101 protein-coding genes and 1 other annotated feature are annotated in these 115,343 nt (G+C 44.7%); of the genes, 25 read left to right on the top strand and 76 right to left on the bottom strand.

The window, feature by feature from the left end:
- Positions 1-389: 389 nt before the first annotated feature.
- Together motA and CXM95_RS00505 are read left to right on the top strand one after the other, a co-directional pair.
- Entirely contained in the window at positions 390-1,154 is a 765-nt protein-coding gene (gene motA, locus CXM95_RS00510; protein ID WP_005232810.1) for a flagellar motor stator protein MotA, read from the top strand.
- Between the two features lie 13 nt (positions 1,155-1,167).
- A complete protein-coding gene (locus CXM95_RS00505; RefSeq protein ID WP_008376629.1) occupies positions 1,168-1,932 on the top strand; it encodes an OmpA/MotB family protein in 765 nt (254 codons plus the stop codon).
- A gap of 146 nt (positions 1,933-2,078) precedes the next feature.
- Here the strand turns inward: CXM95_RS00505 and CXM95_RS00500 are convergent, their stop codons facing one another.
- Entirely contained in the window at positions 2,079-4,124 is a 2,046-nt protein-coding gene (locus tag CXM95_RS00500) for a methyl-accepting chemotaxis protein (RefSeq protein WP_101698738.1), read from the bottom strand.
- A 283-nt stretch (positions 4,125-4,407) separates the two neighbouring features.
- Positions 4,408-5,217: an aldo/keto reductase family protein gene (locus tag CXM95_RS00495; protein ID WP_005232814.1), complete on the bottom strand. Its 810-nt coding sequence runs from the start codon at positions 5,215-5,217 to the stop codon at positions 4,408-4,410.
- Positions 5,218-5,389: 172 nt separating this feature from the next.
- On the opposite strand from CXM95_RS00495, the gene CXM95_RS00490 reads away from it, so the two are divergent.
- Complete coding sequence (locus tag CXM95_RS00490; RefSeq protein WP_101698737.1) at positions 5,390-5,782, top strand: YbaN family protein; 393 nt, start codon at positions 5,390-5,392, stop codon at positions 5,780-5,782.
- Between the two features lie 82 nt (positions 5,783-5,864).
- Here CXM95_RS00490 and ppdK read toward each other — a convergent pair whose 3' ends face one another.
- Positions 5,865-8,498 carry a pyruvate, phosphate dikinase gene (gene ppdK, locus CXM95_RS00485; protein WP_101698736.1) on the bottom strand — a complete coding sequence of 878 codons (2,634 nt, stop codon included), beginning with the start codon at positions 8,496-8,498 and terminating at the stop codon, positions 5,865-5,867.
- Between the two features lie 190 nt (positions 8,499-8,688).
- On the opposite strand from ppdK, the gene CXM95_RS00480 reads away from it, so the two are divergent.
- The 3 genes from CXM95_RS00480 to CXM95_RS00470 are packed head-to-tail and all read left to right on the top strand — an operon-like array spanning position 8,689 to position 12,016.
- Positions 8,689-9,324 (top strand): helix-turn-helix transcriptional regulator, encoded by a 636-nt coding sequence (locus CXM95_RS00480; RefSeq protein ID WP_005232817.1) that lies wholly within the window; start codon positions 8,689-8,691, stop codon positions 9,322-9,324.
- 12 nt (positions 9,325-9,336) lie between these two features.
- The gene (locus CXM95_RS00475) at positions 9,337-10,155 is read left to right on the top strand and encodes a pyruvate, water dikinase regulatory protein (protein WP_005232818.1); all 819 of its coding nucleotides are present in this window, start codon (positions 9,337-9,339) and stop codon (positions 10,153-10,155) included.
- The gene (locus tag CXM95_RS00470; RefSeq protein WP_101698735.1) at positions 10,145-12,016 is read left to right on the top strand and encodes a fructose-1,6-bisphosphatase; all 1,872 of its coding nucleotides are present in this window, start codon (positions 10,145-10,147) and stop codon (positions 12,014-12,016) included. Before CXM95_RS00475 ends, CXM95_RS00470 begins: the two co-directional genes overlap by 11 nt.
- A 33-nt stretch (positions 12,017-12,049) precedes the next feature.
- On the opposite strand, the gene CXM95_RS00465 is transcribed toward CXM95_RS00470, so the two are convergent.
- The 7 genes from CXM95_RS00465 to CXM95_RS00430 all read right to left on the bottom strand — a co-directional run bounded on the left by CXM95_RS00465 (position 12,050) and on the right by CXM95_RS00430 (position 21,034).
- Positions 12,050-12,463 carry a phosphate-starvation-inducible PsiE family protein gene (locus tag CXM95_RS00465; RefSeq protein WP_010748527.1) on the bottom strand — a complete coding sequence of 138 codons (414 nt, stop codon included), beginning with the start codon at positions 12,461-12,463 and terminating at the stop codon, positions 12,050-12,052.
- Positions 12,464-12,760: 297 nt separating this feature from the next.
- Positions 12,761-13,327: a hypothetical protein gene (locus tag CXM95_RS00460; RefSeq protein ID WP_086316739.1), complete on the bottom strand. Its 567-nt coding sequence runs from the start codon at positions 13,325-13,327 to the stop codon at positions 12,761-12,763.
- A gap of 266 nt (positions 13,328-13,593) precedes the next feature.
- The gene (locus tag CXM95_RS00450; RefSeq protein WP_008376644.1) at positions 13,594-14,097 is read right to left on the bottom strand and encodes a general stress protein; all 504 of its coding nucleotides are present in this window, start codon (positions 14,095-14,097) and stop codon (positions 13,594-13,596) included.
- A gap of 242 nt (positions 14,098-14,339) precedes the next feature.
- A complete protein-coding gene (locus tag CXM95_RS00445) occupies positions 14,340-16,442 on the bottom strand; it encodes an SH3 domain-containing protein (protein ID WP_101698733.1) in 2,103 nt (700 codons plus the stop codon).
- A 221-nt stretch (positions 16,443-16,663) separates the two neighbouring features.
- Entirely contained in the window at positions 16,664-17,893 is a 1,230-nt protein-coding gene (locus tag CXM95_RS00440) for an L-lactate MFS transporter (protein ID WP_061053544.1), read from the bottom strand.
- 90 nt (positions 17,894-17,983) lie between these two features.
- Positions 17,984-20,410: a flavocytochrome c gene (locus tag CXM95_RS00435; RefSeq protein ID WP_074535589.1), complete on the bottom strand. Its 2,427-nt coding sequence runs from the start codon at positions 20,408-20,410 to the stop codon at positions 17,984-17,986.
- Between the two features lie 18 nt (positions 20,411-20,428).
- Positions 20,429-21,034 (bottom strand): NADPH-dependent FMN reductase, encoded by a 606-nt coding sequence (locus CXM95_RS00430; RefSeq protein WP_008376652.1) that lies wholly within the window; start codon positions 21,032-21,034, stop codon positions 20,429-20,431.
- 263 nt (positions 21,035-21,297) lie between these two features.
- Between CXM95_RS00430 and CXM95_RS00425 the strand changes: the two genes are divergently transcribed.
- Positions 21,298-22,212 (top strand): LysR family transcriptional regulator, encoded by a 915-nt coding sequence (locus CXM95_RS00425; RefSeq protein WP_086294335.1) that lies wholly within the window; start codon positions 21,298-21,300, stop codon positions 22,210-22,212.
- 65 nt (positions 22,213-22,277) lie between these two features.
- On the opposite strand, the gene CXM95_RS00420 is transcribed toward CXM95_RS00425, so the two are convergent.
- The 3 genes from CXM95_RS00420 to CXM95_RS00410 form a co-directional block, all read right to left on the bottom strand.
- Complete coding sequence (locus CXM95_RS00420) at positions 22,278-23,219, bottom strand: FAD:protein FMN transferase (RefSeq protein ID WP_005232830.1); 942 nt, start codon at positions 23,217-23,219, stop codon at positions 22,278-22,280.
- Positions 23,220-23,355: 136 nt separating this feature from the next.
- Complete coding sequence (locus tag CXM95_RS00415) at positions 23,356-24,564, bottom strand: NAD(P)/FAD-dependent oxidoreductase (protein WP_086332848.1); 1,209 nt, start codon at positions 24,562-24,564, stop codon at positions 23,356-23,358.
- Positions 24,565-24,595: 31 nt separating this feature from the next.
- A complete protein-coding gene (locus CXM95_RS00410; protein ID WP_005226546.1) occupies positions 24,596-25,498 on the bottom strand; it encodes a prenyltransferase in 903 nt (300 codons plus the stop codon).
- 93 nt (positions 25,499-25,591) lie between these two features.
- Between CXM95_RS00410 and CXM95_RS00405 the strand changes: the two genes are divergently transcribed.
- Entirely contained in the window at positions 25,592-26,572 is a 981-nt protein-coding gene (locus tag CXM95_RS00405; RefSeq protein WP_101698732.1) for a polyprenyl synthetase family protein, read from the top strand.
- A 54-nt stretch (positions 26,573-26,626) separates the two neighbouring features.
- On the opposite strand, the gene cydC is transcribed toward CXM95_RS00405, so the two are convergent.
- The 5 genes from cydC to CXM95_RS00380 form a co-directional block, all read right to left on the bottom strand.
- Positions 26,627-28,387, bottom strand: coding sequence for a thiol reductant ABC exporter subunit CydC (gene cydC / locus CXM95_RS00400; RefSeq protein ID WP_101698731.1), 1,761 nt, complete (start codon positions 28,385-28,387; stop codon positions 26,627-26,629).
- Entirely contained in the window at positions 28,380-30,101 is a 1,722-nt protein-coding gene (gene cydD, locus CXM95_RS00395) for a thiol reductant ABC exporter subunit CydD (RefSeq protein ID WP_008376663.1), read from the bottom strand. Before cydD ends, cydC begins: the two co-directional genes overlap by 8 nt.
- Positions 30,098-31,117 (bottom strand): cytochrome d ubiquinol oxidase subunit II, encoded by a 1,020-nt coding sequence (cydB, locus tag CXM95_RS00390; protein WP_005232836.1) that lies wholly within the window; start codon positions 31,115-31,117, stop codon positions 30,098-30,100. The genes cydD and cydB overlap by 4 nt, the downstream gene beginning before the upstream one ends.
- Positions 31,114-32,544 (bottom strand): cytochrome ubiquinol oxidase subunit I, encoded by a 1,431-nt coding sequence (locus tag CXM95_RS00385; protein WP_005232838.1) that lies wholly within the window; start codon positions 32,542-32,544, stop codon positions 31,114-31,116. The genes cydB and CXM95_RS00385 overlap by 4 nt, the downstream gene beginning before the upstream one ends.
- Positions 32,545-32,726: 182 nt before the next feature.
- A complete protein-coding gene (locus CXM95_RS00380) occupies positions 32,727-33,692 on the bottom strand; it encodes an Rgg/GadR/MutR family transcriptional regulator (protein WP_061053539.1) in 966 nt (321 codons plus the stop codon).
- 95 nt (positions 33,693-33,787) lie between these two features.
- On the opposite strand from CXM95_RS00380, the gene CXM95_RS00375 reads away from it, so the two are divergent.
- Positions 33,788-34,729, top strand: a complete 942-nt coding sequence (locus CXM95_RS00375) for an ABC transporter ATP-binding protein (RefSeq protein ID WP_087664747.1) — start codon at positions 33,788-33,790, stop codon at positions 34,727-34,729.
- Entirely contained in the window at positions 34,726-35,478 is a 753-nt protein-coding gene (locus CXM95_RS00370) for an ABC transporter permease (RefSeq protein ID WP_008376673.1), read from the top strand. The genes CXM95_RS00375 and CXM95_RS00370 overlap by 4 nt, the downstream gene beginning before the upstream one ends.
- A 79-nt stretch (positions 35,479-35,557) precedes the next feature.
- Here CXM95_RS00370 and CXM95_RS00365 read toward each other — a convergent pair whose 3' ends face one another.
- The 5 genes from CXM95_RS00365 to CXM95_RS00345 all read right to left on the bottom strand — a co-directional run bounded on the left by CXM95_RS00365 (position 35,558) and on the right by CXM95_RS00345 (position 39,950).
- Positions 35,558-36,997, bottom strand: a complete 1,440-nt coding sequence (locus CXM95_RS00365) for a glycoside hydrolase family 1 protein (protein WP_101698730.1) — start codon at positions 36,995-36,997, stop codon at positions 35,558-35,560.
- 44 nt (positions 36,998-37,041) lie between these two features.
- Entirely contained in the window at positions 37,042-38,307 is a 1,266-nt protein-coding gene (locus CXM95_RS00360) for a PTS sugar transporter subunit IIC (RefSeq protein ID WP_008376678.1), read from the bottom strand.
- A gap of 110 nt (positions 38,308-38,417) precedes the next feature.
- Positions 38,418-39,224 carry a MurR/RpiR family transcriptional regulator gene (locus CXM95_RS00355; protein WP_008376679.1) on the bottom strand — a complete coding sequence of 269 codons (807 nt, stop codon included), beginning with the start codon at positions 39,222-39,224 and terminating at the stop codon, positions 38,418-38,420.
- A gap of 170 nt (positions 39,225-39,394) precedes the next feature.
- Positions 39,395-39,667: a type II toxin-antitoxin system RelE/ParE family toxin gene (locus tag CXM95_RS00350; protein WP_016611638.1), complete on the bottom strand. Its 273-nt coding sequence runs from the start codon at positions 39,665-39,667 to the stop codon at positions 39,395-39,397.
- Entirely contained in the window at positions 39,657-39,950 is a 294-nt protein-coding gene (locus tag CXM95_RS00345; RefSeq protein ID WP_016611639.1) for a toxin-antitoxin system, antitoxin component, AbrB family, read from the bottom strand. Before CXM95_RS00345 ends, CXM95_RS00350 begins: the two co-directional genes overlap by 11 nt.
- Positions 39,951-40,233: 283 nt before the next feature.
- Between CXM95_RS00345 and CXM95_RS00340 the strand changes: the two genes are divergently transcribed.
- Positions 40,234-40,590 carry an MmcQ/YjbR family DNA-binding protein gene (locus CXM95_RS00340; RefSeq protein WP_005232842.1) on the top strand — a complete coding sequence of 119 codons (357 nt, stop codon included), beginning with the start codon at positions 40,234-40,236 and terminating at the stop codon, positions 40,588-40,590.
- A gap of 107 nt (positions 40,591-40,697) precedes the next feature.
- Here CXM95_RS00340 and CXM95_RS00335 read toward each other — a convergent pair whose 3' ends face one another.
- From CXM95_RS00335 to CXM95_RS00265, 15 genes are all read right to left on the bottom strand, one after another.
- Positions 40,698-42,140, bottom strand: a complete 1,443-nt coding sequence (locus tag CXM95_RS00335) for a glycoside hydrolase family 1 protein (RefSeq protein ID WP_005226517.1) — start codon at positions 42,138-42,140, stop codon at positions 40,698-40,700.
- 221 nt (positions 42,141-42,361) lie between these two features.
- Entirely contained in the window at positions 42,362-43,681 is a 1,320-nt protein-coding gene (locus CXM95_RS00330) for a PTS sugar transporter subunit IIC (protein ID WP_016611642.1), read from the bottom strand.
- Between the two features lie 7 nt (positions 43,682-43,688).
- On the bottom strand, positions 43,689-44,969 hold the full coding sequence (locus tag CXM95_RS00325) for an apiosidase-like domain-containing protein (protein ID WP_005232856.1): 1,281 nt from the start codon (positions 44,967-44,969) through the stop codon (positions 43,689-43,691).
- Positions 44,970-45,014: 45 nt separating this feature from the next.
- A complete protein-coding gene (locus CXM95_RS00320) occupies positions 45,015-45,872 on the bottom strand; it encodes an alpha/beta hydrolase (RefSeq protein WP_008376693.1) in 858 nt (285 codons plus the stop codon).
- 12 nt (positions 45,873-45,884) lie between these two features.
- Entirely contained in the window at positions 45,885-47,333 is a 1,449-nt protein-coding gene (locus CXM95_RS00315; protein WP_008376697.1) for an FGGY-family carbohydrate kinase, read from the bottom strand.
- Position 47,334: 1 nt separating this feature from the next.
- Positions 47,335-48,276, bottom strand: coding sequence for a transketolase family protein (locus CXM95_RS00310; protein WP_008376699.1), 942 nt, complete (start codon positions 48,274-48,276; stop codon positions 47,335-47,337).
- Positions 48,263-49,099, bottom strand: coding sequence for a transketolase (locus tag CXM95_RS00305; RefSeq protein WP_101698729.1), 837 nt, complete (start codon positions 49,097-49,099; stop codon positions 48,263-48,265). Before CXM95_RS00305 ends, CXM95_RS00310 begins: the two co-directional genes overlap by 14 nt.
- Complete coding sequence (locus CXM95_RS00300) at positions 49,090-50,508, bottom strand: L-fucose/L-arabinose isomerase family protein (RefSeq protein WP_005226500.1); 1,419 nt, start codon at positions 50,506-50,508, stop codon at positions 49,090-49,092. Before CXM95_RS00300 ends, CXM95_RS00305 begins: the two co-directional genes overlap by 10 nt.
- 31 nt (positions 50,509-50,539) lie before the next feature.
- Positions 50,540-50,827, bottom strand: a complete 288-nt coding sequence (locus tag CXM95_RS00295) for a PTS cellbiose transporter subunit IIB (protein ID WP_086372491.1) — start codon at positions 50,825-50,827, stop codon at positions 50,540-50,542.
- A 155-nt stretch (positions 50,828-50,982) separates the two neighbouring features.
- Positions 50,983-51,990, bottom strand: coding sequence for a LacI family DNA-binding transcriptional regulator (locus CXM95_RS00290; RefSeq protein WP_016611647.1), 1,008 nt, complete (start codon positions 51,988-51,990; stop codon positions 50,983-50,985).
- Positions 51,991-52,107: 117 nt separating this feature from the next.
- Positions 52,108-54,129, bottom strand: a complete 2,022-nt coding sequence (gene pulA, locus CXM95_RS00285) for a type I pullulanase (RefSeq protein WP_101698728.1) — start codon at positions 54,127-54,129, stop codon at positions 52,108-52,110.
- 40 nt (positions 54,130-54,169) lie between these two features.
- Positions 54,170-54,808 (bottom strand): DUF624 domain-containing protein, encoded by a 639-nt coding sequence (locus CXM95_RS00280; protein WP_016611649.1) that lies wholly within the window; start codon positions 54,806-54,808, stop codon positions 54,170-54,172.
- 6 nt (positions 54,809-54,814) lie between these two features.
- Positions 54,815-55,702 carry a carbohydrate ABC transporter permease gene (locus CXM95_RS00275; RefSeq protein WP_005232877.1) on the bottom strand — a complete coding sequence of 296 codons (888 nt, stop codon included), beginning with the start codon at positions 55,700-55,702 and terminating at the stop codon, positions 54,815-54,817.
- 16 nt (positions 55,703-55,718) lie between these two features.
- Positions 55,719-56,651, bottom strand: a complete 933-nt coding sequence (locus CXM95_RS00270) for an ABC transporter permease (protein ID WP_008376715.1) — start codon at positions 56,649-56,651, stop codon at positions 55,719-55,721.
- A 148-nt stretch (positions 56,652-56,799) separates the two neighbouring features.
- Complete coding sequence (locus CXM95_RS00265; RefSeq protein WP_008376717.1) at positions 56,800-58,470, bottom strand: extracellular solute-binding protein; 1,671 nt, start codon at positions 58,468-58,470, stop codon at positions 56,800-56,802.
- A 205-nt stretch (positions 58,471-58,675) separates the two neighbouring features.
- On the opposite strand from CXM95_RS00265, the gene CXM95_RS00255 reads away from it, so the two are divergent.
- Both CXM95_RS00255 and CXM95_RS00250 read left to right on the top strand, forming a co-directional pair.
- Positions 58,676-60,181, top strand: coding sequence for a response regulator transcription factor (locus CXM95_RS00255; RefSeq protein WP_008376719.1), 1,506 nt, complete (start codon positions 58,676-58,678; stop codon positions 60,179-60,181).
- Complete coding sequence (locus CXM95_RS00250; protein ID WP_101698727.1) at positions 60,175-61,878, top strand: sensor histidine kinase; 1,704 nt, start codon at positions 60,175-60,177, stop codon at positions 61,876-61,878. The genes CXM95_RS00255 and CXM95_RS00250 overlap by 7 nt, the downstream gene beginning before the upstream one ends.
- Positions 61,879-61,952: 74 nt before the next feature.
- Here the strand turns inward: CXM95_RS00250 and CXM95_RS00245 are convergent, their stop codons facing one another.
- On the bottom strand, positions 61,953-62,654 hold the full coding sequence (locus tag CXM95_RS00245) for a TetR/AcrR family transcriptional regulator (protein ID WP_035006404.1): 702 nt from the start codon (positions 62,652-62,654) through the stop codon (positions 61,953-61,955).
- A gap of 224 nt (positions 62,655-62,878) precedes the next feature.
- Between CXM95_RS00245 and CXM95_RS00240 the strand changes: the two genes are divergently transcribed.
- From CXM95_RS00240 to CXM95_RS18780, 3 genes are read left to right on the top strand one after another with little or no spacing between them, the layout of a single operon-like run.
- Positions 62,879-63,205, top strand: a complete 327-nt coding sequence (locus CXM95_RS00240) for a PadR family transcriptional regulator (RefSeq protein ID WP_005232883.1) — start codon at positions 62,879-62,881, stop codon at positions 63,203-63,205.
- Positions 63,192-63,782 (top strand): DUF1700 domain-containing protein, encoded by a 591-nt coding sequence (locus tag CXM95_RS00235; RefSeq protein WP_005232884.1) that lies wholly within the window; start codon positions 63,192-63,194, stop codon positions 63,780-63,782. The genes CXM95_RS00240 and CXM95_RS00235 overlap by 14 nt, the downstream gene beginning before the upstream one ends.
- The gene (locus CXM95_RS18780) at positions 63,779-63,943 is read left to right on the top strand and encodes a hypothetical protein (protein WP_005232885.1); all 165 of its coding nucleotides are present in this window, start codon (positions 63,779-63,781) and stop codon (positions 63,941-63,943) included. Before CXM95_RS00235 ends, CXM95_RS18780 begins: the two co-directional genes overlap by 4 nt.
- Before the next feature lie 292 nt (positions 63,944-64,235).
- On the opposite strand, the gene CXM95_RS00230 is transcribed toward CXM95_RS18780, so the two are convergent.
- Entirely contained in the window at positions 64,236-64,721 is a 486-nt protein-coding gene (locus CXM95_RS00230; RefSeq protein WP_005226468.1) for a hypothetical protein, read from the bottom strand.
- 258 nt (positions 64,722-64,979) lie between these two features.
- Between CXM95_RS00230 and CXM95_RS00225 the strand changes: the two genes are divergently transcribed.
- Positions 64,980-66,353, top strand: coding sequence for an MFS transporter (locus CXM95_RS00225; RefSeq protein ID WP_010748497.1), 1,374 nt, complete (start codon positions 64,980-64,982; stop codon positions 66,351-66,353).
- Between the two features lie 121 nt (positions 66,354-66,474).
- Here CXM95_RS00225 and treP read toward each other — a convergent pair whose 3' ends face one another.
- Entirely contained in the window at positions 66,475-68,475 is a 2,001-nt protein-coding gene (treP, locus tag CXM95_RS00220) for a PTS system trehalose-specific EIIBC component (protein ID WP_101698726.1), read from the bottom strand.
- Positions 68,476-68,811: 336 nt separating this feature from the next.
- Between treP and CXM95_RS00215 the strand changes: the two genes are divergently transcribed.
- Genes CXM95_RS00215 through treR form a run of 3 tightly spaced genes read left to right on the top strand, consistent with a single transcriptional unit; the run spans position 68,812 to position 72,875 of the window.
- Entirely contained in the window at positions 68,812-71,439 is a 2,628-nt protein-coding gene (locus CXM95_RS00215) for a glycoside hydrolase family 65 protein (protein ID WP_101698725.1), read from the top strand.
- A 14-nt stretch (positions 71,440-71,453) separates the two neighbouring features.
- Positions 71,454-72,104 (top strand): beta-phosphoglucomutase, encoded by a 651-nt coding sequence (gene pgmB, locus CXM95_RS00210; protein ID WP_005232889.1) that lies wholly within the window; start codon positions 71,454-71,456, stop codon positions 72,102-72,104.
- Between the two features lie 54 nt (positions 72,105-72,158).
- Complete coding sequence (gene treR / locus CXM95_RS00205; RefSeq protein WP_005226457.1) at positions 72,159-72,875, top strand: trehalose operon repressor; 717 nt, start codon at positions 72,159-72,161, stop codon at positions 72,873-72,875.
- A 302-nt stretch (positions 72,876-73,177) separates the two neighbouring features.
- On the opposite strand, the gene rny is transcribed toward treR, so the two are convergent.
- The 7 genes from rny to yfmF all read right to left on the bottom strand — a co-directional run bounded on the left by rny (position 73,178) and on the right by yfmF (position 82,148).
- Positions 73,178-74,752, bottom strand: a complete 1,575-nt coding sequence (rny, locus tag CXM95_RS00200) for a ribonuclease Y (RefSeq protein WP_005232891.1) — start codon at positions 74,750-74,752, stop codon at positions 73,178-73,180.
- 243 nt (positions 74,753-74,995) lie between these two features.
- Complete coding sequence (recA, locus tag CXM95_RS00195; RefSeq protein ID WP_008376737.1) at positions 74,996-76,039, bottom strand: recombinase RecA; 1,044 nt, start codon at positions 76,037-76,039, stop codon at positions 74,996-74,998.
- A gap of 102 nt (positions 76,040-76,141) precedes the next feature.
- On the bottom strand, positions 76,142-77,380 hold the full coding sequence (locus CXM95_RS00190) for a competence/damage-inducible protein A (RefSeq protein ID WP_005232893.1): 1,239 nt from the start codon (positions 77,378-77,380) through the stop codon (positions 76,142-76,144).
- Between the two features lie 127 nt (positions 77,381-77,507).
- Positions 77,508-78,089, bottom strand: a complete 582-nt coding sequence (pgsA, locus tag CXM95_RS00185; protein WP_042890631.1) for a CDP-diacylglycerol--glycerol-3-phosphate 3-phosphatidyltransferase — start codon at positions 78,087-78,089, stop codon at positions 77,508-77,510.
- A 132-nt stretch (positions 78,090-78,221) separates the two neighbouring features.
- Entirely contained in the window at positions 78,222-79,124 is a 903-nt protein-coding gene (locus CXM95_RS00180) for a helix-turn-helix domain-containing protein (protein WP_101698724.1), read from the bottom strand.
- Between the two features lie 464 nt (positions 79,125-79,588).
- On the bottom strand, positions 79,589-80,887 hold the full coding sequence (gene yfmH, locus CXM95_RS00175) for an EF-P 5-aminopentanol modification-associated protein YfmH (RefSeq protein ID WP_005232896.1): 1,299 nt from the start codon (positions 80,885-80,887) through the stop codon (positions 79,589-79,591).
- Positions 80,880-82,148, bottom strand: coding sequence for an EF-P 5-aminopentanol modification-associated protein YfmF (yfmF, locus tag CXM95_RS00170; protein ID WP_005232897.1), 1,269 nt, complete (start codon positions 82,146-82,148; stop codon positions 80,880-80,882). The genes yfmH and yfmF overlap by 8 nt, the downstream gene beginning before the upstream one ends.
- Positions 82,149-82,309: 161 nt before the next feature.
- On the opposite strand from yfmF, the gene mscL reads away from it, so the two are divergent.
- Positions 82,310-82,756: a large conductance mechanosensitive channel protein MscL gene (gene mscL / locus CXM95_RS00165; protein ID WP_005232898.1), complete on the top strand. Its 447-nt coding sequence runs from the start codon at positions 82,310-82,312 to the stop codon at positions 82,754-82,756.
- 96 nt (positions 82,757-82,852) lie between these two features.
- On the opposite strand, the gene CXM95_RS00160 is transcribed toward mscL, so the two are convergent.
- From CXM95_RS00160 to CXM95_RS00105, 12 genes are all read right to left on the bottom strand, one after another.
- Positions 82,853-83,305, bottom strand: coding sequence for a GNAT family N-acetyltransferase (locus CXM95_RS00160; RefSeq protein ID WP_086298923.1), 453 nt, complete (start codon positions 83,303-83,305; stop codon positions 82,853-82,855).
- A gap of 61 nt (positions 83,306-83,366) precedes the next feature.
- Positions 83,367-83,612, bottom strand: a complete 246-nt coding sequence (locus CXM95_RS00155; protein ID WP_005226417.1) for a Veg family protein — start codon at positions 83,610-83,612, stop codon at positions 83,367-83,369.
- Positions 83,613-83,699: 87 nt separating this feature from the next.
- Positions 83,700-84,263, bottom strand: a complete 564-nt coding sequence (locus tag CXM95_RS00150; RefSeq protein WP_005232901.1) for a sigma-70 family RNA polymerase sigma factor — start codon at positions 84,261-84,263, stop codon at positions 83,700-83,702.
- A 95-nt stretch (positions 84,264-84,358) separates the two neighbouring features.
- The gene (locus CXM95_RS00145) at positions 84,359-84,877 is read right to left on the bottom strand and encodes an NYN domain-containing protein (protein ID WP_005232902.1); all 519 of its coding nucleotides are present in this window, start codon (positions 84,875-84,877) and stop codon (positions 84,359-84,361) included.
- A complete protein-coding gene (gene rlmB / locus CXM95_RS00140; protein WP_005232903.1) occupies positions 84,874-85,713 on the bottom strand; it encodes a 23S rRNA (guanosine(2251)-2'-O)-methyltransferase RlmB in 840 nt (279 codons plus the stop codon). The genes CXM95_RS00145 and rlmB overlap by 4 nt, the downstream gene beginning before the upstream one ends.
- Positions 85,679-86,101 (bottom strand): Mini-ribonuclease 3, encoded by a 423-nt coding sequence (locus CXM95_RS00135; protein WP_005232904.1) that lies wholly within the window; start codon positions 86,099-86,101, stop codon positions 85,679-85,681. The genes rlmB and CXM95_RS00135 overlap by 35 nt, the downstream gene beginning before the upstream one ends.
- A complete protein-coding gene (gene cysS / locus CXM95_RS00130; RefSeq protein WP_016619443.1) occupies positions 86,098-87,510 on the bottom strand; it encodes a cysteine--tRNA ligase in 1,413 nt (470 codons plus the stop codon). The genes CXM95_RS00135 and cysS overlap by 4 nt, the downstream gene beginning before the upstream one ends.
- Positions 87,503-88,039: a serine O-acetyltransferase EpsC gene (epsC, locus tag CXM95_RS00125; protein WP_061054472.1), complete on the bottom strand. Its 537-nt coding sequence runs from the start codon at positions 88,037-88,039 to the stop codon at positions 87,503-87,505. The genes cysS and epsC overlap by 8 nt, the downstream gene beginning before the upstream one ends.
- Positions 88,040-88,104: 65 nt before the next feature.
- Positions 88,105-88,303 (bottom strand) — a binding site (T-box leader).
- Positions 88,300-89,757 carry a glutamate--tRNA ligase gene (gene gltX, locus CXM95_RS00120; RefSeq protein WP_086372485.1) on the bottom strand — a complete coding sequence of 486 codons (1,458 nt, stop codon included), beginning with the start codon at positions 89,755-89,757 and terminating at the stop codon, positions 88,300-88,302. (Overlaps the previous feature by 4 nt.)
- 169 nt (positions 89,758-89,926) lie before the next feature.
- Positions 89,927-91,066, bottom strand: a complete 1,140-nt coding sequence (locus CXM95_RS00115) for a PIN/TRAM domain-containing protein (protein ID WP_005232908.1) — start codon at positions 91,064-91,066, stop codon at positions 89,927-89,929.
- 163 nt (positions 91,067-91,229) lie between these two features.
- Entirely contained in the window at positions 91,230-92,600 is a 1,371-nt protein-coding gene (gene radA, locus CXM95_RS00110) for a DNA repair protein RadA (protein ID WP_005226394.1), read from the bottom strand.
- Positions 92,601-92,644: 44 nt separating this feature from the next.
- The gene (locus tag CXM95_RS00105) at positions 92,645-93,154 is read right to left on the bottom strand and encodes a dUTP diphosphatase (protein WP_101698723.1); all 510 of its coding nucleotides are present in this window, start codon (positions 93,152-93,154) and stop codon (positions 92,645-92,647) included.
- Between the two features lie 188 nt (positions 93,155-93,342).
- Here CXM95_RS00105 and proB point away from each other — a divergent pair, with 188 nt between their 5' ends.
- Together proB and CXM95_RS00095 are read left to right on the top strand one after the other, a co-directional pair.
- Positions 93,343-94,158, top strand: a complete 816-nt coding sequence (proB, locus tag CXM95_RS00100) for a glutamate 5-kinase (RefSeq protein ID WP_034872095.1) — start codon at positions 93,343-93,345, stop codon at positions 94,156-94,158.
- Complete coding sequence (locus CXM95_RS00095; RefSeq protein WP_061053519.1) at positions 94,155-95,399, top strand: glutamate-5-semialdehyde dehydrogenase; 1,245 nt, start codon at positions 94,155-94,157, stop codon at positions 95,397-95,399. The genes proB and CXM95_RS00095 overlap by 4 nt, the downstream gene beginning before the upstream one ends.
- A gap of 106 nt (positions 95,400-95,505) precedes the next feature.
- Here the strand turns inward: CXM95_RS00095 and CXM95_RS00090 are convergent, their stop codons facing one another.
- A complete protein-coding gene (locus tag CXM95_RS00090) occupies positions 95,506-95,907 on the bottom strand; it encodes a DUF4809 family protein (RefSeq protein ID WP_086316721.1) in 402 nt (133 codons plus the stop codon).
- Between the two features lie 151 nt (positions 95,908-96,058).
- On the opposite strand from CXM95_RS00090, the gene CXM95_RS00085 reads away from it, so the two are divergent.
- Positions 96,059-96,262: a hypothetical protein gene (locus CXM95_RS00085; protein ID WP_008376766.1), complete on the top strand. Its 204-nt coding sequence runs from the start codon at positions 96,059-96,061 to the stop codon at positions 96,260-96,262.
- A 57-nt stretch (positions 96,263-96,319) separates the two neighbouring features.
- On the opposite strand, the gene CXM95_RS00080 is transcribed toward CXM95_RS00085, so the two are convergent.
- A complete protein-coding gene (locus CXM95_RS00080; RefSeq protein ID WP_005232914.1) occupies positions 96,320-97,138 on the bottom strand; it encodes a ZIP family metal transporter in 819 nt (272 codons plus the stop codon).
- 208 nt (positions 97,139-97,346) lie between these two features.
- Between CXM95_RS00080 and CXM95_RS00075 the strand changes: the two genes are divergently transcribed.
- The gene (locus CXM95_RS00075; RefSeq protein WP_005226380.1) at positions 97,347-98,969 is read left to right on the top strand and encodes an ABC-F family ATP-binding cassette domain-containing protein; all 1,623 of its coding nucleotides are present in this window, start codon (positions 97,347-97,349) and stop codon (positions 98,967-98,969) included.
- Positions 98,970-99,068: 99 nt separating this feature from the next.
- Here the strand turns inward: CXM95_RS00075 and CXM95_RS00070 are convergent, their stop codons facing one another.
- From CXM95_RS00070 to dnaA, 14 genes are all read right to left on the bottom strand, one after another.
- Positions 99,069-99,944, bottom strand: a complete 876-nt coding sequence (locus CXM95_RS00070) for a DegV family protein (protein WP_101698722.1) — start codon at positions 99,942-99,944, stop codon at positions 99,069-99,071.
- A 140-nt stretch (positions 99,945-100,084) separates the two neighbouring features.
- Positions 100,085-101,377, bottom strand: coding sequence for an adenylosuccinate synthase (locus CXM95_RS00065; protein WP_101698721.1), 1,293 nt, complete (start codon positions 101,375-101,377; stop codon positions 100,085-100,087).
- A 247-nt stretch (positions 101,378-101,624) separates the two neighbouring features.
- Complete coding sequence (gene dnaB / locus CXM95_RS00060) at positions 101,625-102,995, bottom strand: replicative DNA helicase (protein WP_005226374.1); 1,371 nt, start codon at positions 102,993-102,995, stop codon at positions 101,625-101,627.
- A gap of 108 nt (positions 102,996-103,103) precedes the next feature.
- On the bottom strand, positions 103,104-103,556 hold the full coding sequence (gene rplI / locus CXM95_RS00055; protein ID WP_101698720.1) for a 50S ribosomal protein L9: 453 nt from the start codon (positions 103,554-103,556) through the stop codon (positions 103,104-103,106).
- Positions 103,557-103,571: 15 nt separating this feature from the next.
- Entirely contained in the window at positions 103,572-105,020 is a 1,449-nt protein-coding gene (locus CXM95_RS00050; protein WP_005232918.1) for a DHH family phosphoesterase, read from the bottom strand.
- Positions 105,021-105,259: 239 nt separating this feature from the next.
- Positions 105,260-105,496, bottom strand: a complete 237-nt coding sequence (rpsR, locus tag CXM95_RS00045; protein ID WP_005226367.1) for a 30S ribosomal protein S18 — start codon at positions 105,494-105,496, stop codon at positions 105,260-105,262.
- Between the two features lie 23 nt (positions 105,497-105,519).
- Positions 105,520-106,044, bottom strand: coding sequence for a single-stranded DNA-binding protein (gene ssb, locus CXM95_RS00040; RefSeq protein WP_005232920.1), 525 nt, complete (start codon positions 106,042-106,044; stop codon positions 105,520-105,522).
- Positions 106,045-106,087: 43 nt separating this feature from the next.
- Positions 106,088-106,387 (bottom strand): 30S ribosomal protein S6, encoded by a 300-nt coding sequence (rpsF, locus tag CXM95_RS00035; protein ID WP_005226363.1) that lies wholly within the window; start codon positions 106,385-106,387, stop codon positions 106,088-106,090.
- Between the two features lie 263 nt (positions 106,388-106,650).
- Positions 106,651-109,176 carry a DNA gyrase subunit A gene (gene gyrA, locus CXM95_RS00030; protein ID WP_086372482.1) on the bottom strand — a complete coding sequence of 842 codons (2,526 nt, stop codon included), beginning with the start codon at positions 109,174-109,176 and terminating at the stop codon, positions 106,651-106,653.
- A gap of 23 nt (positions 109,177-109,199) precedes the next feature.
- The gene (gene gyrB / locus CXM95_RS00025; protein WP_005232922.1) at positions 109,200-111,149 is read right to left on the bottom strand and encodes a DNA topoisomerase (ATP-hydrolyzing) subunit B; all 1,950 of its coding nucleotides are present in this window, start codon (positions 111,147-111,149) and stop codon (positions 109,200-109,202) included.
- 5 nt (positions 111,150-111,154) lie between these two features.
- Entirely contained in the window at positions 111,155-112,267 is a 1,113-nt protein-coding gene (recF, locus tag CXM95_RS00020; RefSeq protein ID WP_005232923.1) for a DNA replication/repair protein RecF, read from the bottom strand.
- A complete protein-coding gene (gene yaaA / locus CXM95_RS00015; RefSeq protein WP_008376781.1) occupies positions 112,254-112,493 on the bottom strand; it encodes a S4 domain-containing protein YaaA in 240 nt (79 codons plus the stop codon). The genes recF and yaaA overlap by 14 nt, the downstream gene beginning before the upstream one ends.
- A gap of 222 nt (positions 112,494-112,715) precedes the next feature.
- Positions 112,716-113,846 (bottom strand): DNA polymerase III subunit beta, encoded by a 1,131-nt coding sequence (gene dnaN, locus CXM95_RS00010; protein WP_005226354.1) that lies wholly within the window; start codon positions 113,844-113,846, stop codon positions 112,716-112,718.
- 159 nt (positions 113,847-114,005) lie between these two features.
- Positions 114,006-115,343 (bottom strand): chromosomal replication initiator protein DnaA, encoded by a 1,338-nt coding sequence (gene dnaA, locus CXM95_RS00005; protein ID WP_005232925.1) that lies wholly within the window; start codon positions 115,341-115,343, stop codon positions 114,006-114,008.

Raw genomic sequence — 115,343 nt, 5'->3', positions numbered from 1 at the left:
CCCAGTTATAAAAAGCAAACGATCGATATAAAGCGTTTTACAAGCATATCTATGCCTTTTGATCAAAATCAGTTTTTTGATAAAAAAACAAGTATTATTCGAAAAATTGATTAAAAAATTTTCATTTGTGCCTGTTGACATGACAAACCCTGAGAAACGCTTCACGAAAAAAAACGGTACCATCTATAAATATTCACAAAAATTGCAAGCTGTACCATTTCAACAATTTGACGAAACTTGTCAAAAAAAGAACAAAAAAAGGAGAAACAGAAAATTTATTTTAGTTATTTTTTGGATTATTTTTTTTTGCTATTAAGAATGATTTTAATTCACCGATAAAATAAATGAGGGTTTAAAACCTGGAAATAGAATTTAGGAGGACGCAACAAATGGATTTTTTCTTGCTAATCGGTATTATTTTAGGATTGATATCTGTGGTGGTTGGGATGATTGTAAAAGGTGCCAATGTGGCCGTTTTGATCAATCCGGCAGCCGCGATTATCATTTTCGTCGGTGTGATCGCAGCCGTTATCAATTCATTTCCCAGCAGTGATATCAAAAAAATCCCGAAGATCTTCGGCGTTCTGCTGAAAAATAAAGAATACGACTTAAAAACAACCATCAATACCATCGTTGAATTAGCTAACCAAGCTCGGCGCGATGGCCTACTATCTCTTGAAGGTGCTATCCAAAACTTAGAAGATCCTTTTTTAAAAAAGGGCTTGGAAATGGTGGTGGATGGCATCGCTGCCGAACAGATCCAAGAAATCATGGAAAATGAGATCTATGGGATCGAAGAACGGCATCGCATCGGCTCGGCTATTTTTAAAACCGCCGGCACGAGTTCCCCGACCTTAGGGGTGTTAGGAGCCGTGATCGGGCTGATAGGGGCGCTAGGCAATTTAGAGGATGTAGAAGCACTGGGTCATATGATCTCGGCGGCTTTTGTGGCGACCCTTTATGGTATTTTCTTCGGTTATGTGCTGTTCATTCCTTTTAGCTCACGATTAACTTTGAAATCGGAGCAAGAAGTCCAAATGATGTCGATCATCGTTGAAGGGGTCTTAGCGATCCAAGCCGGACAATCGCCGAAAAGTATTGAGAAAAAATTATACAGCTTGATCGATCCGAAAAAACGGCAAGAACAATTATAAAGGGTGAAGCGACATGAAGCGAAAAAAGAAACATGAAGAACATGTAGACGAAGCGTGGCTTTTGCCTTACTCGGATATGTTGACCTTGCTGCTGGCCTTATTCATCGTCATGTTTGCCATGGCGAAAGTCGATGATGAGAAGTTTCAAGAAATCCGAAGCGAATTCGGCACCATCCTTTCCAGCCACCACAGCAACGCCTCCGTCATCGGGTCAGTGATCGATATGGGCGAGACCACGCCGCGAAAAAAAGCCGCCACTTCTGCCGAAGCACAAGCGCAAGAAGCAGCGGTCCGGACCCAACTGGAAAATCAGCAGCTAGAAAAAATCAGCGACCAGCTGTCACAAGAACTCGCCGCTTCTGGCTTAAAAGACCAGACAGAAGTCCGCTTGGAATCCGATGGCTTGCATATCACGCTAGCCAGCAGCATCTTGTTTGCCTCTGGTAGCGCCGAGATCACGGACACCACTCGTCAGTCACTGGATCTACTATCGGACTCACTGAAAAAACTAAAAGCCAACAAAATCGTGATCGCCGGGCATACCGATAACGTACCGGAAAAAGGCAATGGCCGCTACCAATCTAACTGGGATCTTAGTTCCGCTCGTGCGATTACCGTTATGGAATACTTCATCAGCAAAGGCGCCGTTTTAGAAAAAAATGCTGCCATCCAAGCCTTTGCCGATACCGAACCGAAAGCCGATAACAACACCCCACAAGGCCGCTCGGAAAACCGCCGCGTGGAGATGATCATCCAGCGGACCGAAACGACACAATAGCCCGTAATAAGGTTTTATAAATATCATTATGAAAAGCCAAGATGAGCAACATTCGTCTTGGCTTTTTTGTAGTCTCCTCCTCAACAAACAAAAATCACTCATCAGCCATTCTTGCGAATAGCTGATGAGTGATTTTTTTGCTTGATTTATTTCTCCACTTCAAAACGATTGGTCAATCGCTTCAACTCTTCTGCAATGTCTCTGAGGTCTGCCACATGGTTGGTAAATTCATCCATGGTTGCCAAGACTTCTTCTGCATTTGCGGAAACTTCTTGTGTGCCAGCGGCATTTTCTTCCGTTGATGCGGAAATGTTTTCTAAGTTTTCCAGTACACTGTTTTGAATATTTTCGATACGGGCACTGGCTGCTTCAATATGATGGATGCCTTCGATCATATAGCTGCTGCGTTGGAAAACTTCTTTTGAAGATGAGATCGCTTCTTTGATCAAGTTGGTTTGGCGAACGCCGCCTTTGACAGACGCCGACGTTTGTTTGACCATTTGACTAGACTGCTCACGAATTTCTTCAATGATCGCTTCGATTTCTTTGGTAGAAGCTTTGCTTTGTTCCGCCAATTTACGGATCTCAGCAGCCACGACGGCAAAGCCTTTGCCAGACTCGCCAGCACTTGCGGCTTCGATCGATGCATTCAAGGCTAGCAAGTTGGTTTGGTAAGAAATATCGTTGATGACCCCAATGATCGAGTTGATATTTTGGATACTATCATTCATTCCCGTCATGTTCGACATCAAGCGCTCCATCTGTGCCAACTCTTGTCGCCAGCTGTCATCGACTTGATCCATGATCGTTAAGTTTTCTTGATTGATCTTCGTAGATTCTTGCGACTTGCTGCTCATGCCGCCAACATTTTCTCGTAATTCTTTCACGACCTGCGAGAGGTTTTGCATTTGTGACACGCTGTATTCTGTTTCTTGGGCTTGAGCACCGGTCACTTCAGCTATCCCCGTAATGGTTTGAGAGACTTCTTCTGTCGCAATATTGGTTTGTTTTGACAATTCTAATAAAGAATCCGACATTCCTGCGACACCGTTGCTTTCTTTTTGTACTTTTTGGATCAATGCACCCGTGCCTTCGATCATCACATTGTAATTGTCCGCCATTTGCTGGATCTCATTGCCTGCTTTGTCTGGATATACAACTCGGCGTGCCAGTTGATCCCATGTCCATTTTTCGCCTTTGGCTCGTTTGGTTTTGCTCATCTTCTCTAGTTTGCCTTCACCGACTTTTCTAAAGTAGCGATTGAAGCAATCGATGATCGCTGCGACTACTTTGATCGCGGCATACGAAACCAGTCCTACAAAGAGCAGCATCAAGATCGTAACGATAATCGTGGTGCGGACTAACGCCCCTAACTCTTTGTCTAGATCACTAGCTTTGACTTCGGAGTACGCCCAAACATTGGAATCAGCAGACTTGTCATACAACACATCATTGACTTTATTCGAGTCGCCTAAGCCAACCATACCTGTCGGATCTTTGGCGTCTTTGATTTTTTGGAACACTTCTTCTTCTTTGATATTCTTACCGATTTGCTTGGTATTTTTCGAGGTCACGATGACCCCAGATTCTGAAACTAAGGTGACATTCCCAGTCCGCCCTACGGTAAAGGAAGACAAGATGTTTTGAATGCTTTCATAGGAAACATCGACGCTTAAAACCCCCACTTGATTATGGGAATTTTTGACCCGGATCGAAGCCGACGTCACAAATTGATTCGACACCGTATCTAAATAAGGTGCTGTCCAATACACTTCTCCTTCGGCTTTCACGGCCCCTTTGTACCACGGCCGAATTGTAGGCTTGTAATCATCCGGTAAGGGATTGAAGGTCACATACTCATCATCTTCTGTCCCAAAAGTTACTGCTAAGAAGCTGTTGCTCCCAGCAATCGCTAAAGAAAGATCTGAACGGATACGTCCCATGCTGAATTCTGTTTTCATCGCTGGCAGTTCAGCCATTGATTTCAATTTGCTTTCCGTCGATCGGCGCAAACTCTTTTCTTCCGCCAAGATCAAATTGACGGCACTTTCTTTGTTCAAATCATTTCGTTCAATCAATAAGTTCTTGGTGGTTAAATAGGAACTTGTCAGCATGACAATGATCGGGATCCCCGCAACCAGCATCAAGGTGATCATCACATAAATTCCTATCGTCTTTTTTCTTTTTTTCACAACTGTGCCACTCCTTCATTTCCAATTTCACACGATCCACTGAAGACTCGTCCGTAGACGACCCTTAGTAAGGATAATCGGTCATTTCTTTGAATATTTAAGAGGATTCATTGTCAGAAACGGCTGCAAGCGCATTTTCTTTTTTGCTAAGGCTTACAGTTGCTGTTGTAACGAATAGAAAAGCTCCTCAGTCATCAAGGAGCGTTGCGACTGCATAAAAATAGCCAGTACGGAAGTTTCCGCACTGGCTGTAGGGTCCCTTTAATAGGACCGCTTCTATTGCCTATAATTCTTTGATGACGGCTTTTTCTTCCGCCGTCAAAGCGAAATCAAAGAGCGCTAAATTTTCGGCTTGATGTTTTTCTGAATGGGATTTCGGAATCACGATCACCCCACGCTCGATTTGGTAACGCAAGACCACTTGGCTCCAGGTTTTTTGATGCGCTTCCCCGATTTGGGTCAAGGTTTCCCGTGCCGCTTCCGAAATCCGGGAAAGCGGACCCCAGGCTTCTGGAACTACCTGATTGTCTAAGGAATACGAGATGATCGCATCATTCCACTTGCCTGGATGCGATTCGATCTGATTGACCGCTGGTTTGATCCGACTGTTTGCCAATAAATAGCTGAGTTCTTCTTCTTGGAAATTGGACACCCCGATTGCTTTTAAGACTCCTTTATCGACATAAGCCTCAAGAACCGCCCAGACAGCGGCGATCTCTGCCAAGTTGTCCCACGGATGATGGATCAAATAAAGATCGATCGATTCCGTCTGCAAGGCTGCTAAACTCGCTTCGACAGACGCTTTCACGGCAGCTGCATCTTGCGTATGCTCTGGTTTGCCAGGAATCTTAGAAGTCAGGAAAAATTCGCTGCGGTCAATCCCGCTTTCCTTGATGGCTTTGCCAACCACGGCTTCGTTGCGGTAAGAAATCGCCGTATCAAAATGCCGATACCCAAGCTTGATGGCAGTCAATAGCTCTGTCGTATCATCATTGATCGCACCTTGGTATTCTCGGTTTTCTTTCCCAAATGTATTCGTCCCGCTGCCGATCACTGGAATCTGAATGCCGGTATTCAATTCAATCGTTTCCATGCTGCTTCCCCCTTTGTGTTGTTTCTAGTCTATCAAAAAAGCAGGAGTAAGGGGAAGAAAAACTCTTATTGCCGCTAAAAAACGGGGAAAAGCACAAAACGCATGTTCAAGCAGCCCCTCCTCCGTTATACTGAGGGTAAGATACGAAACACCCAAATAAGGAGGGTTACTTTTGAAAAAAACACTGTTTTTTCTTTGTGGATCACTGACATTCGGTTTAGGCACTTTAGGAATCTTCTTGCCTTTCTTACCTACAACCGTCTTTTACTTGCTGACGGCTTATTTCTGGCTGCGGAGTTCCGATACCTATTATCAACGCTTGGTTCAATCAGAAAATTATCAAAAATACATTGAAAAACCACTCGTACAAAAACAGCTGAGCACCAAAGGAATGCTCCGGATGTTTGCCATGATGCTGATAGTCTTTGCAATTCCTGCACTGCTGATCCCTAATCTGCTGGTACGTTTCGTCCTCGCTGCCATCTACCTCGCCCATGTCATTGGGATCACTTGGTATTTAAAAGGACGCAAACCTGCGATCCAAAAAACGGATCAGCCCCTGTAAGGACAAAACTGTACGTACACACCGTAATCCACCAAGCAAGTGAACCTTGCTAGTGGACTGCGGTGTATTTTTTTCTCCTATTTTAGCGGGTGCTCACTGACGCCTCTTCGATAATGGGGGCTGATTGGGCGATCGCTAACCAAGCAGCAGGGATCCGGTATGGGGAACAAGAAACATAGTCGATGCCGATCTCTCGCAAAAACGCAATAGAATAGGGATCGCTGCCGACTTCGCCACAAACACCGATCGAGTGCTCTGGCTGACGATCTCTTACGCCGGCGATCGCTTGACGCATCAACGCGCCAACACCTACCTGATCTAAGTGCTGGTAAGGATCTTCTTGTAAGATCCCCGACTGCAAATAGGCTTGAATAAAGCTGCCGGCATCATCCCGCGAAAAGCCAAAGGTCATTTGGGTCAAGTCATTGGTACCAAAACTAAAGAACGCCGCCTCTTCAGCACACTCCCCAGCAATCAAGCACGCTCTAGGCGTCTCGATCATCATCCCGATCTCGATGTGCAACGGTTGCTGAAGGGTTGCTTCTGCTTGAGCGATCACCTGTGTCAAAGTCTCTTTCAACACCTGCAGCTCTGCGGGCAAACTGATCAGGGGCAATAAGATCGCCGCCTCTACCTCGACTCCTTGCTGCTGCAACTCCACAGCCGCTTCACAAATCGCCGCTGTTTGCATTTCATAAATTTCTGGATAGCTGAGTCCTAAACGGCTGCCGCGATGCCCCATCATAGGATTGACCTCTTGCAGTTCGTCAATTCGCCGCTCGATCACTGCCAATGATTTTTTACTGCGGCGGGCCATCTCAAGGCGTTCATGCTCATGGGGCAAGAATTCATGGAGTGGTGGATCTAATAAACGAATCGTGCATTTCTTTCCTTGCGCGGCCTGCAGCATTTCTTGGAAATCGGCTTTTTGATAAGCCTTGATCTCAGCCAAAGCCGCCAATCGTTCCGCCTTCGTTTCTGCCAAGATGACTTCCCGCATTTTCCACAAACGCGCTTCCCCAAAAAACATATGCTCCGTCCGTGCTAAGCCGATGCCCGCTGCACCAAAGGCCAGCGCAGCCTCAATGTCATTTTTCGTTTCCGCATTTGCGTAAACCTTTAGATCTGCCTGGGCTTGTGCCCACGTCAAAAGCTGATCCAGCAAAACCCGCTCCTGTACACTGGTCATAGGCAGCTGCCCTTGATACAGTTTGCCAGTGCTGCCGTCTACGGAAAGTACGTCACCTTCTTCAATCAGCAGCTCGCCGCAGCGGGCCTGTTTCAAAAATGCATCGACACTTAATGCCTCGCACCCTACCACACAGCAGACCCCCAGACCACGGGCGACCACCGCCGCATGAGAAGTCATCCCCCCACGAGCGGTAATGATCGCTTCACTCACCACCATGCCTTCAATATCTTCAGGTGAGGTTTCCTGCCGCAGCAGCAGGACTTTTTCTCCTGTGCGGCTGGCTTTTTCCGCCGCCTCTGCAGTGAAATAGACATGTCCTGAAGCTGCCCCTGGACTAGCCGGCAAGCCCTGCGCAAAAGCTTCGGCTTGCTGCAAGGCTTCGGGGGCAAATAACGGGTGCAACAATTGATCGATCATTTCTGGTGTGATTCGGTCTAAGGCTTGCCTGATGGTGATCCGACCTTCTGCGACCATATCCGTTGCAATTTGCGCTGCCGCAGCGGCGGTTCGTTTGCCGTTTCTTGTTTGCAAGACAAACAACTGGCCGTCATCGATGGTAAATTCAATGTCTTGCATGTCTTGATAGTGATCCTCCAACCCCTCAGCCAGTTGCTTTAGTTCCTGATAAATCACAGGATGTTGTTGCGCCAACGCTTGGATCGGTTGTGGTGTACGAATGCCAGCAACCACATCTTCCCCTTGAGCACACACTAGAAATTCGCCGAAAAGTCCCGGTTCCCCGGTTGCTGGATTGCGGGTGAAGGCGACACCCGTCCCACTATTTATCCCGCTGTTGCCAAAAACCATTTCTTGAATCGTTACGGCAGTCCCTAGATCGTCAGGGATCCGATGGAGGGAACGGTAGGTCTTAGCCCGTGGGTTGTTCCATGAGCGAAAAACTGCCGTGATGGCTGCCAATAATTGCTGAAACGGGTCTTGGGGAAACGCTTCTTGGGTATGTTCCATATAAATACTTTGAAACACGCGGCAGATCATTTGCCAGTCATTGCCGGTCATCATTTGGTCTGACACATAATTCTGCCGTTTCTTATAATCTGTCAAATAGGCTTCAAAGTGTTCTTTTGCTACACCTTTCACCACATCCCCATACATCTGGATCAAACGGCGGTAACAATCATAAGCAAAGACGGGGTCCCCCGTCTGCTGAGCCAATCCTTGGACGGTTTCATCATTCAACCCAAGATTTAAAATCGTATCCATCATCCCTGGCATGGAAAACTTGGCACCACTGCGGACAGAAACCAATAACGGCGACTGCAGTCCGCCAAATGTTTTGTTCCTGCGGACTGCCAATTCTTCGATGGCAGCTTTGACTTGCTTGATGATCGCCTCAGGAAGAACCTGTTCTTCTAAATAGGTCAGGCAAATGGTGGCCGGGACGATAAATCCTTGAGGAACAGGCAAACCCAAATTGGTCATCTCCGCAAGATTTGCCCCTTTCCCGCCTAATAATGCTTTTTGCTCTTTCGTGCCTTCTGAAAACCATACGACTGCTTTTTCCATCATGTTCCTCCTTTTAAATGTTGTATACTATTTCGATTAATTAGCAGTATATAGTATGACACATTTAATCGTCAAGCCAAAAAAAGAAAACTTTTAAGGGATTTATCCTTTTTAAAAGAGAAGGATTGCCTTTTCATTCGGAAAATCATATAATCAATAGCATAGCACATAAAAGAAAGAAGGTGACACATTGGAATTAAGCCAAAGACAAATGAAAATCATTGAGATCGTCAAAGAGCATCAGCCGATCAGTGGGGAGACCATTGCGAAGCAGTTGGGTTTGAGCCGCGCAACCTTGCGGAATGACTTATCGATTTTGACCATGACCGGTTTATTAGACGCCCGACCGAAAGTCGGCTATTTCTATACAGGACAAACCGTTGAGCCTTTGCTTTTCGAAAAACTCTACCATACCAAAGTTGCAGAAGTCATGATCCCACCGTTGCTGATCTCACAAACGGTCTCCGTTTATGAAGCAGTCACGACTTTGTTTATGTACGATGTCGGTTCCCTCTATGTCAAAAATGACCAAGACGAACTGATTGGGGTACTCTCCCGCAAAGATCTGCTGCGCTTTGCGATCAGCAATGCCGCACCGGAAAAAACACCCGTAGCGATGATCATGACTCGCATGCCAAACATCGTGACCATCACACCGGAAGAAACGATCTTGACGGCTGGTACGTTGTTAGGACGACATGAAGTCGATACCTTGCCAGTGGTCGATCCACAGGAACCAAAAAAAGTCATCGGCAAAATCACGAAGACGCGGCTGATGAATTACTTTATTCAAGCAGGCAATGACAGCGACAACACACACTTTTAGGGGGCAAAAACAATGAAGAACGTTCGAATATATTTGATTTCAGATTCCGTAGGCGAAACGGCACAAAAGCTGATCGCCGCCGTTTCCGCGCAGTTTCCCACGATCGACCTTTCAGATATCCAGCTCTTTCCCTTTACTAATGATGAAGAGAGCTTAGGCGAGATCCTCAAAGATGCCTTGCTAGACAAATCGATCGTCGTTACCACCTTAGTCAATAAAGAATTAGTCGCTTTTGTTGATGCCTTTGCCAAACGGACTGGCTTGCAGCATGTCGACTTTATGTCGCCCTTGACCACGATGCTGGAAAAAACATTCGGTGTAGAAGCCGTCCAAGAGCCTGGTGCCTTGCATCGCTTGAACCAAGCATATTTCAGCCGGGTGGCCGCGATGGAATTTGCGGTGAAATACGACGACGGCAAAGACCCACGGGGATTTCTCGATGCTGACTTTGTCCTATTAGGGGTTTCGCGAACCTCAAAGACCCCATTGAGCCTATACATGGCAAATCGCGGCTACAAAGTGGCGAATCTGCCTTTGATTCCTGAAGTCGCTTTGCCAGCCGAAGTGCACCAAGTAGACCCACGGAAAATGGTCGGTTTGACTACGAATCCAGAATCCCTTACGGAAATCCGGCGGTCCCGGATGCATTCATTGGGCTTGAAAGAAGAAACCCATTACACCAATTGTGAACGAATCGAAGCAGAATTAGCCTACGCGAATGAATGGTTCAAAAAGCTGAACATTCCGGTGATCGATGTCAGCAAACGCTCCATTGAAGAAAGCGCGATGCTGATTGAAGAACAAGCCAAAGAACAGGCCCATGTTCAATAAAGACACCTTGGCAAACCTGACCGAGATCATCAACTTGGAAGCCATCCAGCAGCTGCCGAAAGCTACCGAGCATTTTGTCAGCGATCTGCATGGCGAATACGATGCCTTTGACCATATTTTGCGGAATGGTTCTGGCAGTATTCGAGAAAAAGTCGAGACTTTGTTTACCGGTGTCTTGACGAAAGAAGAACAGACCGAACTCTGTTTTGTCATTTATTATCCAGAGGAGCTATTACAAGAACAGGCCTGGACCCCTGCCGATTGGCGCTTGAAGATGGCACAGCTAGTGAAAGTTGCCCGCTTTACTTCCAGTAAATACACACGCTCCAAGGTACGCAAAGCATTGCCGACTTCTTTTGCTTACATCTTAGAAGAACTGTTGTACCAATATGATGCCGACTTCAATAAAGAAGCTTACTATCAGGCGATTTTTGATAAGATCATTGAATTAGAGGCAGCCCCGCTTTTTTGCCAAGAACTGGCGTACTTGATTCAGCGTTTCGTAGTGGACCATCTCCATGTCTTAGGCGATATCTATGATCGAGGACCGGCGCCAGACAAAATCGTCGATCGCTTGATGACTTTGCCTTCACTGGATATTCAGCTAGGCAACCATGATATCTTGTGGATCGGTAGCTTTTGCGGCTCGCTGCCCTGTTTGGCCAATACGATCCGCATCGCTGCTCGCTACGGCAATTTGGCATTATTACAAGATGGTTATGGGATCGATCTATCAAAAGCACTGGCTTTTAGCCAAAAATATTACACAGAAAATGCCGGCTTTTATCCGCAAAAAACAGTGGACCCTTTATCAAGCCAGCAAAAAAAAGCCGCCATGCTTTTGCAGCAGGCATTTGCCATCATCCAATTCAAAGTCGAAGCAGCCGTGATCCAGCGGCGACCGGCATTTGCGATGGCAGAGCGCTGCTTATTGCATCGCTTGTCTCAAGATCGGCAACAAATCCAGCTAGACCAGACCTATCCTTTGATCAACGGCTGTTTTCAACTAGTAGATCCCGATGATCCTTACCGTTTGACAGCCGAAGAACATGAAGTATTGCAAGATTTGCTGAGCCAATTTCAACGCTCGCCCCGCTTAGCTGCGCATATGCGCTTTTTAGTTGAGCATGGCACATTGTACCAGCGCTTCAACGACAACCTGCTGTATCACGGCTGCCTGCCTTGTCAGGAAAACGGCGATTTCCTGGCCTTTACTTTCCAGCAGCAGCCCTTAGCAGGCAAAGCGTTGATGGACTTTTTTCAGCAATGTTTGCAGGAAAGCTTTGCCCAACCAGAAAAGCAAATAGACCTTGCCACCGATATGATCTGGTATCTTTGGTGCGGCGAAGGCTCTTCCCTCTTCGGCAAAAAAGCCATGAAAACCTTTGAGCGCTACTTTATAGCAGATCGCAACACCCATACGGAACAAAAAAATGCCTATTATTCTTTAAGGGAAAACGAAGACTTCTGCTGCCGTGTCCTAGCTGCCTTCGGTCTGCCGCCGACAGGCCACATCATCAATGGCCACACCCCTGTCAAAGTGCGTAAAGGTGAGACGCCCATCAAGGCAAATGGTCGTTTATTGGTGATCGATGGCGGACTCTCTCGCTCCTATCAATCCGTCACAGGCATTGCTGGTTACACGCTGTTGTCAAATTCCTTCGGCATGACCTTAGCAGCCCATCAACCCTTTACAGATCGCCAGCAAGCCATCCAGCAGCGACGTGACATCGTCACTCAGAAAAAAATCGTCGTGCGGCAAACGGAAAGAACAACGGTAGGGCAAACAGATATCGGCAAGCGGCTGCAGCAAGAAAGCCGAGTGCTTTTTGAAGAATTAAAAAATCATCCGATCCCTTGACGAGTCATTCGTCAAACAATCGGATGATTTTTTTTACAGTCCTTTAGAACTATGAAAGGCTTTGAGTTTTTCCAACGCCTGCAGCACAATGATCAAGACCAAGATCGCTAAGGCCAAAAAGAGCGTTTCTAACCCTTTTCCTTGTGCCAAAAGTAGCTCTCTTAAAATTGCTGTAATACTGATCAAAATCAAGTAACGCACCGGAATATGGTGACCTTCTTTTACGTAACGCAATAACATCAAAATAATTTCCAGTAAAATAAACAATGTCGCGATCTCTTCGATCAATAAGGAAAGATCGCTAACTTCATGCAGTGGGATCACATGGACAACGATTTTGTAGATCGCTTCCGCCATCACCACCAAAACCAACAGAACCAACAGTCCTAACATAATATCAACAATCACACTAATCATTTTTTCGAAGTGCTTAAAATACTTTCCCATAACACCCCTCCTCGCACTTATTATAGCGAAACTACTCAGAATCACTTTATGATATGCTTGCAAGTGCAGCTTTTTTTATGGAGGCAGTGAATAAAAACGTAAGACAGCTCTTTTCTGTTCCAGCAATCCTCCAAAAAACCTTCCTCTTTGCTACTTTTTGAAGTCTCAGAGTGAGGAATCGCGCATCCTTCGTGCACTTGGTGTGTTCGTGGCTCTGAACATAAGCAAATAAAAAAGCTAGGCACAAGGCCTAGCTGAAATGGTCCCTTTAGATGAGATTGATTTTTACAGTCAGGCTCAGTGAGCCCCTTCGACTGTTAGATCAACATTTTCACTCGTATCTTCCGCGGCTTCGTCGTCGCTATTGGAGGTTTCTGAAGACGGCTCAGTCGTTTCACTGCTGGAGCTGCTTGTTGTAGTACTGGTCGAACTCGTACTGGAAGAGCTTGAAGAACTGCTGCTAGCGCTACTGCTAGAAGTATCGCTGGTGGTGGTTGATCCGCCACTCGGAGCGGTACTCGAACTGCTTTCGCTACTTGCAGAAGTGCTGACGCTAGGATCTGTCTCTGCTTCACTTACGGAAACAGACGTGCCTTCATTTGTCGACGCTTCGATCGAGCGACTAGTCGTTGAAGACGATGTGTAAGAACTAACACTGGCTTCATAAAAAATCTGACTGGAATCAGAGGTTTCTTCGATACTGCTGCTTGCTGTCTGGTAAGGTGGCTCGGAGGAACTACTGGAAGAATCTCGTACAAAGGGCGCAGCCACAAAGGCATTGGCGTCTTGATTGATCGCCACACTCAAAAAAACCGCAACAAAACAACTGACTAATGCCGACTGCATATTGAACTTGAATTTCATCGCACTCCCCATCCTTTCCCCAAAAATGTGGTTGGCTCTTCCGACAACGCTCTATCTCATTCTTATATTATACAAAAAAAAGCAATCGTCAACAAATTAAGTTTTATTTTCAAAAATGACAAAGACATAATTGTCCGTTGCACAAAAAAAGCCCGAGGACAACTGCCGATCACCTGCGGGCCCATCCCTTCACTAAGGGTTGGCAGGTGCGACGGATGCTTGTTCCTCTGGCTTTAATGATTCCTTTATTGTTTAACCCCTTCTATTTATAAGTTACGCAGATGGTTGGGGTCATGGATCGGTGCTTCAATATCGCTGTCTCCCATGCGGGGCGTTGGATGGACGGACTCATCTGGCATTGCTGTTTCGCCTGGTAACGGTTGATCGATGATCGGACCAGTATCTGCATCACGATCGGTTATTTTGTCCATCGGCTGATAATCGTAGACACCGACAACGAGTTTGTCTCGTTCAAGGTCATCACGATAACCATATAACGGATCATGCTCATCATGCCTATGATCGGAATCGCCGAAAGAAAAAGCATCTTTGATTTTTTCCCAAAGCGAACGATCTTCATCCTCACTAGCTGCCTGCTCCACTTCCACATCGTCGATGGATTCTAACCCAAATTGATCGATGACTGTTTGATTCGCAAACAGCACGATATCCTCTTTGCCATAGCCTTCGTTTGTCAATTGCTCAATAACCGGTAATACTTCTGTTCGAGTGTCGTAACTGCCAATAATCGTTAGGTTTCTGTTGTGCATGTGAAATCCTCCTTATTTTGTGTACGCTTCGATCGTTCTGGTTCTGAAGCAATTCCTTTAAAACTAGCAATTTCTATTGCTTCTTTCATTCTAACGCAGGGTTCTATGATTGACCAAATAGTTTGATTGCGCTTACGGAAAACAAGCGGTTTCTTGAAAAAAAAACTAGCTGCTCCGGAAGAAGCGGATCCATCATAAAAAAACCGCGTGAGCCAATGGCTTGCACGCGGTTTTTTTGCTTGTTACTTGGAAACGATCAGTTTTTGACCGACAAAGATCGTATAGCTGCTGTTGATGTTGTTCCATGATGCGAGTTGGCTGATGCTGGTATTATATTTTTGTGCCAGTGACCATAAGCTGTCCCCTGATTTCACCGTGTGCGTCTTCGTTGAACTGCTGCTGGTATTCGTATTAGAAGACCCACTGCTAGCAGACGTCAAGTAGGCACCACTGACCCAGCCTTTGCCAGAAACATAATACCATTTGTTCGTGCCATTGACGGTCGTCCCGGTTTTTGTTGCGGTAACCGTGACGGTTGCTCCTTTACTTAAAGAACCAGTAATACTACTGCTGGTAGAAGCATCGGAACGAACATTTAAAATCTCGGTGGTTTTCATTTGCTGATTTGTGGTTGTTGAACCGTTATTATTGGAAGAGCTGCTGGTTGTTGTCAAGTAGGCACCACTGACCCAACCTTTGCCAGAAACGTAGTACCACGTTTTATTGCCTTCCACTGAAGTGCCGTTCTTTTTCGCTGTCACGGTAACGGTCACCCCTTGACCAAGCGTTGTCACGACACGGCTGCTGGTAGAAGCATCGGAGCGGACATTCAATGCGGCCGTCGTTTTCATTTGTTGATTGATACTTGAACCATTGTCTTCTTTTTCCGCTTCAGAAGCATTATTGTTGGTCACTTCAGTAAGGTAGGCACCGCTGACCCAACCTTTGCCAGAGACATAATACCAATTTTTGTTGCCATTGACTGATGTGCCGGTTTTCATGGAAGTGGCAGTAAAGGTCGTGCCTTTGCTAAGTGACCCTACCACTGATCCGCTAGTGGACGCGCTAGAACGAATATTCATCGCTTCCGTCGTCTTCATTTGCTTGTTGATCGTCGTACCGGAATTGCCATTGTCAGAACCGGTGTTGCCTGATCCGCTATTGTTGTTTGAAGAGTCGGTCGAAACCTTCGTCAAATACGCGCCGCTGACCCAACCTTTGCCAGAAATCTTATACCACGTGGTGTTGCCATTGACGCTGGTGCCGGTTTTGGTCGCCGTTGCCGTAAACGTCGTATTAGCTGCTAACGAACCAGTAATAGAGGCACTGGTGGAAGCATCGGAACGAATATTCATAGATGACGTGGTTTTCATCTGCTGATTGATCGCTGTTTCATCACTGACGATCGTTTCATTGCTATTGCCGCCACCTGTGTTTGAGCTGCCAGTATCATATTGCGTTAAATTATACGTACTGATCAAATTGTTTAATTTGCTGGCATAAGAAGTATCGGTTGCATACCGCCCTTGTAGCCAAGCGGTTGCTTGCGTGTAAGAGGTCGTATTGCTTTTCCATGCACCGCTGTAATAGTAGTTGCCGCTAGAAAAACTCGTGTTGCGCAACACATATGCATTGTCTTCAAAAGACTCTTTTAATGATGGGTATTTCCGAAACTTAGCGCTGATCAAATAATAATTGCCAGAACCATCATCTTCATAGGTATCCATCGTCACGTATTGGCCGTTGTAGCTGCCTTTGATCCCAAACATATTGTTGGCCGTGGTCGTCAAAGTCGAGGCGCCCCAACCTGATTCCAAAATCGCTTGTGCCATCATAACAGAAGCATACAGATCGTTTGCTGCCGCCACTTCCGTTGCATAGCCGCAAATCTGAGTGATAAAGGCAGCCGGATCGATCGTTGCCCGTGAAAATAATGCCCGACTAGTCAAATCAGAAAGGGCTGATGGTACTTCATCTGCTTCTAAGACTTCATCACTAGCGACTGTTGTGCTTTCTGTCGTCGCTGTTTCTGATCCCTCAGTAACTGCTTCAGCTCCTGACTCCTCCGTTATTTCCGAAGTTTCTTCGGTCACAACAGGTGCTGTCGTCGATTCTGTCGTTTCCTCAACCGGCGTGCTGTCGGTTTCTGGTGTAGTGTTTGTTGTTTGTTCAACGACCTTAAGGTCATTGCTGGTTTCTGTCGTTGCCGTTTCAGCCGCATGCCCTAAGGTCGGGATAAACGTTGATCCCGCTACTAAAGTAGTAGCCATCGTAATACTTTTTTGGGTATATTGCGTGCGCTTCAAGCGCTTTTCTAAGCGGCGTCGTTCTTTACGAATTGTCATTTAATCCCTCCGTCGTATTAGCCTTTTTTTATTGTAACACGATTTATTAAAAAATGGGGGGTTAAGATGAAAAAACAGTGAAATCAACGAGATAAATTCTTGCTATGAAACAGTTTTCTCTTTTGCTTCATCAGCCAATACTCTGTTCTAAAAAAAGAAAAAAGAGTTGTTTTAGCACAAAAAAAGCAGCCTTTATCAAAAAGACTACTTTTGGTGAATTGTTATTTAATAACAGGTGCGGGCTTTTTGGCTTTTTTTAGCATCGCATAGCCTATGTTGAGAACAAGTCCAAAAACTGCTAAGAAAATTGCCGTATAGAAGGCTTTTGTATAATCTCCTTGGTTACTTTCTGCGATTGCTGCTGCCACTCTGGGGCCAAAGAATGCCGCCGTAGAATAACCAATAAAGACGATTCCATAGTTGACCCCTTGATTGATCGGTCCGTAATTTTCCATAACGATCGATGGGAAAACCCCCATCACGCCCCCGAAGCACAGTCCTAAACCGATGATCCCGACAGTGAAGATCACAGTTGTTTGACCAAGCGTCAATAAGAATAAGGACAATGCCACCACGCCATAGATGATCATCAACGTATTCGTCCGACCAATTTTATCAGAAACGGTGCCCCAAAGGACACGACCAAAACAGTTGCTCAATGAGTACAAGCTGACATAAAAGGCAGCGGCAGCGGCCGTCAAACCAAACATACTTTGCCCGATCACTGAGGCGTTGGAAGCAATCATCAAACCTGAGAAAGCCCCTACCCCTAACATAACAATAATCAAGTAAAAAGTTGGTGTCTTCAGCATGTCCAACCAATTTAGATTGATTTGAGGACCATTTTTTCCTTGATCCGCTGGTTGCCAACCTGCTGGACGGTAATTTTCTGGTGCTTTACGAATAAATAGACTAGCCACCAAGACGATCACGATATAGGCAATTCCTAAAATCCGAAACGCCGCTAAGACATCTTGTGATTCGATCAAACGATTCGCAATCGGTGCGGCAATAATCGCTGCCCCACCCATACCTGCTGTGATCAAGCCCGAAGCCAGTCCCCGTTTATCCGGGAATAACCGAATCGTATTGCTTAAACAAGCCGAATAGGCAAAGCCTTGCCCTAAACCAGCAAAGACTCCATAAGTCAGGTACAGCATAGCGGGTGAGTTGACCAAACCCGTCAGGAAGAAACCTGCTCCGAACAACACGCCTCCACCAGCGATGACCCATCTAGCGGCTCCTCGGTCTGTCAGCAAACCACCCAAAATCATGGTAATCGGGCCAACTGCGGCATTGATGGTAAAGGCTAGCATGATCTCTTCCATGGACCAACCTTTTAATTGACTAAGAGGTCCTGCAAAGACACTAAAGGCGTATACAGCGCCCGTACACAGCAACACTGCGGTCGAAGCGATCAGAATCAGCCAGCGATTGATTTTTGTTTCCATTTTTTCTCTCCTTTATTTTAAGCATGTTACTTTATTCACATGTTTTTTCAAAAGCTAGCGCGCGTGACAAGTCACAACGCGCAAGGCTTTTTATTCGAGATGTTCTGCGACTGCTGTCTTTCCAGCAATCCGGCCAAAAGTAAAGATGTCTGTCAACGAATTGCCGCCTAAGCGATTGCCGGCATGGATCCCCCCAGCAACTTCTCCTGCTGCATACAGTCCTTCAATGATTTGATCTTCCTTCGTCAACACATGGGTTTGCGGATCGATCTTCAATCCTCCCATCGTGTGGTGAACCGCTGGTTTTCTTGGTGTGGCATAGAAAGGCGCTTTTTCCACTTTCAAGTCGAAAACATCTTTGCCAAACTCTGGGTCTTTCCCAGCATCCACATAGCTGTTGTATTTCGCAACGGTCGCCTCTAAGACGGCTGGATCAACATTGATCTGCTCTGCCAGGCCAGCCAAGGTCTCACTGCGGAACAGCGTACCAGCAGCTACTTGCTTATCGATTTTTTCTTGGCTCGTGTTATAAGCGGTTTTCTTGATCTCTTCATCCGCGATCAAATAGAACAATCCGCCATTATCGATCGCCGCTTGGGTCAATACATCGCGACTTTCGTATTCATTGACAAAGCGCTCACCCTTTTGATTGACCATCACAAAGTTAGCTGGCGGCACTTGCAGCCCACTGAATAAAGCCCCTGTGTTCGGATCAGATACGGGCATCATTTGTGAAAAGCCCATGCCAACAAGGTCCGCGCCAGCACTTTCCCCTAGTTTGATCCCGTCACCAGTGATCGCTGGTGAATTTGACGTTTTGATATCGTCTTCGATCTCTGTCCAATAGGTATTGTATTGTTTCAACATTTTGGTGTTCGCTCCGAACCCGCCGGAAGCCAAAATCACTGCTTTGGCATGGATTGTGATTTTTTGACCGTTACGGCCTTCCCCGATGATTCCAGTAACCTTACCATCTTCGATCAATAATTCTTTGACAGGCGTATCGGTTAAGATCGTTCCGCCATGTTCTTTCACGAATTGATGCAAAGCCGATACAAAGGCATACCCTTCGTTTTTGACTGGTTTATGCCCACGGCGCCATTTCGCTCCTACTGGCATATCGACATTGTTCATATCAAATTCTACGCCGATTTCTTCTAACCATTTCACTGAGGCCAATGCTTGATCCGTCAAGATTTTCACTAGCTCGTACTTCCCATAGATCGGTTGCCCATTCAAATCTTTTCGTTTTCCGCCTAGATAAGTTTGGATTCGATGCCACAAAGCAGAATCAAACAAGTATTCTTTTTCTGGCGTCGTTTCTGAAAGATACGCAGTGATTTGTGCCTTCAAAGCTTTGAAGTCTGGCAAGTATTCTGCATCGATGTCTTGTTCATCGATCGTCAGCACTTCTTCTAAAGCACTGCGTTCGCCAGGCAATGCGGAGAAGCCGTTTTGCCATTTTGGATCCGCAGCATTCATCGGTCCGCCAGTACGTACGGTATTGCCGCCGATCGCTGGGAATTTTTCTACTAAGATCACGTCTTTATTGGCTTGCAGCACACTGGCAGCTGCACTCAGACCTGCGCCACCGCCACCTACGACAACGACATCGGTAGTATACGTTTCATCTTCTGTTTGTAAAGCACTGGCGGCTTTTGGACGTTTGCGCAAGACATCTGGGTTCGCACCAGCCATTTTCACGGCTTTTGCTACCCCATCGACGACACCGTTACTAGTAACCGAAGCACCAGAGATCGCATCGACATTTAAGGTTTGCCCTTCAATAATCTCTTGAGGAATCCGTACGAAAACGACATCAGCGATCCCTTCTGATTCACCAGACGTATCGATATCGATGGCTTCGATCCGTTCTTCGCTCAATTTGACGACCATTGGTAGATCCCCGTTATGTCCTGGTGCTGTGACGGTGTATTCACCAGGCTCATAAACGACTTCTTCTGGTACGTTCAACAAATTAGCGACTTCCGTAAACCGAACGAACTTGCGGAAACAGCTTTCCAAAAAGTCGATCGTTCGTTGATCTTTTAAATTGCCTTGTTCATCAAAGGCTTGATGCGCACGCCCCAGCAAGAACTCATTTCCTGGCATGACTGTCGCATTGACACCTGGAGCGTCAAGGATTTGGCGCAAATGAAGCTGTGCTCGGGAGGAGCCTTGCACATCGTAGGATGCGCCGACGATCATCACTGGTTTGCCATCAAAGGGATGGAGATTGAAGGAGAGCCATTCCAAGACGCTTTTCAATGCGGAAGGAATCGAATGGTTATGCTCTGGTGTTGCGATAATCACTCCATCGGCTGCTAAAATCTTGCTATTTAACCGTTGGATCACTTCGCTATTGGTTTGATCTTGTGTTTCATTGAACATTGGAACATCCTTGATTTCCAGCAGTTCAATTTCTGCTAGGGCAGCAAATTCTCGCTGCATAAACGCTACTAATTGGCGATTGGTCGATTTTTTGGCGTTCGTTCCGATTAGGCCGACAAATTTCATGACTAGTTCCTCTCTTTCTTATGCTTGTTCCCACGAAAATTTCTTTGCTCGTTCTTTAGCCGTTGAATATTCACTGACCAGACGGTTCGTGATTTCGACGAACAAGACAAATTCATTGAAACAGTCTTCTAGTTCGGCAACTTTTTCGTTATCGATCAAGTTTCCTTGTTCATCGAAGGCTTGCATGGAATGCCCTAACAAAAATTCCGCACTCGGCATGATTCGGGCTTTTACTTCAGGCGCATCTAAGATCTGACGCAAGTGGGCTTGGGCTCTCGATGAACCTAATGCACCAAGAGAAGCACCCGTGATCATCACTGGTTTATCGATCAAAGGCCGCGTCGTATAAGAAAGCCATTCGATCATGCTTTTTAACACCGCTGGGATCGAGTGGTCGTATTCTGGTGTACTGATGATTACCCCATCTGCTGCTTCGATCTTCTCTGACAAGGCTTGGACTGCCGCTGGTGCCGTCCGATCTTCTGGTTCATTAAATGCCGGCAGATCACTGATTTCGCAAAGTTCGATCTCCGCTTGGTCACTAAAATGGCTTTGAATAAATTGCAGTAAGCGACGGTTGGTCGAACGCGTCGAGTTGGTTCCTACGATTCCAATCAATTTCATTATCATCTCTCCTAATTGTGAATAATTTAACATTTAACAAAAAATAAAAAGTTTTTGACCATTGGCTTTGATTTCTTTTTTCAATCGTTTCTCAAGTTGTTTTTTATGACCTACTGAGATGAAAGGCTTCTTCCTAAACAAAAAAATCTTCCCCAAGTACCCATTAAGTGTACGGCTGAATTCTTTATTTGTGAAATATTTATTTAATTATCCATCGATAACAAATTTGTTATAATGAGAAAAATGACCAGGAGGACAACGCGATGGCACTTAAAGATTCCCATCTGATGCTGCAATACCTCGATACCTTGTTAAAGCATAGCAACTACACCAAAGCCGCCAAAGATCTCTACATTTCACAGCCTTACTTGACGCAAACCGTGAAACGAGCCGAGCAAGAGCTAGGGACCCCCATCATCAATCGGCAGCCGGGACATTTTCAACTGACGGAAGCTGGTAAAATCTATTATCAATATCTAGAAACCTTGGAAACAGAATCTGCCAAATTGAAAAGTCGGCTGTCTTGGTATACCGCGACCGAGAAGCGTTCTTTGCGCTTAGGCATCTTGCCAAGCCTTGGTTCTTACCTGCTGCCGCTCTTTTTGCCTGCGTATTATGAACACTATCCCAACGTGCACTTTTTCTTGCGGGAAGACCTGCCGAAGCACAATGAAAAACGCCTGCTGAATGGGCAGCTGGACTTTTTTATCGGACAAAATCCTGAGACGATCGCACCGAATCTAACGGTCCACAGTACCAATCAAGAACGGTATCTAGCGATCATTCCGCCTTGTTCTTCCCTGTATCAACCAGAGAAGCGGTATTTAGCGCCTGATTCATTGGCCGTCAAAGACTTGCTGCAAAGTCCATTGATTTTGACCGCCAGCGGCTCGGCGATTCGGCGCCAAATCGATCAATTGCTGCAAAAATACAAAGTAGAGGCGACGGTTCTCATAGAAAGCAGCAATATTTATACAGCAGCGGCATTGGCAGAAAACAACCTTGGGATTGCGATCGTACCAGAAAGCGTGCTACAAGCAGCGACCGCGACCCCTTTTAATCTTTATCCAATGCCAGAGGAACTCTTGTCCCTCACCTATTTTATTGCCCACCAAGCCGAACGGGCATTGTCAAACAGCGAAGCCGCCTTGATCGAGGCCTTTTTGCACCACGTCTAACTTTCTTTTTTTACAAAAAAAACAAGCAGCGATCACCTATATTCCTAGGTAGTCGCTGCTTGTTTTCATTCTGCTGTTGGCGTTTCGATCAAACGTGCTAATTCTTGCGGATAGATCAATTCACCTTGTTTGGTAATGACTAATCCAGTGATCCCTTCTAACGGCGCCAGCTCCTGCAAGATGGCTGGTGGCTCTTTGCCGAATAAGCGGGTCGTCCAAATCTCTCCATCAACCGATTTGTCGGATAGAATCGTGACACTGGCAATGGCTGACTCTAACGGATAGCCCGTTTCTCGATCAAAGATATGATGATAGGTCTTGCCCGCTACCTGATAGGTTCGTTCATAGATCCCTGATGTAACGACTGACTGATTGTGTACCTTCAACGCGGCGACAAAATTCCCTCTTGGCAAGAAAGGATTTTGGATCCCGATCCGCCAATAGCCATCAGCATGGCTCGGGGCATCGCCGTAAGTCACCACATTGCCCCCAAGATCGATCAAAGCTGCTGTGACACCGACCTGCTTGAAATACGCCATCAACAAATCAGCAAAATACCCTTTCGCAACGGCCCCTAGATCAAGCTTCATGCCGGCAGCTAACCCAACGGTCTGCAGCGTTTCATCCAAAACGATCTTGGCGGGATCAGTCTTTGGCAGCAGTTCAGCGATTTTCTCAGGCGTTGGTAGATGGGCATCTTGAAACCCGATTCGCCATTCCTGCACTAAAGGACCGATGGCAATATTTAAGTAGCTATCTTTTGGCAAGCTATGGGTTTTCCCTAGTGCGATCAATTCAACCAATTCCGGTGTGGCGGCGATCGCTCCTTGTCCTGCCTGCTGATTGATCTGCATCAACTCCGACGTAGGGTCATTGGCACTAAAACGCTGTTCAAAGGCCGCGGCTCTTTTCGCTGCTTCCTCTAAGATCACTTCTGGGGTTTCATGCTGCACCCAAATCGTGATCACCGTTCCCATTCCCTGTAACACTCGTTGACCTTCTGCCATTGTCCTTGCTCCTTTGTCCTCTTCTTTTGGCTATCATAGCAGTTTCTGGGAGAAAAAAGTAGTCTGCGGGATGCCGCCACTGCTTTTTTTGAAAAAAAACTGCGAGGTCACCCTCGCAGTCTGCTGTCTCTATTGCTCAATGATAAAAGTCGAAGCGGCCTTTCGCCAATACTTCTTTGACCCCACCGGTTTGGTACAAGGAACGGTCCATAATGGCTTTTTTCACCACGGAAGCGGGATAGCCTTTGATGCCCATTTTCCCTACTAAGCCAAAGGCATGGGTATTGCCGATCGACGCCACTGAACCTAATGATTCAAAGTGGAAATCTGTTGGTTTTTCCCCGTTCATTTGACGTAAGATATTTTTACCCGCATGCTGCCCCATCTTCAAAGCGATTTGAGCCGTTGTTGGATACGGGCGATTGGTCGCTGGGTCCATGACTGCTGAAACATCACCGACAACATAGACGTTACTATGATCAGGGTCTGTTAGGTCTTGATTGACCATCACACGACCACGACGAGCAGAAAAGTCTGATTCAGCCATCACATGGCTGCCGCTGACGCCTGTGGTCCAAACGATGGTTTTGGCTGATAATTCAGCTGTTGCTCCTGTATCGGCATCATCTTGATAGACAACGACACCCGATTTGATTGATTTGATGGGTTTACCAGTCAGGAAGTTCACGCCCCATTTAACGAGATTTTTGATCCCATAATCCGATAGTTTTTCATCAAACATCGGTAATAAACGAGTCACTGCTTCGACACAATACAGTTTGATGTCTTCTGGCTTGACGCCTGCTGCTTTCGCAAAGGTTTTACGGTTTTCCACCAATGAACCTAGCAATTCGATTCCGGTAAAACCAGCACCGCAGACAACGATTTTTAGGTAGTCAGGATTTTGTGTTTCTTTGTATGCCTTCATTTGTTTCAACAAATGATGATAGATGTTTTCTGCGGAGTCGACATCCACCATTTCCAACGCATGCTCCTCGACACCAGGGATCCCGAATGATTCTGATTCAAAGCCTAATGCCACGATCAAATAATCATACGTGCACGTGGATTGATCTTTAAAAACGATCACTTGCTGGTTACGATCGATCGACGCCACTTCCTTTTGAACAAAGCTCGTCTTTTGGGGACGAACGACATCATTGATGGGATAGCAAATACGGTCTCTTGGTTGCGTACCAGCCGCAACTTCATGAAGATCGGTTGCCTCATAATGATAATCGTTTTTGTCGATCAATGTGATGTGAAACGCTTCTTTTGCTCCTTGCAGTACGTGCAATGCTCGCAATCCAGCATACCCTGCTCCTAAAATGACAACTTCCTTCATGTTTCCTTACTTCCTTTCTTTGCTGTAAAAATTATAAAATCAAACCAATCGCAAAACTCAGCACTTGTACGCATGCTCCGACCGCAAGGATCCGAACGGCACAAATGAAGGTCTCTCTTTTGATTTGTTTTTGCATAAATCGTTTTGTCTGTTGCCAGACAAAGGGCGCCGCGAAAAAGGTCAGAACCAGTGACCAAGGCGCAATGTTGAGGGCAACTGAGGCAATGATCGCAACAAACGCCAAGACGTTCATTGTGATAAATAATTTCAACGCACGGGCTTTACCAAGGTAATGCACCAGCGTATAGCGCTCATTTTTTTCATCCTCTTCCAGATCACAAATGTTGTTTGCCAGCATCAAGTTGGCGATCCATAATGTGTTGGGTAATGAGATCAAGAAAATACTGCCAATCGTGGCAATATTCCATTCAAAGGTTTGATAGGCATTAAGGTAGACACAGATCAACGAGATCATAAAGCCCATCGTAAAGCCGGAAAAGAACTCGCCTAAAGGCAAACTAGAAAGCGGCCGTGGACCAGAGGAATAAAAGATCCCGACTAGGTAACAATACAGCCCCATCCAAAAGAGCGGCCAACCAACTACCATTGCCAAGGCGATTCCCATGGCGGCGGAAACGATGATCATGGAGACCATCAACCAAAAAACCAATTTGACAGACAACTGTTCCCGACCAATGATATTGGTTTTTTCTTTGTAATCATGCCCTTCTGTGGCATGATGGTAATCGTTGTAGTTATCTAAAATATCCACCGCCATATTGAAGATCAGCATGGCAATGAAATACAACAAGACATAGCCAAGATGAATCGTTTGATAATTGTACCAGCTGTAGCAGACACCAATAAAAAATGGCAAAATACTGGCGGTTTTTGCTTTAAATTCGACAAGTTCTAAAAATACAGGTAGCGTCACAACTTCACCTCCTTTAGTGAGTGCATTAAACTAGTCAATCACGCCCCTTTACGCTAGAATAAGGGCTGAATGACTGTTAGAAAGGGTTATACTATGTTTGACTTTTGGATCGATTATCCGACGATCGAACAACGATTGAAAACCGTATGTTCCATCATTGAAGAACACGTTACTGTTCGTAACAAAGAGATACAAGATGTTTTGATCGACTTTACTTATTCAGGTGGAAAAATGCTGCGGCCAGCGCTCTTTTTTTTGTTTGCTGACTTAGGCGATCCCCATCATAAAAAAACCGACCAATTAACAAAAATTGCTGCTTCTCTAGAAATTTTACACATGGCCACTTTGATCCATGACGACATTATTGACGATTCGCCGCTGCGGCGCAGTCAAGTCACTGTTCAAGCCAAATATGGCAAGGATATCGCGGTCTACACGGGTGATCTTCTGTTCACCCAATTTTTTGAGCTTTTGATCGAAAGTATGAATGGCTCCCCGTTTTTAAAAACCAACGCACAAGCCATGAAACGACTCCTTTTAGGTGAGCTTGATCAAATGCACACTCGCTACAACATCCATGAATCGATTGACGACTATCTACAAAGCATCAACGGCAAAACCGCTGAACTGTTTTGGCTCGCTTGTCTCGAAGGCGCTCATTTTGGCGGCCTCGACACAGAAAACCAAGAACGAGCTGGTGAGATCGGGCGCAACATCGGGATCGCCTTTCAAGTATTCGACGATATTCTCGACTACACCTCTGATAGTGGCACCTTGAAAAAACCGATTCTAGAAGATTTGGCGCAAGGGGTCTATACCTTGCCGCTGCTATTTGCCAAAGAACAGGCACCTGCAGCATTCGCTCCTTATTTGAATAAAAAAGCAGCACTCTCCTTGGCAGAAGCCCAAGAAGTTGCGGATCTTGTCGTCCGTTACGGCGGTGTCGAAAAAGCGCGCGCTTTCGCGGTCACCTACACGCAAAAAGCCTTAGACGACATCGATCTGCTGCCAGAAGCACCTAGCAAGGCCAAAATTCGTTCATTAACTGAACTGCTCTTGCAGCGCAATTACTGAGCCATAGAGCAATGATAAGAAAAGCGTCCATCACTGATTGATGGACGCTCTTTTTTATCGTCGTCCTTGGTCAATGGCCAATAAGTGTTGAAAATGTTTATTTTCTGCGGCCAATTCGGCAGGTGTTCCGCTCATGGTCAACTGACCATCTTCAATAAAAAGCACACGATCCATCATCGAAATTCCTTGCAAGTGGTGGGTGATCCAAATGATCGTTTTGTTCTCCAGCACTTGGAAAAAGGTTTCAAGTACGCCTTGCTCCGTGATTGGGTCTAAGCCGACGGTTGGCTCATCCAATAAGATGATTGGGGTGTCTTTTAGCAAGATTCGCGCCAATGCCAAACGATGCCGTTCTCCACCAGAAAAACGCAAGCCGGCTTCATCCACCATCGTCGCCAAACCATTAGGCAAAGCTGCCACCATTTCTTTCAACCCGACTTGCTCCAGTACGCGCCAGACTTCTTCTTCCGAAGCCGACTCATTGCCTAGCCGAATATTATTCAAGACGGTCGTATGGAAAAGATAGGGACTTTGATTGATGACACCGATCAAGTCACTGATTGACTCACTCAATGCCGTCACTGGCACGTCATTTAAGGTGATCGCCCCTTGCGTCGGTTGCAGATCGCCTCGCAACAAGGAGGCAAATGTACTTTTCCCAGAACCGCTGCGGCCAAGGATCGCTAGTTTTTGATGTGCAGGAATCGTTAGATCCAGCCCATAAAGCACTTCTTTGCCTTCAGGATACTGAAAATGCAAGTCCTTGACTGTGATCGACACGAGGCCCGTCACTTCAGGTACTAACGGTTGCTCCATGGAGACCTCTTGGCGATTTTCTTCTGGCAATGCATTGAAGCGATCGATGGAGTCTTTGTAGCGATTGGTTTCTTGAGCAGCTGACGGTAATGGCGCAAATGCATCAACTAAAGGAAAGACACACAGGACAAAGGCAGCGATCCAGTTGGCTGCTCCTCCGTGGTTACCTGGAAAGCGAATGCTGGTCCAAAGCAGCAATGCGACAGCGATCACCCCAAAGATGCTTTGTAAAAGAAAATCACGCCGGCGATCAAAGGACAGCATCTGTTCATCCACCGCCCGCAACTGCGTTTCCAGTTCCTTATGGGCAGCCACGTACTCGCTCCCTCTTTGAGAGAAGACCCAATCAGAAACCCCTAATACATTATCCGTCAGTGTCGTATACAAGTTGTTTTTCATATGTTTTTGCTTTTCTTGCCGCGCGCCGTTGATGATCACCGACCAAAGTGGCAAGACAAAGACGATGGTTCCTAATAGCAGCAGCATCACCAAAGCAAACCACCAAGAAAAATAGCCGAGTCCAATGATCAAGAACGCATACAAGATCCAAGCGATCACGGTAGGAAAGATCGTCCGCAAATACAGGTTTTGAATATGGTTGATATCTTCTGCCAATAAGCCCAAGATATCCCCCGTGCGATGCGCTTGCTTAAAGAAGATCGCATCTTTTTCTACTACGTTGTACAATTTCAAACGTAAATTAGAGGTCATGCGCAAGACCCAGCTATGACTGGTCAACCGTTCCAAATAGCGAAAGACTGGACGGCCGATCCCAAACGCTCGGGTCAGTACGATGGGGATGTAAACCAATAGAATGTTTTCTGGGATCGATGCCGAGCGGCTGATCAGGTACCCCGAATTAAACATCAGTGCACCGCCACAGAAAAAGGTCAAGAAGCCTAGGAATAAGGCCAACGCCAAAACGTTTTTGTATTTTGACAAGAAAGGCTTGACCCAGGTATCGGTTTTCAATGAGCGCAATAAGCCGATTTTATTCAAGCTGTTCCCTCCTCATTCCATTGACTAGTTCTGTAAAAGCACCTTGCTTTTGCTGCAGTTGTGTCAAGGTGCCTTGTTCCACGATTCTTCCTTGATCCATCACGATGATTTCATCCATTTCTTCCATCCAGTGCAAGCGATGGGTTGCAAAAAAGACTAAACGGTTTTCCATCAGCGGCAGCATCCGTTCCTTTAAGGCAACTTCAGTTTCAATATCCAAATGAGCCGTTGGTTCATCAAACAAAAGAATCTTTCGTTGCTGGTCTAAAAAGGCACGGGCTAGAGCGATCCGTTGGGCTTGTCCGCCACTTAGATGCCGTTCCCCTTCTCCTAACATCGTGTCCAACCCTTGCGGCAGCTCCGCCAAAAGCTCAGTCAAGCCTGCCACTTCAATGGCCTTCAGTACGGCTTCTTTGGTAGCTGTCGGCTGATAAAACGCGACATTTTCCTGCAAGGTCAACCGATAGATATAAGGATTTTGCGGAATATAGATCAGCTGTTCTTGCCAGCTTGCTTGGCGAAAGGCCGTGGTCTTCGCCCCTCCGAGAGTGATCTCGCCACTGTCTGGCACGAGAAAGCCACTCAAGGTATTGATCAAGGTAGACTTGCCAGAACCGCTCAAACCGATGATCCCGATCTTTTTGAAGCCAGTCACGTTCAAGTTGATATCCGTCAAAGCCGCTTTTTCCTCGTAGGAAAACGCCAGCTGATCGATCGTTAACTGGGCGTCTTCCTGCCAACGAGGCACCGTTACTGCCGGTACTTGGGCTTCGGGCTGATGCAAGATCTCCGTCACCGCAGTCATCGCATTTTTTCCGTCTAAGGTTGCATGGTAATCACTGGAAAAGTCGCGGATCGGCAAGAAGTATTCTGGTGCTAAAATCAAGATGGTTAACGCTGGAAACAGCAAGATTCCTTCATTGATCAGCCGCAAGCCTAGCAAGACTGCCACGACGGCAATCGATAAGGTCGTGAAAAAGTCTAAGGCGAAGGTCGATAAAATACCGACTTTTAATGAAGCCATCGTCGCTTTGCGAAACCGTTCGCTGGAAGCAAAGATACTTTTGCCATATTTTTTACTGACCCCAAACAATTTCAGCGTGTCGATCCCTCGCAGGGAGTCGATGAAATGATTGGACAGTAATTGAAACGTTCGGTATTGTTTTTCCGCTTTGCTTTGCGCGGCATAGCCCAAGATGATCATAAAAATGATGATCAAGGGGAACACCAACAGCAAGACCAAGCCGGATTCCCAATCCAGATAAAAAACGAGTGCCAAAATGACCCAAGGAATGATCGACATATTCATGATTTTGGCAAGAATCAATTTCAAGTAGTTTTCGACTTGGTTGATCCCTTCCAAGACCATCGTTGTTACATTTCCCGTCCCTTGTTGTTGTGCGATCTGAGGACCGACCCGAAACAATTTCTCCAATAATTGATCCCGCAGATCGGCGGCTTGCTGGTAACTGTAATCATCGAGTCTTTTGGAACGGAAATAGATAACGGCTTGCCGGGCGATAAACGAACAAAAGAACAGCAGAATCCAGCCCCACTGTTCCTCTAATGGTCGTCCTTCCCATAAGCCAGTGATGGCACGTGCCAATCCATACGCCTGCCCAATAATGAAGAGCGCCTGCAGGAACGAAAGTCCCGCAAGCAGCCCTAAAAGTTGTTTCATTCCTGGGAGCTTCATGATTTGTTTATCAATCATTTATACCCCTCCAACGCCTCCGTATGACTGATCCGCTTACGGAAGATATAGTAACTCCAAGCCGTATAGGCCAAGACGAAAGGCAAGATCGTCAGTGAAAGATAACTCATGATCTTCAATGTGTAGCGGCTTGAAGACGCATCAGCGATCAACAGGTCATAGCTTGAATCGATCGAACTGATCAAGACTCTTGGGAATAACCCTGTGAAGATCAATGCCACCAAAGCGATCAACGTCAAGCCGCTCGCAATGAAAGCCATCATTTCTTTGCCTTTAAAGACGCCGATATTTGCAATCAGTGTCAGTACAACGATCACCAGCAACAAACCAAGCGTTGTCGCAAAATGATTCTCAAAGAAATCCGTTTGGAAGTAAAGCATCACAGCAAAGACGATTAAGCCTGCATATAGGATGCCATAAAAAATACTTGCATAGTTGCGTGCCCGTGCCCGAATCGGACCTTCCGTTTTCAAAGCGATATAGTTTAATCCGTGCAAGTAGCACAACAAGGTCAACGCGATCCCGCCAACGATTGAAAAGGGATTGACGTAATCCGTAAAGGTTGCGGTCATGTTGCCATCTTCACCCAAAGGCATTCCTTGGATCATGCTGACAAACATCAGACCGAAGAAAAACGGTACGATCGTACTGCCGATCGTCAACGTCCAGTTCCAAATGTTTTTGTGCTCTTTCGGGAAGTTCGCTCGAAACTCAAAGGAGACACCACGAATGATCAACCCAACTAAGATCAACAGCAAAATCAAATAAAACCCGCTGAACAAAGAAGCATACCAGTATGGAAACGAGGCGAACATCGCTCCGCCGGCGGTCAATAGCCACACTTCATTGCCATCCCAGACAGGCCCGATCGTTTTAACGATCTGGTCTTTTTCCTCTTCATTGTGAGCCAATGTCTGCACAGACATCCCCACGCCAAAGTCAAACCCTTCTAAGAAGAAGAATCCGGAAAATAAAAGCCCAATCAACGTGAACCATAGTAATTGCAGACCGGTCATCCTTCAAACGCCTCCTTATCAAATGGGTCTTCGTACCCATCTTGGTTGTCTCCTTGGCTGATTTCACCAAAGGCTTCTTTTTCAGGTCCATGATCCATTTCCCGTTTCACAAGATAGACCATTGTTCCGCCTAAGCCAGAGAATAAGAGGAAGTAAACAATATTTGAGATCAAGAGAGAGGTCACGGAAACGTTTGGTGACACACTATCTTCGATCGTAAACAAGCCGTAAACCGTCCACGGGTAACGTCCTAACTCCGTGATCAGCCAACCAGCTGTATTGGCAATAAATGGGGTGAACAAAGTGATCGCCACTACCCAAAGCAGCCAGCGCTTTTCAAAGAGCCACGGTTTCTTCTTACGCGTAAAATACAACCCCAGACCAGAAACCAACAGCATCAAGGCACCAAAACCAGCCATGATCCGGAAGCTCCAAAAGAGTGTGTTGACCGGCGGGTAGTAATTACGGTCGCCGTAGGTTTCAATCAATTGCTGATTGACCGTATCCATCCCATCGATTGAGCCGAAGGGTTCATTGAAGGCTAAGATACTCAACATATATGGAATCGAAATACCGAAGACTTGGTGATGTTCCGCTTCATTCGCCCAAGCAACGACAGTCCAAGCCGCAGGACTCCCGGTATCTTCATAAGTTCCTTCCATTGCGGCAAATTTCATTGGTTGTTCTTCAACCAAGTATTTCATTTGTTCATCCCCGGCTAGCAAGACGGTGAATGAACCGAACAATGCCACCGCAAAACCGATCCGCATTGATTTTTTGAAGAAATCGCGGTCAATGTCTTTGTCTTTCTTCAATAGACGAAAGGCTGATAAACCAGCAACAATGATTCCGCCCATCGTGATGGCTGCGGTGATCACGTGTAAAAACTCATACCACACTTGTGGATTTGCCAATAAAGCACCGAAGTCAGTCATTTCTGCCCGGCCATTGTTCAAGGTATACCCCACTGGATGCTGCATAAAACTATTGGCAGCTAAGATCCAAAACGCCGATAGCATCGAACCAAGCGTCACCAACCAGAAAAAGGTGGCGTGCAGCTTCGGACTGACCCGATCCCATGTAAAGATCCACAGTCCTAAGAACGTCGATTCTAAGAAGAACGCCAACAAAGCCTCCAAAGCCAAGGGCGCACCAAAAATATCCCCGACAAAACGAGAATAGTCTGACCAGTTCATCCCAAATTGAAATTCTTGAATGATCCCTGTCACGACCCCGACAGCAAAACTTAATAGAAAAATATTTCCCCAAAACTTCGTCATCCGGCGATATTTTTCATCTTTTTTGATCACATAAAGTGTCTCCATAATTGCAACGACGACACCAGTTCCGATCGAAAACGGTACAAAGAAAAAGTGAAAAATCGTCGTCATCGCAAACTGGATTCGCGCTAGTGTCACAATATCCATCCTACATCCTCCTATTTCATAAAAAAGTGCATTAAAATAATTCTAAAGAAAGAAAAATTCCAACTTCGAATATACTCCTCTAATCAGTAAAAAAGAAGCAAATTGCTTGCATTTACTGATTTTTAATCACTTCCTCTCCGATTCTTAAACATAAGGCGCTTTCATCAGCGGAATATAGCTTTTTAGGGCTCTTCCCACCCGTAACGAGTTCCCTCAGAAAGCAAAGGATCACTCAATAAAATTCCCGGGAAATCCTCCTTTAAAACAAACGTGCTTAATGATTGATACATGGAAAACGTGGTCTTCATCCCTAATCTTTCCAATTGATCTAACGTTTGTTGCATTAAGTCCGCCGCTTTTGGCTTGTTTTGTTTTAATAGACATGTCCAGCCTTCAAAAAACGGCATAAAGATCGCTTGCTCAATGTGTTCTTTTTCATAAACATGATCTCGCCATAAATGAAAGGTCTTTTCCGCATAATCCACCTCATCAAAAACAGCAAAGACGGAAAACACCGTCTCAAACGTGTTGTATAGAATATCTTTGTTGCCGGGGATTTTTGCAAAGCGCTGACTCTTTTTGATGGCGATCGTCAAACAGCGCCAAAGCAAAGCTGGCTCCATCGAAACTGCTACGCGGGCAAATAGCCGCAGCTCATAAACACCCCATGTATCGGTATTCAGCAAGTAATGTTTCGCAGAGTCCAAACAATAATTGTGTTTCGGGTACGCCTCCTGGATGGGCACCCCTTTAAAAAGCTCCTCTTTCATCAAGTAGTCAAAACGGATCAGTTGTAAGAAGTGGTCCAGCTCCAAGGAGTAATGTCGTTGAAAGTAGGCGGTCAGCTTTTGATATTTCTTTTTTAGTTTAGGTACTTCATCAATAGATTCGATCCCCATCGAACGGACATAGTCGACCATTAGCTTTTGAGCCTCCGAATGATGCTCCCCCGTATGCAGCAGTTGAAATTCGGCAAAACTCACTTCTAGTTTATCTAGCAAACGATGAAATCGTTCGCAGGAAATCGTCGTTTTGCCATTTTCAAATTGCGATAACAAAGACATCGACAATTGTTCGTCCACTAATTCCTTCAATAGTAAGCCTTTGCTTTTGCGAAGCTCTTTCACTGTCGCACCATAATTGTTCATTTTTTCACCTTCTTTTTCAATATATTGAAATAAGCAGTTGCTTTTCCCGAAGAGCCTTTATAGTTGAATTATCTTATAGAAACGAGGGAAAAGCTATGGATACCCATGTAAAAAAGAAAATGCTTCACGTGAAACATTTACAAAAAAGTTTCAAAGACAAAACCGTTTTGAAAGAGGTCACTTTTGACGTCACTCCTGGCGAAGTATTTGTCTTACTAGGATCAAACGGCGCTGGAAAAACCACTTTAGTCAAAATTTTGTCCACTATCCTGCCTTTTGATCAAGGAACCGCGCTGATCGCCGGGATCGACTTGACTAAAGATCCAGCAGCGATTCGCGAAAAAATCAGTCTGACGGGGCAATTTTCCGCCGTCGATCAAGAACTAACCGGACGAGAAAACTTGCTGATGATTGCTGCCTTGCGCCATGTCAAAAACAAACAGTTGATCGTCCAACAGTTGTTAGAGCGTTTTGATTTGGTGGATGCCAGCAACAGACTCGTCAAAAATTATTCTGGTGGCATGCGACGGCGCTTAGACATCGCCATGAGTTTTATCGGCGAACCTGACCTGCTCTTTTTAGATGAACCGACGACCGGGTTAGACCCGCAAAACCGCTTAGCCACATGGCACATGATCAAAGAAATCGCCGCTCAAGGACGAACGATTTTCCTGACGACCCAATACCTAGAAGAAGCTGAATTTTTAGCAGACCAAGTCGCCATTTTGCATGAAGGGAAAATCATCTTGCAAGGAACACCAACAGAAGTCAAAGCACTGCACCCTTCGCAAACGATGGAAATCAGCGTATTGACAAAAGAACACTTGCAAACCGTGCGTCAGCATCTGTCTGATTTTCCGCTGCAAGTCAATGAGTCCAGTCTCTCTCTGGCATTTCCCGTCAGTCAAGACTTCCAGCATTCCTTCACGCTGTTGCAGGAACTCAATCAACTACCGATCACCATCACCAGTTTTAATCAAAAGAATGCTTCTTTAGAGGATATTTTTCTAACACTTGTCCAAGGAGGAAACCAATGAAAGCAATTATAGAAACCAACACCTTATTCAAGCGCAATCTCTTGCTATCGATTCGCAGTATGGAGACTCTGCTAAGTGGAATTTTGACCCCAGCGATTTTAATGATCCTCTTCGTCTATGTTTTTGGTGGAGCTATGAACGTCGGCGATACTTCTTATGTCGATTTTGTCGTTCCCGGTGTCCTCGTCCAATGTATCGCCCAAAGTGCTTCCTCCGTTGGGGTAACGGTGACGGAAGATTTGAAATCCGGCATGGTGGAACGGCTGATGACCTTGAATATTTCTAACTCAGCCTTTTTAAACGGCCATGTCTTCGCCGCGACCCTTCGGAGCTTGATCAGTACCTTGGTCGTATTGATCGTTGCCATGGTCATCGGTTTTCGCCCTCAAGCCACAGTTGCTGGCTGGGGGCTCGCCTTCCTATTGATCTTTTGCTTCACCTTCGCTTTTACTTGGGTCTCAGTTCTGGTTGGTCTCATCGCCAAAAGCCCCGAGACAGCTACCTTGTTTACTGTCTTGATCACCCTGTTGCCCTACTTAAGCTCTGGTTTCGTCCCTACGGAAACCATGCCTCGCCCGTTAGCTATTTTTGCTGAATACCAACCAATGTCGCCGATCATCCATTCTTTGCGAGGGCTTTTGTTAAACTTGAAAGATACCACCTTGATCAGTGCCTTTAGCTGGTGCGGCGGTATCGTAGTCGTGAGCTGGTTCTTGGCACGAATGCTTTATCAGAAACGGTTACGCTAATGACGCCGGCTCCCTTTTCTGACTCTCTTATAGAAAAAGCGGCAACGATCAAGCTTCTGCTTCGTCGTTGCCGCTTTTTTTAATCGAGGACTTCTCCGTTAGAAGCCGTCACTTTCTTATACCAGTCAAAGCTGGCTTTTTTGTACCGTTTTCCTGAACCATTGCCCCAATCATCTAGATCCACGTAAATGAACCCATACCGCTTGCTCATTTCTGATGAGGAGCAGCTAACAAGATCGATCGGTCCCCAAGGATAGTAGCCGATCAGTTCTACGCCATCATAGATTGCTTCTTTCATTTGTTCAATGTGCTGTTTCAGAAAATCAATGCGATACGTATCATCGATCGTTCCTTCTTCATTCAATGTCTCATAAAAACCCATACCATTTTCTGTGATCATGATCGGCAATTGGTACCGATCATAATACTCATTCAAAGCAATCCGTAACCCAATTGGATCAATCGCCCAGCCCCAGTCATTGGCTTCTAAATAAGGGTTAGGCGAAGCTGCGTCTTCTTTCCCGTAGTTTTCACTATGAATGATCCGCGTGTAGTAATAGGAGAAAGAAACAAAATCGACCGTATGCTTGAAGTCCGCTTCATCGTTTTCCCCAAATTGAATCTCGATGCCGTTTTCTTCAAAAAAGCGATAGGCATAATTCGGATAAGTTCCCCGCGCAAGTACATCTGAATAATAATATTCCATTTGATTATTTTTGAGAGCACTCAGAACATCCAACGGTTTACAAGTAGCTGGATAAACATTGCCATAATAAGACATCATCCCAATTTGAAAAGAAGGATCAATTTCTTTCCCTACTTTGATCGCTCTCGCACATGCTACCAATTCATTGTGAACCCCTTGGTACTTAGCTTGCTTCAGATTGTCGACTCGGTCAGCGGGAATACCAAGGTGGTTAAATGATTCATGGGTAATCAAGTTCATTTGATTGACTAAGATCCAATATTTGACTTTTCCTTGGTATCGCTTGAATACGACTTGCGCAAAATGAACAAAGAAATCAATCAGTTTACGATTTGACCAGCCATCATAAGCCATCGCTAAATGGATCGGCATTTCATAATGAGACAAGGTGATCAAGGGTTCCATACCGTTTTCAAGGATACAATCGATCAATTCGTCATAAAAGCGCAACCCTTCTTCGTTGGGCGTTTGTTCGTCTCCCTTTGGAAAAATTCTCGCCCAGCTAATAGATGTTCGAAACGAATTCATGCCTGTTTCGGCTAAGAGTGCCAGATCCTCACGAAATGTATGGTAAAAATCGATCCCATCCCGTTTGGGGTAACGCCCTTCTTGATCATTTAAAGCAAATTCAACGTCTGCCGTCGTTATTTCTTTGTTGCTTTTCTTTTTTATATCGATATCATTACGAAAGCGATTGATGTCTGCCACGCTCCAGCCTTTTCCCCCTTCAAGATAGGCCCCTTCTAATTGATTTGCGGCAACTGCACCTCCCCAATAAAAATCGGCAGGAAATTGATTCTTATTTTTCTTCATGTCATTGCTCCTCTTCTCAAAATTTGATTGCTCATCTCATAGACTTATGCTTCGGTTTGACCTTCTTCAAGCACTAATTTGCGCTCGTAGGCCTTGAAGAAAGGATAATAAATACCCAAATAAATCAAGAAATTCACCACTACTAAGACAGCACCGCGAATGCTGGCTGTTGCGATCACTGCTGAAAAAATACTCGGAACCGTCCACACAGCCGCTAATGGATACGCCATTCCGGGAACAAGATTGGACACAAACGCGAAATAAGTCACGAAAGTGGTCACGATTGGTGCCACGACAAAGGGAATCGCCAGTGCTGGATTCAAAACGATCGGCAACCCAAACAACAACGGCTCATTGATGTTGAAGACCCCAGGAATAAAGCTGAGACGACCAAGTTGTTTTAAAAATTTTGATTTGGAGAAACACATCATTGCGCAAAGTGCTAAGGTTCCTCCGCCACCGCCGATCCATAAGAAAGTAAAGATAAACGGCTGTACCCCCAGATTAGGAATCGCTTGTCCGGCTTGTGCTGCTGCCATATTTGCTTCAGAATTGACTAGCCAGATCGGCAACATCACCGTCGCTAATATTTGCGGATGAATCCCGAATAGCCACATGATACAAGTCAATCCTACATAGACCAAGGGTGCTGCTAACGAGTTGGAAGAAACACTTAATAAGGGTGTGATCAAACTTGCAATCAGGGCATTGATGTCAAAGCCGATCAAGTGAACAATGATCCAAACGATCGTCATTGAAAAAAACACGGGAATAATCACTTCAAAACTGCTGCTGACATTCGTAGGGACTTGCTCTGGCAGTTTAAACCCGATATTGTATTTTTTACAAAGGCGCATGCACTCGACTGCTAATATAGCGGTCAAAATACTGGCGAACATGCCTTCTCCTCCAAGATATTGCGTAGAGATAAACGTTCCTTCATCTAAAGAAGTGAAGGTCAATGTAGTAAAAAAGGTAAAAATTGCAGAAACGCCCCCTGCCAAACTATCCAGTTGGTAGCTTTGCGCTAATCGTGCGCCGATGCCAAAAGCTGCATAGATCGAAAGCAGTCCCATACTCATATTGAAGGGAATGATCAGTTTTGCCACTAAGTCGGGATGATTGCCCATAAACGATACATAGGATTGAGGCCATGGAATGTACGGTATCAATAAAAAGATCGATCCGATCACTGTGATTGGAATCGTTGCGATCAATCCATCGCGAACAGCACTCAAGTGACGTTGATTAGAAAGTTTCATCATTGGCGGCATCACTTTGGTTTCAATAAATTGCATTAATTTATCCATCAGTAAATCCTCCTAAATTTTTTAAGATATATCTTAACTTGAATATAAGCGCTTTCTCATAAGGAAACAATAAAAGCTATTTTCCAAAAATGGAAAATAGCTTTTTACGTTTACTCTTTTCTCATATTCATAATCATAAAAATCATCCATAGATGAAGCACTTTTTGCGAGTAATAATTCGATGACATCAATGGAACGACCTCTTTAAACAAGACACGCTCTTCAAAGAGATTACTTTGAGCGGCTTGCTCGCTGAACGTCAATAAAACTTTCTGACAGGCCGTTTTTTCAAGCAAATAGGCCTTTTTATCGATCCAGCTGCCGGTTAGATTGATCACAAAACAAATATCTGTTTCCCGCAATACTTGATCAATCAGCTGATCTTCCGCATTACGGTTTACTTCAAAAACGATATAGCCCATTTGACTAAGCAGTTCCCGCAGGAGATTAACAACCGAAAAAGAATAGCTGTTACCCAAGATCGCCACTCGTTTTTTTCGTTTCATTTCTTCTGCGATCCGTGTGCATTGGTGTTGATCAAATTGGTCAAAAATCTGTTTTTGGACCATGTACTCTCGGGCTAAAAATTGGTCAACCATTTCAGATACTTTACTCTTTGTATCGAGATTCGCTAGCATCCCTTCAAACATCGTATTTGCTAAATGGTATTCTTGTTCAAAATAAATCGTGAGGTCATTACGCATTTCTTTAAAACTAGCATAACCAAGTTTCTTACAAAATTTAGTGATACTGGCAGGGGTCGTCTGTGCAGCATAGGCGATTTCTTCAATATAGATCGCAGGAAATTCATCGATTCGCTCAATTAAAAGTTTTGTTATCAAAAAATTCAAATCGTATTTTTTGCATTTAAATAGATGTTCATTTAAACGAATGTATACTTGACTTGTCGTTTTCATAGCGACCACCTCACTTGCTTATTTACGCTGCCGGTTTCTTCTATCTTAGCATAGGCATCCATTTCTTAGAACCTTTCACTTATTGTACTTTTTAATAGAAATCAAAAAAAGAGTCCGCCTACGCGCAACTCTTCGATTCAGGTCCCCAGTTATTTCATTAACTGCTTTAACTATTCATAAAAATTTTCATGGGTGCCACATAACAAGACTGGAATCACTTGGTCATCGATCACATCATAAGCAATACGATAGGTTGTCCCTGCATACTTAAAACCCTTCGACCAGATTTCAGCTAAATCGCCTGTTTTTTGATCGCCGCTATACGGTTCGACAGCTATTTCATCATAAATGACATGAAGAAACTTTTGTTTCAGCGGTTTCTCCTTCAACTTTTTTAAATAATTCACTACTACTTGTCTAGATGGAATCCCCTCATAAGCCAATTTCAGTTGCCAACTCCTCTTTGGTCATTGCTTTCCCGTCGGTAGCAGTATCCTTTGCAATTGTCTTAAATGAAGAAATCAGCTTACTCTTACGCGCTTTAAACTCGGATAAAATATCTTCGTGTTCGTATCCCTCATTAATAATATCAGTCAAGATATCTTCACTGAAATCATCGAATGGTTTTACCGGTTCAATAAATTCATACAAGATTCCATTTTCTACTAGCTTTGCTTCTACTTCCACACCATTGGGAATACCAAAGTCTTTGGGCACCGTCAACATAATGGAATTCCCTTGTTTTCGTAATCATCGCTGCACTCCTCTCTCAGTTTTTGTAATTACTCTGTAAGAACATTATATTGTAATCGAATGTAATGACAAGTAATGCCGAAAGCTGAGTGTCAAATTGAGAAAATAAACCGCCTGCTACTTTGCCTTATTTATTACTATCGATGCAGCAGGTGATACGGCTCATTAAACCAAAGAGCCCAATCTCCTTTTCCAGCGAAATATTGGCAAAAATACAGTATACTGGAGTTGAATGAATAAAAAGGCAGGGATACCCATGGATCTTAAAAACCGTCTGATCGCATTCGCTCAGACCTTCAATGATGTTCAGATCGACCATCCATTTGCAAAGTTTCCCGAGTACCAAGTCTTGCGGCACCGTAAAAGCGGCAAATGGTTTGGCTTGCTGATGACTGTAGAAAAGCAGAAATTAGGCCTGGAAGGAACGGGAATGATCGAGATTTTAGATGTCAAAGCAGCGCCCGAAATGGTTTCGATCATCAATCAAAGTCACGGCTATTTACCCGCTTATCACATGAATAAAAACCATTGGCTCACCGCATTACTAGATGGCTCTGTATCAGAAAAACAACTCCAATCTTTGTTACGAGACAGCTATGAACATACCCGTTAAACCCAAATATCACAAAAAACCGATCAACGATGCGCCAGTATAGGAGCACCGTTGATCGGTTTTCTTTTATAACGGATCCTGCGTCATCCGTGAGTCTAACGAAACACTTAGGCCAACTCTTCTCCGTTTGTTGCAATAACTTGTTTGTACCAATCGAAGGATTTTTTCTTGGAACGATCCATCGTGCCGTTGCCTTCGTCATCAAAGTCAACATAGATAAAGCCATAGCGTTTGCTCATTTCGCCTGTTGAAGCACTGACAAGGTCGATACAGCCCCATGGCGTGTAGCCGATCAAGTCTACGCCATCAGCAATCGCTTCCCCCATTGCTTCAATGTGGCGGCGCAAGTAATCGATACGATAGTCATCTTCGATCTTACCTTCTTCGTTAAAGGTATCAATGGCTCCTAAGCCGTTTTCCACGATAAACAACGGTTTTTGATAACGATCATACAATTCATTCAACGCGATGCGCAGCCCTTCTGGGTCGATTTGCCAGCCCCATTCACTTGCTTCTAAGAATGGATTGCGGACGCCGCCTAACAAGTTTCCTTGCACTTCATCGGCTTCTTCTGTGGTGATATCCACGGCAGAAGACATGTAGTAGCTGAAGCCAACATAGTCAACAGTATGTTCAGCAATCAAGGCTAAGTCTTCTTCGGTAATCTCAAGATCCTCTTTATTGACGCCGTGTTCTTTGTACAAACGATCCGTAAAGGATGGGTATTTTCCACGTACCTGCACGTCGGCACAGTAGTAGTTGAAGGCTTGATTATGGATCATCGTCGCCACTTGGTTGACTGGGTTCGCATCAATGCTGTAAGTCGTTGCATAAATGATCATACAACCGATCTGTAACTCTGGGTTTAATTCATGGCCGATTTTGACTGCTTTACTGCTGGCAACAAATTGGTTGTGCCACGCTTGGATCACGTTTGTAAAGTCGCTGGCACCCGTGCTGTTGACCATTCCTTGACTCAATGCAGAGAAATGGAAAGCAGAGTTGATCTCATTGAAGGTCATCCAGTATTTGACTTTGCTGTGGAACCGTTCCAAGACGACTTTTGCAAAACGCTCATAGAAATCGATCAATGCTCGATTTTTCCAGCCACCGTATTCTTTGGCTAAATGCAAAGGCATTTCATAGTGGGAGATCGTAACCACTGGCTCGATCCCGTATTTCAAACATTCATCGATCAGCGCATCGTAAAATGCTAGCCCAGCTTCGTTTGGTGTCGTTTCATCGCCTTTTGGAAAGATACGTGTCCAAGCGATAGAAAAACGATAGCTCTTGAAGCCCATCTCTGCAAACAACGCAATGTCTTCTTTGAAACGGTCATAATGGTCGATCCCGCGATGATTTGGATAAGTGTATTTGTCCTCATCGATCGTCCAATCAAACGTATCACTACCTAAAATCGCTAAACGCTGTTTGCCGCCAGGCATTGCATCCGCCACTGACAATCCTTTGCCATCGCGATCGAACGCCCCTTCTAATTGATTCGCTGCGGTCGCGCCGCCCCATAAGAAATTTTCTGGAAATTTTGCCATTTGCTCGTTCTCCTTTTGTTTTCTTTTGATAAACCTACCTAGCTGGTTACTGAAAAATCTCCGATAAAAAACAAAAAACCTAAATAAGAGCCGCTGCTAAAACGAGAATAGCGCTTTCTTATTTAGGTCTTGCCTGATCGAGTCAGTAACAATCCACGTGGGTTTTCTTTCTTTAACTATAGCACTAACTCGTTGGCTTGTCATCATAAAATCGGTTTCTTTTAAACCGTTTCCCCCGTTGCATCGATACTTTCAGTTTGTGGGTGACCCTCCGCTTGCGCAGCTTCTGCTTCGGTTTTTAATTTTCCTTTATCTAAGACTTTAACAAAAGGAATGTACAGCAAGCAGCCTGCCAAAACGCAAACGACTTGTAGAACTGCGACCTGCCAGCCTCCAGCTAGAAACCCATTTAGAAAAATCGGTGTGCCAAAGGGAACTTGTACGCCACTAAGTCGTGGAACGATCCCACTCCAGATCGCTAGGTACGCCACAAGCACTTGAACCAATGGTGTTAATATGAACGGAATCGCCATGATTGGATTCAAAATCAGCGGTAAGCCAAAAATCACCGGCTCATTAATGGTGAACAATCCAGGAACGGCACTTAGGTTAGCGACTGTCCGTGATTGTTTTGATTTCGCCAACAGCAAAATAACGATAATCAATGACAATGTTCCCCCAGCCCCACCAATACCAGCAAACAAATCATAAAACGACTTGCTCAAAATATTTGGCAGCTCGGAACGAGCAACACCGCTAGCTAAAGCATCCATATTTTCTACATCCATTGGTAAGTACAAAGCGGTGACAAAGCTACCCACCACCAACGAACCATGGATACCGAAGAACCATAGCACCATTTGGATCAGTACAATAAATAGCAACGAACCGACACTAGAAGACAAGCTTTGCAGCGGCATTGCCAAGATTTGATAGATGAAATCTGAAAATGAGCCATAAGAAGTAAAACTGAATGCCCAGCTAATGACGATCGCGGTAAACCCAGAAATAATTGCTGGAATCAAACCGGCGAAGGTATCCGTCACAAATTGCGGCACGCCTGCTGGCATTTTGATGGCGATATTTTTTTCTAAAATAAAGCAGTACAAACGAGCAAAAACTAAGCCGCAGATCATAGCGGTAAACAAGCCTTGAGCGCCGAGTTTGCTCATGTCGAGGGTCGTTGTTTCCTCCAAGGTGACCATTGGCGTCATCATCAAAAAGGCAAACAACGAAACGATGCCGGCAGGGACTGCCGACTGCTTAAATTCTGTCGCTAAACGGTGACCGACAAGAAAGGAAGCGTACACTGAGATAACCCCAACGGTCATACTGTAACCGACGGAAAAATAACCGCCAATATTGATCGAGTTGATAAAATCTGTCCACCCTTGAATCGGCAAAACTGCTAACAACAAGGCGATCGAGCCAATAATGTTGATCGGCAGCGTCGCCATCAACCCGTTTGAAATTGCCTTTAAATACCGATTGTTGGAGATTTTATCTGCAAATACTAATACCTTATCCATATATTTATCCATTTTCTTTTCACTCCTTTATTTGGATGACGAACAATACATCTTCGTGACAATTGTGGGGATGGAAAACAGTGATACCATCAGTAACTGTCAGTTTTGGTTTCAAGAAACGATTGGTGTTCAAATCGATCAATGTGACGGTCGCTGTAGAAAGATCTCCTTGCAGGCGAACTGTTGTATTGCTTGGCAAGTAAAGCAAGGCATCCTTCCTTCCTGCGATAGCTGCCATACGAATCTGTTCATCTGCATCGATCAAGCGCTCTTGGCAAGGCACAAGCTCCTGAATATTTAATAATTCAAATAATTGCTTGATAAAGCCATAATCATCTGCCCCAGGAAAAGACAAAGCTTCTGGCCAAATCATCGGACGATCAAACGCTTCCCCGATTTCTTCCGCAAAGGTTGCCGTCGGGGTTTGCCAACTCCAGATGCCGTGGGCACCGTACGTGATCCCAGCCGAGCCGCCGGCTAACAATGATTGCCATGCTGCTTTGCGGACATCTTTTTGACCAAATCGACCGTATACGTGACGGGCATAGCCCATTTGTTCATAGCAAGGTTCTGAGTTGATGATCGGCAGTTGCGGTTCTCGTTGATAAAAACGCTCTGCCAAATAATAAGGCATATTCAAAAAGGCGCTGTTATGACCTGATTGGTATAAAAATAAGTCCAAATGTTCGACGATAGGTTCAGGGATTTCTTCAAAACGTCCCTTGATATGAATCGTTTTCAAGGTATTGGGCGAATGCTTTTCAAAGAAAACAAAGGCTTCTAGATACGTATCGATGGTTGGCTGTGTTGGGAAGTCCGTATCGCCACCAATAAAGTAGATCGGATGGAAGGCATCAAACGTCTTAATCACTTTTTGATAGTAGGCCTGGCGGCAATCCTCCGGCAACACGTTGCGTTCTTTGTCCAACTGGCTAGCCCAAGTGCCAGCGACATAGTTTGACCACAAGACAACCAATGCTAAATTAAAGCCTTTTTCATCGGCAATTTTACAAAGACGCTGAGCCCGTTCGAAATAGGCATCCTCCCAAACCGTAAAATCAAAGACACCCGCATCAAGGGGAAACGGCAAGCAGTCAAATTGACCACGGCTGCGATCCCATTGCGGTAACACATTGATTTGAAGGGTGTTGAATCCCTGCTCTTTGCGTTTGTCTAAGTAGGTGATCCAGTCATTTTCTTGAATACTAGTAAAAGCACTCCAGCAAGTATCGGCTAAATAAAAGAAATGCTGTCCGTCTCGCAATAAGGTGCGTTTGTTTTGGTTTACGGTGATTTTCACGGTGGAGCTCTCCTTTCATCGGCACAAGTTGTGCACTGGCGGTTATTAATCAATATAACTACTGAGCCAGCCTTCGCACAGCTCAAACCATTTGGCGACATGGGCATTGAGGTGACTTGACTTGCGTGCCGTTGTTCGATCCGCTAATGCCAGTCCGTGTTCGCCTTTTTCAAAAATATGCAGTTCGAATGGAATTTCTGCTTCTCTTAATTTGACCGCCAACTTCAACGAGTGCGCCACATCGACTAAGACGTCTTCCGTCGTATGCCAGAGAAACATCGGAGGTGTCCACTGATCGACATGATGCAAAATGTTCATGGATTGAATGGCTTCTTCCGTCGGTTGTTTACTCCCAAAAAAGCGCTCGTTGGCAGTTAAAGGTGTTTCGATTAGACGAGCGGCAAAGCCTAGCTCATCGATTGGGAAAGCATGCTCTTGATAAACCAATGGGTAGCCAGCGATCGCCAAATTCACTTTCAGTAAGTCACTGCTGACGCCCAACGCTTCTGCCAGCTCAGCATCGTGCCAGCGCGTCGCTAGCTGCAACGCTAGATGTCCGCCTGCTGAAAAACCGCAAACGATGATTTGCTCCTCATCCACCAACCATTCGTGAGCATGCTCATGAATGATTTTGACGGTTTGGGCGGCTTCCATCAAGGCATTGTGGGGAACGTTTTTCACCTGATCACCGGTGGTGTACCATAAAACAACGCTATTTAGCCCGATACTATTGAATTTCAAGGCAATGACTTCCGCCTCTCGATCACTGGTAAAGGCGTAGCCGCCGCCTGGACAGACGATCACTAGCGGTCGTTTCTTGCCGACATTGTACTCTTTGGATTGGTGCAATAAATAGGTATCCACGTAAGCCGTTTGATTCAGTTGAATTCGTTGAATCTCCATATAGTTCCTCCTTTATCCTTCACTAAAAGCAGCTGACTTCTCAATGAACCGTTTCCATTTTTCATATTTCAAACGGATCACGGCCTGTTCGGCTTGCGGAACGATCGTGGTTTGCTGAATAGCTGGTTCATTCATGGTTGGTTTGGCAACAAGCATTGTGCCGATGGCTGAAAATTCTTCGACTTCGCTGACGATGACGGGTTTATTGATCAAAGTCGCCAATAAGCTCATCAAGGCGCGGTTTTTCGAAACACCGCCATCGATCATTACCTGATTGATCAGTCGTTCAGCGACTTCTTCCATCACATCGATCACTGCTTTGATTTGAAAAATGATGCTTTCTAAAACGGCTTTCAACAGCTCATGAGTCGTCGTTGTGCGTTTCATGCCGACAAAGCTGGCAGTCATCGTATTATCCCAAAAAGGGGCACCCATTCCTTGCAATGCTGGGATAAAATAGATGTCTTCTTGACTGTCACTGGTCAGCACTTCTTGACAGATCTCAGCTACATCTGGCAGCGGAGCCACTTGCTCACTGAACCAGTTGATGGCGTCACCACAGGAACGGATGATGCCTTCTAGCGCAAACGCTGTTTCCTGGCTAGTTTGCCAGCCGACCGTCGTCAAAATGCGGCGATCCCGCAACGTCTGCTCCTGCTGCACTTGCATCATGATCGAACAACCGGTGCCCATCGTGATTTTTACATCCCCAAGGCTTTGACAACCTTCCCCAAATAATGCCGCTTGTGAATCGGCTAAGATCCCTTTGATAGGGATTCCGTGATAGCTACCGAAAACCGTATCAGCAGGTTTGATCGCTGGCAAGTCTGCTAAATGGATGCCAAAAAGTTTGACGAGTTCTGCATCCCAACGGCCCTCTTCAATATTGTAAAACAATGTTCGGCAAGCGTTGCTGGCTTCTGTCGCAAATACTGTCCCTTGCGTTAAATTCCACAACAGCCAGCTGTCCATCGTACCGATCGCCAATTCGCCAGTCCCCGACTTTTCTTTGATGGCTGATAATTCTTGGGCCAACCATTTCACTTTGGTGCCGGAAAAATACGGATCTAAACGCAAACCGGTCTTTTGATTGATCGTCTTTTCCCAGCCTTGTGCCGTCAATTCTTCACAAATCGTAGCGCTGCGGTTGCATTGCCACACGATCGCATTGTACAGGGGATTGCCGGTCAATCGATCCCAAGCAACGATCGTTTCTCGCTGATTGGTCAATGACAAGGAAACGATTTGATCTGCAGTGATCGCTTGTTCTTGCAACACTTGTGCCAGCAATTCTTGGACATTTTGCCAAATCTCAAGGGGATCATGTTCGACCCACCCGACTTTTGGATAAATTTGGCGATGTTTTTTATCGTAACGCTGCAGGATTTTCCCTTCTTGAAACAGTAAGAGCTTGGTACCGGATGTACTCTGATCTAAAACAAGCTGATAGGTCTTGTCCATCTTAAGCTCCTAGAAACGCAACCGCTGTTTTCGCTATGGAGCCACCGTCTAAGCCATAATGGGCAAACAGTTCTGACGAAGAACCAGTAATCAAGGCTTCATCCGGAAAAGCAATGATTTTTTGTCGAATGCCCGTTTCTTCTGCCAGCGTTTCCGCCACGGCAGCTCCTAAGCCGTTGTATCGGCTGTGTTCTTCCACAGTGATCACGGTGCCTGTTTCTTTCGCCACTCGTTTGACCGTTTCTGAATCAAAGGGCTTCAAGGAATGAACATTTAAAACGGTAGCAGTGATACCTTGTCTTTCCAATAGCTCAGCAGCATCCAACGCTTGGCGCACGGTTTCGCCAGTGGCGAGCAATGCGACATCTTGACCGCTTCTCAGCTCAATGGCTTTGCCGATCTCAAAAGGATAATCTGCAGAATCATAACAATCTTCAACAGGATTGCGACCGAGACGGATATAGGCTGGTTCATTTGATGCCGCTAAGGCTTTAAACATTTGGATCGTTTCAAAGCGATCTGCTGGCAACAGCACTTGCAAATTAGGGATCGCTCGTGCCACTGCGATGTCTTGCAAGGAATGATGACTCATGCCTAATGCCCCATAGCTGACACCGCCGCTGATGCCTACGAGTTTGACATTTTTATTCGAATACGCGACATCGACTTTGATCTGCTCGATACTGCGCATGCTGAGAAAACAAGCAGGGGATGCAACGAAAGGGCGTTTGCCCATATGGGCTAAGCCGGCCGCAATACTGACGATGTTTTGCTCTGCGATCCCTACTTCCACCAATTGTGTCGGTAATTCCTTGGCAAAAGGTGCTAACGAAGCGGAACCACGAGAATCACTGGTCAACACCGTGATCGCAGGATTCTTTTTTCCTTCTTCAATCAATACGTCGCACATCGCTTGGCGATTGGCAATATTATTTTTTCCCATGAGTCAAAACCTCCATTTGCTGATCAAGTTCGGCAATAGCTTGTGCAAGCTCTTCTGCCGTTGGCACTTTATGATGCCATTGCGCTTGATTTTCGGCTGCAGAATAGCCTTTGCCTTTGATGGTTTTAGCAATGACCAGCTTCGGTTGATTGGGCTGATGCGGTTTTTCTAATGCAGCCACCAAGGCAGCCATATCATTGCCATCAACGATATGCACATCCCAACCAAAGGCACGCCATTTTTCATCTAGCGGCTCCACTGCCATCACATCTTCCGAGGCTCCAGTGATCTGCAAGCCGTTGCGATCAATGATGGCGGTCAAATTGTCCAGCTGGTAGTTGGCAGCCGCCATGGCTCCTTCCCATACCGAGCCTTCTGCTAATTCGCCATCTCCCAACAACGTATAGGTTTGATACGTGCGGTGATCCAGTTTGCCTGCCAAGGCGATCCCTACTGCGACGGGTAAGCCGTGACCTAGCGAACCAGTATTCATCTCAACCCCAGCTACTTTATTGTTTGGATGACCGATCAGTCGTGAACCAAATTGCGAAAAGGTGGCTAATTCTTCTTTCGGCAAAAAACCTTTGTCCGCTAAAACGGCCCATAGTACTTCTGCCGCATGTCCTTTACTTTGGATATACTGGTCACGATCTTGCTTTTGGGGATCTTTCGCATCCACATTCATTATCTGATAATACAGGGCCACTAAAATATCGGTACAAGAAAGATCCGAACCAGTATGACCCGTTTTTGCTTGATAGATCAGCTCTAACACGGATTTTCGAATCGTTAAAGCCTTCATTTTCAGCTCGTTTATTTCCATGATTGATCCCCTCTCAAGTATGCTTTGACGTCTTCTTCGATCGGATCATAAAAATCTGGCTGCACGCCGATATATTTGCACGCTTCGTACAAGATCGGCACCACATTTTTTCTGACCGCCGCAACATGATGAATATAAGGTCCTTCAACGAGTTTGAATTCCAAGCGATTCAAATTCGCAAATTCTAGATAGAGATAGGTCCCTTGATTGTATGGTCCATCGATCCCTTTGCCGGTGCCCATCAGCAACGAATACTCGCCGTTGTCTCCATCAAAGCGACACAACGTATACTCGTCTTTGATTGCCCGAAAAGCGACTGATCCCGGATAGTCAAAAACAAAATGCCGTTGCGGCAAAATGGGTTTGGTCTCCGCGGTGGAATAAGCAAAAACCCCTAAGTGCTGCAGCAATTCGCCATTCTCGTTTTCTGGATGGCGGCAGTTGACATCCGCAAAGATCGCACGGTGTTCCCCCAACGAAGCGGCTTCGACCAACAGTTCCGAGATCGCCCCATGAACATCCGTCTCACAGACAAAAGGCAGACCTTCTTCTTGTAAAAGCGACAGGGAGGCATACGGTAAAATACCGATTTCGTCTTGTAAAGCCGTCCAACACTGGATGACCCCTGCATTGCAGCCGTAGCTTTCACATAAGTTTTGCAAGGCCACTTTAAGGGCTGCCACCATCTCCAAATCTTTCGCCGAAATTTGGACTTCCGTATTGGTTTCGAAATAATCAATGACTGCTTGCAATTTATCTGGCTGCTGTTCTTTGACTTTCTTGATTTCTTGCACCACTTCTTGGATCGGTACTGGTGATAGCGAGATATTGAAACGCTCCAATAGTTCGCCTTCGTTGCAGATCACGGTCCAAAAATCAAAGGGGCGTGGGCCAACTTGCAAGATTCGTGTTTGTTTGAAGGTCTTGACGACATTGCAGACTTTGATAAAGTCTTGCAAGCCGCGGGCAAATTCCGGTGAATCAATATCAGAATTTTTGACATAGGTGAAAGGTACCTTGAAACGGCGCAAGACTTTCCCGATAGCGAAAAGACCGCATTGCGTATCCCGCAAACGTGAACCATCGGCGGCTGGTGTCTCGTCTTTGGGTCCCCATAGTAAGACGGGGACATCTAGTTTTTTGGCTAGACGAGCACAGGCATATTCCGTACCAAAGTTTTCATTGGCTAGAAAAAGACCGTCGATTTTTGCTGCTTTGAATTTTTCGGCGATTTTTTCAACCCCTTCATCATCGTATAGCAAGCCATCTTCGTTGATATCTAAAATATCTACATAATCAATGGCCAGTTCGTCCATTTTTTGTCGTGTCAGATTGGCGTACTCAATGGCTGCTTCTGCACTAAATAAATTTCTTCTAGTCGGGGCGAACCCGATTGTTACTTTATCCATAAAACCACCCTTTGCGTTTTAGTATATTTAGCTAAATTTTTATTTCTTCGACGATTCGTGCTACATTTCTGCTCAGAAATTCCTTATCCGTCAGTAAAACGATTTTTTTATTAGGAAAGGCTGTTACGACTTTCGCTTGATTGAAGCGGGTTTGAGGAGCTAAAATCAAAAAATCATAGTCATTTCCCACCATAAATATTTCTGAAAAAGGCGCGGAATTCACTTGGTAATGCTGATCATCCGCTAGTTGTTCTTTGAGCGCTTTGACGAGCAGTGCGCTGGAGAGCCCAGTTGCACAAAAGAGACCGATCTGTGTCATCTATTCACTTCCTCAAAATGTAATCCCTTACTTTTTACACCTTAAATATAGCATAAGCTAAATATTTTGCAACAGTTTTAGATAAATATTTTTGTTTAGTAACTAAAAAAAGACAAAACGCTTGCTAAACGTTTTGTCTTCTTCTTATTTTTTTCTTACTTGATGCTTTCGCGTTCGACGATCGTCGTGGCGACCAGCATTTTCAGATGGTTTTCATCTTCACTGGTGATTTTCTCGATCAAGCGTCGCACGGCTTGGCGACCAAGGTACACTTTATCTACTTTGACGGTGGTCAGCGGTGGGTTGCAAAATTCCGCCAAAGGAATATCATCGAACCCAACGATGGCCAACGGATGATCGGGGAACACTTCGCGAATGGCTTTCATTGCACCGATGGCGATATTGTCATTGACCGCAAAAAAGGCGCTTGGTAACGGCCGCTGATCGGCACGCAAGGATTCCAAATAGACCTTCATGTCTTGATATGAGCCCTCCAAGGTGGGTTCTACTAAGGCTTCCGTCTCTTCATAATGGATCAGATCATGCTCTTGGATCGCTTGAATAAACCCTTGCTTGCGTTCACGGAAATTGTTGATTTGAAAGGTTGAGTTGATGATGCCAATGTCTCGGTGGCCTTTTTCGATCATCTTTTCAACGATCTCATAGGCGCTGTCACGATTATTGATGGCGACAAAATCAAAGTCCTGCGAATTAAAAATCGTATCTAAAATCACTAAGGGTACTTCCAAATGACGGAAGACTGCTAAATCTTGTTTTTCCAATTCCGTTCCTAACAATAGCAAACCATCTACTAATTCTGGGCGGATCTTTTCGATCGGGTCTTCCTCTGGCGCCAATGTGATATGGGAAATGACCAATTCATAGCCTAACGCGCTGCATTCCATTTCGATCCCCCGGATCAATTCAGAAAAGAAAGGCGTATCCCCTACGACATTTCCTTGTTTGTTCATTACAACAAATTTGATCTTTTGGCTTTCCGTTTTTTTAATTTCTCGCTGATCAAAATACCCCATCTCACGAGCGATCTTCAAGATCGCTTGCCGTTTTTGTTCACTGATCCCCTTACGATTGTTGATTGCATTAGAGACAGTTCCGCTGGAAACGCCAGCTTTTCGGGCAATATCAGAGATCACAACTTTCATTTGCTCACCGCTTTCTGCTTCTCATTCTGTTAAAAGTATAGCAAAAGAATTGTTTTTTTACTACCAAAAAAGCTAAAACAAACTAAAATTTTTAGTTTGTTTTAGCTTCTACTTTGATTAGTTACTTTGTTCCGCCAAAATGCAGAAGGACAAGGGGTCGATGGTTATTCTTGGCGCTGCTACGCCGCGAGAAGTGATCCCAGCTCCTTTGGGGTCAGCAATGATGTGCCAAGAAGCATTTTCTGTTGCCGTCGGTAAGTCAAAGGACCAGCTTTCTTCCGTGCTATTGAGTATAACGAATAAAGAACGCCATGGATGCTGTTTGTCACGATTGGGTACTTGATACGCCAAGCGATTTTCATTCTTTGTCTCATAAAAGACCATGCTTTCAGCCGTTTGGGTCGTGGCATCTCTCAATGGTGCATAGGACTGCCGCAATGCCCACAAGCCCCGATACAGCTCGCGCAACTCTTTGAAGGTTTTGGCACGTGACCAATCCAGCTGATTGACTGCCAGTGGCGAACGGAAGGAATTTTCATCGCCTTCTTTGGTACGGCCAAATTCTTCCCCAGCTTGAGTCAGCACTGCTCCTTGGCTAGTAAACAAAATGGCTGCTGCTAGTTTATTGCGGGCTAAAAGCTCAGGATCAAACTCATAATTTCTTTCCTTCACTGAAGCCTGCATGGTTGCCACCAGCTTGTCCCATAAGGTCAAATTATCATGGACTGAAGCATAGGCGATCACTTGGCGGGGCGATTTTGCCCAGCGCTCGGCGCCTTCTTGTGCGGCAACTTTCGTATTTCCTTGAATCGCCGTTGCCAAATTTGCTGCATAAAAGGTTTGCTTGACTTGCGGTTGACCATTCATTCCTTGAATAAACGCGCCGTCTGTTTCTTCAAAGACATCGCCTTTGATACTGTCTCTTAAATCATTGCTAAAAACCGCAACGCCTTCTGACAGTGCCCAAACATTACTTTTATTTGCTGGGATATTCGGCTGAATAATTTGATTGCTGCCGGCATCCCATGGCTCGCCGTATAAAATCACATGGCTGAAGCCGGCATCATCTAGGCGTTGACGCAATTGGTTCATGGTTTCCACATCGATCAAGCCCATCAAATCAAAACGAAAGCCGTCGATTTTGTATTCTTGCGCCCAATATAAAACTGAATCAATGATAAATTTACGCATCATTTTCCGTTCAGAAGCCACTTCATTGCTGCAAGCAGAACCGTCCGCAAAATTCCCTGCATCATCTTGACGGTAGTAATAATCAGGAACCGTCAAATTAAACCATGATTCTTCCGTGATCGCAGTGTGATTAAAGACCACATCCATCACAACGCCGATGGCTTCTTCGTGCAGCGATTGGATCATTTGCTTGCATTCACGAATCCGCGCCTTGGGATCACTAGGATCAGAAGCGTATCGTCCTTCAGGTACATTGTAATTTTTCGGATCATAGCCCCAGTTGTAGGCAGACGAAGTTTCATCATTGTCAAAATCGAAGATCGGCAGCAGATGAACATAATTGATCCCCAGCTCTTTTAAATAGGCCATGCCAGTTGGTTGACTTTCATCTCCCACCAGATGGGTCTTTTTTTCAGTGAAGGCTAAATATTTTCCGCTATTTTCTGGTGAAATACCGCTGTTTTCGGCACCACTGAAATCTTCGACATGTAATTCCCAAATATAGGCATCTGTGATCGACTGCTGACCGACGCCGTGACTTTCCTGCCAACCTTCAGGATCTGTTTCCTTTAAATCAATGATCGCACCGCGGTTTCCGTTGATCCCTACTGCCTTGGCATAAAGATCCATCGCTTCTATTTTCTGCCCATCTCGTTGAAACTCAAAGGTATAAAACAGCTCCTTGACGTTTTCTTCCGTCGTGACTTGCCAACAGTTGTCTTCTTGAACCATCGGCAGCGTCAGCAGACGATCGTCAGTCCCAGCAACACCGCTTTGATAAAGCAATACTGAAACGGCCTCTGCCTCTGGTGACCAGCATTTGAACGTGGTTTGCTGTCCTTGAAAAGTCACACCAAGATCATTCCCGTGATACGTATGTTCTTCTAAAAAACCGATCCTGCGATCGATCGCAATCTTTTTTTCTCCATACTGCGTGTTTTGTCCCATCAAAATTCCTCCATTCAACGTTTCTAACTATAAAAGCCAGTTACTTTTCTGCTATTTCTACCTTCTCATATTTCTTGAAAATTGCCAACAATAACTGACAGCGTGCATACAAAAAACAGCTAAGACCAAAAAAGCAGGCAATGTACATGCTGAAAACCAGCGCATAGGGTGAAAGAAGCATGATGACAATAGGGGCTGCAGTCAGAATATGAAGACTAAGTATTTTAAAAGGGTGCTTTGCGGCGACTTTTATGCTGTTCAAAAGGATCGTTTTGATTCCGCTATCGTAACGTGCGAGTAAGAAAAACGAAACTTGGAAAAATTGAAGCCACATGAACGTACAAATTACTAAGCCTACGGTAAAAAGATCAGGCGTCCCTTTTAGTTGGAAATAATACAACCAATCAGCAGTCAAAAGCCACAAAGAAAAAAGTAGACTGAGCCAGATAAGAGTGCTCTTTCGAAAGCTTTGGCAAAAGACCGACCAAAACTGCTGAACAACAGCCGGTGCTTTTCCTTCTATCAGATCAGTCGCCACTTTAGAACCCGCAGTAATGGCTGCACCGATCGTGAAGAGCGGCAAACTAAAAAACAAGAGTAGTACATTTAATAGGAGCAACTGGCTGAATTTCCAAGCGATTCGTGCGAAGAAGTTTTCTGAATGAAAAAAGTGTATCATGTGGGTTTACTCCTTTACTGATCCGACAACGATTCCTTGAACGAAATATTTTTGTAGAAGCGGATAAATAATCAATAACGGCACCACTGCCACCACGATCTTCGCTGCATTCAAGTTTCGATCAGAGACCGCTAGTAGACTTTGTAGCTGCTCGGAAGTCAAATTCCCGGCTTGTTGCATTGTTTCAGCAATGTTGACTGATAGTGTTTGGATATAGGTCATTAAAGGATAGTTTTCAGTCTTGGTCATATAGATCAGTCCACTAAAAAAATCATTCCAACTACCGACAATACTGAATAGAGAAACGGTTGCCAAACACGGCAAAGACATTGGAATATAGATTCGTCCCAAAATCTGCAGTGGGTTGGCCCCATCGATCCGAGCAGATTCTTCCAATGATTTGGGAATTCCCCGAAAGAAATTCATCACCAAGATCACACTGCCGATAGGGACTGCACTAGGTAAAATCAGGGACCAAATCGTATTCAATAATCCTAGATTGCGAACGACCAAATACGTTGGAATCATGCCGCCACTGAAGAGCATAGCGAAAACCATCACACTCATGAATAATTTTCTCGTTCGAAATACTTTTTTTGATTTAGATAGCGGGTAAGCCATCGTTACGATCATCACCAAATTCAGCAATAAAGAGATCACCACACGAATGACTGAAATACCAAAAGAACGCCAAAACTGCTGATCGCTCATGATGCGCTCATAAGCCGCTAAGGTCAGATCCACTGGCCATAGCCCCACAGCATTTGCAGCGACCGCACTGCTGCTGCTTAAAGAAAGTGCCACGACATTCAACATCGGTACTAAACAAGAAAGAGCCAAAACAATGACGATCAAATAAATTACTGCATGCCGTATACTAAATTTTTCTTTCATCTCTTTTTTCCTTTCCTTAAAACATCACTCTGTCAGTCTTCTTCTCCGCAATTTTGTTGGAAGACCAAATCAAGAATAGACCGATCACCGATTTGACCAGACCAACGGCGGTTCCTAAGCTATAGTCTCTACCGATCAGACCGATTCGGTAGACATAGGTATCGATAATATCGCCGCTTTGATACACAACCGGAGAATACAGGTTATAAATTTGGTCGAAGCCGGCATTCAAGATATTAGGCAGCGACAAAATCGTCATCAGCAAAATAAAAGGCATCATCCCCGGCAGGGTTACGTGCCAGACTTTTTTTGACCAAGAAGCACCATCCATCGTTGCTGCTTCATATAATCCCGGATCAATCGAGGTAATGGCAGCAAGGTACACGATTGAACTGTAACCAAAACTTTTCCAAACATCGGTCCCGATCAGCAAACGAGGAAACAGCTGATTACTACCCAAAAAGTTTAATGGTTCTACACCAAAGTTTTGTAAAATCTGATTCACCGTTCCATCAAGACTGAATAAATTGACCACTACTGAAGCCAATATGACCCATGAAAGAAAATGGGGCAAATATACGATGGTCTGAATGGAGCGTTTCATCCACTTTACACGTACTTCATTTAATAGAATCGCAAAAAGAATCGGTACGATCGTATTAAAGACAATTTTCCAGAAAGCGATGAAAATCGTGTTTTTAGTTACTAAGAAAATATCCGGTAAACTGAACAAATAGCGAAAGTGCTCGAATCCCACAAATTCAGAACCAAATACACCTTTCGCTGGCACATAATCTTGAAATGCCATCAACAACCCAAACATAGGACCATAAGAAAAAATCAAAATAAAAATTATGCCTGGTAAAATCATCCCTAGAAAGAAAAGCTGATCTCGAGAAAACCACTTTTTCTTTTCTTTTTTGCTTTCTTTTTCAACAGAAAGTTCCATTTACTTACTCCTCCATAAATTTTTTGCCTCACCAGCCGCTTGATGAAAAAATTCGAACAAAGAAAAGGCACCTGCAGTCGGTTTTCCTGCATACAACCTTGCTTTTCTTTGTTCGAAAGACGAGTGTCAGAACCGCTGGAGTGGCCGCTTAATTATCTGCTCGCTGATCTACTACTTCTTGCATTTCTTCAAGTATGGCTGTCCCACCCTGGCTATTCCAGGTTTCAACATAGTTGTCGAAGTTTTCCAGGGGTTCTTCTCCAGTGATAAACTTAATGAAGGTCTCTTCCTCCAGTTTCCCTACTTGTGCGCCGTTTCGTTCATTGGCTTTGATCGAATCAAAACGCGGTGGTTTCACTTCATTCAAGCGTCCTTGCTCTCTGATACCGCCCATCACATTATTGACGGCTAAATAGCGGGAGGCATAGCGGGTCCAGTCCACCGGATCAGTTTCTTCAGGGCTATCCAGATATTGCTTGATTTTTTCGGCGTTTTCTTTGATGAAGAAGTTGGAGATATCCTCGATAGATGTTTCGCCAACCGCCGCCTTGGAAGCTTCTACTGCATCATCAATCTCACTATAGGCTTTTAAGAAAACAACATTCCATGGACGAACCGTCCCATCGACATCCACTTTCGCATAGTCATAAATTTCCGGAAACTCGGTTTCAATATCTTCCGAGTTGGCAACTTCACCATAAATCAGATTGATCATCTCCATGATTTTTTCCGGCTCAGAAAAACCTTTGCGCACCACGATGTATTGCCCAGTGCCGCGGTTAGCCACGGCATTGACCCCTCCATCGCCGTTAGCATTTTCAAGGGCATAAGGAACAAATTCAGCATTTGGATCATTTTGTTTGGCTTGTACTAAGCCCCAGTCAGGCATGTGCCAAGGACCAAAAGCGATGCCCGTTTCTCCATTAACCATCATGGCATGGATATCGTCATACGTGCGGGTACCAAATTGCGGATCCATGAACCCTTCATCTTGCCAGTCCTTCAGTAGCGTTAGTGCTTCTTTCATTTCTGGCGTATTGGATCCATAAAACATCTGCCCATTCTCATCTTGGAGATACGATTTTGGGTAGGCTCCAAACGCATTCATGATGGCTGTTCCGGTATATGCCGTGCCGCCATGATTTGGCGAAGACAACCAGAAGGCCAATGGCAAACCAACTGCTTTTCCGGTATTGGCTAAATCATTTTCTTGAAAAGCAATCGCTGTTTCCTTCAACTCATCCAATGTAATTGAGCGATTGCCATCTTTATCCAGTTCAATACCTAGCTCATCTAGCCAGTCCTGGCGCAACCAGACAAGATTGGGCCCGAAGTCATCGCTAGTAGATGGGATCGCCATCAAGCGATCATCAAACGTGGCTGCTTCTAACTGAATCCCATCAAACGAATCATAGATGTCTTTTAGAAAATCGTCGGCATGCTCCTCAAATACTTCGGTCAAGTCTTCCACTAAATCATTGTTAACTAATTCTTCCAATTCATCTCTTGATCCGACGATCATCGTATCCGGTAGTTCCCCTGAAGCGATCGCTAGCGATACTTGACGATCATAGTCTTCCCCATGGGCTTCAAAGGCACTCTCCAGCTCGATGCCCAAGCGTTCTTGAATCAATCGAGTATATGCGTTATTGCTGTAAGAATCCCCCTCAGGCAGTTTCGAGTTCGGTGCGGTCTGGCGTCCGATCGTAATCACGGTATCCCCATTTTCATTGGTCTTTGCTTCTTCTGAACTGCATCCTGTCATAATAAGTGCTGAAGCAACTGCTGTTAACATTGCTGTCCCCCGCCTAAATTTCATTGTTTTCCTCCTCAAACTTTTTTGATATCCTTATTATACGCAATCGCTTCCACAGAAAATATAGCACTTTTTTCAGATTCATAGCACGATTTCCAGAAAAATAAAACGTTTACAAATTCGCTCTGTTGCTTTTTTTGTTTATCGCTTACTATAGAAAGAAGAAGCGACTGCGTAATTTTCTCTATACGAAAGGACGGCGAAAACCATGTACCGACTGCTGCTTGCTGATGACAGCTACGATCAAAGAGAAGTGATCAAATACTTCTTGAGTCAGCATGAAAAAGAATGGCTGATCGAAGAAGCCAAAAATGGCCGCGAAGCCTGGCAACTTTTTCAGGAACAGCCCTTTGACTTGATAATTACCGACGTAAAGATGCCCTTTATGGATGGACATGCCCTCGTAGCGAGAATCAAAGAAGCAGTTCCTGAAATTCCTGTGATGTTTATCAGCGGCTTTGAAGATTTTCATTATGTAAAAAAAGCCATACAGTTACAAGCGGTTGACTACCTCTTAAAACCAATCGACCCTGATGATTTTTATGAACAAATAAATAAAATCATTCTTTTTATTGATCAACAAAAGCAGCGCGCTTACACAAAAACAATCGCACAAACCCATTACTTGAAAGAGATTTTGAGTAAACTTTTTTATGGCTATCCTTGGCATTCACTGCCGAAGGAAGAGCAATCGATTGCACAAGATTTTTTTAAGACTCATCCCTCTTTTTTTCTCGTTACTTGGCCGCTGGATTCTTGGAATGCGCCGGATTTTGTCCCTTCGCTATCTGCTGCATTTCCTGAAATGTTCAGTTTGTTTTTAGCTCCAGCACAACTGCTCTTTTTTAACGAACCTTTGCCAAAAAGGGAAATCGAAGAGCGAAAAAACAACTTAACTACCTATTTTTCCGAACAGTTTCAGCAAAAAATAACACTTTTTGACAGCGGACCAGTTCCCCACCATTCAGGGGTGTATGGCACCTATCATGACTTACTGAGAACCAGTCAGCGGTCTTTTTATCAGCAAAACAAAGGGAAAATCTGCCAGCTGCTTCCGGGAGATCACTACATCGTCAAGAAAGCGCTTTTTGAAAAAACCGTTTCGTATGTGAATCAATACGAAAGTAAAAAAGCCCACGCGCTTGTGAAAACAGTTTTCGACTGCTTTGAAACAAATGGACGTGAGGAACCAACCAATGCCAAGTTTTATTTTGCGACCTTTTATCAAACAATCATCGATCAGTGCACGATCACTTTTGATGCGGAGTGTGGCGCTAATCAGATTGGAAAAATACTGGAAGCGCCAAGTCTGCAACTAATTGCGGATATTTTTGATGCCCTCTTCCATTATATCCATGATGCCTTGCTTCAAATCAACGGGAGCCAGTCAAATGACTATGTGCGCCAAGTAAAATCCTATATATTCGCTCATTTTCACCAAGAGTTGAGCTTGGAGCGGTTAGCAAAGGAAGTCAATATCAATCCTAACTACCTAAGCGAATTATTCAGTACTTCTGAAGGCATGGGTATCACCAAATACATCAAGTCTTACCGTATCAAACAGGCTCAGAAGCGTTTAAAGAACTCGAACTGCAGCATTCGAACTATCTCCAAACAAGTTGGCTTTAATCATTATTCCTATTTTTGCAAAACGTTCCGAGAAATTGTCGGAATGACGCCGGATGCGTATAGAAAGAGAGGTCCCTCTTGTTAAGAAAAGTCCACGATTGTTTTAAAAATTTTCGTTTTCAAAAAAAGATCGCCCTTATTTCAATTCTTTCAAGCATTGTTCCTCTGATCGTTTTGACCTTTGTCGGGGTATCTATCATCCGAGCCTTTATCCAACAGCAGGAAAAAAGTGCTTACTCCGATAATCTCAAAAGTATCAGCTATCAGTTAGAAAGCAAGATCCACACCTATCGGGACAGCCTGCTCTTTTTAGCCAACAATACCGCCTTGACGCAAGAGCTTTCTAGTCAACGCTTCTCAAACTTTGATCAATACAATCTCTTTCAAAATACGATCGTGCCTTTGTTTCACAGTGTTCGTTTTCCGCAAGCAGATATTAAAGGCATCACGCTATACACCACGATCGATCTTTATGATCATGGGCAATACGTCAAAAAAATCACGGCTGATACAGCACTGCCTTTTCTAAAAGAAAAACCTTCGACCGAGATTCGAACGTATTTTGACAAAGAACGGGAGGAACTTTCTTTTTATACCAACCTTTTTTTAAAAGGCCATACCGCAGATTCCTTAAACTACATCGTTTTAACCATCGATCGAGCAGCATTGTTCACGAATCTGGATGCAGTCACTGAGGAGCCTTATGATTTGACCATTCAGTCAGAGACCGGGCAGACGCTTTACCGCATTGATTATTTGACGAAGCAGCAACGTACTCAAAAACAGTGGCTGGTTGGAAACGCAGTTATTGAAGAGGCTCCTGTACTGCTGGATAATCATTGGCAAATCGTTTTTGTTAAAACCGCACAGTCATTTTTCAGCAGTTTACTGTATCTAGTTGGTGCGGCACTTATTATCTTTGATTTTGTATTAATGATATTGGTTTTATCCAGCTGGTGGTTGGCTAAAACCGTGGTACAGCCGATCAACTCTTTGACCCAGCAAATGGCCTCTTTATCAATGGATCAATTCAAAATCCAGCACACATATTCTTCAAAAGATGAAGTCGGACAGTTATACACCAATTTTCAAAAAATGCTAGATAAAATCGCTGAGCTGATCAATGAAGTATATGAAGCCGAATTGAAACAAAAAGAATACGAATTGCGGGCTCTGCAAGCCCAGATCAATCCGCATTTCTTTTATAATTCCTTAGCACTGATCAGCAATACTGCCACACTAAACGGCAATCACGAGATCCGTGAGATGGCTCAGCTGCTGTCTCGATTCTACCGTCTCAGCCTAAACCAAGGATCCAACCGGCTATCCATCACCAAAGAACTCGATCTAACAATCACCTATGCTAAAATCCAGCAAAAAATGCATCACCATTCCTTTGATTTAGTCCTCGAAATTGACTCAGATATCGATGAGTATCCGATGATCCATCTGCTCTTGCAGCCGTTTGTCGAAAATGCCGTCTTTCATGGGCTTGATCATATTGAAGATGACCGCAGAGGGGTATTGACGATCCGCTGCCTCAAAGAAGGACAATGGCTACGGTTTGAGATTCAAGACAATGGTCCCGGGATTGATCCTGAACAGCTAAAACAACTGGAGGAACCTTCTGATCAACATTATGGTATCAACAATGTACGCCAGCGGCTAGCATTGTACTATGGCACGCAAGCTTCCTTATCGATTCAATCAGTAAAAGGTGAAAACACCACAATTGTTCTACTCATACCGCAAGACTTACCTCCTCAAAAAAACCGTCAGTGAAGAATGTTTAATCACTAACGGTTTTTTGGTGTCAAAATATTCAGATATTTATTTTAATGCTTGATTTCAAGTACCTATTCCTCTACAGCAAACGCACCAACCTCTAATAATCCTTGCCGACCCTGGTCTCGCGTCACGCCTTTTGCTTTCTTTAACATTCGTTCCCAATACTCCATGGTATCTTTTATAAAATCCTTGTTGCCGTCAGTACACCCTTCACGAATAAACAGCAATACCAAACCGCTAAAAAAAATCAAGGCTTCTTCATGGTATTTCCTCAGATCGTTTTCTTGCTCACATTGAAAAACAGCTGATTCAGCGATTGCTTCTTGAAAATATGCAAAAGAACACTCTTTTATGTAGGGACCACAACCAATATCATTTAAAAATAATGCAAAAAAGAGGGCTCGATTGCGACTGGCGAACACGTAATAGTCATGCCAAAAACAGTATAGAGGATCCAGTGTCATCACCGTCTCTTTTTTTGCTTCATGAATGTCATGGAAGACATCATCGACCATTGCCTGTTTATAATTTTGCATGTTTGAAAAATTCAAATAGATTGGTTGGGTCGATGTTCGTGCATATTTAGCAATGTCGCGGACAGTGATTGGCCGATAAAGATATTCCACCAGATATTTTTTTAAACAGTTGATCAAATATTTTTTCGTAATCGTTGCTTTTCTCATAATACCCCTTCCTTTCTTGAGGCGATCAGCTCTCGCTAACGCTCCTCTACTCTCACTTGCTTTCTTCCAGTGAAACACCACCAACACCCAATTTTCTTACTGAAAGTAATCTGCATACTTCTACTTTAACAAAAAAGAGAACGTTAACATATAATTTCTGCCGAATTTCTTAATTTTGTTTTATATTTTTGACCATTTTTCTAAAAACCTTCCTGTTTTCCTCGGCTAAGTCTTAAGACTGATTTTTTTGATACTACTTGTGAAATGATACTATGTAATGTATAGTATGGATATGAACAGGAGGAGAGCCTTTGGATGCCCAATTAAAAAAAGGATTATTGGAAATTTGTGTTTTAGCCTATTTGCAGCACGGGGACTCTTATGGCTATGAATTAGTCAAAAATATTTCTCCTTTACTACCAATCTCAGAATCCACCCTCTACCCTATCTTGAAGCGCTTAGAAGCCAGCCGAGCGGTTGAGACTTACAACAAGAGTCATCAAGGACGGACCCGAAAATATTACCGCTTGACCAAACTTGGCAAACAGCGGATCGACGATTTTTTAACCAACGACTGGCCCCAATTGACATTGATCCAGCGATTTATTAAAGGAGGAACACTAGATGAACAGAGTTGATTTTATCAAGGCATTGGCTGCAGAATTATCTGAAAAAGTCAGACCTAGCGAGATTCATCAGCTGATCAACTATTATGACGAGATGATCGAAGATTTGATGGAAGAAGGATACACTGAAGAAGAAGCCGTGGCACGCCTTGGCTCCCCAAAAGAACTGATCCAAACAGTCACAGAAACAGAAGAGGTCGTGGTAGAGATTCCCCGCCGCTTTCATCCCTTTTTGCTCTTAATCTTAGTGCTAGGCTTTCCATTGTGGGGCAGCTTATTGTTAAGTGCCGCTTTGCTGATCCTAAGCTTTTTAATAATCATCTGGTGTGTGCCTTTCACCACTGGCATGATTGGTGTCACTACGTTTATCGGTGGGATTGCTAGCGTTGTCTTAAGTCCCATGCTGATGGCGGATGGTTTCTATCTCTTTTTAAGTCAGTTAGGCGTGGGAATTTTCTTATTTGGTTTAGGGCTTCTTTGTCTGATCGCCACTTATAGTATGAGCCGACCTTTTTCACGTCTTACCCACTCCCTTGTCGTTTGGCCAAAATCATTTGTTCAAAACTATCGAAAGAAGGCAGTCCTATGATCAAAATCAATAAGCGCTTTTTCGTTTTTCTCAGTCTGTTGTTTATTATTCTCGGACTGGTCATCACCTTTATCGGTTTTTCAATGTCAGGGTACTCACCTGATGCCTACCATATTGAGCATCGTCGTTGGTATCAACTGATTGGTTTCTACACAGACTAATCGGCAAAAACAATTATAAGTTGCTTTTTTCGTCATAAAAACAAGTGATTTTCATCAATTTCATGTATTGATGAAAAAATTGAACTTTCCTTTTTGACCTCACCATATTACTATATAGGTACATCCTGTATCCTATTTCATAGGGTAACCAGAAAAACCCATACCATCCTATGGGTTTTTTTGTTGTTTATAAAAGCAAAAAAGCGTGCCGCAAGTCCAGTTATCGCCAAGCCAGCTATTTTTAGCTAACCTTGGTAGAGCCTGTCTGCAGTACGTTTTTTCTACTGATCGATTATTCCCCTAGTACTGGCTGTTCTTGCACAGTGCCAATAGGAAACAAGGCGCGAAACACCCGGCGAACGATTGGGCCTGCAATGAACAATTGCAATGGCAATGCGACAATCACATTTTTCCCAATGTTGCTTAGCCAATTGACGAACACCGAGTGATCAGGGTTTGGATGCATCAACGCACCAAAGAGTGACATACAGATCACCATGCCGGCGATCATCAATGAAGAAATCAAACCGATTTTTTTCCAAGTAGCTGATTGATGGTCCAAAAATCGAAATGCCAAACCTTTTGCTGGACCCGAAACAATGAACCAATCCAAAATAAAGGCGACACAAAGAGCTAATGGCAATTCATTCCACGCCAATTGGAATGCCAATGCAGAAACACCGACTTGGAACATGAGGTTGTAAACACTCATAAAATACACCATGAAAATACACATAAGTGTCGTATAGATCAAACTTTCTTTTTTGTTGATGGGCATGTAACAACTTCCTTTCTCTTTTTCGTACTCGACTATTCTAGCAGAAGAAAATTTTTCGTGTAAGTAAAAGTTTGAAAACTTTCAAAAAAGTTTTTTGCTATTTTTTTAACCACTTCTCTTGACACTTTCTTATGAAGTCAGTAGAATAGCGATAGATTAAATCGTACAGATAACAAGCGGGTTCGCTTGTCGAGAGAGAGGCGGTTTCTATGAGAATAGAAACGGTCTCTTTTTTTGCGAATTTTTAGAGGTGAGAATATGGAAAACAACAAAAAACTCGTGGGGGCGATCCTCGCAACCGGATTGATGTCATTTGCAGGCGTGCTGATTGAAACAGCCATGAATGTAACGTTTCCGACATTGATCGATCAATTTACGCTTTCAACATCCGATGTTCAATGGGTGACGACCATTTACTTACTGGTCATCTCCATCATTGTCCCAATATCGACCTACCTTTTGAAACGCTTCTCATTGAGAACCTTGTTTCTAGCTGCCAACGCCTTTTTCCTTGTTGGCTTGGTGATCGACTTTTTATCGCCGACGTTTGCCATTTTGCTGATTGGCCGCTTTTTCCAAGGTGCCAGCACAGGGATCGCACTGCCTTTGATGTTCCACATCATTTTGACTTACTCCCCCTTTGAAAAACGGGGAGCGGCAATCGGCTTAGGGAATTTGACCACTTCCATCGCTCCAGCGATCGGACCGACATATGGGGGCTTATTGACCGCCCATTGGTCTTGGAATGCAATCTTTCTTTTCTTGATCCCAGTCTTGCTGATCTCCCTAGTACTCGGCCTTTACTCGATCCCTAAAACGGCTGGGGCAAAAGACACTTCCCTGGATTTACTGAGTGTATTAGGAATCGTCTTGATGTTCAGCGGCTTCTTATTGTTCTTGAATCAAGTAGGCACCTTAGCGAGTCTACTGCCGCTGCTTTTCGGTTTCATTGGTGCTGGCTTGTTTTATCAACGCTCAAAAGGCCCGAACCCTTTGATTCGTTTGGCTGTTTTGAAAAACCGCAGCTTCAGTTTGTTTCTGTTTGGCTTTCTTGTTTGTCAGTTCCTTTTACTGGGCATTTCCTTTGTCTTGCCGAACTTTGTCCAACTCGTCTTGGGAAAAGATGCCTTTACTGCAGGATTAGTTATGCTTCCTGGGGCGGCCATCGGGGCGATCCTTGCGCCGATCTCTGGTCGGTTGCTGGATAAAGTTGGACCGAAAAAACCGATCCTGTCTGGTTTGACGTTGATTGCCATCGGTTGGCTTGCCTTAGCCCTCGTTTTGCGTTCGCCTTTCATTTGGAGCCTAGTTGCTGGACATGTCTTTTACATGATCGGGATCGGCTTAGCCTACAGCAATATGATGACCACCGGCTTAAACAAGCTGACTCCTGCGTTGTACGCGGACGGTAATGCGATCTTTAATACGCTGCAGCAATTTTCTGGTGCAGTGGCGACGGCTGTGGTGGCGACCATTATCAATTTGGCTCAAAATGCGGCGACCGATTACACCCAAGGGACGGTCATCGGCTCTCAAATCGCCTTATTCTTTTTGTGGGCCTTAGTCTTACTGACTTTCCTATTAACGATCAACTACTTTCGCAAAAGCACCGACAAAAAAGCCGTCAGCTAACTGCGGCTTTACCCATTGAAAACCAAGAAAAAAGCCGCTCTCCCTTGAGGGCAGCCATAAAAAAATCCGCTTCCGATCCCTTTTCTTAGTCAAAGGGCGCTCTCGGAAACGGATTATTTTTTTAGTTTAATTCAGCTGAACCAACCGCTGTTTTGGCTGTCACTGTGCCTGTGGTCGTCAATGAAAGCTGACGCACTTTTTCGGCATTCGTGATGACTGTTAAAACATCTGTCTGTTTGCCAGCTGCGGTCACTGCGTCTAGATCCATCACTGCAATCTTCGTTTCTGGTGTGACCGTGTCACCTTCAGAAACAAGGACCTCAAATGGCGCACCTTTTAATTCCACAGTATCTAAGCCCATGTGGACGAGAACTTCCGCGCCACCAGGCGTTAAAATCCCGATTGCATGTTTCGTTTCAAAAATGCTAGAGATCGTACCTGCAACAGGAGCATAAATCGTTCCGTTCGTTGGCTGAACAGCAAAGCCGTCACCCATCATTTTTTGAGAAAAGACAGGATCAGAAACTTCAGTGATGGCAACTACTTTCCCATCAGCTGGGGCATAAAGGGTTTCTTCTGTCGCTGTTGCAGTAGTTCCAGTGGAAGTCATTGGTTCAACCGATGCAGCAGTTCCGTTAGCTCCAGCACCAGCTGTTGCTAACCCAGTGGCATACCCAGCGTCCGTTGCTGGTGTTGCTGGATCGATCTTATTAAAGATCCCTTGACGGCGGAATACGATCGTCAAGATGAAAGGAACCACGATCGCAATCAGCATCGCGATACCAAAGGCTAACCAACCGCCACCTTCTGTTCCGTTGATCGCTAAAATCCCTGGCAGACCACCCACACCAATGGCATTGGCACGTACGCCCATCAAATTATTGAACATGCCTGCAAGACCTGAACCCACCATTGCCGCTACAAATGGATAGACATATTTCAAGTTGATCCCGAACATAGCAGGTTCTGTAACCCCTAAGTAACAAGAGATCGTTGCTGGGATAGAAACTTGCTCTTCTTTTTCGTTCCCACGGTGCAAGAAGATCACAGCTAAAACAGCTGAACCTTGCGCGATGTTTGATAGAGCGATCATCGGCCATAGATTGGTCGTACCGAAAGAAGAAATCAACTGCATATCGATCGCATTGGTCATATGATGCAAGCCGGTGATTACTAATGGTGCATAAAAGGCCCCGAAGAGGAGACTGAATAACCAGCTAACAGAAGAGGTCAATCCTGTATTTACAAAGTTTGAAATAATATCCCCTAACCACCAACCGATCGGCCCTAAAATCACGTGGGCTGCAAAAATCGTTGGCAACAGTGAGAATAGCGGCACAAAAATCATTGACACAGCTTCTGGAATATATTTTCTAAAGAAGATCTCCAGATACGCCAACATAAATCCGGCTAACATGGCAGGAATGACTTGCGCTTGGTAACCGATCTTATCGATTTGGGCAAACCCGAAATCCCAGAATGGAATATCGCCAGGTGCCGTCGTTGCAACCGCATAGGCATTCAGCAGCTGAGGAGAAACCAATGTGATCCCTAAAATGATCCCTAAGATTTGCGTCGTTCCCATCTTACGCGTGATACTCCAGGTGATTCCCACTGGTAGGAAGTGGAAAATCGCTTCTCCCGGCAACCATAAGAAATCGTTGACGCCATTCCAAAAAACAGAATTTGAAACGATCGTCCCATTACCAAAATCAATTTCACCTAATACATTTCGGAACCCTAAAATAAGTCCCCCTACAATAATTGCTGGAATAATCGGTGTGAAGATCTCGGCCAAAACAGCGATCGCCCGTTGGAGCGGATTCTGGTTTTTCTTCGCTATCGCTTTTCCTTCATCCTTCGAAACGCCTTCAATTCCTGAGACTGCGCTGAAGTCATTGTAAAACGTTGAGACATCATTGCCAATAATGACTTGGAATTGTCCCGCATTCGTAAACATCCCTTTGACACTTGGAATCTCTTCGATTGCCTTCTCATCTGCCCTTGACTGATCGTTCAAAACAAAACGCATCCGTGTCGCACAATGTGTTACTGCAGCGATATTTTCTTTGCCGCCGACGTACTCCAGCAGCTTCTCAGCATCATCACGATACTTCCCCATAATTGATAAACCCCTTTCATATACACTTGTATATATATGTTTTAATTACGCACTAATCATAACTGGATACATTTAAGAATGCAAGCGTTTCAAACCAACTTTTTCAACTTTTTCCATAAACAATACAAGTGAATAAAAAAGGTACCGTATTAAAACCTTGATAAATAAACGATTTTTAAAATTACTCATTGCTATAAAATAATATCGGCAACAACTTTATTTACTGTCCCCTCGACAAAAAAGAATAAAAAAACAGGTGAGATAAATTGAAATAGCTTACAACTTACGTTATAATCATTTTGCATGTATAGACAAGTTTAAAGGAGGACAACTATTGTGAATACGATTATATTGTCTAAGGAAGAATGGCTGTTAACGGATCAAACCGGTACGACCTATCCGTTTTCTGGGACAGACAGTGAACGAGTTGCTGCACTGACCGCGCAGCTGCAGAAAATGGAAGGTGGCGGGATCGTCTCTGAATCGCTGGTGTTTACGAATGAAGAAGGGACTTTTTCACTGGACCAATGGTTGACAGAAAAATTGAATCGTCCCTTTATTTGCACTACGAAAGAACAGTATGAAGAAAAAAGTGCTGAAATTCCTTGGAACCTCGAATACTATGGCTACACCCCTGGTAAAGATGAATACTCGGTGGAGTCACTTTTAACCGTCGGCAACGGCTATCTAGGGCTGCGAGGCACGACGCCTGAGATGACCATTTGTGAAGCGAACTATCCAGGGCTGTATTTAGCAAGTCTTTACAATACGGTGGAATCTGATGTTTCTGGTCATACCATCAGCAATGAAGACTTCGTCAATGCACCGAATCTGCAAAAAATGTACGTGAAGATCGATGATGAAGTGATCGACATCGCCAACAATCAGCTTCTTTCCTTTAAACGGACATTAGATCTGAAGACCGGCTTGTTCCAATCAGTGGCAGAAATTGAAACAAAAAAACAAAAGCGTCTGCGAATCGAAACGAAGAAAATCGCCAATATGCAAGACGTTCACCAATACAGCTTGGTCTATCAGTTTACCCCGCTGAACTTTTCCGGCACCGTTACTTTCGTCAGTGAAGCCGACGGATCGGTCTATAACTATAACGTCGCTCGTTACCGTAGCTTAACCAACCAGCATTTGACCGTGAAAGAGACAGCAGCTGAACAAAACAAAGCGCATTTAGTGGTCACCACTAACCAATCACAGATTACCGTTGTCCAATCCTCTGAACTGTTTTCACAGGACCTGCCATTGGCTGAGCTACAAGCTGAAACAAACGACCAGCTCGTCCGTCAGCAAGTAGCCCTTGAGGTGACGGAGGGACAAACTTATCGGGTCGAAAAATCAGTCACTGCTGCCGCTTATCGGCAAGAGGATCCGCAACCGGCATTTACGTTTTCTTCCTTAGCATTACCTGATTTTGCGACGATGTATACCGCCTCAAAACAAGCATGGGCTGAATTATGGGCGAAAGCGGCCATCGAAGTCACTGGTGACTTGATGTCACAAAAAATGCTGAATCTGCATACGTATCATCTGCTGGTCTCCGCAGCACCGAATGCTTATCAGGATTCCTTAGATGCCAGTATCACTGCCCGTGGCCTACATGGTGAAGCCTATCGCGGTCATATTTTCTGGGATGAACTGTTTATCTTACCCTTTTACATTCTACATTTTCCTGACACCGCCAAAGAAATTTTGCTGTATCGCTACCGCCGCTTAGCTGCTGCCAAAAAAGACGCCCAAAAAGCCGGTTACCAAGGCGCCATGTTCCCATGGCAATCAGGATTGGATGGCAGTGAGCAATCCCAAGAACTGCATTTGAACCCTATCAGCGGCGAATGGAAAGAAGACCACAGTCGCTTGCAGCGCCACGTCTCCTTAGCGATCGCTTATAACATTTGGCAATATTGGCACAACACACAAGACCGTCCCTTTATGGAACAATATGGATTAGAATTGATGTTAGAAGTCGCCCATTTCTGGCAAAGTGCTGCCACCTGGGATGATACTGCTCAACGTTACTTTATCGATAAAGTCATGGGACCAGATGAATTTCATGAAAGCTACCCAAATAGTGAACAAGGCGGCTTGAAAAACAACGCCTATACCAATATGATGGTAGTATGGTTGTTTGAAGAGATCGAGAACCTCCAACAACAACTATCAGCAGAGAGCTTCCAAGCAGTATTGGAGAAAACGGCTTTAACCCCCGCGGATATTGCTGCTATGGCAGATATTCGTACCAAAATAGGCTTAGAGATCGATCACGAAGGCATCATCGCACAGTTTGAAGGGTACTTCCAGTTGGAAGATCTGGATTGGGCCCATTATAAAGAGAAATATGGCAACATTTATCGGATGGATCGCATCCTAAACGCTGAAGGCAAGAGTGCTGACAGCTACAAAGTCGCGAAACAAGCCGATAGTTTGATGATTTTCTATAATTTCTCAAAAGAGCAAGTCAATCAAATTTTGGCGGATCTTTCTTACCAACTGCCAACAGACTATATTGAAAAAAATCTCCATTATTATTTGGCTCGCACCTCCCACGGCTCGACTTTGTCGCGGATCGTTCACGCTCAGTTAGCGGCAATGGTGGATGATCAGGAATTGGCTTGGTCGTTATACCAAGAAGCCCTCTCTTCTGATTATCGTGATATCCAAGGCGGTACTACAGCAGAAGGCATTCACGCCGGTGTCATGGCCGCTACGTTGTTTATTCCGTTAACCACTTTTGCTGGGATTGATATTCGAGAAGAGCAACTGCAGATCACACCAAACTTACCAAAAGCTTGGGACAGCTTAGCCTTTCAGCTAGAAGTTCGCGGCACCCGCTTTGCATTGAATGTTACACATGAAACATTGACGATCACCGCTGATCAGCCAGTCACGATCTTAGTGAATGGGCACCAAGTTTCTCTAGAAGCAAAGAAAGAAGCAACGATTACTTACTAAAAGGAGTGTTACACATGAAAAAAGGATTTGTTTTTGATTTAGACGGCGTTATCACGGATACAGCTAAATACCACTACATCGCATGGAAAGAATTAGCTGCGGAGATTGGGATCGAGATCGATTTGAAATTCAATGAGCAGTTAAAAGGCATTAGCCGCATGGATTCTTTAGAGCGAATCTTAACACTAGGCAACAAAAATGATGCCTACACAGAAGTCGAAAAAGAAGCCTTAGCGACGAAGAAAAATACCCACTATGTACAATTATTACAAAGCTTGACTCCTGATGATCTATTGCCGGGGGTAAAGACGTTCCTTGATGAAGCCAAAGCAAAAAATATTCCTTGTGCCATCGCTTCGGCATCCAAGAATGCGCCGTTTATTTTGGACAAACTAGGTGTCATGCAAGACTTTGATACGATCGTTGACCCAGCAACCTTGAAAAAAGGCAAACCAGATCCAGAAATCTTTATCCAAGCAGCGCTAGCACTAGGCATTGAACCGGCAGAAGCAGTTGGGTTTGAAGATGCTCAAGCAGGGATCGACGGCATCAAAGCTGCTGGTATGTACGCGGTAGGCGTTTATTCAGGAGAAGAACTACACGGTGCAGATGTGATCGTTGAAAAATTGACGGATCTAAACATTGACGAACTTTTGGCGAAATAGTCGATTGCATTTCCAAATTGGCCTCGCTATAATAGCCAAAGAGGGGGCAATCCGATGAACAAGTTCAAAGAGATATTTTTAGATTTAGAACAAAAAATTCTAGCAAACGAATACCCTCCGCATTCTTTGCTGCCTAGCGAAAACCAATTGATCAAAACTTATGGTGTCTCCCGCGAGACTGTCCGTAAGGCATTGAATTTATTGCGGGATGCTGGTTATATCCAAAAGAAACAAGGGAAAGGTTCGATCGTTTTAGACTTGAATCGCTTTGATTTCCCGATTTCCGGCTTGACGAGTTTTCGTGAGCTGCAAGATACCCAACGCATTCCTAGTGAAACAAAGGTTGTCGAGATCCGTAAGATCGCCGTTTCGCCAAAGCTGCACGAGACCACTGGTTGGCCTGTCGCTTCTGAGGCATGGAAACTGATCCGTCAGCGGAGAATCGATGGAGAAGTGGTGATTTTGGATAAAGATTACCTTGATGCTTCTATCATCGAAGAGTTGCCAGAAAACCGAGCGAAAGTATCGATTTTTGATTACTTTGAAAATGATCTTGGCCTTGAGATCGCTTATGCACAAAAAGAAATCACTGTTGACCCCGTCAACAAAGAATTGCGGGATCTAATGGATCTGCGTCCTGAAGATCAGCATGTCGTTACGGTTCGCAGCCTCGTGTATCTAGAAGACACGCGCTGTTTTGAATACACCGAATCGATCCACCGACTGGATAAATTCCGCTTTGTGGACTTTGCCCGTCGACGCAAGATTTGATGGACGTATAGACGTGAAAAAGACAAAACAGACCCAGACTTCACCGAGAAGTCTGGGTCTGTTTTATCTTTCAATCCCCCCCTCTCGAGATGATGCTGGATCGATCCTTCCTCTTTTCGCCTCTGTCGCTAACGATTCATCCTTTTGCTTTCCCGGCGTTTGGCTGCCGACGAACAAAAAAGGCTCAATCATTTATGGGACTGATGAAAAGCACAGTTGATTTTGAACAACTCAGTCGTCCTTATTAACAGTCAGCCACACAAAAAAAGCAGTACCCTCTGAGAGGATACTGCTTTTGCTTGCTATTTGGCGTAATCCGTTGCGCGGGTCTCGCGAATAACGGTTACTTTGATATGACCTGGGTAATCCAAATCGTCTTCGATCTTCTTGCGGATGTCGCGAACCAATCGTACAGCATCCAAATCAGAAATCTCTTCTGGTTTGACCATTACACGGACTTCACGTCCGGCTTGGACGGCAAAACTGGAATCGACACCTTTGAAGCCGTTGGCAATATTTTCTAGGTTTTGCAAGCGGCGAATATAATTTTCCAATGATTCGCTGCGGGCACCTGGACGGGCTGCTGACAAGGCATCTGCGGCTGCAACTAAAACAGAGATAACCGATGTTGCTTCAACATCTCCATGGTGAGAAGCGATCGCATTGATCACCACACCATTTTCTTTGTATTTGGCAGCTAACTCAGCCCCGATCTCAACGTGAGAGCCTTCGATTTCATGGTCAAGGGCTTTCCCAATATCATGCAAGAGTCCGGCACGTTTGGCTAACTGGATATCTTCACCTAATTCTGCGGCAAGAACACCGGTTAGTTTTGCGACTTCGATCGAGTGGTTCAAGACGTTTTGTCCGTAGCTGGTACGGAAACGCAAACGACCTAAAATCTTGATCAAGTCTGGATGAAGGGTGTGAGCACCGACTTCAAAGGCTGCTTGTTCCCCATATTCACGAATATGCTCATCCATTTCTTTCCGAGATTTTTCGACCATTTCTTCAATTCGAGCTGGATGGATCCGGCCGTCTTGAATCAGTTTTTCAAGGGTCATACGAGCAATTTCACGGCGAATCGGATCAAATCCTGATAAGACGACTGCTTCTGGCGTGTCATCGATGATCAAATCGATCCCTGTCAAGGTTTCAAGGGTCCGAATGTTCCGACCTTCTCTTCCGATGATTCGACCTTTCATCTCATCATTTGGTAATGATACAACCGATACCGTGGTTTCAGACACTTGGTCTGCGGCACAACGTTGGATTGCTAGGGACAAGAGATTTTTTGCTTTTCGATCTGCTTCTTCCTTCGCACGCTGTTCAGATTCTTTGACCATGATCGTTAATTCATGGTTCAATTCCTCTTCCGTTGATTTCATGATCAACTCTTTTGCTTCATCTCTAGACAGCGCGGCGATGCGCTCTAATTCTTTCTGTTGTCCATCGATTAAGTTTTCTACTTCTTTTTCTCGCTCGTCAATTAATTGTTGTTTCTCACTAAGTCTGCCTTCTTTATCTTCAAGTGAGCGTTCTCGTTTTTCCAAAGAATCGTCCTTACGATCAAGTACTTGTTCTCTTTGGAGTAAACGATTTTCTTGTGATTTTAAATCAAGTTTGCTTTCTTTCAACTCACTTTCAATCTCTGACCGATACTTCTGATTTTCTTCCTTAGCTTCTAACAATGCTTCTTTTTTAAGAGTTTCTGCTTCTTTCTTAGCGCTTTCGATAATTCCAGCTGCAGAATTTTGGGCGCCGTTGATTTCTTTCTCATGACGAGATTTCGTCACATAAACTCCTAATCCAAGACCGACAATTAAACCGATGATAGCGAGGAGAATGTAAAGTAGTTCCAATGAATCCACCTCCATACTATCTTTTTAAATATTTTGTAATTTTGATTAACAAAGGATAACAAAATTATCAATTCGCTACTTCTTATGTGGAAATCCACATACGTTTATTCTAATGTTTGAACACAAGAGTGTCAACTTTAAATAATAAAGTAAACTTTCGCAACCCTTCCTTTTTACGGATGTTTTTTCAACAATAGATGAATCTAGCAAAAAGCCACAAAAAAGCCAAACAACGAGGTTGTTTGGCTTTTTCAAGACTTATTCGTCTAATGGTAATTCTTCTTGCGCTTCCTCGAGGGTTACGGTCTCTCCTGTTCCAATCCCGTAAGCATCGCGGACGCGAGCAGAAACTTCTAGCATCATTTCTTGGTGTTCACGCATATAGTTTTTGGCGTTTTCACGACCTTGACCGATACGATCCCCTTTATAGGCATACCACGCACCGCTTTTATCGACGATGTCTTGTTCCACGGCCATATCCAATAATTCACCTTCTTGGGAAATACCTAGACCATACATCATGTCGACTTCCGCTACTTTAAATGGTGGCGCTACTTTGTTTTTGACTACTTTGATCTTCGTGCGGTTCCCGATGATATCTGTACCGGATTTCAATTGCTCAGCACGACGTACTTCCAAACGGATGGTTGAATAGAATTTCAACGCACGTCCACCAGGTGTCGTTTCTGGATTCCCAAACATGATCCCAACTTTTTCGCGAATTTGGTTGATAAAGATCGCGATCGTTTTCGTTTTGTTGATGGAACCAGAAAGTTTCCGTAATGCTTGTGACATCAAACGAGCTTGCAAACCAACGTGGGTATCACCCATTTCACCATCGATCTCCGCCCGTGGGACTAAAGCTGCTACCGAGTCAATAACTACGATATCAACCGCACCACTTGAAACTAAGGCGTCAGCGATCTCTAATCCTTGTTCCCCTGTATCTGGTTGTGATAACAAAAGATCATCGATATTTACACCTAATTTTTGCGCATACTGAGGATCTAACGCATGTTCGGCATCGATAAATGCTGCTGTACCGCCATTTTTTTGGACTTCCGCAATGGCATGTAAAGCAACTGTCGTTTTACCAGAACTTTCTGGGCCGTAAACTTCTACGATCCGTCCTCGTGGGTAACCACCTACACCTAATGCAACATCCAAGGCCAATGAACCACTTGGGATCGTTGAAATTTGTTGATCAACTTTTTCGCCAAGCTTCATGATGGCACCTTTACCATAGTTCTTTTCAATCTTCTTTAGTGCAGCATCTAAGGCTGCTTTACGATCATCTGCCAAACGGATAATCCTCCTTATATTCATCACTTTCGTGTGTCGTTCATAAGATAATAATAGTCCTTCTGAAGGGAAATTGCAAGAAAAAACGAACAAACATTCGCATTAATTTAATAATTCCTTACGTATTTGATTTAAGCCTGCCATGACAGCACTATGCCGAATATAGGCGCGGTCGCGGTTGAAGTGATACAGCTGGCTTGAGACGCCTTTGTCAGAAGCTAAGGCGATCCAAACAGTGCCTTTGGGCTGGCCTTCTAGTTCGTCTGGACCAGCAACACCGGTGAAGGCCACCGCATAATCGGTCTCTGCTTGTTTGCGGGCATAGACGGCCATTGCTTCCGCACACTCCTGACTAACAGTCCCATAGCTTTCTAAAAGCGCTGAATCGATGCCTAAGAGCTTGCTTTTTGTTCCAGCAGAATATGTCACGAACCCACCGGGAAACACCTCAGAGACGCCAGGAATCCCTCCTAAGGTCGCTTGAAACAAACCAGCGGTCAAACTTTCCGCTGCGGTGACGGTTTTCTTTTTCTCGATTAGTAGATCGACGACTGTTTCTGCCAGCGAATTTTGTTCCCCATATCCATAGAAATACGCACCGACCCGTGCTTGGACGGTTTCTTCTAATGCATCCAATTGTTTGATTCCTTGCGCCTCATCTGCGGTTTTGACCGTCAGACGCAATGTGACCTCATTGGGTTTGGCATAAGGGGCGATGGTGGGATTGACTTGGTTCTCGATCAAATCGGCCAATTCTGTGACCAACGCCGATTCCCCGATCCCGTAATAGCGCAAAACGCGAGAAAGCAAGACTTCTTCTTGGGGAAACTGCTCTAACAGAAGTGGTTTTGCGTGGGTAAGAAACATCGCCTGCAGTTCACTTGGCGGTCCTGGCAGCAGCAAATAACTGGTAGCGGCTGTCTGATAAAAAATCCCGATCGCTAGTCCATTGGGATTTGGCAAAGACACACCGTCTTTGAAGACTAAGGTCTGCCGCAAATTGTTTTCCGTCATCCTCCGTTGACTGTTTTCAAAGAAGGCTTTCAATTGGTGATAACCTGGTTCATCTCGCACTAATTCCTGTCCCACATGGCGCGCAGTGACTTGTTTCGTCAAGTCATCGTCGGTGGGCCCTAAGCCGCCGCACAGCACGATCAAGTCGCTGCGTTTGTCGGCGATCGTCAGCAATTCCTCTAAGCGATTGGGGTTGTCCCCGACAACACTATGATAAAAAACATCGATCCCTAGACTTGCCAGTTCTTCTGACAAGAAGGTCGCGTTCGTATTCACCACCTGTCCTAAAAGTAATTCGGTCCCGACTGCAATAATTTCTGCTTTCATTCTTTTACTCCTTCATTTATCAGATACGTAAAAGTCTTTCATATTGACAAAAAAAGTCCAGAAAACTTCTGAACTTTCGTGACTTGTATCCTTGTTTTTATCGCTTCTTTATCTAGATCTAGAAATTTTACATAGAATCTTTAAAAACATTCGTATTTTTTATGAAATAATCGACCCCGGAATAGATCGTGAAGATCAAGCATAGATACAACATGATTTGATCGACAGGTAAACCGATCATTGAAAAGGGAATGTTGTTCAAGAACAAGAAAATGATCGCAACCATTTGTGTCGCGGTTTTGATTTTCCCCGGCCACGCAGCAGCCATGACTTCGCCGCTTTGTTCCACTAACAACAAGCGTAAACCTGTCACTGCCAACTCACGGCAAACGATGATCGAAACTACCCAGCCTGGGGCTTTGTTTAATTCGACCAGCATGATAAAAGCCGTCATGACGAGCATTTTATCTGCTAACGGGTCAGCAAACTTCCCGAAGTTGGTAACAAGGCCTCTGGAACGAGCGATCTTGCCATCTAGCCAGTCCGTAATGCTGGCTGCCGCAAAAAGGATCGCTGCAATAAGGTGCGTGTTTTCTAATTGTGTCGTACCAACGGTCATCGTGCCAAGATCGATCGGCAAAACCAAGACCAAAATAAAGATGGGGATCATAATGATTCGTAATACAGTTAATTGATTGGGTAAATTCACGAAATAGACTCCTCTCTGCCGACTATTGTACGAAATAACGGCAAATCATGCCACTACTTCTGCTTTTCACCAGTCGGGTGCAACAGATAACTTTTTAGCTAATGATACCTCAATAAGGCGCATTTGTCAGATTTATGCCGCATCGTCTTGGTATTCAATCACGAGACGGACCGTCTTTTGTAACAATTCAAATTGCGGATCAGAAAAGTCCACTTCCTGTCCATTGGCCTTGATGGAGATATTTTGGCTTGCTCCCAGGGTCAAAGTCGCATTCGTGGCGCCTTCTGGCAGCGTCATTGATTGCGTTTCCCCTGCTTGTAGAGTGTATTGGTACACATAAGCATTGTCAACTTGTACACCGACCCAACAAGAAGCATCTAGCCCAGTAAATGCCAATTCAATAGGTTTTTCCGCATCTTTCATCGTGATCGTGATCGAGGATTGCGTGGAATCGCTAGCCGTCATCGTCATTTTCGCTTCGCTGGATTCCGTCGTACTTGAGGACTCCGTCGCTTCACTCGAAGTACTGGTTTCTTCCGTACTTGTCGTGGTGGAAGCTGTAGACGCCGAATTTTCTACCACGAGAGAAGAACTCCCTTGGATCATCGGTGTTGTATTACGGTCTTGCCAAGCCATGTAGCCCACGATACTCACGATCGTAATGGCAACCAGGCCTAATAGAATCATCGGCAAATAGCGGACGACAAATGAGCCGCTTTTTTCTTCTACGTGCTGTGCTTTTCGTGAGCCGCTGACGGTTTCAGGCTGCGGTCTTTTTGGTAAGGGGGCGTCTAACGTATCTTTGCCATCAAAAACGGCCACCAATTTGTCGCCGTCTTCTCCAACCGCTGCTGCATATTGGCGAATAAACGCGCGGACATAAAAAGTGCCTGGCAATTGATCAAAACGCTCCGCTTCAATTGCTTCTAAATAGCGTTTTTGGATCTTTGTCATTTGTTGTAATTCAATCAATGAAATGTTCTTATCTAAACGGGCTTGCCGTAATTTTGCTCCAATCGTTGTTTCGTTGGCCACTCGATCATCTACTCCAGTCTTTTATTCATCTTTAAAAAAAGCCCTAAAATCGCTGCGCTGCTTGTCGTAAGGTCAGCAAAGCTGCTCTATCATTTTAAAACAGGGGTTCCCTGTATCAGTCAATAAAAAAAACTCCGTCACGCCGATTTCCATCTGGGCGCGCCGTCTACTAAATATAACATTTTTTCCGTGATTTTTTGCAAAAAAACAAAAAAAGATTTTGCTTCAATAATTAAAGAATACCATAAAAGAAAAAGTCTGAGGATAGCCTAACCACAACTCGCAAACAAATTTTAATACTTTTCGCCAAATTGGCATCAAAATGCAAGAAAAAACCACCCTTTGACGCAAAAAGAAAACACTGAATGATCTAGGAGTTGGGCAGCCCTTGAGCTGTTGGGCCTTCCTCCTTGAATCATTCAGTGTCGCTTAAATGACAGCTGTTTGACAAAACCAGCCTTCGCTTAGGCTTTTTCCGTTGGATACATGTAAAAACGGCTAAACGCTTTAGGATCGATAAAGGAACGAGCCGCTTGCTGAACATCTTCCAAAGTGATCGATTGGATCACCTCCGGTAGATCAAAGAGCGTCGTTTCACCGAATAAGCTTTGGGTAAACTGGTTTGCAATAAACTCCAATGAGTTCAGTGATTGGAAATATTTCCCTAGCATTTTCTTCTTCAATAACGTCAAGTTTTCTTCATTAATCTCTGGGTCGTGCTGGAAATTCATTAAGATCGCTTCGATCTCTGCCAACATTTCTTTTGGCTCTTCAGAATCCCCCGAGAAATCGGCAAAGTAAAAGCCGCGATCCAAGTTCACTTCAAATCCAAACGTGTCATCGATGATGCCTTGATCATACAGACGCAAATAATTGGCGGAAGTATTGCCTAAAACCAATTGGCAGAAAAGGTTCAACGCATTTTTGAAGCGTAAGAGCTCTCTTCCTGATTCCGGCAGTTTGTTCAAGTCCCCTTTGATCCCTAACACGCCTTTAGCACGTGTCACTGGCATGGTAAGGCTTGATTCTGCTTGAATATCGGCAAAGGTTTCTTCAGGAAACTGGCGAATGATCGCTTGCGTTTCTGGAAAGGTCTTGGCCGCTTGATTGGTCCGAATCCACGCCATCGTTTCTTCCGGATCGATGTTGCCTACCACAAAAAGTGTCATGTTGCTTGGGTGATAGAAGGTATTGTAGCAAAGATACAAGTCTTCTGCGGTGATCTGCGCAATGCTTTCCACCGTACCAGCGATATCGATATGCAGGGGGTGCTTCGGATACAAATTTTTGATGATGCCGAAAAACTGCTGCCAGTTCGGATCGTCATCATACATTTGGATTTCTTGGCCAATGATCCCTTTTTCTTTTTCGACGGTTTCTTCTGTGAAATACGGGGCTTGAACGAAATCGATCAACGTTTCAAGGTTCAGCTTGATTTGATCGGTTGCCGAAAAAAGGTAGCTGGTTTTCGTGAAACTGGTAAAGGCATTGGCAGAAGCCCCCTGCTGACCAAAGGTTTGAAAGACATCGCCGTCTTCTTTTTCAAACAGTTTGTGCTCTAGAAAATGGGCAATGCCATCTGGAACTTGATGCAATGCTTCGGGTGAAAACCCGAAATGATTGTCGACAGAGCCATAGTTCGTACTGAAAAGTCCGTAAGTTTTATGGAAATCGGCTTTTGGCAGCAAATAAACTTTCAAGCCGTTTGGCAATACTTCTTCATAAAGGGTCTCATTGATTTGCTGATAGACTTTTTTATTCATGGGTCGTCTCCTTATCCAGGAAGAATACAGCTTGCAAGGACACGTTTTTGGCCAATGCTTGGACATCTGCTACGGTCACTTGAGCCAATTTCTGCATAAATTCATCTTCCGTCATTTTCGTATTCGGTACCCACTGATTCAGATAGGCTGTTTCGATCAGTGCTTGTGGGTTATCCAACGAAAGCAAGTACTGGTTTTTCAACATCGCTTTTGTTTGTGCCAGTTCTTCCGCTGTGACTTCGCCACGCTGCAAGCTTTGCAGCTGTTGTTCGATCAATTTGAAGACCTTGTCGCGGTTTTTGCCGTCGATTCCTGTTTGGACCGACAAGTACCCGCGAAACGTATCGATACTGCTGGAAGCATAATAAGCCAAACTTTCTTTCTCTCGGACATTCATAAACAGTTTTGAATGAGGGAATCCGCCAAACAACCCGTTGAAGACCATAAAGGCGATCCGCTCGGCTTGGTCATAATACACGCCAGTATGATAGCCTAAGTTCAATTTGGCTTGAATGATTGGTTCCCGCAAGATTTTCTCGCGAATGATATTTTCCGCCGCTTGCTGATAAAAGACCGGTATTGCTTGGTCTGGCCGATCGGTAAAGGCCATGTTCTGGAAAATCTCCGCGACTTCTGCTTCAACCACATCGCCGATCACAAAAAGATCGATTTGGTCATTGTCCATCATTGAGCGATAGGTTTGGTAAAGCTCTTTTGCGGTCACAGCTTCTAAGTCTTGGGGACGGCCAAAGCTCGGATACTTCTGATTCTGATCGTTTTCGAAATACAACTCTTGCAGCCCTAAAGAAGCCAATGCTTGCTTATCTTCTGCCACGCTGTTCATATAGGCGATCAAGTTGTGCTTTTCGATGGTAAAGTTCTTTTCCTCAAATTGCTCCTCGTGGGCATTCGGATGGAACAAAACTTCTGCTAAAAAAGCGGCTGCTTGCGGCAAGACTGCTTCATCTGACACATACTTCCCGTTGACAAAGGACATCGCTGCATTGATTTGATGCAGATTGCCCCGTTTGTTGACATTCATTCCAAAGCTGGCACCGTAAAGCTCCGCCAGTTGACTGCTAAATGCGGTCTGCGTCGGATAAGCCAAACTAGTCGTTTCTAATAAACTAGTCAATAAAGTCCGTTTGGCGGTCATTTCGGCCTGCAATGGTGCAGTGAACCGAACGAAAAAACGGATCGTTTTATACTTTTTGGTCGGCAGCACCGTTAACCGAACACCTTTTTTTAATTCAATAGACATGTGACACCCCTTCTAGAAGCAAAATTATCTCTTCAATTATAGCATAGCTGACAAACTTTCTCCTTGGCTCATTGATCAAACCTGCTGCAGCGAGCGTTTTTTTTTATAAATCTTGCATTTTTCGCTATACTGTCAGTAAGATTTAGAAGGGAGGATACAGGATGATTAAAGAATTTAAAGAATTTATTTTACGAGGAAACGTCATTGACTTGGCGATCGGGGTCGTGATCGGGAGTGCCTTCACCGCAATCGTCACTAGTTTAGTTGAAGGATTGCTGACACCATTGGTTTCATGGATCTTATCACTCTTCGGTAACGCCGATGCCTTTTCTGGCTTGGTCTTTGAACCCGCCAAAAATGTAGTCTTTGATTTTGGCCGCGTCATCACTGCCATTATTACGTTCTTGATTACCGCATTTGTCTTGTTCTTGATTGTCAAAGCAGTGAACAAATTACGCAATCTGAAACAACAACCTGAGGAAGACGAAGTACCAGAAATCACTGCAGAGGATTATTTAGAAGAGATTCGTGATCTTTTAAAAGCGCAAACGCCTACTGCCAACACCGTTGATCCACGTCCAACATCATTGGACGATACGATCAGATAAGAAACCGGCTCTTTGTCATTAAGGACAAAAGAAGCAATTCGGATTCATCCGATCCATCAATCATAGCGCTAAAAGAAGCAAGCACGGCGAACCTCTCTAGAGAGTCGCTGTGCTTGCTTCTTTTTTCATCCCGACATGCAGGATCCCGTCTTCATAAAAAGGCGGTGTAATGGTTTTAAAGCCATACTGGCCGTAGAATTTTTCTAAGTGGGCTTGTGCTTCGATCTCAATAGGCAAAGCCGGATAACACTGCTCAATGCGATGCAAAACTTCTTTGATCAGACGATGGCCTTCTTTTTGCCCCCGGTATGCCGGTGCCACAATGACCCGACCAAAATGCACCGTTTGTTCCTGCTGGAAAATACGGGCGTATGAAACGACCTGCCCGTCCTCATCAAGGGCCCATAAATGTTTGGCCTGTGCATCGATCACATCGATCTCCTGATACGCACACGCTTGTTCCACCACAAAAACTGCTGTGCGCAAACGGGCAAGTTGATAAAACTCCACCCCAGTCATTTCCCCTAACTCTTTTAGAAAAAACGCCATCCCATCACTCCTTATCTTGTTGAACCAAAAAAGAGTCAACAAAGTGTCAACTCTTTTTGTTTCAAACAGCTTCCGATAAAAATTCAATCTCAACAGTTCTGGTTAAAATATCTGAATAACTATAAGAAACCCGCTCGAATGAATTCTCGTTTGGATCCAAATCTACAACAAAAACTGAAGGATAAGTTTCTGTCAAAACGCCGCGACGTTCAGTTTGACGCTTACGTCCAGTCTGAGCAACTAGCATAATCTCACTACCGATACGGCCTTCTAAATCTTTCTTGATTGTAGCTAAAGTTGTTGGCATCGCATTCACCTCGAGCATCATTATACCACGAAATGCAGAAAATTTCAAGTTTACCATAAAATAATTCTACTTTCAATAAGATTTTTGTTAAACGTCTTTGATAAGCGCTATCAATTTTGTCCTACCGCGGCTGAAAGCGCTTTTTATTTTTTCGTAAGACAGCTTTTCTTGAGCCGCAATCTGATCAAGTTCTAATCCTTTTAAATAATTCATTATAACCATTCTTTCTAAAGACGATAAACTTTTCGGATACTCTACCAACGATTCATTAACAAACAAATAGGTCTCTGCAGTTTCCGCACAGCGATTATGATCGGTCAAAAACCGATTGCCTTCTTGTGAAAGCTTTTCTTCCAGCGAGCAGGCATCGACTTGGGCTTTGCGTTTTTGGGCATGCTGCGCCCGCAACAAGCTGCAGATACGGTTTTCAAAGGATCGCTTAAACAAGATACCCAGCGTCGTTCCTTTGTCCTGATCGTAAGTCTTTAGACACTTATTAAAAACGATCCGGCCTTCTTGCAGCCAATCATCTAAGTCATAATCCCGCAGATAATATTTTTTATGCAAAATCTCAACGATCGGTCGATATTTTCTGAACAACTCTTCAAATCTATCAGAAGGGTGTGATACTTGTCCTTCTTCCCTGCGCATCGATATCACTCCTTTTGTTTTTGCTTCATTTGCTACAAAAGGAGCGTATCATAAATGGCTGGGACATATTCTAATTTACCAGACCAACTTTGTCCCTAACTAAGGTCGCGCAATTTCTTTTCAAGTTCAGCTAATTGTTCCGGTGACCAAGGGGAATTGCGCCGGAAATTTTCAAACCGCAAATCGGTTTGATGCTCGTGGATGTCTTTTTCCGTTTTTTCCACGCTTTTGTACAATTCCCGTGCCGAAGTTCGTAAGGCACCTTGAGAGAAGATCACCCACTGTTCGGCTAAATCGCTGGTAGCGACGGTGACTTGCGTCAATCGATTGTTTAACTCACCAGCGATTCGTTCAATGTAGCTGTCGGCGGTCTCTCCTTCTTCGGTAAAAATAACTTCCAGCTGATATTTGGTGTAACTTTGTGTCACACCAGGCACCAGTTGGGCATCAAAAACAACGATGATTCTCAAGCCTTCATATTTTGCATAATTCGATAGCCGGTTCAGCAAAGCTTCTCTCGCATCTTCTAAACGGTCCTGATTTTTCAAAAGAACCAGCTCCGGCCAAGCGCCAATCATATTGTAGCCATCCACGATCAGCAAAGGGGTTTTCATTGGGATGCCCCATTTCGGCTAGTAAAGGCCTGATACATCAACAAGCCTGCCGCCACACTGGCGTTCAAGCTCTGCACGTGCCCGGTCATTGGGATCGTCAGCATTTGATCCACTTCTTTTTTCAAACCTTCCCCCATGCCGCGACCTTCGTTACCGATGATCAAACCGACCGCCCCTTGGGCATTCCATGTACGGTAATCACTGCCGCTCATATCAGTACCGAAGATCCAAAAACCAGCTTTTTTCAGCTGCTGGACTGCTTGGGTCAAGTTGGTCACTCGAGCCACAGGGATATGTTCCACTGCGCCGGTCGATGTTTTCACCACGATCGGCGTGATCCCCACCGCACGGTGTTTCGGAATGATGATCCCGTCTACGCCGCTGGCATCAGCGGTTCGCATGATGGAGCCGAAATTATGGGGATCTTCTAGATTATCTAAAATCAGATACAGCGGCTGTTCTTTCGTTTGGGCCAACAATTCATCCAAGGTCAAATACTGGTAAGGGGTGATCGCCAAGATCATGCCTTGATGGACCCCTTGGTCACTCATCGTATCCAGCTTTTGTTTTGGCACCCATTTGACAGGAACTGCCTGTTCCCGTGCCATTTCTTTCAGACGATCGATCTTTTCTCCCCTTGCCTCTTCAGAAAGAAACAGCTTGTTGCCTCGCCCTTCTTTCAAGGCTTCAGCAACCGCATGATAGCCAAAGACAAAATTATCTTCGATGGCTTCTCCCTCGGCTTCTTTGCGGCGATCCGGTCTATTTTCTTTTCTAGCTTCTGATTGGCCAGCTGTTTTTTTATTTGGACGCTTTCTTTGCGGTTTTTCTCGCATCTTCTTCTCCTACTTTCTTTATACACCAGTCTACCAGCTCGTCTAAGCGTTCTTTTTGCTGCGTGAGGTGCAAATACCCGATCAGCGATTCAAAGCCAGTAGCGATGCGATACGTCGTGACATCGGCATTTTTGGCACCCGTATGACTTTTACTATTACGGCCGCGGCGATAAAAATCATGTTCTTCTTCGGTCAAGATCTCTTCATCCAACATCTTTTGGATCAACGCTGCTTGGGCCTTGGCAGATACATAGTGGGTCGCCATATGGTGCAGTTGGTTTGGTCGGGTTTGGCCTTGGGCGACTAAATAATCGCGAATATAGACTTCATAGACCGCATCCCCCACATAGGCCAATGCCAAACCATTCAATTGTTTATAATCTCTCATATTTCTCGTCTCCATCGGGTTCCTTGCGGGGTATCTTCTAAGATGATCCCTTGTTCTTTCAACTCATCACGGATTTGGTCGCTGCGGGCAAAATCTTTGGCTTTGCGGGCGGCGATTCGTTCATTGATCAGCTGTTCGATTTCTTCATCTAGCAATTCTTCTGATACAAAATAAATCCCGAAAATCGTCAGCCATTCGCTGAACTTGGCTAATCCAGCGGTTAATAAAGCCAAGTCTGTTTCTGGGTCTTCGCTAGCTAAGTTCAGCCACTTCGCCAATTCATAGACCACTGTGATCCCATTAGCCGCGTTGAAATCATCGTCCATTTCTTTGATGAAACGTTCTTCAAATTCTTCCAGAACCGGTGCATTGACTTCCTCATCGCTGGCTTGATAGTGACTGCTATTCAAGCGGAATTTGGCATTTTCATAGGTCGTACGCAATTTTTGCAGATTGGTTTGTGCTTCATGCAAGGTAGTCTCGCTGTATTTGATTGGTCGGCGGTACTGAGTCGTTGCCAAAAAGAAACGCAGCACCTGTGGATCAACTTTTTTGACCATCTCATGCACCGTGACGAAGTTGCCCAGCGACTTACTCATTTTTTCTTCGTCTTCACCGATCGTCACATAGCCATTATGCATCCAATAGTTGGCAAAGGTCTTGCCGGTTTTTGCCTCGCTTTGGGCGATCTCATTTTCATGATGAGGGAAGGTCAAGTCTTGTCCGCCTCCATGAATATCGATGGTCTCGCCTAGGTGTTTGGTCGCCATCACCGAGCATTCGATATGCCAGCCGGGACGGCCGGCTCCCCAAGGAGATTCCCAAGCGATCTCATCGCCTTTTGCCGCTTTCCACAAAGCAAAATCCAACGGATCTTCCTTGATTTTTTGTTCTTCACCGGTTCGCTGGCTTGCGCCGACTTCCAGCTCGTCGATGGATTGGTCGCTTAATTGCCCATAGTGAGCAAATTTACGGGTACGGTAATAAACATCGCCATTGACTGGATAGGCATAGCCTTTTTCTACAAGAGCAGCAATAAAGGCAATGATGTCTTCAATATGATCCATCACACGAGGATTCATCGTAGCAGGTTTGACATTCAGCGCTGCAGTATCTTCATTGAAGGCGTTGATAAAACGCTCTGCCACTTCTGGGGCCGTCGTACCTAATTCTTTTGCTGCACGAATGATTTTATCATCGACATCGGTAAAATTCATCAAATAGTCCACTGTATAGCCGCGGTATTCGAAATAACGACGTACGGTATCAAATGAAACAGTACTGCGGCCATTCCCGATATGGATATAGTTATAGACGGTGGGTCCGCAAACATACATTTTTACTTTCTTTTCTTCCAATGGCTGAAACACTTCTTTTTCTCGTGTCAGCGTATTATAGATTTTAATCATCGTGGGTAACCTTCTTTCCTTTGATTCGAACGATCTTTGCCGGGATGCCGACAGCAGTTGCTTCTGCGGGGATATCCTTCAAAACCACTGCATTGGCGCCGATCTTTGCACGCTCACCGATCGTGACAGGACCTAAGATCTGCGCATGGGCTGAGAGAAACGCACCGGTTTTAACCGTGGGATGACGCTTGCCCCGCTCTTTGCCGGTTCCCCCCAGGGTGACTCCGTGAAACAAGACGACATCATCTTCAATGATCGCCGTTTCCCCAATCACGACCCCCATCCCATGATCGATAAAGACCCCTTGACCGATCTGGGCACCAGGATGAATCTCGATCCCGGTCAAGAAACGCCAAAACTGGGCCGTCAGTTTTGCCAAAAAATACCAGCGATGCTGAAACAAAAAGTGCGCCCAACGATGCCAAAATAAGGCATGGAATCCCGGATACGTGATGATGATCTCCAACGTTGATCGCACCGACGGATCGTGTTTTTTTGTTGCCGCAATTGCTTTTTTGAACCAAGTCATCTTCTCACCTGCTTTATCCAAACTTCTTGATACGAAAAAAGCGTCTTTCAAATAAGTTTCCTTATTCAAAAGACGCTTTTTTGCGTGGTCCCACTTTTGTTCGCAGTTCGGCACTGCCTTCAAGCGGGTAACGTCCGCTGCTTCGTCTTTGACTTGCGCCAAAGCCACTCCTAGGTGCATTTCCTAGCCTTTTTTGACCACTCTCACCTTCCGTGGCCTCTCTGAAAAAAATCGGCTAGTACTTCGTCTATTCGCTGTGTTTATAACACGTTATTCAAATGATCAAGGGCTTTTTCTTTCCCTAATAATTCAACGGTATCCGGTAGTTCTGGTCCATGGGTTTGGCCTGAGACTGCCACTCGGATCGGCATGAATAAATTCTTGCCTTTGATGCCTGTTTCTTTTTGGATCTCCTTGATAGCTGCTTTGACTGCTGCAGCTTCTACGACTGGCATCGCCAGCAATTTTTCTTTAAATGCTGTTAAAACCGTCGGTACGGTTTCCCCTGCCAAGACTTCTTTGGCTGCATCATCTAATTCAGGATGTTCTTCGAAGAACAATTCCGAAAGATCGACGATTTGAGCCGCAAAACTCATTTGTGGTTGATACAAGGATACGATTTTTTTCAACCAAGCAGCTTTTTCTTCGGTCAATGTTTCTTCGATGCGGCCAGCTTTTACCAAGTAAGGAACGCACATTGCCGTCAATTCATCCAAATCCATTTGTTTCATGTATTGGTTATTGACCCATTCCAATTTCTTGGCATCGAAGGCAGCTGGTGATTTGCTCAACCGTTCAGGATCAAAGATTTTGATCAATTCTTCTTGAGAGAAAATTTCTTCCTCCCCAACTGGTGACCAGCCTAAAAGTGCAATAAAGTTGAACATAGCATCTGGCAAATAACCCAATTCACGGTATTGCTCGATGAATTGCAGAATCGATTCGTCCCGTTTGCTTAATTTTTTCCCAGTTTCGCTATTGATGATCAACGTCATATGCCCGAATTCCGGTGCTTGCCAGCCAAATGCTTCATAGATCATCAACTGTTTTGGTGTGTTGGCGATGTGGTCATCTCCACGCAACACATGGGTGATTTTCATATGATGGTCATCCACTGCTACTGCAAAGTTGTAGGTCGGCATGCCATCACGTTTTTGGATGACAAAATCGCCACCGACATTATCTGATTCAAAAACGATCTCGCCTTTGACCATGTCATGGAATTTGTATTCAGTATTGCGAGAGACACGGAAACGAATCACTGGTTTCAAGCCTTGTGCTTCTTTTTCGGCTTGCTCTTCCGGTGTTAAGTTGGCACATTTCCCTGCATAATGAGGCATTTCGCCACGCGTTCTTTGGCCTTCGCGTTCGGCTTCCAACTCTTCTTCCGTACAATAACACTTATACGCACGATTACTTGCGAGCAATTGATCGACCAGTGGTTGGTAGATATCGCCGCGTTCTGATTGACGATACGGCCCATATTCCCCTGGATTTTCAGGTGATTCGTCCCAATCCATCCCTAACCATTGCAAGTTTTCAAGCTGGCTTTTTTCACCATCTTCAATGTTTCTTTTTTGATCGGTGTCTTCGATTCGGATAATAAATTCACCGTCATTGTGACGAGCAAACAAATAATTGAATAAAGCCGTCCGAGCATTCCCGATGTGTAAATGTCCTGTTGGACTTGGCGCGTAACGTACACGTACTTTTGTCATTGTTTTCCTCTTCCTTCATCTGATTTCCAAGCCAGCCAAGCTGCTTGGGGCTTATTGTTCAGTTTAGTGGGAAAGACCCGCGTAAAAAACAGAACCCTCAAGTTGAATTGTACAATCAATAACCCAATTAGTAAAGGCAGCTGGCATATTTTACGCCAGCTGCCGAGGATTATTTCTCTGATTTTGATCCTTCTTTGTTGTCGATGCCGCGACCAGAATGGGCTGGTTTGGCAAAAATCATCCGCCCAGCTGCCGTTTGCAAGGCGCTGGTGACGATCACTTCGATGTGTTCGTTCATGTAATGCTGGCCATCTTCCACCACGACCATCGTCCCGTCATCTAGATAAGCGACCCCTTGCTGCCGCTCCGTGCCAGCTTTCACTACTAAGACGTGCATGCTTTCTCCTGGAATCACCACTGGTTTGACCGCATTGGCCAACGCATTGATATTCAAGACCGGCACATTTTGAAATTCAGAAACTTTGTTTAAATTGTAGTCATTAGTCACAACGACACCATCCAGCAATTTCGCTAACTTGATCAGCTTGCTGTCGACTTCGGAAATGTCTTCAAAATCGCCTTCGTACATCTCAACTGCGATGCCTTCTTCTTTTTGCAAAGCATTCAAAATATCCAAGCCGCGACGGCCCCGGACCCGTTTCAAACTATCGCCAGAATCTGCGATGTATTGCAATTCATACAAAACGAAATTCGGGATCAGCAGGACGCCTTCCAAAAAGCCGGTTTTGGCAATATCATAGATCCGGCCATCAATGATCACGCTGGTATCCAAAATTTTGTATTTGTGGAAATGGTCCGCGATTTTTCTTTCTAGCATCTGCTGTTCATCTTGCTCTTGAGGCTCTGCCTTTTTGTTTTTCGGGGCAAAGACTTTTTTCCATTCATCGATCCGTGTCGTCCCGATCTGAAAACCGAGATACCCTAACAGGACCATCACTAAGATTGGGGCGATCCCGTTGATAAAAGGAATATCCCAATTGTAAAAAGGAATCGACACGATCACACCGATCATCAGACCGATGATCGAACCAATTGCGCCAAACAAGAGATAGGTTAAGCTCAATTCACTTAGTTTTTCTTCAATTTTGCGAATACCGGCTGCAATATATTTCGCTAATAGTAAAGATAATAAAAAGAAAATAAGGGCTCCAAGCAAACTATTAGTGATGTTATTATTCAGCCATTCATTTTGGGTTTGCCCAATGGCTTGCCATGCGATGGGCATCAGTGAGATCCCTAGACTTGCACCGGCAAGTACCATTAGTGCGGTAATGACTCGTTTCTGCATACATGTTCCTCCATACTCCAGTAGGTTTCTTTTGTTCAAAAATCCGTGCTGCCAAACTGACTCCTTCCACCAGTCAGCGGCTGTCGGTTGGTTCAATGAATGAACCAGCAGCGTCAGGGCAAGAGGAAGGGAGATTGCCCCTTGCTCTTGCAGTGACTCCACTTTAACGGAAGACTTTCCGTAAGGTTTCGGCTAAGGTAGACACGCCTTCGACTTCGATGCCTTTTGGCGGCTGCCAACCAGTCAGATTGTTTTTAGGCAAATAAACTTTTGTAAAGCCCAGTTTCTGCACCTCTTTGACCCGTTGTTCGATCGCATTGACTCGGCGAATCTCACCCGTCAAGCCAATTTCACCGATAAAACACTCCGTCGGGCTGGTGCCTTTTTCTTTATAGCTGGAGGCGATACTAACAGCGATCGCTAGATCGATCGCGGGTTCATTTAATTTGACCCCGCCGGCTGCTTTTAAGTAGGCATCTTGATTTTGCAGCAGCAAACCTGCCCGTTTTTCTAAAACCGCCATGATCAGCGAGACCCGGTTGAAGTCTAGCCCCGTCGTCGTGCGTTTGGCATTGCCGAACATCGTTGGCGTGACCAATGCTTGGATCTCCACCAAGATTGGCCGACTGCCTTCCATTGCCACTACGATCGCCGATCCGGTTGCGCCTTCTAAGCGTTCTTCCAAAAAGACTTGTGACGGATTGGCGACTTCTTTCAACCCGCCTTCTTCCATTTCAAAAATCCCGATCTCATTGGTGGACCCAAAGCGGTTTTTGACGGCCCGCAAAATCCGAAAGCTGTGGTGCTTTTCGCCTTCGAAATACAAGACGGTATCCACCATGTGCTCCAGCATCCGCGGTCCTGCGATCGAGCCTTCCTTCGTCACGTGGCCAACGATAAAGATGGCGATGCCATTGGTTTTAGCGATTTTCAGCAATTCTGCGGTCGTTTCTCGCACTTGGCTGACACTGCCTGCCACACTGGTGATATCCGGTTGGGTCATGGTTTGGATCGAATCGATGATCACATAATCTGGGCGGATGTTTTCGATCGCTTTACTGATCTCTGACATGTCCGTTTCCCCATAGAGATAAAATTCCGTGTCGATGGCGCCTAAGCGCTGCGCCCGCATTTTGATCTGCTCGGCACTTTCTTCTCCTGACACATACAAGACCGTTCCGCCGATCGCTGCTAATTGCTGGGAAACTTGCAAGAGCAGCGTCGATTTTCCGATCCCGGGATCCCCACCGATCAAAATTAAGGAACCTGGGACCACGCCGCCGCCTAAGACGCGATTCAACTCAGCGAGTTTCGTTTGGACCCGCGGTTCTTTTTTCGGTACGACATCGGCAATTTTCGTCGGCTGCATCTTTTGCCCCGTCAATGTCGTACGTACACGACGATCAGCGGTTTCTTGGATCACTTCTTCTACCATTGAATTCCAGCTGCCGCAATTGGGGCATTTTCCTAAATATTTAGGGGAACTATACCCGCAATTTTGACAGACAAATTGACTTTTTGCTTTTTTTGCCATTGATCTCCTCCACTACTTCTATCAAACAGACCCCCAGGCAGGATTTACTGATTCGAGGAGCCAAAGCCGCCGGTTCGGCTGGCAGTGGTTGTATCTTGATCAGCTTTTAAGAACGGCAAGAAAATTCCTTGGCCGATCCGCTCGCCTTTTTTAATGACGACATCTGTGGGGCCGAAATTAGTAAACTGGAACATAATATGCCCTTCATTATCTGGATTGTCATAGTAATCGCTGTCGATGACGCCGACACCATTCGTCAAGACTAAGAAACGTTTCAAAGGATTGCTGGAACGATTTGTCAGCTGCAAATACTCGTCTTCCCCCATATAGACTTTGATCCCAGTGGGAATCAAGGTTGGCTTCAACTGTTTTGCGGTCTCTTTCGCAAAAAGCGCTTTGACCCCATCGATCACGCCCGCTTTCCAAATGCTTGGCACCACGATTTCTTCCGCGGCTTCAAAGTCATAACCAGCCGCATGATGGGTGGCACGTTGAGGCAAGGTGATGCTTTTTTCTTTATATGATGTAATAATTTCAAATCCTCGTAATTTCATGGGTTCCTCCAATAATAAAACATATAGCTATTTTAGCATAGGAAGAACTATTTTCTTCATGGAAAACACAATTATCGAAAAGTCTTTACAATTTCTTCGTTTAAAATAGCTCAAAAAGAAAAAAGAGCATGACGAAACGCCCGTTTGCGAGTACAATAGAAAAAATATCAAAAAATAGGCGGTGGCATATGCGCGCAGATCTTTCAAACAAAAACCGAATCGTTGTAAAAATCGGCACCAGCTCGTTGATTTATCCCAATGGTGCCATCAATCTAGCTGGCATCGATGAATTAGCCTTTGTCTTAGCAGCTTTGCAAAACCAAGGCAAAGAAATCATCTTAGTTTCTTCCGGAGCGATCGGTGTTGGCATGAACAAGTTAAATTTGAAAGAACGACCCGTGGAGATTCCACAGCAGCAAGCCGTGGCCGCCGTTGGCCAATCGGAACTGATGACGATCTACAACCAGCGTTTTCAAAGCTATAGCCAGCAGACTGCACAAATTCTGCTGACCAGAGACATCATCGAATTTCCCCAAAGCCGTCAAAACGTTAGCAACACCTTAGAGCAACTACTTACGATGGGGATCATCCCGATCATTAATGAAAACGACACGGTGGCAGTAGATGAATTGGACCATCTCACCAAATTTGGCGACAATGACCAGTTGTCAGCGATCGTCGCTCAGTTGACGAAAGCCGAGCTTTTGATCATGCTTTCTGATATCGATGGCTTTTATTCCGCCAATCCGCTGAATGATCCTGATGCCGTTTTGTATTCCGAGATCAATGAAATCACCCCGGAACTTTTAGAACAAGCTACGGGAAAAGGCAGTCCTTATGGAACCGGCGGTATGACCAGTAAACTAAAAGCCGCCCAACGCATCTTAGACGTGAACAGTCACATGCTGCTCGCTAACGGCAAGCAGCCGAAAATTATTTTTGACTTGCTCGCAGGGGAACCTGTCGGCACCCACTTTTATCAACGAACGGAGGATGAGCAATGAGCAACTTGCAAACGATCGGTCAACAAGCTCAAGCAAGCGCCCAGACATTAAGCTTACTGAGTGCCAGTGAAAAAAATCACCTACTGGTAGCGATGGCCGATGCTTTAGAAAAAGCTACTGAGACGATTTTAGCTGCTAATCAACAAGACCTAGCTGCCGCAAAAGCCAAAGGAACCAGCCAAACGATGCTGGATCGACTGTTGCTGACAGAACAACGGATCACAGAGATGGCTAACGGCATCCGAGAAGTCGCCCAATTGCCCGATCCAATCGGTGCCGTGGATAAAATGTGGCGCAATGCTGACGATCTTTTGATTGGTCAACAGCGGGTGCCCTTAGGGGTCATCGGCATCATCTACGAAGCTCGTCCTAATGTCACCACTGACGCCGCTAGTCTGTGTTTCAAATCAGGAAATGCCGTGATTTTGCGTGGTGGAAAAGAAGCCTTCCACTCCAATCAAGTCCTCGTGACTATTTTACAAGAGGCATTAGCTGCCAATGGACACTCCCGCCATGCGATCCAGTTTATCGAAGACACGAGCCACGAAACAGCGGCTGAACTAATGCGTCTGACGGATTACTTGGATGTTTTGATCCCCCGTGGGGGCGCCGGCTTGATTCGTCGCGTCAAAGAGACCGCCACAGTACCAGTGATCGAAACCGGCACCGGCAACAATCATATCTACATCGATCAAGCCGCCCAGCTGCCGATGGCACTGGCGATCGTTACGAATGCAAAAACGCAACGCCCTTCTGTCTGCAATGCCATCGAAACGATCCTCGTCCATGAAGCAGTGGCAGCGGAATTTTTGCCAATGGTAGAACAGCAATTTGCCAATCAAGTCGAATTGCGAGGAGATGAAAAAGCATTGGCGTTTTTAAACAATGCACAGCTTGCCACTGAAGAGGACTGGGCAACCGAGTTTTTAGACTATATCTTAGCGATCAAAGTGGTGGCTTCGCTAGAAGAAGCCATTGCCCACATCAATCGCTACAATACGAAGCACTCCGAAGCGATCATCACTGATGATTATTTCGCTTCCCAACGCTTCTTGAAAGAAGTTGATGCGGCGGCGGTTTACGTCAATGCCTCGACCCGTTTCACGGATGGCTTTATGTTTGGCTTTGGTGCCGAGATCGGCATCTCGACGCAAAAACTACATGCCCGTGGGCCAATGGGGTTAGAAGCACTGACTTCCACCAAATACATTATTTATGGCGAAGGACAGATCCGTAAGTAACGATATGCAAAAACAGCCCCCTGCTGTAGTGTCCCCCAAAAAGTTCGATCAAAAGCGAACTTTTGGAGGTCGGTACACCCGTGCAAGGGGTTGTTTTTGCGTCTTCTTATGCTTGTGCAGCCCGCAAAACGAAGGAAAGCGGGTCGATGCCAAACAATTCTGTCAGCACCCGATTGGTTGTGGCAAAAACGTCTGCTTCACAACTCTTTTTCGGACAAGCAATCGTCTGTCCTTTGCTGGAAAACGTATCCTGGCGGCTGCCTTCTACAAAAATCACTTCTTGTGTTCCTTTGCGATAGATCAGCCCTTCGTCTTCTTCCAATAATAAGCGAGTCTGCCACTGATTGATTTGAGCGATGGGCATCACCAAGGATGCAACATCCAAGTTTTCTAACGAAAAACTACGACCATCTGGCAGCTGCAGCGTGAAGGTATTGAGTTCATAAGGCAAACAGGCATTGCACCCTCCTTCTGTGATGACTTGGCTCGTGAGGATTTCTACGTTCATTCGTTTCGCCTCCTTTCATGAATACTTCATGTTTAGTTTATCACAAAGCCTATGGCCCACGGCGGAGCAATTATTCCGCCTTAAGTTGGATGTGTTTCTTCTTCCTTCTTGCTATGCTAAGGATAAGAAAAAAAGTCTAGGAGGAGTCGCTATGAATACAGAAAGTTTATTAGGAAGAATCGTTACTGTCGTGGCAGTTTTAATCGCAGCATCTCTTGTTTTATCTGTCGTATTAGGCATTGTTGGTGGGTTGATCGGATTGATCTTCCGTTTCGGGATTCCTTTACTGCTGGCCGTTTTGATTGTTCGCTGGTTAACCTCGATTCGCCAAAAACCAAGAAAATATTATCGTTAATTGCAGGAAAACCAAAACCACCTGACTTTCCAACAGTCAGGTGGTTTTTTCTATCCATCAGCCTAATGCGACATCTAGAACCATCATTAAGATAAAGCCTAACATGACGCCAAAAACCGCAAAATGGCGGCGACTCGTCAAGGTTTGCTGCGCTTCTGGAATCAATTCTTCCACCACCACATAAATCATAGCACCCGCTGCAAAAGCCAACGCATACGGCAAGACAGCGGACATACTCGTTACCAACAAAGCCCCGATCACACCCGCGATCGGTTCAACGATCCCAGATGCTTGCCCATACATAAAGGCTTTGGTTCGGCTTAACCCTTCTTGGCGCAAGGGGATCGAAACGGCTGCGCCTTCTGGAAAATTCTGGATCCCGATCCCGATTGCCACCGAAAGTGCTGCTAAGATCGCAGCTCGCGGATCATCAGCACTAGCCGCCGCCCCAAACGCTACCCCTACCGCCAAGCCTTCCGGGATATTATGTAGTGTGATGGAAAAAACCAGCAAGATCGTTCGCTTCAAATGACTAGGCAATCCTTCTGTTTCATGATTCGGACCAAAATGCATATGTGGGAGTGTCTTATCTGCTGCATAAAGAAACAAACCGCCCAAACCAAACCCGATACTGACCACCAGCCACGGAATGTCGCCATTTTCTTCGGCTCGTGCGATCGCAGGATCTAATAACGACCAGAAACTAGCGGCGATCATCACGCCAGAGGCAAACCCCAGCATCGTGTTCAGGACATTTTTATTGATTTCTTTGAAGAAAAAGACTAGCGCTGCCCCAAGCGCCGTCATACCATACGTAAAGATCGTCCCCGCCAGCGCTTGCTGCCATGGCGACAATCCAACCAACCAATCCACCATTCGTCTGCTCCTTTGTCTAACTATTCTACCAATACTCTAGCATAGGAAGCCGTCAGGTTCTACTAGGAAGGCAGCAGCAGCCATAATTTTTCTTTCACCAGGCCTATGCCTTTCCTGACGAAATCCGCGGCTTTACTTGAAAGTTTCAACATTCATCGCTATAATGCTAGGAGACTCCATGTCAATTTATATAAAGTGAGGAAAAGAATTGATTACAGTAAGTGATGTAAGTTTGCATTTTTCAGACCGCAAACTGTTTGATGATGTTAATATTAAGTTTACGCCTGGTAATTGTTATGGTTTGATTGGTGCAAATGGTGCTGGTAAATCAACTTTTTTAAAAATTTTATCTGGTGAGATCCAACCTTCGACCGGGAACGTTTCTTTAGGTCCTGATGAACGGATGGCTGTCTTGAAACAGAACCACTATGATTACGAAGAGTTTCCAGTGATCGAAACGGTCATCATGGGCCATAAACGTCTCTACGAAGTGATGAAAGAAAAAGACGCGATCTATATGAAGGAAGACTTTTCTGATGAAGATGGGATTCGTGCCGCCGAACTAGAAGGCGAATTTGCGGAACTTGATGGTTGGGAAGCAGAGCCAGAAGCAGCCGTTCTTTTGCAAGGCCTGAACATTCCCGATGAATTGCATCATGTCTTGATGAAAGATCTAACTGCTGGTCAACGGGTAAAAGTCTTGCTCGCACAAGCCCTTTTCGGTAAGCCAGACGTCTTGCTCCTAGATGAGCCTACCAACGGATTGGATATCCAATCTATCAACTGGTTAGAAGAGTTTCTAATCAACTTTGACAACACTGTCATCGTTGTTTCCCATGACCGCCACTTCTTAAATAAAGTTTGTACCCATATGGCCGATCTAGACTTCGGCAAAATCAAATTGTTTGTCGGCAACTATGATTTCTGGTTGGAATCAAGCCAATTAGCGGCGAAATTACAATCACAATCAAATGCCAAAAAAGAAGAACAGATCAAAGAACTGCAAGACTTTATCGCACGCTTTAGTGCCAATGCATCAAAATCCAAACAAGCAACGTCTCGGAAAAAAATGTTGGATAAAATCACCCTTGATGATATTCAACCTTCGTCCCGCCGTTATCCGTTTGTTGGTTTTAAACCAGAACGTGAAATCGGGAATGACTTGCTGCAAGTCGACAATGTCAGTGTGACGATCGACGGCAAAAAGATTTTAGACAATATCTCTTTCACCTTGAATAAAGACGACAAAGTCGCTTTTGTTGCCAATAGCGATATCACCACCACGACGCTATTCAAAGTCATCATGGGGGAAATCACTCCTGATACAGGTAGTGTTCGTTGGGGCGTCACCACGCAGCATGCCTACTTGCCAAAAGATACGACCAGCGAATTCGATACGGATACCCCGATCGTTGATTGGCTGCGTCAATACGCAAGCAAAGAAGAAGACGACAATACCTTCTTGCGCAGCTTCCTAGGTCGCATGTTATTCTCTGGTGATGAAGTATTAAAACCCGTCAACGTTCTTTCCGGGGGCGAAAAAGTTCGCTGTATGTTGTCGAAAATGATGCTTTCAAAAGCCAACGTATTGGTGTTGGATGATCCAACCAATCACTTGGACTTAGAATCGATCACCGCATTAAACGATGGTTTGATGGCCTTCACCGGCTCATTGTTGTTTGCTTCTCATGACCACCAATTTATTCAAACCCTTGCGAACCGTATCATTGCGGTCTCTAGCAAAGGCGTGGTGGATCGTGCCGAAACGACCTACGATGAATTCTTAGAAAATAAAGATGTCCAAAAACGCGTAGCAGAAATGAATCAATAATCTGCTTCTACAAAAAAGAACGCTCCAGTTGCAGCCTTGGTGGCAGGCAACTGGAGCGTTCTTTTTATTTTGTCTAATACTTCGGGCATGTTGGGCAGGTTACGCTTGTTCTAAACGGGCTTTGCCGAATGAAAACAGCGCCAAGCAGCCGTAGCCGGTATGACTGGAGATCGTTGGACCTAATGGATAATGATGAATAATAATGTCAGGAACTTTTTCGGTCAAACGCTTGATGACTTTCTCCGCTGCTTCGGCATCGCCAGCATTGGCAAAATAAACCGTATTGGTTTTTGATTCGTGAAGATTGGCGATGGTTTGATCCACGATTTTTTGGATCGCTTTGTTGCGTCCCCGCACTCGATCAACACTGCGTAATTTTCCCGCGGTATCTACGGTAATGATTGGTTTCACATTCAACAATCCACCGATCGCTGCGGCTGTTTTAGAGATTCTGCCGCCGCGTTCCAATTGTTTTAAATCATCGACGGTGACCCATGAATCTAAACGCAGTTTATTTTCTTCTACCCATTGGCTGACTTCCAGCAACGAACGCCCTTGGGCTTTTTGTTGAGCTGCTTCAGCCACTAAGAAGCCTTCGCCTAAACTAGCAGAGCGCGTATCGATCAAGGTGATCGCGACTTCGTTGTATTCTTCTTTTAGTAAGGCTACGGCTTGGACGGCACTTTGGAATGAGCCGCTCATTCCTGAAGAAAAACCTAAATAAAGGATCGGTGTGCCCGCTTCGACATATGGCCGAAAATATTCCATATAACGTCCGACATTGATTTGAGAAGTCGTCGGTTGCGCATGCTCTTTTAGTTTTCCTAAAAACCATTCCGTATCAAATTCTTTGCCCATATCATCGATATATTCTTTGCCATCTAATTCAATCAGCATTGGAATATAGGCGACATCTAGCTCCGCTAATCTTGCTGCTGGTAAATCACAGCAGGAATCTGTCATGATTTGAAACATGGTTTCACCCCTCTCGTTACCCCCTATTATAGCAAAAAAAGAACAAGACAGAAGAAATTCTCATCAAAAGCAGCCAAACTTATCGTTGACCGCTTCTGACACAGAAGTTCTTTGTCTTGTTCTGATGCTTTCGCGTCAGGTTAAATTTGCGCCCAAACACTTTCTAAGATGTTGGTTTGGCTGCGGTCTGGCCCTACCGAGAAGGTCGAAATGCGGACACCGACTAATTCAGAGATGCGGTGAACGTAATTGCGTGCATTTTCTGGCAGATCTGCCAATGTTTTGCAGCCAGTAATGTCTTCAGACCAGCCAGGAAGTTCTTCGTAGACTGGTTTGCAGCGGTTCAACTCTTTCAAGCTTGCTGGATAATGATAGATCAATTCGCCGTCTAGTTCATAAGCGGTACAGATTTTCACGGTTTCTAAACCGCTCAAGACATCGATCGAGTTAAGGGATAGGTTCGTGATCCCTGAGACCCGTTTTGAATGGCGCATCACGACGGTATCAAACCAGCCCACACGACGAGGTCGTCCTGTCGTTGTCCCGTATTCACGACCGATCTTACGAATTTGTTCACCTGTTTCATCAAACAGTTCCGTTGGGAATGGACCATCTCCTACCCGAGAGGTGTAGGCTTTGCAGACACCAACGACTTTGTTGATTTTTGAAGGGCCCACACCACTACCGATGGTGACACCTCCAGCAACGGGGTTGGATGACGTTACGAAAGGATAGGTTCCTTGGTCGATATCCAGCATCACGCCTTGTGCCCCTTCAAATAAAACTCGTCTGCCTTCATCTAAGGCATCGTTAAGGATCACCGAAGTATCCGTCACATATTTTTTGATTTGTTGGCCATATTCGTAATACTCTTCAAAAATATCTTCAAAGGCGATTGGCTCTGCATCAAACATTTTCACGAATTGACGATTTTTTTCTTCTAAGTTGATACGCAGACGTTCTTCAAAAATTTCTTTGTCTAAAAGATCAGCGATCCGAATGCCGACTCTGGCTGCTTTATCCATATAGGCTGGTCCGATCCCTTTGATTGTCGTACCGATCTTGTTGTCACCTTTGGCATCTTCTTGCAGCTGATCCAAATGGATATGGTAAGGTAAAATAACATGTGCACGATCAGAGATCTTCAAGTTTTCTGTTATTATATTGTTTTCTTTCAAGTATGCTAATTCTTTAACTAATGATTTCGGGTTCACAACGACCCCGTTTCCAATGACACTGATTTTATCTGCATAAAAGATCCCTGAAGGAATCAAATGCAGTTTATAGGTCACACCGTCAAATTTAATCGTATGGCCGGCATTGTCTCCACCTTGATAACGTGCAATGACTTCCGCGTTTTCACTCAAAAAGTCCGTAATCTTTCCTTTACCTTCATCGCCCCATTGTGTACCTACTACTACTACAGATGACATATAATGACCTCTTTCTTTAATTAGTGCATTCCTTAAGTATTGTAACAAGATTCGCAAGCTCTTTCAATCTAAAATCGAATAATCGTTTTAAATTCTCATTTTTCAGGGGTAAAAAACGAACTATTTTCTTTGGAATAATTATTTATACACGTAAAAACGAATAAAGTCGACACATAAAAAAAGCCCTACTACCATCAGCGCAATGCAGACGGCAGCAGGAGCCATTGTTTTTCAAATAATTGGTGTCTTACCCGAACTCTTCTCGCGGCGAGACCGAGGAGAATTTATTGTATTCTTTGATGAATAGAAGTTCGACCGTCCCCCGGGCACCACTCCGGTTTTTTTCAATAATGACTTCGATCACATTGTTGTTTTGTTGTTCTTCTGGTTCATCGTCATCGTCGCCTTCACTGCGGTAGTAGTCATCTCGGTACAAGAAAGCAACGATATCGGCATCCTGCTCGATCGATCCTGATTCCCGAATATCACTTAAAACAGGACGCTTGTCTTGTCGTTGTTCCACACCCCGAGAAAGCTGAGACAGTGCAATCACCGGCACTTTCAATTCCTTCGCCAGTTTCTTTAATTGGCGAGAGATCTCAGAGACTTCTTGTTGGCGGTTTTCGCGACCCGTTCCTTCAATCAGCTGCAAATAGTCGATCAAAATCAAGCCGAGATTGCCTTTTTCTTGCGCCAGTTTCCGACAACGCGCCCGGATCTCAGAGATCTTGATCCCGGGGGTATCATCGATATAGATATTGGCGTTAGAAAGACTGCCCATGGCAACGATCAAATTCCGCCATTCTTCTTCTGAGAGCTGCCCCGTCCGCAAGTGACTGGCCTCAATCGAGCCTTCCGCACAAAGCATCCGGTTGACCAATGATTCAGCCCCCATTTCCAGACTAAAGATCGCTACGGAACGATCGGTTTTCGTTCCGACATTTTGCGCGATATTCAAGGCAAACGCGGTTTTCCCTACCGCGGGGCGGGCAGCGAGAATAATCAGCTCTTCTTTTTGCAGCCCCGCCGTCATTTTGTCTAAAGCCGCATAACCCGTAGGTAATCCGGTGATTTCTTCGTTGTTTTGCGCCAACTGATCGATCGTTTCGATCGTCCGATTCAAGACTTCCGCTATCGATTGGAAGCCATTGCTGTTGCGCTTTTCGGATACTTCTAAAATACTTTTTTCTGCTTGATCAATGATCGATTGTACATCTTCATCTTGTTCAAAGCCTTTGGTTACGATACGGCTCGCTGTTTGGATTAGATTGCGCAGCGTGGCTTTGTCGTCAACGATCTTCGCATAATAAGCAATACTTGCTGCTGATGGTGAAGCTTGACTCAGTTCAGTCAGATACGTCAGGCCGCCAACATCTTCAAGACTGTTGCTTTTTTCAATTTCTGCTTTCAACGTAATCAAGTCGATCGATTCACTACGGTCGTTCAACTGGATCATTGCTTGAAAAATTATTTGATGGCTGCGGCGATAAAAATCTTCTGGGGCGATTACTTCCATTGCATCGATGATCGCATCGGCATCTAAAAAGACTGCCCCTAGGACCGCTTGTTCCGCTTCAATATCTTGTGGGGGAACTTGATTTTGCCAAACTTCATTCATGCCATTCGCTCCTTCGTCCATTCATTCTACAAGATTCCCATCCAAAGTACAAGATTGCTTGGACGTTTGCCGAAAAAAACCCCAACATGTGACTGTTGGGAGTAATGCTTATTCTTGAATGGTATGAACATTGATCGTTGCTGTTACTTGTGGGTGCAATTTTACAGGTACTTGCGTAAACCCTAATGCACGAATCGGCTGATCCAATTCGATTTTGCGTTTGTCGATCTTAATTTTGTATTGCTTGTTCAAGGCATCGGCAATTTGTTTTGATGGGATCGAACCGAACAAGCGGCCATCTTCCCCTGCTTTGGCATTGATCTTCACGACGGTTTCTTCTTTTTCAAGAAGTACTTTTAACTCTTTCGCTTCTGCTAAGACTTCCGCATCTTGTTTTTCTTTGGCTTTTTGTTTGCCTTTTAATTCTGCCATGCTTTCATTGTTGGCAGGTTTGGCTAAGTTGTTTTTGATCAGGAAGTTTTGTGCGTAGCCATTAGGGACTTCCTTGATATCGCCTTTTTTGCCTTTGCCTTTGACATCTTGTAAGAAAATAACTTTCATCTTGGTCACTCCTTGTTATTGTTCATTTTTCGTTAATTCCGCTCGCAACTGGTTTTCTACATCGCCAATGCTGCTGTTTTTTATTTGCGTGGCTGCGTTGGTAAAATGTCCGCCGCCGCCTAATGCCTCCATCAAGGTTTGTACATTGACTTTTCCGGTACTTCTAGCACTAATACCGATCAAATCTCCTGGCTGTTTCGTAATGACAAACGCGGCATGGATCCCATTGATCGATAGCAGAGTATCGGCCGCTTTTGCAACGGTGACACTATCGTACACCCGATCTTCATCCGCTGCAGCAATCACGATATCTTCTCGGAAATGCTGGCTGCGAGAAACCAGTTCACTGATCATCAAATAGGAATCTAAATCCGTACTCAACATGTATTGAACCAATGACGTATCTGCGCCTTGATTTTTCAAATAGCCAGCAATATCAAAGGTCCGACCAGTGGTTCGCACCGTGAAGTTCTTCGTATCCACGTAAATTCCCGCTAATAAAGAAGTCGTAATAAATTTAGGGACTTGCGATCTGCGAGAAGCGCGATACTGGATCAATTCTGCTACCAGTTCCGATGCTGAAGACGCGGAAGATTCAATATACGTCAATAATGGCTTATCGGGAAACTCATCCCCGCGACGATGGTGATCGATCACTGCGATTTTGTCAAATTCATCATAGACCGCTTGCGAGATCGACATCGACGGCTTATGGTAATCTACCATCACTAAGACACTTTCTTCATTTGATAAATTGACTGCTTCTTCCCCAGTGATCACAAATCGTTCCAGCTCGGGGTATTTTTTCAATTCTTCCAATGCCCGCTGAATGTCGGCGGTGATCTCTTTCGGATTTAAAATGATGTAGCATTCTTTGTCGCTCATCATCGCCATGTAAGCCACCCCAAAAGCCGAACCTAAAGCATCCATGTCCGGGTAACGATGTCCCATGATAAAGATCCGCTGGTTTTCAGCAAAAATCTTTCTCAACGCCGTACTCATGGCACGAGAACGAACACGCGTTCTCTTCGGCGTACCATCCGTATTACCGCCAAAGAATTGCGGTTTTGCTTCTTCTTTGGCTTCTTTTAAAACGACTTGATCGCCGCCACGAACTAACGCAATGTCGAGATTGTTTTGTGCCACTTCACCAATCTCTTCAAAAGACTCTTCCCCATAGGAAATTCCCATACTGATCGTTAATGCCAGATCATTTTTTTCCGCAACTTGCCGTACTCTAGTCAAAAATTGGAATTTTTCTTCCTTCATCCGCTCAATATCTGAATACTTCGCGACGAAAAGAAACCGCTCGGAATTGATTCGTTTGTAAAAAACATGATTCTCACTTGCCCAATCAGAAATCAGTGTCGTGATCAGCGAGTTCAAATAAGAAACTTGTTTGTCGTCTTTTTTCTCAATCAAATCATCGTAATTATCAATTGAAATCAACCCAATTGCTGCCATCTTTTTTACCCCTCAATGTATCATCCCATTTTTTTGAAGCTTTGTTCCTTATTTTACCACAAAACAATCAAATAGGCGATTGATGCAAAAAGTTCCACGTGAAACTTTTTTGGTGAGATAATCATGGGAAAATTTCTGTCACTTGTTATTTTATCTGTATATAAAATAACAAGTATTTCTTCAGTAGATAAAAAAATTGACAAGCTTCAAAAGAAACTTGTCAATGAAAATCATTCGATTTATTCTTCGCCTACGAATGGAAGTAATCCCATAATACGCGCACGTTTGATTGCAATGGTAAGTTTGCGTTGGTTTTTCGCACCAGTACCAGTTACACGACGTGGTAAAATTTTACCGCGTTCTGAAATGAAACGTTTTAGTAATTCAATATCTTTATAATCGATATGTTCAATATGGTTTGCAGCAATGTAGTCTACTTTACGACGTTTGCGTCCGCCTCTTCTTTGTTGTGCCATCCTATTTCCCTCCTATCAATTTCTTAGAATGGTAAATCATCGTCTGAAATGTCGATTGATGAGTTTCCGAATGGATCGGAGTTGTCTCGATCAAAATTAGGCATTCCTGATGGTTGAGAGGATTGAGTTTGATTTGAGTTATTGTTACCAAATCCAGAAGAACTATTTGAGTTATACGTATTGCTGCTGCCAGATCCGCTATCAGTTGTGCGTCTTTGCTCGGAAGCATTTCGCGATTCTAATAATTGGAAGTTGTCAGCAACGACTTCTGTTACATAAACACGTTGGCCTTGTTGGTTGTCGTATGAACGGGTTTGAATACGTCCAGTAACCCCTAGTAAAGTTCCTTTGCGTGCATAGTTTGCTAATGTTTCCGCTGGTTTTCTCCAAATAACACAGTTGATGAAATCAGCTTCGCGCTCTCCACTTTGGTTGGTAAAATTGCGATTTACCGCCAAGGTAAAGGTTGCGACACCAGTGCCATTAGAAGTGTAACGTAAATCAGGATCTTTGGTTAGTCTTCCTACTAGTACAACATTATTAATCAAAGTTCATCATCTCCTCATCGCTTTTGTTTCATGTGAAACAATATTATGCTTCTTCTTTGACAATCATGTGACGGATAATGTCATCATTGATTTTCGCAAGACGGTCAAACTCGTTGATTGCACTTGCAGTTGTTGAAGAAGAAACTTTAACGATGTGATAGATACCCTCACGGAATCCATCCATTTCATACGCTAGACGGCGTTTTTGCCAATCTTTTGATTCGATAACTTCAGCGCCGTTATCAGTTAAGATTGAGTCAAAACGAGCGATCAATGCGGCTTTTGCTTCTTCATCAATGTTTGGACGAATGATATATAAGATCTCATATTTCGTGTTTTCCATTGATTTTTCACCTCCCTGTGGACTTTGGCCCCTAGTTTTCTAGGAGCAGAGAGAGTGGTCTAATTAGACTACTCACAAATAATTATTATACACTTTTTTCGTCCCTACTGCAAGCTATTTTTTTTCGTCCCTGCATCTACCCATCACTGCAAACAATCGCTTACACTGATAAATACGTCAGCTGCTGCCGATTTTTTGAAAAAGAGTAAAAAGACAGCAAGCTGCATGTTCGCAGGTTGCTGTCTTCCTAGAAAACGTATTGCTTATTCTTGTGTATCCGTAGTGTCTTCCGTTGTTTCTTCCACAACTGGCACGTCTTGTCCCGCTGTTTCTTCAGCAGTCGCTAGTTCTTCTTCGACTTCTGGTTCAACCGTTGCCATCGTCACTACTTTGGCATTGTTTTCCATCTTCATCAAACGAACCCCTAAGGTTGCCCGACCAGTTTGGGAAACAGTCGCTACATTGAAACGAATCAAGACGCCTTTATCGGTGATCACCATGATGTCTTCTTCACCGCTGACCGTCGTCAAGCCGGCTAATGGACCGTTTTTCGCCGTAATGTTGGCTGTTTTGATCCCTTTTCCGCCACGACCTTTGATTGGGTATTCAGAGCCTTTGGTACGCTTGCCATAGCCGTTCTCAGTGATGACCAAGACTTCACTGTCTTCTGTGATCACTGCAGCGCCTACCACGTAGTCTCCGTCCCTTAGACGAATGCCTCGCACACCAGCAGCTGTTCGGCCCATATCCCGAACAAGGGCTTCTTTGAAAGTCACAGAGTAGCCATCGTGGGTGCCGATGATCACGACATCTTCGCCATGGGTTTCGATCACGTTAACCAACTCATCATTTTCCCGAAGACCGATCGCAATCAGACCATTGGCACGGATATTTGAAAAGGCCGTCACTGAGGTCCGTTTGACCACACCTAGACGCGTCGTGAAGAACAAGTAGCGTCCTTCTTGAGGCCCACCTGAAGCCGAAATGATCGCTTCGATCCGTTCGCTAGAATCGATCCCTAGCAGATTGATCACAGGGATACCTTTGGCTGCCCGACCATACTCAGGAATTTCATAACCTTTGGCTTTGTAAACTTTCCCTTTATTGGTGAAGAACAGTAATGTGTCGTGAGTCGAACAAGAAATCAACGTCTTCACGAAGTCTTCATCGTGGATCCCCATTCCTTGAACGCCACGTCCGCCGCGACGTTGTGCACGGAATTCAGACTTAGCTACTCGTTTGATGTATCCATTGTTCGTCAAAGTAATGACGATTTCTTCTTCTTCGATCAAGTCTTCATCTTCAAGACTTAAGACTTCCCCAACCAATAATTCAGTCCGGCGATCATCGCCAAAGCGTTGGCCTAATTCTTGCAACTCCGTTTGGATGATCTCTAGGACTCGTTGTGGATTTGCTAAAATGTCTGTCAAATCAGCGATAAATTCTAACAAACCTTGGTACTCGTTTTCGATCTTGTCGCGTTCCAAACCAGTCAAGCGACGCAAACGCATATCTAAAATTGCTTGCGCTTGGCGATCGGACAATTTGAAGCGCTCCATCATGCTATTTTTTGCTTCATCATCAGAATTTGATGCCCGGATCAAAGCAATGATCTCATCGATATGATCCAATGCGATCCGTAACCCTTCTAAGATGTGGGCACGGGCTTCTGCTTTGTTTTTATCAAACTGTGTCCGACGAGTTACCACTTCTTGTTGATGCTCGATGTAATTTTCTAAAATTCGTTTCAAACTCAAAATCTTCGGCACGCCTTTTTCAATGGCTAACATATTAAAGCCAAAAGAAGATTGCAGTGCAGTCATTTTGTAGAGATTGTTTAAGATCACCGACGCACTGACGTCGCGACGAACGTCGATCACGATCCGCATGCCTTCACGAGACGATTCATCCCGCAGATCGGTGATTCCTTCGATCCGTTTGTCACGGTGCAGCTCAGAGATCCGCTCGATCAACTTCGCTTTATTGACCATATACGGCAATTCAGTCACTAAGATCCGTTCTTTACCGTTGGGCATTTCAGTCACTTCGACTTTTCCGCGAACAGTGATCGAACCTTTCCCTGTTTCATAGGCACGGCGAATACCGGATTTTCCCATGACGATCCCGCCGGTTGGGAAATCTGGTCCCGGCAGGACTTCCATCAATTCACTTGTCGTGACTTCTGGATTTTCCATCAATAGATCGATGGCTGCAATAACTTCATTCAAGTTATGAGGCGGGATATTGGTCGCCATCCCAACAGCGATCCCCGTCGTCCCGTTGACCAAAAGGTTCGGGAAGCGTGCTGGTAATACCGCTGGTTCTCGTTCTGTATCATCATAATTGCTTTGGAAATCAACAGTATCTTTGTTGATGTCCCGCAGCATCTCCATCGCCAGTTTGCTCATGCGGGCTTCGGTATACCGCATCGCAGCGGCACCGTCACCATCGACTGAACCAAAGTTTCCGTGGCCATCGACTAACATGTAGCGATAGCTGAAGGGCTGTGCCATCCGCACCATTGATTCATAGATCGCACTGTCACCATGGGGATGGTATTTCCCCATGACATCGCCGACGATCCGGGCTGATTTTTTATGGGGCTTGTCTGGTGTGACCCCTAATTCATTCATTCCATATAAAATTCGGCGGTGAACCGGCTTTAAGCCATCCCGCACATCTGGTAAAGCCCTAGCAACAATTACACTCATTGCATAATCGATAAAGGACTCGCGCATTTCACTGGTCAGATTGACGTCATGAATATTTTGTTTTGCTTCTTCACTCAAGCTGTTTCCTCCTCTACGATTGGCTAGATGTCAAGATTTTTCACGTAGTGCGCGTTTTCTTCGATAAAGGCCCGTCTTGGTTCGACGCGATCCCCCATCAGCATTTCAAAAATTTGATCGGCTTCAATGGCATCATCTACGCTGACCCGCAGCATCATCCGATTGTCAGGATCCATCGTGGTTTCCCATAACTGGTGGTCATCCATTTCCCCTAGACCTTTGTATCGTTGAACTGTTGGTTTTGGTGTCGCAGGTAGTGATTCAATCGTATTTTTCAAATCTTGTTCGGCATTCTTGCCGGGTTGGATATAATGGATATTTTTCCCTTGTTTGACACCGTACAATGGCGGTTGTGCGATATAGACATAACCGGCTTCAACGATGGGACGCATATAACGATAGAACAGCGTCAAGAGTAGGGTCCGGATATGGGCACCATCGACATCGGCATCGGTCATGATGACTAGCTTGTGGTAACGGGCTTTTGCTACATCAAAATCAGCACCAAACCCGGTACCCATTGCTGTAAACAGCGAACGGATTTCTTCGTTTGCTAAGATTTTGTCCATGCTGGCTTTTTCGACATTCAAGATCTTTCCACGGATCGGTAAGATCGCTTGGAATTCCCGACTGCGGCCTTGTTTTGCTGAACCGCCGGCAGAATCTCCTTCGACGATAAACAATTCGCATTTTTCTGGATCATTACTGGAACAGTCGGCTAATTTCCCAGGTAAGTTACTGATTTCTAATGCACCTTTTCTGCGAGTCATTTCCCGGGCACGTTTGGCTGCTTGACGGGCTTTTGATGCCAAAAGTCCTTTTTCCACGACTTGACGACCCACATTCGGGTTTTCCATCAAGAATTTCGTGAAATGTTCGGAAAAGAGACGATCAGTGACTGTCCGCACTTCGGAATTTCCTAATTTGGTTTTCGTTTGTCCCTCAAACTGAGGATCTGGATGCTTGATGGAGATAACCGCCGTCAATCCTTCCCGAACATCTTCTCCGGTCAGGTTTTCGTCGTTTTCTTTCATCAATTTTGACTTGCGGGCGTAATCATTGATCACCCGGGTCAAGGCAGTCTTAAACCCGAATTCATGGGTTCCACCTTCATAGGTATGGATGTTGTTGGCAAAACTTAGCAGGTTGCTATGGTAGCTATCGGTATATTGCATGGAGACTTCAACCGTGATTCCTTGTTGTTCTCCTTCTAAATAGATCGGATCTGGGAAAATCACTGTTTTACTCGCATTCAAATGCTCCACATAGCTCTTGATCCCGCCGTCGTAATGATATTCTTTCAAAACGGGTTTTTCTTCCCGTTTGTCTTCGATCGAGATTTTTAAACCACGGTTCAAGAAGGCTAATTCCCGAACCCGCGTCGCTAATTTATCAAAATTGAATTCCGTTGTTTCCGTAAAGATCTCTGGATCTGGAACAAAGTGGACGGTCGTTCCGTGGCGGTCGGTTTCATCGATCACTTTTAAGTCATCAACGACTGCTCCACGATGGTATTCTTGATAATACACTTTGCCTTCTTTATAGACTTTTACGTCTAAAGTCGTGGACAACGCATTAACGACGGAGGAACCTACCCCGTGTAGTCCACCAGATACTTTGTAGCCGCCGCCGCCAAATTTCCCGCCGGCATGCAGGATCGTAAAGACGGTTTCTACCGCTGGACGGCCTGTCTTGGCTTGGATATCAACGGGGATCCCCCGCCCGTCATCGACGACCGTAATACTATTATCTGGTTCAATGATCACTTGAATACTTGAGGCAAAGCCTGCTAGTGCTTCATCGATCGAGTTATCGACGATTTCCCATACTAAGTGGTGCAAACCTTCTGAACTGGTAGAACCAATGTACATCCCAGGTCGTTTGCGGACGGCTTCTAGTCCTTCCAGCACTTGGATCTGACTGGCATCATAGGCTTTCGCACGTTCAACTAAGCTTTTTTCTTCTTCTGTCATTCAGTCTATTCTCCTTTAATATGTCCTTGCTCTACATAAAAAATCTCTGCTTCCACAGACATTTTGTCTTTCACATGTTCTAATGTCGTCGTTGTCAGAAAGGTCTGAACTTTTCCTTCAATGGTTTCCAATAAATGCAGTTGTCGGGAATCATCCAGCTCACTCATGACGTCATCTAATAAAAGGACGGGATATTCCCCTGTTTCTTCTTTCATCAAATCGATTTCTGCCAATTTGACACTTAGGGCCGTTGTTCGCTGCTGTCCTTGCGAACCAAAGGTCTGAACATTTTTCTCATTGATCAAAAAATCCAGATCGTCTCGATGAGGGCCTGCCAACGTGACTTGTCGAAATCGTTCACGGTCTTTGACTTGTGCCAAGGCTTTGACAAATTGCTGTTGGATCTCCTCCAGCGAGGTCGCCTCACCGGGCACATTTGATAAATAGTCGATCTGCAAGGTTTCTTTTCCTTGGCTGATCTTTTGGTGCAGCTGATTTGCCCAATACGCCAAGCGCTGAACAAACCGTTGTCTGGCTAAAATGATTTTACTGCCGAAAGCCACCAGCTGTTCCGTCAAAACATCTAAATAGATCTCATCGGTCTGTTTTTTTTCATTCAGCTGTTTTAAATATTGATTGCGCTGTTTCAAAACGGATTGGTATTGAACGAGATCATAGAGATAAATTGGATCGATCTGCCCAATTTCCATATCGAGAAATTTGCGGCGGACTTGGGGACTTCCTTTTACAAGGGAGAGGTCTTCTGGAGCAAATAAAATGACATTCAGCTGCCCTATGTAACTACTGAGCTTTTTTTGCTCAATGTGGTTTACTTTCGTTTTTCGTCCTTTTTTTGACAAAAACAGTTCTAACGGGATCGTTGAGCGTCCCCGACTGACACTGCCAGAGATCCGCGCACCTTCCGTGTCCCAACGGATAAGTTCTTGCTCGCTGGAGGTGCGGTGACTTTTGGTCATCGCCAATACATAGATACTTTCTAAAATATTGGTTTTTCCTTGCGCATTTTCGCCTAAAAAAATGACCAGACCTTTCTCAAAAGTCAGTGTCAGCGAATCATAGTTCCGATAATTGCTTAAATGCAACTCATTCAGCCGCATCTGCGTCTTCCTTCTTCACCATAAAAAAAGTACCTTCATCAGGTAACTCAACACGCATTCCCGCATACAATTTGCGCCCTCGTCGATTTTCCGGCTCGCCGTCGACAAAAACGGTGTGCTCTGCAAGGTACCATTTCGCTTGGCCGCCGCTGCTGATCACACTGACTTCTTTGAGCATTTGTCCAAGTGTCATATATTCCGTTTCTAACGGTATTTGCATTTTCATAATTCCCCTCAATTCTATCAAAGAGCGTTTAGCTCTATTATACTCTTTTTTTGCCAAGAAAACAAATTCATCGGCATATTTTTCATTCTCAGAAGACTTACTGCTTTTAGACAAAAAAGAAGCCAAAATAGAAAAAAGGGCTTAAAAACGATTTTAAGCCCTTTTAACTCATTTATTCATTTTCAGATGATTGTTTCAACTTTTTTCAAAAGACATGAAAAACTAGTTGGTGCGCACCGGTGTGATCAGCTGGATAAAGCTGCCTTTGCTCTCTGTTGGCTCCAACGTAAAGGGACGGATCGCTGAGATAAAGCGGATCACGATGCTGGTGTCACCAAATGCTCGTAGTGCAGCTTTCATATAATCAGGATTGAAAGAGATCTCTAATGGGTCGCCGGTCACTTTTTCAAAAGAAAGGTCTTCTTCCACTTTCCCGATTTCTGGTGAGTTTCCATATAAGACAACAGCTTCCTCGGAGATTGCCAAACGAACGATGTTGTTACGGCCTTCATGGGAAAGCAATGACGCCCGTTCGATAGCCTGTAACAATTCTGGCACAGAAAATTCAATTTCAGTATTGAAGCTTGAAGGGATCAGACGGTTGGTATCTGGGTAAGTTCCTTCCAATAAACGAGAATAGAATTTCATAGTTTTCGTTTGGAACAATACTTGGTTATCCATAATGCTGATTTGGATTGCTTCTTCTTCATCTGTTAAGGAACGAGAAAGTTCCGTTAGGCTTTTGCCGGGAATCACGATATTGAAGGCTGTTTCCCCGCTTTCCAAGGGAATCACCCGTTGACTCAAACGGTGTGAGTCCGTCGCAACAGCTAATAATTTTTGATTTTCTAAGACAAAGTGGACCCCAGTTAAGATTGGACGGCTTTCGTGTTGCGAAACCGCAAAGACCGTTTCACTAACAACTTTATTCAACACGTGCGCTGGAATCTCGATCGAATCTTGACTTTCGACAACTGGTAAATGTGGATAACTATCGGCATCCAAGCCGTTGACGGTAAAGTTAGCTTTTCCAGAAGTGATCGCTACTTGATTATTGTCTAAAACTTCTAACGTTAAGGTACTTTCAGGCAAACGACGAACGATTTCGCTGAAGAAACGTGCTTGTAAAACGATTGCTCCTGTTTTTTCGATTTGCATTTGCGCTTTTTCGTTTTCCACACTTAAAAAAGTTTCAATGGAAATATCGGCATTGCTCCCAGTCATGGTTAATCCTTTTTCTGAAAGGGACAATTTTACTCCGGTTAAGATCGGGATGGTGGTTTTGGTTGAAATCGCCCGTTGGACAGTTTGTAATTCTTGCATGAACTCTGTTCGGTTTAAAGTTAGCTTCATAGCGATACTCCTTTAATTTATAGTTATTAAATAAAAGTAATAGTAGTAATAGGCTTGTTAGTAATGTGGATAACTCGAGAAAAGAGTGATTAGACTAACGAAAATGCCTGTGAATAACTTGTGGACAACTTTTTTGGTTCTTCTTTTCTTATCCACAGATCAGCTGAAGAGAATTTGTTTGATTTCAGCGATCTCATTTTTGATCGTGGGATCTGTTTCGACTAAATGCTGAATTTTTTCATGGGCATGAATGACCGTGGTATGGTCTTTGCCACCAAATTCGCCGCCGATTTTTGGTAAAGAACTATCGGTCAATTCTCGAGAGAGATACATCGCGATCTGCCGTGGGACAACGATGCCTTTGACCCGTTTTTTCCCTTTTAGATCATTGACATGAATGTGATAGTATTTTGCGACTTCTTCTTGGATCTGCAAAATCGAAACTTGGGTCGAGCCATGGCTTGATTTCAAGGCTTTGATGGCTTCAGCTGCCAAGCTCGTTGTAATGTCTGAGTTTTGCATCGTAGCAAAAGCTTGCACCCGCACGAGTGCTCCTTCAAGTTCCCGGATATTTGAATCGATCTGTCCAGCGATATAACTTAACGTATCGTCGGGGATCTCCAAGCGTTCGGCTTCGGCTTTTTTCCTCAAAATCGCAGTCCGCGTCTCTAGATCCGGCGGGGTGATATCAACGGACAAGCCCCAAGCAAAACGGGAAACCAAACGTTCTGGTAAAGTCGGGATCTCATTTGGCAAACGATCACTTGTGAGGACGATCTGTTTATTATTGCGATACAGTTCTTCGAAGGTATTAAAGAATTCTTCTTGGGTTCCTTCTTTATTGACTAAGAATTGAATATCATCCACTAGCAAAAGATCAACATTGCGGTATTCGTTTCGAAAATCTTCCATTTTGTTCTTTTGAATAGAAGTAATGAAATCATTGGTGAAATTTTCACTACTAACATACTTGATTTTGGCATTGGGACGTTTCAGCAACATTTGATGACCGATCGCATGCATCAAGTGGGTTTTCCCTAAACCAACGCCACCATAGAAGAACAGCGGATTATAAATAGACCCAGGATCTTCTGCAACAACTAAAGCAGCAGCATGGGCCATCTGATTGCCTTTCCCGATGACAAAGGTATCAAATGTGTATTTTTCATTTAAGATTGATTTCGGCGGCCGCTCGTTTTCTTTTGCAGCTGTTTGAATAGTAGAAGGGGCTGTTTTTAAAGCTTCTGCTTCTTCGACAGTCACAAAACTAGGAATCAATTCTTCACCAGTTTTCATAAATCCCATTTCAACAATTTTGGCAGCTAGATTTTTTTCCCAATAAGATTTATGAAGATCGCTGGGTACTTCGATCAGCAGCTGATTTTTTTCAAACGACAAGACATTGGCAGTCTCGATCCAAGCACTATAACTGGCCGGATTCAGCTCTTCTTTAAAGGAACGTTGAAGATCTTGCCAAATAGAATCAGCAGATGGCAT

Source organism: Enterococcus sp. CR-Ec1, from assembly GCF_002850555.1.
Classification (GTDB): domain Bacteria; phylum Bacillota; class Bacilli; order Lactobacillales; family Enterococcaceae; genus Enterococcus_D; species Enterococcus_D entomosocium.
This window is presented reverse-complemented; position numbering and strand designations above follow the sequence as displayed.

What these genes read in the sequence shown, in the direction of transcription:
- motA (WP_005232810.1), top strand. Translation starts at nt 390, where the DNA reads ATGGATTTTTTCTTGCTAATCGGTATTATTTTAGGATTGATATCTGTG.
- CXM95_RS00505 (WP_008376629.1), top strand. Translation starts at nt 1,168, where the DNA reads ATGAAGCGAAAAAAGAAACATGAAGAACATGTAGACGAAGCGTGGCTT.
- CXM95_RS00495 (WP_005232814.1), bottom strand. Translation starts at nt 5,217, where the DNA reads ATGGAAACGATTGAATTGAATACCGGCATTCAGATTCCAGTGATCGGC.
- ppdK (WP_101698736.1), bottom strand. Translation starts at nt 8,498, where the DNA reads ATGGAAAAAGCAGTCGTATGGTTTTCAGAAGGCACGAAAGAGCAAAAA.
- CXM95_RS00475 (WP_005232818.1), top strand. Translation starts at nt 9,337, where the DNA reads ATGAAGAACGTTCGAATATATTTGATTTCAGATTCCGTAGGCGAAACG.
- CXM95_RS00470 (WP_101698735.1), top strand. Translation starts at nt 10,145, where the DNA reads ATGTTCAATAAAGACACCTTGGCAAACCTGACCGAGATCATCAACTTG.
- CXM95_RS00465 (WP_010748527.1), bottom strand. Translation starts at nt 12,463, where the DNA reads ATGGGAAAGTATTTTAAGCACTTCGAAAAAATGATTAGTGTGATTGTT.
- CXM95_RS00460 (WP_086316739.1), bottom strand. Translation starts at nt 13,327, where the DNA reads ATGAAATTCAAGTTCAATATGCAGTCGGCATTAGTCAGTTGTTTTGTT.
- CXM95_RS00450 (WP_008376644.1), bottom strand. Translation starts at nt 14,097, where the DNA reads ATGCACAACAGAAACCTAACGATTATTGGCAGTTACGACACTCGAACA.
- CXM95_RS00445 (WP_101698733.1), bottom strand. Translation starts at nt 16,442, where the DNA reads ATGACAATTCGTAAAGAACGACGCCGCTTAGAAAAGCGCTTGAAGCGC.
- CXM95_RS00440 (WP_061053544.1), bottom strand. Translation starts at nt 17,893, where the DNA reads ATGGAAACAAAAATCAATCGCTGGCTGATTCTGATCGCTTCGACCGCA.
- CXM95_RS00435 (WP_074535589.1), bottom strand. Translation starts at nt 20,410, where the DNA reads ATGAAATTTGTCGGCCTAATCGGAACGAACGCCAAAAAATCGACCAAT.
- CXM95_RS00430 (WP_008376652.1), bottom strand. Translation starts at nt 21,034, where the DNA reads ATGAAATTGATTGGAATCGTAGGAACCAACTCGACGCGTTCGACCAAC.
- CXM95_RS00425 (WP_086294335.1), top strand. Translation starts at nt 21,298, where the DNA reads ATGGCACTTAAAGATTCCCATCTGATGCTGCAATACCTCGATACCTTG.
- CXM95_RS00420 (WP_005232830.1), bottom strand. Translation starts at nt 23,219, where the DNA reads ATGGCAGAAGGTCAACGAGTGTTACAGGGAATGGGAACGGTGATCACG.
- CXM95_RS00415 (WP_086332848.1), bottom strand. Translation starts at nt 24,564, where the DNA reads ATGAAGGAAGTTGTCATTTTAGGAGCAGGGTATGCTGGATTGCGAGCA.
- CXM95_RS00405 (WP_101698732.1), top strand. Translation starts at nt 25,592, where the DNA reads ATGTTTGACTTTTGGATCGATTATCCGACGATCGAACAACGATTGAAA.
- cydD (WP_008376663.1), bottom strand. Translation starts at nt 30,101, where the DNA reads ATGATTGATAAACAAATCATGAAGCTCCCAGGAATGAAACAACTTTTA.
- cydB (WP_005232836.1), bottom strand. Translation starts at nt 31,117, where the DNA reads ATGACCGGTCTGCAATTACTATGGTTCACGTTGATTGGGCTTTTATTT.
- CXM95_RS00385 (WP_005232838.1), bottom strand. Translation starts at nt 32,544, where the DNA reads ATGGATATTGTGACACTAGCGCGAATCCAGTTTGCGATGACGACGATT.
- CXM95_RS00380 (WP_061053539.1), bottom strand. Translation starts at nt 33,692, where the DNA reads ATGAACAATTATGGTGCGACAGTGAAAGAGCTTCGCAAAAGCAAAGGC.
- CXM95_RS00375 (WP_087664747.1), top strand. Translation starts at nt 33,788, where the DNA reads ATGGATACCCATGTAAAAAAGAAAATGCTTCACGTGAAACATTTACAA.
- CXM95_RS00370 (WP_008376673.1), top strand. Translation starts at nt 34,726, where the DNA reads ATGAAAGCAATTATAGAAACCAACACCTTATTCAAGCGCAATCTCTTG.
- CXM95_RS00365 (WP_101698730.1), bottom strand. Translation starts at nt 36,997, where the DNA reads ATGAAGAAAAATAAGAATCAATTTCCTGCCGATTTTTATTGGGGAGGT.
- CXM95_RS00360 (WP_008376678.1), bottom strand. Translation starts at nt 38,307, where the DNA reads ATGGATAAATTAATGCAATTTATTGAAACCAAAGTGATGCCGCCAATG.
- CXM95_RS00355 (WP_008376679.1), bottom strand. Translation starts at nt 39,224, where the DNA reads ATGAAAACGACAAGTCAAGTATACATTCGTTTAAATGAACATCTATTT.
- CXM95_RS00345 (WP_016611639.1), bottom strand. Translation starts at nt 39,950, where the DNA reads ATGTTGACGGTGCCCAAAGACTTTGGTATTCCCAATGGTGTGGAAGTA.
- CXM95_RS00340 (WP_005232842.1), top strand. Translation starts at nt 40,234, where the DNA reads ATGGATCTTAAAAACCGTCTGATCGCATTCGCTCAGACCTTCAATGAT.
- CXM95_RS00335 (WP_005226517.1), bottom strand. Translation starts at nt 42,140, where the DNA reads ATGGCAAAATTTCCAGAAAATTTCTTATGGGGCGGCGCGACCGCAGCG.
- CXM95_RS00330 (WP_016611642.1), bottom strand. Translation starts at nt 43,681, where the DNA reads ATGGATAAATATATGGATAAGGTATTAGTATTTGCAGATAAAATCTCC.
- CXM95_RS00320 (WP_008376693.1), bottom strand. Translation starts at nt 45,872, where the DNA reads ATGGAGATTCAACGAATTCAACTGAATCAAACGGCTTACGTGGATACC.
- CXM95_RS00315 (WP_008376697.1), bottom strand. Translation starts at nt 47,333, where the DNA reads ATGGACAAGACCTATCAGCTTGTTTTAGATCAGAGTACATCCGGTACC.
- CXM95_RS00310 (WP_008376699.1), bottom strand. Translation starts at nt 48,276, where the DNA reads ATGGGAAAAAATAATATTGCCAATCGCCAAGCGATGTGCGACGTATTG.
- CXM95_RS00305 (WP_101698729.1), bottom strand. Translation starts at nt 49,099, where the DNA reads ATGGAAATAAACGAGCTGAAAATGAAGGCTTTAACGATTCGAAAATCC.
- CXM95_RS00300 (WP_005226500.1), bottom strand. Translation starts at nt 50,508, where the DNA reads ATGGATAAAGTAACAATCGGGTTCGCCCCGACTAGAAGAAATTTATTT.
- CXM95_RS00295 (WP_086372491.1), bottom strand. Translation starts at nt 50,827, where the DNA reads ATGACACAGATCGGTCTCTTTTGTGCAACTGGGCTCTCCAGCGCACTG.
- CXM95_RS00290 (WP_016611647.1), bottom strand. Translation starts at nt 51,990, where the DNA reads ATGAAAGTTGTGATCTCTGATATTGCCCGAAAAGCTGGCGTTTCCAGC.
- pulA (WP_101698728.1), bottom strand. Translation starts at nt 54,129, where the DNA reads ATGGGACAAAACACGCAGTATGGAGAAAAAAAGATTGCGATCGATCGC.
- CXM95_RS00280 (WP_016611649.1), bottom strand. Translation starts at nt 54,808, where the DNA reads ATGATACACTTTTTTCATTCAGAAAACTTCTTCGCACGAATCGCTTGG.
- CXM95_RS00275 (WP_005232877.1), bottom strand. Translation starts at nt 55,702, where the DNA reads ATGAAAGAAAAATTTAGTATACGGCATGCAGTAATTTATTTGATCGTC.
- CXM95_RS00270 (WP_008376715.1), bottom strand. Translation starts at nt 56,651, where the DNA reads ATGGAACTTTCTGTTGAAAAAGAAAGCAAAAAAGAAAAGAAAAAGTGG.
- CXM95_RS00265 (WP_008376717.1), bottom strand. Translation starts at nt 58,470, where the DNA reads ATGAAATTTAGGCGGGGGACAGCAATGTTAACAGCAGTTGCTTCAGCA.
- CXM95_RS00255 (WP_008376719.1), top strand. Translation starts at nt 58,676, where the DNA reads ATGTACCGACTGCTGCTTGCTGATGACAGCTACGATCAAAGAGAAGTG.
- CXM95_RS00235 (WP_005232884.1), top strand. Translation starts at nt 63,192, where the DNA reads ATGAACAGAGTTGATTTTATCAAGGCATTGGCTGCAGAATTATCTGAA.
- CXM95_RS18780 (WP_005232885.1), top strand. Translation starts at nt 63,779, where the DNA reads ATGATCAAAATCAATAAGCGCTTTTTCGTTTTTCTCAGTCTGTTGTTT.
- CXM95_RS00230 (WP_005226468.1), bottom strand. Translation starts at nt 64,721, where the DNA reads ATGCCCATCAACAAAAAAGAAAGTTTGATCTATACGACACTTATGTGT.
- CXM95_RS00225 (WP_010748497.1), top strand. Translation starts at nt 64,980, where the DNA reads ATGGAAAACAACAAAAAACTCGTGGGGGCGATCCTCGCAACCGGATTG.
- treP (WP_101698726.1), bottom strand. Translation starts at nt 68,475, where the DNA reads ATGGGGAAGTATCGTGATGATGCTGAGAAGCTGCTGGAGTACGTCGGC.
- pgmB (WP_005232889.1), top strand. Translation starts at nt 71,454, where the DNA reads ATGAAAAAAGGATTTGTTTTTGATTTAGACGGCGTTATCACGGATACA.
- treR (WP_005226457.1), top strand. Translation starts at nt 72,159, where the DNA reads ATGAACAAGTTCAAAGAGATATTTTTAGATTTAGAACAAAAAATTCTA.
- rny (WP_005232891.1), bottom strand. Translation starts at nt 74,752, where the DNA reads ATGGAGGTGGATTCATTGGAACTACTTTACATTCTCCTCGCTATCATC.
- CXM95_RS00190 (WP_005232893.1), bottom strand. Translation starts at nt 77,380, where the DNA reads ATGAAAGCAGAAATTATTGCAGTCGGGACCGAATTACTTTTAGGACAG.
- yfmH (WP_005232896.1), bottom strand. Translation starts at nt 80,887, where the DNA reads ATGAATAAAAAAGTCTATCAGCAAATCAATGAGACCCTTTATGAAGAA.
- yfmF (WP_005232897.1), bottom strand. Translation starts at nt 82,148, where the DNA reads ATGTCTATTGAATTAAAAAAAGGTGTTCGGTTAACGGTGCTGCCGACC.
- mscL (WP_005232898.1), top strand. Translation starts at nt 82,310, where the DNA reads ATGATTAAAGAATTTAAAGAATTTATTTTACGAGGAAACGTCATTGAC.
- CXM95_RS00160 (WP_086298923.1), bottom strand. Translation starts at nt 83,305, where the DNA reads ATGGCGTTTTTTCTAAAAGAGTTAGGGGAAATGACTGGGGTGGAGTTT.
- CXM95_RS00155 (WP_005226417.1), bottom strand. Translation starts at nt 83,612, where the DNA reads ATGCCAACAACTTTAGCTACAATCAAGAAAGATTTAGAAGGCCGTATC.
- CXM95_RS00150 (WP_005232901.1), bottom strand. Translation starts at nt 84,263, where the DNA reads ATGCGCAGGGAAGAAGGACAAGTATCACACCCTTCTGATAGATTTGAA.
- CXM95_RS00145 (WP_005232902.1), bottom strand. Translation starts at nt 84,877, where the DNA reads ATGAAAACCCCTTTGCTGATCGTGGATGGCTACAATATGATTGGCGCT.
- rlmB (WP_005232903.1), bottom strand. Translation starts at nt 85,713, where the DNA reads ATGCGAGAAAAACCGCAAAGAAAGCGTCCAAATAAAAAAACAGCTGGC.
- CXM95_RS00135 (WP_005232904.1), bottom strand. Translation starts at nt 86,101, where the DNA reads ATGAGAGATTATAAACAATTGAATGGTTTGGCATTGGCCTATGTGGGG.
- cysS (WP_016619443.1), bottom strand. Translation starts at nt 87,510, where the DNA reads ATGATTAAAATCTATAATACGCTGACACGAGAAAAAGAAGTGTTTCAG.
- epsC (WP_061054472.1), bottom strand. Translation starts at nt 88,039, where the DNA reads ATGACTTGGTTCAAAAAAGCAATTGCGGCAACAAAAAAACACGATCCG.
- gltX (WP_086372485.1), bottom strand. Translation starts at nt 89,757, where the DNA reads ATGACAAAAGTACGTGTACGTTACGCGCCAAGTCCAACAGGACATTTA.
- CXM95_RS00115 (WP_005232908.1), bottom strand. Translation starts at nt 91,066, where the DNA reads ATGCAGAAACGAGTCATTACCGCACTAATGGTACTTGCCGGTGCAAGT.
- radA (WP_005226394.1), bottom strand. Translation starts at nt 92,600, where the DNA reads ATGGCAAAAAAAGCAAAAAGTCAATTTGTCTGTCAAAATTGCGGGTAT.
- CXM95_RS00105 (WP_101698723.1), bottom strand. Translation starts at nt 93,154, where the DNA reads ATGAAATTACGAGGATTTGAAATTATTACATCATATAAAGAAAAAAGC.
- proB (WP_034872095.1), top strand. Translation starts at nt 93,343, where the DNA reads ATGCGCGCAGATCTTTCAAACAAAAACCGAATCGTTGTAAAAATCGGC.
- CXM95_RS00095 (WP_061053519.1), top strand. Translation starts at nt 94,155, where the DNA reads ATGAGCAACTTGCAAACGATCGGTCAACAAGCTCAAGCAAGCGCCCAG.
- CXM95_RS00090 (WP_086316721.1), bottom strand. Translation starts at nt 95,907, where the DNA reads ATGAACGTAGAAATCCTCACGAGCCAAGTCATCACAGAAGGAGGGTGC.
- CXM95_RS00085 (WP_008376766.1), top strand. Translation starts at nt 96,059, where the DNA reads ATGAATACAGAAAGTTTATTAGGAAGAATCGTTACTGTCGTGGCAGTT.
- CXM95_RS00080 (WP_005232914.1), bottom strand. Translation starts at nt 97,138, where the DNA reads ATGGTGGATTGGTTGGTTGGATTGTCGCCATGGCAGCAAGCGCTGGCG.
- CXM95_RS00070 (WP_101698722.1), bottom strand. Translation starts at nt 99,944, where the DNA reads ATGTTTCAAATCATGACAGATTCCTGCTGTGATTTACCAGCAGCAAGA.
- CXM95_RS00065 (WP_101698721.1), bottom strand. Translation starts at nt 101,377, where the DNA reads ATGTCATCTGTAGTAGTAGTAGGTACACAATGGGGCGATGAAGGTAAA.
- dnaB (WP_005226374.1), bottom strand. Translation starts at nt 102,995, where the DNA reads ATGAATGAAGTTTGGCAAAATCAAGTTCCCCCACAAGATATTGAAGCG.
- rplI (WP_101698720.1), bottom strand. Translation starts at nt 103,556, where the DNA reads ATGAAAGTTATTTTCTTACAAGATGTCAAAGGCAAAGGCAAAAAAGGC.
- CXM95_RS00050 (WP_005232918.1), bottom strand. Translation starts at nt 105,020, where the DNA reads ATGGCAGCAATTGGGTTGATTTCAATTGATAATTACGATGATTTGATT.
- rpsR (WP_005226367.1), bottom strand. Translation starts at nt 105,496, where the DNA reads ATGGCACAACAAAGAAGAGGCGGACGCAAACGTCGTAAAGTAGACTAC.
- rpsF (WP_005226363.1), bottom strand. Translation starts at nt 106,387, where the DNA reads ATGGAAAACACGAAATATGAGATCTTATATATCATTCGTCCAAACATT.
- gyrB (WP_005232922.1), bottom strand. Translation starts at nt 111,149, where the DNA reads ATGACAGAAGAAGAAAAAAGCTTAGTTGAACGTGCGAAAGCCTATGAT.
- recF (WP_005232923.1), bottom strand. Translation starts at nt 112,267, where the DNA reads ATGCGGCTGAATGAGTTGCATTTAAGCAATTATCGGAACTATGATTCG.
- yaaA (WP_008376781.1), bottom strand. Translation starts at nt 112,493, where the DNA reads ATGAAAATGCAAATACCGTTAGAAACGGAATATATGACACTTGGACAA.
- dnaN (WP_005226354.1), bottom strand. Translation starts at nt 113,846, where the DNA reads ATGAAGCTAACTTTAAACCGAACAGAGTTCATGCAAGAATTACAAACT.
- dnaA (WP_005232925.1), bottom strand. Translation starts at nt 115,343, where the DNA reads ATGCCATCTGCTGATTCTATTTGGCAAGATCTTCAACGTTCCTTTAAA.